Genomic DNA, 115,343 nt, shown 5'->3' with positions numbered 1-115,343 from the left:
TGCTTTTAAGCATAGTGCTTTAAATAGTAACATCATTATAGATATTTTAGTTGAAGAAGGGAATTTAAATTTCAATTGCCAAAATGATTTTAGCTTAGAAAAAGTAAGTTCCAATGATTTTAAAATTGGGCTTCAAAACTTAGAAAAAAGATTGAAACTTATTTATAAAGATACCTACACTTTTTCTATTGAAAAAGATGCAAGATTTAAAGTGACATTAAAATTAGATTTGAGATGAATTGTGTTATTGTAGAAGATGAAATTCCAGCTCAAAAAATTTTAAAGAATTTTATTGAGAAACTACCGAATTTGAAATTACTGGGTACTTTTAAATCTGCTATTGAGGCTAATTCATTTTTAATTACCAGAAAAGTTGATGTTATTTTTTTAGATATAAATTTGCCTGATATGTCTGGGTTAGATTTTATAAAAACCATTAATAACCCACCAGCAATTATTATGACAACAGCTTACCCTCAATACGCTGTAAATTGTTTTGAGCTGGACACTATTGTTGATTTTTTAGTAAAACCTTTCTCGTTTGATAGATTTTTAAAAGCGATAAATAAAGCTAAAGATCGATTAGAATTGCAAAAAAAACACATAGAAGAAAACGGAAAAACTATTTTTTTAAACGTAGATAAAACGCTTCATAAAATAATTTTAAATACTATTTTATTTATTGAATCGGATAGAAATTACATCACCGTAGTTACAAAAACACAAAAGTTTTCTTATATTGATTCGTTGAAAAACTGGACTGTAAAACTACCCCAAAATGAATTTATCCAAGTCCATAAATCCTTCATAATTAATAGTAAATTTGTAGAAAAGATTTCTGGAAATATCATTTATATAAGAGATTATAAAATCCCTATTGGACGATTTTATAAACAGGAATTATTAAAACAGTTACAAATAGTTTAACCTCATTATATGCAGTATATTTCTAAACTCCCAAATGTAGAAACCACTATTTTTTCTATTATGAGTGGGTTGGCTAAAAAACACGATGCTATTAATTTGTCTCAAGGATTTCCAGATTTTGAAAGCAATCAAAAGCTAGTAGATTTAGTTTCAAAAGCTATGAATTCGGGCTATAATCAATATGCGCCCATGGCAGGGAATTTAGAATTGAGAGTAGCCATTGCAAAAAAAATTCACCTGCTTTATAACTCAAGTTATCATCCCGAAAATGAAATTACAGTAACTGCGGGTGCTACGCAAGCTATTTTTACAATCATCAATGCATTTATTAAACCCAATGATGAGATCATTATTTTTAAACCTGCATATGATAGCTATGAACCTTCAATTATTTTAAACGGAGGTACTGTAATTCCAATACAATTAAAAGCACCTATTTTTTCGGTAGATTGGAATACTGTGAGGGAATGTATAAATAATCGAACCAAGATGATTATCATTAATACACCTCACAATCCATCGGGAACTATTTTTTTAAAAGAAGACATGTTGAAGTTGCAAGAAATAACAAAAGACACTAACATTATTGTTTTGAGTGATGAGGTTTATGAGCACATGATTTTTGATGGTGAAAAACATCAAAGTGCGTGTATGTTCTCAGATTTAAAATCTAGAAGTTTTATAACGGGTTCTTTTGGTAAAACGTTTCATAATACTGGCTGGCGTGTTGGATATTGTTGTGCGCCAAAAGAATTAATGGAAGAGTTTATGAAAATACACCAGTTTAATGTGTTTTGCATCCATCATCCAACTCAAAAAGGTATCGCAGATTATATGCAAGAGCCAAAACATTATCTGGATTTACCAGATTTCTTTCAAAGAAAAAGAGACTTATTTTTAAATTTAATTAAGGATTCTAGATTTAAATTCACTCCTTCAAAAGGCACTTATTTTCAAGTGTTAGATTATTCAGATATCACAGAAGAATATGATGTAGATTTCGCAAAACGATTAACAATAGAGTTTGGTATAGCCTCAATACCTTTATCTGTTTTTAACACAAATAATCTTGATAACAAAGTATTGCGTTTTTGTTTCGCAAAAACAGATAACACTTTAAAAAAAGCTGCTGATATTTTAAATAAAATTTAGTCTAAAGCTTTTGTAAGTTTTTGCATAAATTCGCCTATTTTAGAGGGTTCTAACCATCTTATTACAGCTACAACATGATGTTTTTTATCAATTAAAATAAAGTTACCTCCAAATCCTGCAGCATAATAAATATCTTCAGATACGTTTTCCCAATGGCGTGGTCCTTTTTTGTTTAACCACCACATATAGCCATAATTTACATTAGGGATTGATGGGTTTGTTGCATGATTAATCCAATTTTCACTTATAATTTGTTCATTTTTCCATTTGCCATCATTCAAAAATAACAAGCCAAAACGAGCCATATCTTCAGTTGAAATAAATAGACCACCACCAGAATGCCCTCCTCCAGTTACAGATTTCATTTGTATACCATCTATGGTTGTCCATGCGTTTTCGTAACCAAACCATCTCCAAGTTGTTGAGGCTCCTATTTTATCCATAACTTCATCTTTAAGAACTTGCGGTAGCGGTTTTCTCCATATTTGAAGTAATGAATATGCAAGTACATTTACACGAACATCATTATATTCCATAAAAGTACCTGGCTCTTTAAGTTCTCTGTATTTCCAAATATCTAAATTGCCTTCACTTGGTGGGCGATCTGCCCAATCTTTTCCTCCCCAAATTTCACCAGACCAATCGGAATTTTGTTGCAGTAAATGTTGAAATGTAATTTTAGAATTATGAGAACCATCAAAAGTACCATCCCAAATATAATCTTTGGCTTTATCTGTTTCATTTTTAATCAATCCTTTATCTACAGCTAAACCAGCCATGGTAGATAAGAAGCTTTTAGTAACACTAAAGGTCATGTCGACACGTTTTGTATCACCCCATTGGGCAACTATGTATCCTTCTTTTATAATAAGTCCTGACGGGCCTCCTCGTTTTTTTGTAGGACCCAGGATTTGATGAAAAGGTTCTCTTGCAAAACCTTCTAAAATAGCAATACGTAAATCTCTCGAACCTGAATACTCATTAATAATTGCAAAATCAATAGCCTCTTTTAAGGTGTTTTCTGTAATACTAAAACTTGATGCAGATTTGACTTCCCAATTTGCATTTCGGTCTGGGAAATATTTTATCTGAGCTTCTATTAAATTGACATAGAGTAAAACAGTTATTATAAGTAAAAGGAATTTGTTTTTTTGCATATTAAGTTTATGATATTTTTAACGGTTCAAATTACTCAATTAATTTTAAATCTTATTTAAAATGTGTAATTTTAAGACATGCAAGACGAATTAAAAATAGCGCTAATTCAATCTGATTTAGTTTGGGAAAATCCCGAACAAAACATACAGAATTTTACTAAAAAAATAGAAAGTATTTCAAATAAAGTTGATGTTATTGTACTGCCAGAAATGTTTACATCGGGTTTTACAATGAATGCATCTGTGGTAGCTGAGACTCTATATGGCGATTCTGTAAATTGGATGAAAGCAATTGCTAAAAAAACGAATTCAGCTATTGTTGGAAGTTTGGTTATAAGAGAGGGCGAACATTATTTTAACAGGCTATTATTTGTCGAAGCGTCAGGATATATTTCAAATTACGATAAACGACATACTTTTACATTAGCAGGAGAAGATAAAATTTATAAAGCTGGTACTGAAAAAGTGATTATAAACTATAAAGGTTGGAAAATATGTCCACTTATTTGTTACGATTTACGTTTTCCTGTTTGGGCCAGAAATGTAGCTGATTATGATGTTTTATTATATGTTGCTAACTGGCCAAAAACTAGGATTTCTGCTTGGGATACTTTATTAAAAGCACGCGCTATTGAAAACATGTGTTATTGTATTGGTGTAAACAGGGTAGGAAAGGATGGTGTTAATTACGAGTATTCTGGTAACTCTGCAGCGATTGATGTTTTAGGTAATGAAATAACTTCTATAAAACCAAATAAGGAACAAATTGAAATAGTTACTCTAGAAAAACGCCATGTTGATGTGTATAGAAATAAACTTAAGTTTTTAGACGACAGGGACAACTTTACTATTATTTAAATTGAAGTGTTTCTTGATATCCCCAATCTGCTCTAACTTCAATTTCTTGAAAATGACTAACACGCTCTGGTTGTATTTTTTTCAAATAATTACCTGTATCAAATTTCCCATTCCCATTAGTGTCATGAATAACTCTAATAAAATATTTTCCAGGTAATAAGTTTAAAAAATCAACAGGATCTGAGTTTGTAACTGCCTGTTCCATTTTCACTTTTCCTTCACTATCAGTTAATTGAATAATAAGAGGGTATTTAGCATTTACTAAAGTGAATCTAGCATATCCAAAATCTGAACTCTTTTTTGTGCTTACAGTAAAGTTTAAAGAATCGTTCTTATAATCAAAAAAATCAATAAATGCTTCTGGTAGGATTTGCATTTTATACCCATTATTTTCAGTTTTATTAAATCTTAAAGCGAATGTATTAGTGATAGTATCAAACTCAGAAGTAAAATCAATATTTATGGAATCTTTATCAATTAAAATAATTTTTGAAGCATCAAAATTAGTAAATGGTGTATTGCCTATAATTTTAAAATCTTCATCTAAATTAATGGTTCCTGATGGTGTTCTACTAATAGTTAAAGAGTCTCTTTTTTGTTCACTAATTTTTACTGTAAATTCTTTATCAAAATTTAAATTAGATACTTTAAAAACAAGAGAATCAACTTTCATTCTTGGTTTAAACCAATAATAAAGAGTATCAGCTTTCTCATCTTTTGTAATACGATATTCAAAATCTTCGGGAGTTTCCGAAAGGATTCTTATATCCATATTCTTATAGTCTCCTTCATAACCAAAGGCAATTTTTTCGCCAGAAAGCAATTTAGGTCTACTGGCACTAAAATCAATCTCTTCTGAGAATAATCTGAGTGTATATACTGAATCATTTGGAACTTCTATAAAACTTTTATAAAATCCTATTTGGTCTGTTTTTTGTTGAAATTTGTTATCGCTATTTTTATCTTTTAATGCAATCAACATGTATTTCCCAGCTTTAATATTTTCAATAGAAAAAGTAGTTAAACTATCTAAAGTATTGCTAACATATTTAGGGGTTTCTTTATAAATAATAGAATCTGTAAAGGTTGAGTCTACCTCATAAAGGACAACATTAACAAAGGTTTCTGGTTGTTTTTTTAGAGCATCAACAATATTGCCTTTTACAGTTAGTGAATCTATATAGTTACCAGTTGAAAATACATAACGGTAAAATGGATATGGGTTTCCTTCGTTATTATCGGTAATGCTATTTCCAAAGTTGAAAGCGTATGTGGTGTTTGGCTGTAGGGTATCAAAAATTTTTATAGAAATATATTTACTTGCACCACTAAGTGGCTTGACCACTGGTTGGGTTTTCATGGGTGGCGAAATAATTAGCTGCTTTTTTAAATCTTTGATCGTTATATATTCATCAAAATAAATTATGATTTCATTGCCAGCAAAATTTGTATTAAAATTTTCGGGTTGAGACTTGATAATACTTGGAGGTATGTCGTCCTTAGGGCCTCCATCTGGTGATCCTGTGTTTGCGCAGTTTATAAAAAAAGAGCCAATAATAAAGGCTAAAATAAAATTTGAAAGGGTCTTGTTCATTAACAATTTTAAATTTCTACAAACCTACATAATTTTAGAGATATAACGGCTAATACCTTATGCTATTGCCATAGTAGCTATACTTATTTTTACATTTTTAACTTGTTGTAAAATATTAACACAAGCCTCTAAAGTAGCACCTGTAGTTATGATGTCGTCGACCAATAAAACATGCTTATTGTCAATTGCATCCATATTTTGAAGTGCGAATAATTCATCATTATTATTCCAACGAGTTAATCTTTGTTTAGTAGTTTGAGATTTGGTATTAGTAATCTTAATTAAAATATCCTCGTTATAATTTGCGTTTATTGCTTTTGATATTTGTTGTCCAAATTTCGTAACTTGGTTATAGCCTCTTTTTTTTAGTTTATTTTTATGGAGCGGTACAGGTATTACTAAATCTATATCTTGGTATTTTTTTAATGTTTTTAACTCATTTCCAAGCCAATCTCCAAGAATATAACTAATTTTTTCATTGTTTTTGTATTTAAGTGAGTGCATTAGTTGTTGTACTAATCCTTTTTTTTCAAACCTAAAAAGTGCCGTTCCATTTTCTATTTTAGCTCGTCCATAAAGTACTTTTATTACATCATCCTTATCTTCAAAATGGAAATTTGTTACCGGTAGATCGTGTCTACAATTTAAGCAAATAGTATCTTCATTATCAGTTAGTAAGTTATGGCAAGCATAACAAACTTCCGGAAAAAATAAGTTTATTAGCGGTTTAAGCATTGTGTAATAAATGTTGTATTGTAAACTTAAATAAAAATTAATGAATCAACTGGTTATTTTTTTAACAAACCAGCTATTAGTTTGAAGTGGTTTTATATTTTTGCAGCATGATAAATCAAGAAGATCAATTTAAGAAGGTAATTTCGCATGCTAAGGAATACGGATACGTATTTCAGAGTAGTGAAATTTATGACGGTTTAAGCGCTGTTTATGACTATGCGCAGAACGGAGCAGAATTAAAGAAGAATATACGTGACTATTGGTGGAAAGCCATGGTACAGATGAATGAAAATATAGTTGGTATTGATGCTGCCATATTTATGCATCCTACTACTTGGAAAGCTTCTGGACATGTTGATGCCTTCAATGACCCATTAATTGATAATAAAGATTCTAAAAAGCGATATAGAGCCGATGTTTTAATTGAAGATTATTGTGCCAAAATCGAAGCCAAAATTGATAAAGAAGTCGCTAAAGTGGCAAAACGTTTTGGTGATACTTTTGATAAACAACACTTTTTGGCAACAAATCAGCGTGTTGTTGAGTATCAAGAAAAAATGAACGCTACACTTTCCAGAATGGCAAAATCTTTAGAAAATGAAGATTTAGCTGATGTTAAGGCACTAATTGAAGAATTAGAAATAGCAGACCCCTTAACAGGGAGTAGAAACTGGACAGATGTTAAACAGTTTAACTTAATGTTTGGAACCAAGCTTGGTGCATCCGCAGAAAATGCTATGGATTTATACTTGCGACCTGAAACAGCTCAGGGTATTTTCGTAAATTTTTTAAATGTTCAAAAAACAAGTCGTTTAAAAATTCCTTTTGGGATTGCTCAAACAGGTAAAGCCTTTAGAAATGAAATTGTTGCAAGACAATTTATTTTTAGAATGCGAGAGTTTGAACAAATGGAAATGCAGTTTTTTATTAAACCAGGTACACAAGTTGAATGGTATAACCATTGGAAGGAAACTCGAATGAAATGGCATTTAAGTTTAGGAATGGGTGCTGAGAATTATCGTTTTCACGATCACGAAAAATTGGCTCATTATGCAGATGCAGCTGCTGATATTGAGTTTAAATTTCCCTTTGGTTTTAAAGAATTGGAAGGGATTCATTCTAGAACCGATTTTGATTTAAGTCAGCACGAAAAATTCTCAGGTAAAAAATTACAATATTTTGATCCTGAAGAAAATAAAAGTTACGTGCCATATGTGTTAGAAACATCTATTGGTTTAGATCGCATGTTTTTAGCGGTTTTTTCAAATGCTTTAGTTGAAGAGGAATTAGAGAATGGTACAACAAGAACGGTTTTAAAATTACCAAGTGTTTTGGCGCCTGTAAAAGCAGCAGTATTGCCATTGGTGAAAAAGGATGGCTTACCAGAAATTTCTAAACAAATTGTTGATGATTTAAAATGGGATTTTAATGTAGATTATGATGAGAAAGATGCTGTTGGAAGACGTTATAGACGCCAAGATGCCAACGGTACGCCGTTTTGTATTACTGTAGATCATGATACTTTAGAAGATAACACCGTTACTATTCGCCATAGAGATTCTATGGCGCAAGAACGCGTAAAAATTGAAGATTTAAGACAAATTATTAAACAAGAAGTTGATGTGCGTACTTGGTTGATGAAAATGTAAAATTCCTGTAAAATTAGGAATCTCATAAAACAAAAACCCAAGCATTCGCTTGGGTTTTTGTTTATAAATTTTGATTTTCTAGAATCTATAACCAAGGGCAATACCACCTCTACCAACAACTTCAATATCACTTTGTTCTAACATGTCTCTACCAATACCTAAGTATATTTCTGCTATAAAACCTCTTTTTGTAACAAATTTTGCTCCAGCGGAAACACCAATGGCTAAATCTGTATATTTTTCACCTCTAAAACTTTCGGTTTGAGTTATTGGGTCATAACTATAAAATTCATCTTCGCCAGAATGTATCATAGCAAATCCTTCAACAAAAAAGCCTTGAGCATATTTGTTGGAGAAAAAATGTCGATAATAAGGTGTTATAGAAAACGTTCTGTACTCATCTAAACCATCACTATCATCTCTATCAGAACCAATTCGTGTAAGTAAGCCAACACCAAATGAAGACTCTTCATTTATGGTACGCTCATAGCCTACATCAAACCATTTAAATCCAATTAGGTTAGTCATATTTAGTTTTAATTCGTTAAAGTTTTGATTTGTTGTGTTGTCTTGTTCTGTTTCCTGAGAAAAAGATGTATAAGATAGTAACAAAGAAATGAGTGATAACAGTAGCGTTTTTTTCATAAATAATTATTAAATTAGTTTACAGCATAGTAACAACTACTATACCAATTAAAGATGCAATAATATTAAAAGGTTGCGTAAGAAACCACTTTGACTTTGTTAATTATATATGTATCTGTCTGTCAATTTGTTGATTTAGTGATATGATAGATTCGGTTCTTAAAACACCTGTAATGGTTTGAATTTCTCTGTTTAAAATATGCATTAAATGGGTGTTATCTAAACTGTACAGTTTTATAAAAAGGCTATAATTACCAGTAGTGTAATGGCATTCAATAACCTCTGGTATGCGTTTAAGAGCTCTTATTACATCATCTGTATTGGCAGCTTTATCCAGATAAATACCAACAAATGCCAAAGTTAAATAGCCCAGTATTTTAGGATCAATAATAAATTTTGAACCAGAGATTAGTTTTGATTTTTCTAGTTTTCGTATGCGTTGATGAATCGCTGCTCCTGAAATACCAACATTACGCGCAATTTCTAAAATTGGTATTCGAGCATCTTGCATTAAGTCTCGAAGTATCTTTTTGTCAATCCCATCTATAGTGATAGTTTTTGTTTTTTTGTCCATATTATGATTTCATTTAAAAACATAAAAATAACCATTTACTTTTAAATTGAAACAACGAGTTACGATAGCGATTTAAGTGAAAATCCTTTTTATTTTTTTAAATAAAAAGATTGAAACGAAAAGTGTACCCAAAGGGTAAGTCACTAAAATTAATTATTTAAGGGGGTTGTATCCCAAATATGGTACTTGTTTTTCGTTAAACGAGATGCCAAAAGATTCTAATTCTTTTAAAATAGGGTGATATACTTCTTTACTTATTGGAAGTTGAACACCAGGCGTTTTAATTTTACCATTTAAAATAGCGAGTGTAGCAATTGCGACTGGTAAGCCTACTGTTTTTGACATGGCAGTATAAGTTTGGTCATCACCCAAAACTACCATACTTGCATCTATTTGGTATTTTTTTCCGTCTTTTTCATAACCAAATTTATGGTACATAACAATCATGTCTTTGTCATTTTCTTCAAGTGTCCAACTATCTGTTAATATTTTTTGAAGTATTTGTGCCGGTGTAGCTTTTTTGAGTTCAACGCGTTTTTTTGCGTTAAAAATATCAAGTTCGATAAGTTTGTCCCAAACAATATCATCTTGATCTATTTTAAGTTGATGGCGTAACTTTAATTCTACAGAATCTGAAGGGCTATAGGGTAAGAATGCATTTATAAAATCTCTATAACTCATATTTTCACTATCATCAATTGTATAGCTGTCGTCTGTCATACCTAAGCTAACAAAAATATTCCAAGCTCTACTAAAACCAACGCGTCTTATGGTGCCACGATACAACGTTCTAACAGTATCTAATCCGTAAACGGATTGATATTTAAGCGAATCCCGGTTTGCGTAAACTTCAAATCGGCCATATTTGTCAATGTCTAAAAATTCAGTTCGTCTAAACAAACGATTATAAGGAATGTATTTATAAGTGCCTTCCTGTAAAAATTTTGCGGCACCACCTTGTCCTGCAGTCACTACATTTCTGGGGTTCCATGTAAATTTATAATTCCATAAATTGGTATCGTTTTCTTGAGTTACTAAGCCACCAGTAAACGATTCAAATAAAATAATATGACCGCCGTTATCTCGAATTTTATCTAAAATTTGCATAGCACTCATATGGTCGATCCCTGGGTCTAAACCAATTTCATTCATAAATATCAGTCCGTTAGCTTTAGCGTCTTTATCTAAAGCTTGCATCTCATCACTAATATATGAAGCTGTTATCAGATGTTTTTTAAGTAAAATGCAATCTTTTGCAACTTGAATATGAAAGCGTGCAGGAAGCATAGAGATTACGATATCTGATTTTTCAATGGCTTTTGAGCGAGCTTCATCGTTAAAGACATCCAAAATTAGAGCTTCAGCATTTTTATTACCATTTATTATTTTCTTAGTTTTTTCAATATGGATATCGCCAATAGTGATAAATAGATTTTCTGAAATAGATTTATCTAGTAAATATTTTAAAAGAAAAGAAGTAGATTTCCCTAAACCTATGATTAAAATCTTTCTCATTTTGGATTTTGTTGACTAGTTTTGTTTTAATTATTGAAATGCTTGAAACGTATTCAATTTTACGAAATTAATAAATATTAAAACTATTTATTACGAATAATTTATTATATGAACAAAAAAATTTTAATTACAGCGTCTTTATTAGGCCTGATAAGTATTGTTTTAGGAGCTTTTGGATCTCATGCGTTAAAACAACTCATTACAGTAGAAGCTCAAAATACTTTTGAAACTGGAGTTCGTTATCAAATGTATCATGCTTTATTATTACTTTTTATTGGAAGTACCTCATTTATAAAAGATAAAGTTAAAACAATCCTATTTTATTTAGTGTTGTTTGGTGTAATTTTATTTTCAGGCTCAATTTATTTATTGGCAACAAATACCTTAACAAGTTTTGATTTTAAAACTATCGGTTTTATTACACCAATAGGCGGACTATTATTAATCATGTCTTGGGGAATAGTTTTTATTAATTCCATAAAAATTATAACTAAAAACAACTAATAATTATTAGATGCTTTAAAAAATTGTCTTAATTTTGCCTAATATTTAATTTTAATGTTATTTATGAAAAGCATTAGTCAATCTACTACAACGATTTCGTTAGAACAATATGGTATAAAAAAAGCCAAAGTATGTTATCAATTGTCGCCTGTAGAGTTACATCATATGGCTATTGAAAAAGGGCAAGGCATAGAAGCCTCGTCTGGTGCTTTAGCTGTTAATACAGGGGAGTTTACAGGACGTTCTCCTCAAGATCGTTTTATTGTTAAGGACGACATTACAAAAGATAAAGTTTGGTGGGGACATATCAATATTCCTTTTGATCCTTTAAAGTTTGATAAGCTTTACAATAAGGTGGTAAATTATTTGTCTGAAAAAGAGATTTTTGTCCGAGATAGTTATGCGTGCGCTGATGAAAATTATAAGTTAAACATTCGTGTTATAAATGAGTATCCTTGGAGTAATCAGTTTGCCTATAATATGTTTTTACGGCCAACGGAATTAAAAAACTTTTATCCAGAATGGATCGTTGTTAATGCCCCAGGTTTTATGGCTAATCCAGGTGAAGATGGAACTAGACAGCATAATTTTGCAATTTTAAATTTCACTAAAAAAATTGCTTTAATTGGAGGTACTGGATATACAGGAGAAATTAAGAAAGGAATTTTTTCAGCGTTAAATTTTATACTTCCAGTGTTTAAAAATACACTTCCTATGCATTGTAGTGCTAATGTGGGTAAAGATGGAGATACCGCTATATTTTTTGGATTATCGGGCACAGGAAAAACCACATTATCTACTGATCCGAATAGAAGTTTAATTGGTGATGATGAGCATGGTTGGACAAACGAAAATTCAGTATTTAATTTTGAAGGTGGGTGCTATGCAAAAGTGATAAATCTTTCAAGAGATAACGAACCAGAAATTTATGATGCTATTAAAAGAGGAGCGATTCTAGAAAATGTTATTCTTGATAAAAAAGGTAATGTTAATTTTGAGAACACATCTATAACTCAAAATACAAGAGTTAGTTACCCAATTGAACATATCGAAAACATCCAAGTGCCCTCTATTGGTAGAAACCCTAGAAATATTTTCTTTTTAACTGCTGATGCTTTTGGAGTATTACCTCCAATTTCTAAATTAACTCCTAGTCAGGCTGCTTATCATTTTATATCAGGTTATACAGCAAAAGTTGCAGGTACAGAGGCAGGAGTTGTTGAGCCTGTGCCATCTTTTTCAGCTTGTTTTGGTGCGCCTTTTATGCCTTTACATCCCTCTAAATATGCTGAAATGTTGAGTAAAAAAATGATTCATGCTGGTGTAAACGTTTGGCTGGTAAATACAGGTTGGACAGGTGGGCCTTATGGCATTGGAACGCGAATGAAGTTAAAATATACAAGAGCTATGATTAATGCTGTTTTAAATGGCGATTTGGGATTATATAATTACGATAATTATCATATCCATTCTGTTTTTGGTGTGGCTCAACCAAGAGAATGTCCTGGTGTACCAACAAGTGTTTTAAGCCCAAGAGCAACTTGGAATAATGATCAGGCTTATTATACAACAGCTTTTAAATTATCAAATGCTTTTAGAGAAAACTTTAAAAAGTTTGAGCAACATTGTAGTGAGGAAATTAGACGTGGCGGACCTCAACGTTATGCGTTTTAAATAAAAAAGGGATGATTTTTGATTGAATCATCCCTTTTTATTTTATTAGAAGTAAACTTATTATTTCCCTTTATTTACTTTTTCAATATATTTTTCTAAAGCCATCGTCATAGATGGAGTTTCAGGTGTTGGTGCAGCAATATCAACACGTAGGCCTTTTTCTTCAACAGCTTTTATTGTAGTGTTTCCAAAAACAGCTATACGAGTTTCATTTTGTTTAAAGTCTGGAAAATTTTGAAATAAAGATTCAATTCCTGATGGACTAAAAAACACTAAAACATCGTAATAAACATCAGCTAAATCAGATAAATCACTTACTACAGTTTTGTAAAAAGTAGCTTGTTTCCAGTTTACCCCTAGAGCATCTAAGGTTTCTGGCACTTCATCTTTAACTTTATCTGTGTTTGGTAACAAGAATTTTTCGTCTTTATATTTTTTAATTAATGGTGAAAGCTCAGAAAATGAACGTTTACCAACGTAAATTTTACGTTTTCTATACACCACATATTTTTGCAAATAAAAAGCCACTGCTTCAGACTGACAAAAATATTTCATACTATCAGGAACTTTAAAACGCATTTCTTCAGCTACCCTAAAAAAGTGATCTACTGCATTTCTACTTGTTAAAATAATTGCGGTGTAATTATTTAAATCAACCTTTTGTTGTCTAACATCTTTAGCAGAAACACCTTCAACATGAATAAATGGTCTAAAATCAATTTTTACGCGTTGTTTTTCTTGAAGATCAAAGTACGGAGAGTTCTCAATTTTAGGTTCTGGTTGAGATACTAAAATAGTTTTTACTTTCATAATAAGAGTAAGTAATTGGGTTATTTACTAAAAAACACCTTGTAAATTAAGACATAGGGTGCGATTTCAAGTGCGCAAAGATATAAAATAAAATAGAATAAGTTGTTTTTTATTAAACTTTGATAGGTTTTAAATAAACTAATTAATCCTAGAATATTAACTATCAATAATAAGCTGATTATTATATAAAACAATATTAAATTTGGTTTAAAAGTAAATAACAATAAAGCATTTAAAGGAAGGAGTAAAAGGCCTAAAAAATTCTTGTAACTAATTTTTTGAAATAGATAAGTGTCAATTATTTTATCAATTTCAAAAAGGCTAGCAATTAACCGCTCAACAAGCACTTTTATCAATATAAAAGTAGCAATACCAAGGCATATTTTAAACATAAGGTTTATTGAAACAATGTTAGTTTCTGAAATACTTTGGTAAATTATGATAGAAAAAACAGAAAGTGAAAGAATTAAATTACTGAATAATAAGCCATCAAAAGTGTCAAAGAATTTTTGATCTCTTGCGTAAATTTTAAGGTATTTATTATTTCCTAAAACAATTAAAAAATCTTCAAAACGTTTGGGAGCAATCAATTTAGCAATAGCTACTATTACTAAACCAACAACCAATAATATGGTAAATAATTCGTTTGAAACAATGTTACGTAACATACCATAAAATTATTATAATTTTTTAAAACGAGGCTTATTATTGAAGAATATTTAAAAAAAATAAAAGGTTATTAATGTACATTTGCAAAACTAATTTTGGTTTCAAAATAAAGTATAATGATAGGGACTGTTGTAATTATTCCAACATACAATGAAATAGATAATATAGAGGCTATTATTATGGCTGTATTTTCTCAATCAGATGATATTCACATACTCATTGTTGATGATAATTCGCCAGATTTAACAGCATTAAAGGTTAAAGAGCTTCAAAAGAAATTCACAAAAAGGTTATTTTTAGAAATTAGGAAAGAAAAATCTGGTTTAGGAACTGCTTACATTCATGGATTTAAGTGGTGTTTGGAAAGGCCATATAAATATCTCTTTGAAATGGATGCTGATTTTTCTCATAATCCAACAGACATTATAAAACTTTATAATGCTTGTCATACAGATGGTGCTGATTTAGCTATAGGTTCAAGATATATAACAGGTGTAAACGTAGTTAATTGGCCAATGAGCAGAGTACTTATGTCTTATCTAGCTTCAAAATATGTTCGTTTAATCACTGGCATGAAAGTTCATGATACTACAGCAGGTTTTGTGTGTTACAAAAGAGTAGTGTTGGAGACTATAGATTTAAATAAGATTAAATTTATTGGTTATGCTTTCCAAATAGAAATGAAATTTAAAACCTATTTAAAGAAATTTAATATAGTTGAAGTGCCAGTTATTTTTACTGACAGAATATTTGGTGAATCTAAATTAAGCTCAGGTATAATATCCGAGGCTATTTTTGGAGTTATTTCAATGAAATTAAAAAGTCTATTAAAAAAATAGAAAAAATGAAATTAAAAACAATACTTATAAAGAATGCTAAAATAGTAAACGAGGGGGCTATTTTTAGTGGTGATATTTTAATTGAAGGAGAATTTATAAGGCAGATTAGTGATTCTATCAGCGCAAAATCATCAGATGTAATAGTTGTTGATGCTGAAGGAAAATATATCATACCAGGAGTTATTGATGATCAAGTGCATTTTAGAGAGCCAGGATTAACTCATAAAGCAAATATTGAAACCGAAAGTAAAGCAGCTATAGCGGGAGGTATTACTAGTTTTATCGAAATGCCAAATACCAATCCTCAAACCACAACAGTTAAGAAGTTAGAAGAAAAATTTGAAATTGCTGCAAAATCATCTTATGCTAACTACTCATTTATGTTTGGTGGAACTAACGATAATTTGGATGAAATTTTAAAAGTTGATACTAAAACTGTTGCAGGGTTAAAAATATTTTTAGGCTCATCTACTGGAGATATGTTGGTTGATAATCCAAAAATATTAGAAAAAATATTTGCAAGTACCAATATGGTTATTTCTGTGCATTGTGAAGATGAAACTACCATAAAAAGTAATTTAAAAGAATATATAGATAAGTTTGGAGATGATATTCCAATGAAATATCATCCAATCATAAGAAGTGAGGAGGCTTGTTATTTATCGTCATCAAAAGCTATTGAATTGGCTAAAAAAACAGGCGCACGTTTACACGTATTTCATCTATCAACAGGTAAAGAAACAGATTTATTTACTAACAAAATTCCTTTAAAGGATAAGAAAATCACATCAGAAGTTTGTATTCATCATTTGTGGTTTAATGATAAAGATTATGATAAAAAGGGATCGCTCATTAAATGGAATCCTGCTGTAAAAACAGAAAGCGATAGGCTTCAATTATGGGAAGCTTTATTGGATGATAGAATTGATGTTATAGCTACAGACCATGCACCACATACTATTGACGAAAAGAATAACGTTTATACTAGTGCACCATCAGGTGGACCATTGGTTCAACACGCTTTACCAGCAATGTTAGAAATGTATCATAAAGGTATAATATCTATAGAGAAGATTGTTGAAAAAATGTGTCACAATCCTGCGATTTTATTTCAAATAGAAAAAAGAGGCTACATTAAAGAAGGATATTTCGCCGATTTAGTTTTAGTGGATTTAAATAACCCATGGACGGTTAATAAAGATAATATTTTATACAAATGCGGATGGTCGCCATTTGAAGGAACAACTTTTAAATCTAGAATTACGCATACATTTTTAAATGGTAATTTAGTGTATCAAAATGCCAAGTTTAATAATGTAAAATCAGCTAAACGATTAACTTTTAATAGATGATTTTTAAAAGATTTATAACATATTTAATACCTCTATTAGCTTTCATAGCTTGTAATAAATTTAATGGACCAAAAAAACCAAAGAATTTAATTTCTAAGGAACAAATGGTTAATATTATAATTGATGCAAAACTTATTTCTTCAGCAAGTTCTATAAATAAAAAGTTGATGGTAGATAGTGGTGTAGATATTGAAAATTACGTTTACAATAAACATCAAATTGATAGTTTACAATTTGCTTTAAGTAATGAATATTATGCATATTATGTAAAAGATTATGAAGAGATTTATAATCAAGTAACGGATAGTTTAGAACTTCTTCAAACTAAATACAAAGAATTAGAAGCTGAAGAGTGGAAAGAAAAAACTAAAAGAGAAGAAGATTCACTTAAAGCTGTATTCGCTAATAATGATTCTACTTTATTAAAAAATAAAATAAATATAAGGGCCGTTTTTAATAAGGATTCTTTGTTAAAAAACTCAGAAAAAAGTAAACTACAAAAAGGGTTTTTAGTGGAACCTATTTCTGATAATGAATCCCAATAGAAGTAATGCTTTCTTGTACAGATTTGAAATTGTAGTTTAAAGTTTGTTTGATTTTTTCACTACTATAAAAAGTTTCAGATGAAAGCGAGTGAACAATCTGTTTAGTTAATTGCCTTCTTTTACCAGTTAATTTATGGATTAGCCAATCAAGTTTCCAGCCTAAATTTAATATAAAACTACTAGCCATTTTTTGAGGAGGTTTAGAATTCACAGCTTTAGATAACGCTTTCAAAAATTTTTTATAACTCCAGTTTTCAGAAACAATAATAAAACGCTCATTAATAACATTACTTTCCATAAGTTTTATCATTAAATTGGTAACATCTTCAACAGCAACCAAACCTACTGTTCCAGAGGTAAAATATTTAAAACCTTTATGAGCTTTTTTAAATAAAACACCTGTTCCGTAACGCCAAATACCTGCTCCTAAAATAACTCCAGGATTAACAATTACAGCATTTAAGCCTTCTTGAGAACCTCGCCAAACTTCCATTTCTGCACCATATTTAGTAATAGCATAAACACTGTTATCTGCTTCAGGGTTCCAATTGGTATCTTCAGTAATAATTTTATTGTCATGTCCCAACGTTGCAATTGAACTAACATAACAAAGCTTTTCAATATGATTCGAAATAGAAATATTTACAATATTGGAAGTGCCTTCAATATTTGTTTTTCTCAAAAGTTGATACTTATCTGGCTCAAAAGAAACAAAAGCAGCACAATGATAAACATGTGTAACGCCTTTAAAGGCTTCTAATAAAGAAGGAATATCTGTAATATCAGCTTCAAACCAGTCAATTAAGTTATAAATGTCATCATAATTTTCAGTATAATAAGAAAATACAATTTTTACATTCTTAAGTTTTTGCTCATTTCTAAAAATAGCTCTTACTTTTTTTCCGCTACTACTAGCTAGCGCATAAAGTAAATGAGCGCCAACTAAACCGGTTCCTCCTGTAACTAAAATCATGCAACTAATGTAAAGAATTATTCAGAATACATGAGTAATTATAAGTGTATTTTTATATTTGCCATAGTTTTTAAAAATGAAGAAAATGATAAAGAATTTTGTTGAAGAATTAACTTGGAGAGGTATGATACATACCGTTATGCCAGGAGCAGAAGAACACCTAATGAAAAGCATGCGCAGTGCTTATGTAGGTTTTGATCCAACGGCAGATTCTTTGCACATTGGAAACTTGGTACCTATTATGTTACTAGCTCATTACCAACGTTGTGGGCACAGACCAGTTGCGTTAATTGGTGGAGCTACTGGAATGATAGGCGATCCATCTGGAAAATCGAGTGAGCGTAACTTATTAGACGAAAAAACGCTTCGTCACAATCAAGATGCTATAAAAAATCAATTAGAACATTTTTTGGATTTTGAAAGTGATGCAAAAAATGCAGCTATTTTAGTTAATAATTACGATTGGATGAAAGATTTTTCATTCCTTGAATTTATACGCGATGTTGGTAAACACATCACTGTAAATTATATGATGGCTAAAGATTCTGTTAAAAATAGAATTTCTTCTGATTCGTCCGAAGGAATGAGCTTTACAGAATTTACCTATCAATTAGTTCAAGGGTATGATTTTCTTCATTTATACAAAGAAAAAAATTGTAGTATCCAAATGGGAGGAAGTGACCAATGGGGAAATATCACTACAGGAACTGAATTAATTAGAAGAATAGATAGTGGAAAAGGGTTTGCAATTACGTGTCCATTAATTACAAAATCTGATGGTTCTAAATTTGGAAAATCTGAAGGCGGAAATGTTTGGTTAGATGCTAACAGAACCTCTCCTTATAAATTTTATCAATATTGGTTAAATTCAAGTGATGAAGATGCAGAGAAATATATTAAAATCTTTACCTTTTTGAGTGAAGAAGATATAAATGCATTAATTAAAGAACATAACGAAGCGCCACATTTTAGAGTTTTACAAAAACGTTTAGCAGAAGAAATTACAACTATGGTTCATTCTAAAGAAGATTTAGATAATGCCATAAAAGCAAGTGAAATTCTTTTTGGTAATTCTACAAGTGAAGACTTAAGAAAACTAAATGAACAAACTTTTTTAGATGTTTTTGATGGTGTGCCACAAACCCAATTATCGCAATCTGAAATTAATAATGGAATAGATATTATTGCTGCTTTGGCAGAAAAAGGTGGATTTTTAAAATCCAACGGAGAAGCACGTAGGGCACTAAAAGAAAATTCAATTTCTGTAAATAAAGAAAAAGTAAACGAGGATTATAAAATTACTTCAAAAGATTTAATAAACAATAAGTTTGTTTTACTTCAAAGAGGTAAAAAGAATTATTTCGTTTTGCAAATTGTATAAAAAATAAAGCCTGAGTGAGAGTTCAGGCTTTATAAAATAACTAACTAACCTACTAAAATTAACCTTTCTATTTCTTAGTTTTGGTTTAAGTCGATAAGACTTTCAAAGTCTTACAAAAAATTCATTTTTTTTATAGTACCATCAAATTACATCCACGGATATCCGAATTATCAAAACGCCCAATTATTTCAAAAGAGGCGTTTTTATATACTCTGCCTAAATCTTGTGTCGCAATAAAAGAGCAGGAATTAATGTTTGCTAAATCTATAATATTAATACCTCCAGCTTTCTCAGGGGAGTTTAAAGTTAAAGCATCCTCAGTATCACGAGTTAAAGCACGCATCCAGTTGGGCGTTTTATAAATGCCATTTCCTTTAGAATATGCCTGACTTAAAAGTTCGGTCATACCATATTCGCTGTGTATAGTGTCAATTCCAAAGCCGCTTTTTAGTTTTTCATGCAATTCTTTTCTAATCAATTCTTTTCTTCTTCCTTTCATACCACCAGTTTCCATAACGATTGTATTTTTTAAGTTGAATTGATGAGTTTCAATTAAATCTAACAGCGCAAATGAAACCCCAATTAGTAATATTTTTTTACCTTCAGAATCTAGTTTAATTAATGTGTTTTTTAATTCTAGAATGTTATCCAAATAAAAACCGCTCTCAGAGTGTTTTGTAGTTTTAATCATTGAATTTACCATATAAATTAGAGAAGAACCTTCTCGTTCTAAATAAGATGGCAGTAGACCTAAAATTACATAATCTTCAATATTACCATAAAATTGTTGAAACCCTTTTGTAAAACTTTTTATATAAATATTTAAATCTACAATATGATGCTTACTGGTTAACATACCTGAAGTTCCTGAACTTGTAAAAGTGGTTATAATTGGTTTTTTTGAACTTAAAACTTCGTGAGTTTTAAAAAATTGTATAGGTAAAAAAGGAATGTTTTCAATGCATTTTACATCACTTGGATGCCTGTTTAATAAATCACAAAAAGATCTGTAAATAGGATTGTTTTCAAACTGAAAATTAAAAATTTTTAATGCTAAATTTTCAAATTCAGTTTGGTTTTTAATATTAAAAATGGAAGTAATATCTATCATTAAATGATTTGTCAGTCCGAAGTTAAAATTGTTTTACAATTTATGAATCAAGAACAAAAGACAAAAGTAGATAAAATAAAAAAGCGTTACCAAAATGTAACGCTTTAAATTTATGATTTGTAATTTAAATTATTTAATTACTAATTTTCTAGTTTCGGTTATATTATTTTCAGTAATTTTTAAAATATACACTCCTTTACTCAAATTTGAAATATTAAGTTCTTTGTCTGATAAGTTTATCGAAAAGATGAGTTTTCCTAAAACATTATAAAATTCAACTTTCTTATTTAAATTAAATCTAGAGCTAATATTTATGAATGTTTTACCACTACTAACTGGATTGGGATAAATAGATAAGCCTTCAATATTTTTATTGATTAAATTAGCATCTGCATTATTTTGAGCAACACCATTTTGGGTTGTAAAAAATGCGATTATTATAAAAAAGAATAAAAAGTAATATTTTTTCATAAACTTTGATTTGGTGTTATAAATTTAACTATTTATCGCAAAAGTGGTGCCAAAAAATTGTTAAAGATTTAAGTGATACATCGAAACGTTAAATTCTTGTGTACTGTTTGTTACCTTAATGTTATTAATTTTATAACTTTAACATAATTATGTTATTAGTTTTATCTTTACTAAAACAAACTAGGTAATCGAAATAATGAAAAAAAAGGATATTAAAATATTATTAGTTGATGATGAGCCAGATATTCTAGAGATAGTTGGTTATAATTTATCAAGTGAAGGTTATCAGGTTATAACTGCTGAAAACGGAATTGAAGGTGTTAAAAAAGCAAAAAATGAACTTCCGCACCTCATCATTTTAGATGTTATGATGCCAGAAATGGATGGTATTGAAGCTTGTGAATTAATTAGAAAAAATCCAGATTTAAAAAACACTATTGTCACTTTTTTAACAGCAAGAGGTGAAGATTATTCTCAAGTTGCAGGGTTTGATGCAGGTGCAGATGATTACATTACAAAGCCAATAAAACCTAAGGTTTTAGTAAGTAAAGTAAAGGCCTTACTTAGGCGATTTAAGGAAGAAGAGGTTTCAGATACTTTAAAAATTGGCACTCTAGTTATCAATAGAGATGAATATAAAATTACTTCAAAAGGGAAAGAAATTATTTTACCTAGAAAAGAATTTGAATTATTATCTTTACTAGCCTCAAAACCAGGTAAAGTTTTCAAAAGAGACGAAATTTTGGATACAGTTTGGGGTAATGAAGTTGTTGTAGGGGGTAGAACTATAGACGTTCATATTCGAAAACTGCGTGAAAAATTGGGTGATAAAAGTTTTAAAACTATTAAAGGAGTTGGTTATAAGTTTGTTGATTAATGCAAGCAAAATTTAAAAAATCATATCGTTTTGCAATAAAAACTTCACTTTATATAACAATGTATATAACACTCTTAATGAGTGTTTTTTTATACTTTTTATATGAACTTAAGTTTTGGCATATAATAGCATTATTTGTTAGTGTATATGTGTTTTCCTTTTTTATTATTCAGTACAGGGTTGAGCGTTTTATATATAAACGTGTTAAAAAGATTTATGATGATCTAACACTTTTAGAATCAGTAAGCTTAACAAAAGGTCCTATTACTACAGATATGCAAACTCTTACCCAAGAGATAGATAAATTTGCAAGAGATAAAAAAATAGAAATAGAAACTCTTAAGGTTAGAGAAGAATACCGAAAAGAATTTTTAGGTAATGTATCTCATGAACTTAAAACGCCATTATTTACAATACAAGGATATATTTTAACTTTGTTAGACGGAGCAATGGAAGATAAAGTTTTAAGAAAAAAATATTTAGAAAGAGCTAATAAAGGTGTAGAAAGGTTGGGTTACATTATAATGGATTTAGATATGATAACCAAATTAGAAGTTGGAGATTTAAGTCTCAATTTGGAAGAATTTAATATTGTTGAATTAGTCGAGAATGTTTTTGAAATGTTTGAAATGAAAGCTTCCAAAAAGAATATTACTTTAACATTTGATATGAATTACGAAAAACCAGTAATGGTAAAGGCAGATAAAGAGCGTATTCAGCAAGTTTTATCAAATTTGGTTGTTAATTCTGTTAAATACGGAAGAGAGAAAGGGACCACAGAAGTTAGTATAGAAAACCTTATCAAAAATAAAGTAATAGTTCGAGTAACTGATAATGGTGAAGGTATTGAAAAAATGCACTTGCCAAGGTTATTTGAGCGTTTTTATAGAGTAGATAAAAGTGGGTCTAGAAAAGAAGGAGGCTCTGGATTAGGCTTATCAATAGTGAAACATATAATAGAGGCACATAACGAAAAAATATATGTAGAAAGTGAATTTAATGTTGGTAGTGAATTTTCATTTACGTTGGAAAAGGCTAAATAAATTTTTATAATTTACTTCAAAATTAATCGTATTTAATCCAGAATAAACAGCTACTTTATTCAATTCATTCAAATTAAAATCATTTTGTTTACAACTAGCTACAAGTCCTATTTCTGTTAATCGTTTTGCTAAATATTCTTGCTCAAATTGTCCGGGAGTAGGTATAAAAAAAGCCTTTTTGTTAAGTTTAGCCAAATCCATAACTGTAGTATAACCAGATCTGGAAATTACTAAAGCACTTTCATTAATAGTTCTTTCAAGTAAATCAGAAGTCATAAAATTGTAAATAACCATATTTCCAACTATTTTCATGGTTTGTTGTTGTTCCATAATACCTTTTACAAAAACAATGTTTCCTTTGTACCGCTTAAATTCAAATAATAGTTTTTCTTCTAAAAGTGTTCTTTGTGGCTCAGGTCCAGAAATTAATATTAAAATATCATTTTTAATCTCACAATGATGTTTTGTTAATCTACTCAAGGGACCTATATATATGGTAGGGATATCAAAAGATTTTACATGTCCAAGTTTTCCACTTAAGTTAATTGCGCTATCAGTATCTGGTACCCAACAAACATCAAATTTTTTAATAATTTTCTGATGTATTTTTGTACTTAACCAAGTCGTATTTCCACTCAAAACATTCAACTGATGAGTTATAAAAACAGAAGGCACTTTTTTACTCCTTACACCCAATCTATTGTCCGAAATAATTCCACAAACATCATTTTTTTCTAAAAAATTATCAATCGCTTTTTTCTCAGCTTTTATAGCTTTTAATAGTTTAGGGGAATCTTTTAGCATTTTTAATTTAAAGAACCTACCTTTTTTAGCGTATGTAACATTGTATGAAGGCAACTCAAAATAGGCTAAGTGAGGAAATTCTTTTCTTAACAACGTTAAAGCAACACCATCACTAGCTATAATGGGTTCAAAATCATTGTAAATTAAAGCGTTTATAATAGGTATGCTCCTTGTAGCATGTCCCAAACCCCAATTTAAAGGCGCTACTAAAATTCGTTTTTTCATGTTAATTATGACGTTACCCCAAAATTCATTTTGTAGTCTGGCTTTCGCAAGTGGCTCTCTTTGAGGCGCTCCAACAATTGCTCAATCCTTAACGCGGATTTTATGTAATTTCAAAGATAAGCATAACTAAGCTCTCGTATATTTCCTTAATTTTACCAAATATTAAAATTTTTATTAGCAAATAATCTGTGGGAAGTAAAAATAAACTTAGACGATTTAGAGAAAACGAAACTTTTTCAAATGTATTTCAACCAACTCGAGACGAACTAGTAAACTCAAATTTCAATTTAAAAGGGCATTGGCGAACGGAGGTTTTTAAAAATAACAGTCCTTTAGTTTTAGAGTTAGGTTGCGGAAAAGGTGAATATTCAGTGGCATTAGCTCAAAAATATCCAAATAAAAATTTTATTGGTATAGATATAAAAGGAGCTCGTTTTTGGAGAGGAGCAAAAACAGCTGTAGAAGAAAATATTTCAAATGTAGCATTTTTACGAACTCAGATAGAACTAATTGATCATGCATTTGAAGCATGTGAAGTTGATGAAATTTGGATAACATTCCCAGATCCACAGATAAAATATAAGCGAACAAAGCATCGCATGACAAATGCCTCTTTTCTTGAAAGGTATAAACAAATTTTAAAGCCAGAGGGTGTTGTTAATTTAAAAACTGATAGTGAGTTTATGCACGGTTATACATTAGGCTTGTTACATGGCGCTGGGCATGAAGTACTTTATGCTAATCATAATGTATATAAACAAGAAGGAAGTCCAGAGGAAGTAACAAGCATTCAGACCTTTTACGAATCGCAATATTTAGAAAAAAATAAACCAATTACGTATATTAGGTTCAAAATAAAATAATTAGTGGATATAACTTTTATCTTTTTTTTAGGCTTAGTAATAGCTCTCATTGGTGTTATTCCACCAGGGTTATTAAACATGACAGCTGCAAAAATAAGCTTAAAAGAAGGTCATGTAAGAGGTGTTATGTTTTCTATAGGCGTTTGTGTTATTGTAATTGCACAAACGTATTTAGCAGCAATTTTTGCTAGATATTTAAGCATGCATCCAGAAGTTGTAGATATTCTTCAAAGGGTTGCCTTTATCATTTTTATTTTAATAACTATTTACTTTTTATTCATATCAAAGTCTAAGCCTCAACAACAATTACAGCCTAAAATGAAAAGTAAACATAGTCGTTTTTTTCAAGGGATGTTTTTGTCTGCAATAAATGTATTTCCTATTCCTTATCAAGCATATATGACAATTACATTAGCTTCTTTTGGTTGGTTAGATTTTAATCAAATAAGCATTATATCTTATGTTTCTGGAGCTGCTATGGGTACCTTTGTAACGTTATACACATATATATTCTTTTTTGAAAAAATAAAAGGAAAATCATTTACTTCTCAAAAAAATATGAATTATGTGATAGGCTCTATCACTGGGATTATAGCTATTATTACCCTGATAAATATTATTAAAGAGCTTTAAATTGGAAAAAGAATCAAACAGTTTTTTTGATAAAGTTTATGAAGTAGCAAATCAAATTCCTTATGGAAAAGTTACCAGTTATGGTGCTATTGCAAAATACTTAGGAGCAGTCCGTAGTGCTAGAATAGTAGGTTACGCCATGAATTGTTCTCACAACAAACATATACCAGCGCACAGAGTTGTAAATCGAAAAGGCCTTCTTACTGGTAAACATCATTTTGCGGGTACAAATCTTATGCAACAACTTTTAGAAAATGAAGGTATAGAAATTGTAGACAATCAAATTCAAAACTTTGAAACTGTATTTTGGGATCCTTCTAATGAGTTATAATAGTTACAGCTTTAATACACAAATCATTTTTAAAAAAAGGACTTTAGTTTCTAGACAATTCACTGTATATTTGCATTTTAGAATGATTCTTAATAGAAGAAATGAAATTAAACAAACAAGAGATATTTAAAGCGTTAGAAAACATCACAGTTCCTGGTGAAGGTCAAAATATGGTTGAAAGTGGCGCTGTTAAAAATGTAGTAACTTTTGGTGATGAAGTAATTGTAGATATTACTATTAAAAACCCGAGTTTACAAGCTAAAAAACGCACAGAGGTCGATATTTTAAAAACCATACACGAGCATGTTTACGAAAAGGCTAAAATTACAGTTAATGTTAAAGTTGATGCACCTTTAAAACCTAAAGTAAACGTTATAAAAGGAAATTCTATTCCGGGAATTCAAAATATTGTAGCAGTTGCTTCTGGTAAAGGTGGTGTAGGTAAATCTACTGTTACTGCAAATTTAGCAGTAACATTAGCCAAAATGGGCTTTAAAGTAGGTGTTTTAGATGCTGATATTTATGGCCCTTCTATTCCAATCATGTTTGATGTTGAAGCTGAAAAGCCTTTAGCTGTAAACGTTGCCGGAAAATCTAAAATGAAACCTGTTGAAAATTACGGTGTAAAAATATTATCAATAGGTTTTTTTACTCAACCTAATCAAGCAGTTGTTTGGCGTGGTCCTATGGCAGCTAAAGCTCTAAATCAAATGATTTTTGATGCAAATTGGGGCGAACTCGATTTTATGTTAATTGATTTACCACCGGGTACTGGAGATATACATTTAAGTATCATGCAGTCGCTTCCTATTACAGGTGCTGTTGTAGTTAGCACACCACAAAATGTGGCTTTAGCTGATGCTAAAAAGGGTGTAGCCATGTTTCAACAAGAAAGTATTAATGTTCCTGTTTTAGGAATTATAGAAAATATGGCTTATTTTACACCTGCGGAATTACCGGAAAATAAATATTACATATTTGGTAAAGAAGGCGCTAAAAATTTAGCTGAAGATTTGCAAGTACCATTTTTAGGTGAGATACCTTTAGTGCAAAGTATCAGAGAAGCAGGAGATATTGGTCGTCCAGCAGCTTTACAAACGGCAACCCAGTTAGAGAAGGCCTTTGAAAAACTAACTCAAAATGTTGTTCAAGAAGTTGTATTAAGAAATGATAATTTACCACCAACTGAAGCTATTAAAATAACTACCATGGCAGGTTGTTCAGCCGTTAAAAAATAAGTTATGACAACAGAAGAGTTAAGAATTAATATTGAAAAAGCTTTAGACGAAATTCGTCCTTTTTTACAAAGTGATGGTGGTGATATTTCATTATTATCTATTGAAGATGATAAATTAGTAAAAGTTCAACTTCAAGGTGCATGTGTGGGTTGTAGTGTAAATCAAATGACTCTAAAATCTGGTGTTGAAATGACCATAAAAAAATATGCTCCTCAAATAGAGCAAGTGTTAAATGTGGAATTATAAAATACAATCAAAACACTGATAAAGTATTAAATAATATATCTTTCTAATAAATTAAGTAATCTCATAGTTAAATAATTTTAATGATTCCTTATTTTTTTTGTTTCCTATCGAATTCTCACAAAAATTAGCTTAAAAATAGTTGCACAACCATTAAATTTGTAGTGTAAATAATGTGTGATTTTATTTATTAACAAAACTTATGCAATGACGGATATTAATATTAAAATAACAGATAGAGAAGGTATAATACATGAAGTTATAGCTCCTACAGATATGGCTATGAATCTTATGGAAGTAGTGCGTTCTTACGAATTAGCTCCAGAAGGCACCATTGGTGTTTGTGGCGGGATGGCTATGTGTGCCTCTTGTCAATGTTATGTATTGAGTGATACGGAGTTGCCAGAAATGAGCGATGATGAAGAGGCGATGTTATCTGAAGCTTTTGATGTTAAATATAATAGTCGTTTAGGATGTCAAATCCAAATGACTCCAGAAATGGAAGGTCTTGAGGTAGAATTGGCTCCAGAAAGTTAATATATTGGGTTTATTTAATTTGGTTAGTTTTATAATAAATTATTTTTTCAGGACCCTCTAAAGGTATTCTAACTATTTGTAAAAAACCGTCTTCATTTGTTTCAATTTGCCATTTTATTAATGATATTTCTCCTTTTTCAATCTCAATTCCTGTTATACTTCTTGGATGTACGCAGCTTCCATCATTAAAAAAAGGTATGTCACCAGGTTCGGGAAAGCGTGGTCTGTGGGTATGGCCAACAATAGTTACTAAATTATTATTTTCAGAAATCCATTTTTTGGTTCTGCGTTCTACTTTTATTAATTCTTTATAGTTTTTTGCAGGACTCGTTGGGTCTGCAATTCCCATAACATTTAGAGGTTTCCAGAGTATTCTAACCAAAAATCTGCTCCATTTCCAAAACAAAAAATTCCACCAATCTGCTTGGTGACCGTGTGTTAAAAAAACTTCTTGATTTGTAACTGAATGTTTTAAAATAATACCCTCATGATACTTGATGTCTTTAAACAATTCTTTATCCTCTCCTGTTTTTGGGTCGAAATAGGTAGATAAATGTTTCTTAACATATTCAGAGTTTCTATAAACCATATCGTGGTTTCCCCAAATCATATGCAAGCGTTTTTCATCATGAAATTGTTTCATAAGAGAATAAACATTCTTATGAGCAAAAAAGATAGATTCGAATGATAGATTTTCCCAAAGTTCATCACCATCACCAATTTCACAATATTGAAAACCTTCGTTATAATAATGTTTTAAAGCATGAAAATATATATTTCGGTTGTTAGCAAAGTCATCAGCAAAACTGTTATCACCTCTATGACAATCACTAAAAAGTATAAACTTGCTAGCATCATCAAAAGCAATGATTTTAGCAGTTTTATAAGCGTTATCTAATCTTTTTTTTGATGATAGCATAAGGTAAATGTAAGCAAAAAAGAATTTTTAAAAAACGAAAAAATAAGGTCAGAGTAAGATTTAATTTTTTAGCTTTTCAACAGCAAAAGGAAGTATCCGCTCAACAAATTTATTGTAAGCTAGTTTTGATGGATGTAATCCGTCCGAAGCAACTAAATCAGTATTATTGAGTCCCATTCTGGTAATATCTGTAATATTGATGTAAGTAATATTATTCATCAAGCAATAGTTTTCAGCAAATGCATTATAAAGGTCTATTTCTTTAGATATATTTTCATTTTCCTGTCCAAATGGTGTAAACGCATAATCAGGAATAGATATCACTATAAGATTATTTTTATTTCCTTTTAATTTACTTATCGCAATATTTACTAGTCTAGGAAATTCAGTTTCATAAATTGAAAAAGGTTTTTTTTGATATTGATTATTTACCCCAATAAGAAGCGTAGCCAAATCGTAGTTGATTTCTAGGTTTTCAGATGCTATGGTATTGATTAAATTAGTGGTTGTCCATCCGGTTTTAGCAATCACTTTCAACACAAAACTTTTTTCAGTTTGAAAATTTTTAATCAAGCTGTCTTTTAACTGTTCTGGAAATCTACAGGTTTCACAAACACTTTCTCCAATAGTGTAACTATCACCTAATGATAATATATTTAGAGTAGTACTAACTTCAAGATTCAGATCTAGATTTTCTTCATTTGATTCTTTTTGTAGAGTCGCTTGTTGGTCACTACTACAATTAAAACTCATAACAATCAAACCTATAAATAAATAAAAAATCTTTTTCATTAGGAGTGTTAATATATTATTTAAAAGCATTTAATCCAGTAATGTCTAGACCAGTTATTAGTAAGTGAATGTCATGGGTTCCTTCATAAGTAATGACACTTTCTAAATTCATTGAGTGTCGCATGATACTATATTCTCCTGTGATGCCCATACCTCCTAAAATTTGTCTAGCGTCACGTGCTATATTTATAGCCATATCAACATTATTTCGTTTTGCCATTGATATTTGTGCTGATGTTGCAGTTCCGTTTTCACGCATAACACCCAATCTCCAAGCTAAAAGTTGTGCTTTTGTGATTTCGGTAATCATTTCAGCAAGTTTTTTTTGCTGAAGCTGAAATTGTCCGATAGGTTTACCAAATTGCATACGTTCTTTACTATAACGAAGTGCCGTATCGTAACAATCCATAGCAGCACCTATTGCTCCCCATGCAATGCCGAAACGCGCAGAATCTAAACAACCAAGAGGTGCGCCCAAACCAGATTTATTAGGCAGTAAATTTTCTTTAGGTACTTTTACGTTGTCAAAAATAAGTTCTCCCGTAGAGCTAGCACGAAGAGACCATTTATTATGAGTTTCTGGAGTTGAAAATCCTTCCAAACCACGTTCAACAATTAAACCATGAATACGTCCACTTTCATCTTTTGCCCAAACCACAGCCACTTGTGCAAATGGTGCATTGCTTATCCACATTTTAGCACCATTTAATAAGTAGTGGTCGCCTTTATCTTTAAAGTTTGTTACCATATCACCTGGGTTGCTACCATGGTCGGGTTCTGTTAAACCAAAACATCCCATCCATTCTCCACTTGCCAATTTTGGTAAAAATTTTTGACGTTGTGCTTCATTGCCATATTTCCAAATAGGGTACATAACTAAACTTGATTGCACAGATGCAGTACTTCGAACTCCGCTGTCTCCACGCTCAATTTCTTGCATAATCAAGCCATAAGAAATCTGATCTAAACCAGCACCACCGTATTCCATGGGAATGTATGGACCAAAAGCACCAATTTCTGCTAAGCCATTTATAATTTGGCTAGGGAATTCAGCTTTTTGAGCGTATGCTTCAATAATTGGTGATACTTCACGTTTTACCCAATCTCGAGATGCGTTTCTGACTAATTTATGCTCTTCGGTTAAAAGCTCATCTAAATTGTAATAATCTGGAGCTTCAAATAAATCTGGCTTCATAAAATTTAATTTTATTCAGTGTTGTTGCAAATTTATTGAAAATAATAGATAAAATAGATGTTTTTTTAAGAATTAAGTAATTTTCTTGTTTTAGAATTTATTACATTTTTATGTAGAATTTTTTTGTCAATTCTCTGTAATCATCGGTATACTTATGTCGAGAATTTTCAATAACTAATTCATTGATATCTAATTTCTTTTCTTCAAAAGAAAACATAATCAAACATCTTTTTATTTCTGATAATGGAGTTCCTCTTACATGTAATAATTTATTGGGAAACAAATTATTAGTTTTAGCCAATTCAAAGAATTTATCTTTTTCTTTGAAAGGAATAACTACTGAAAAATTCCCATTGGATGAAAGTAACTTTGAAACACTTTCCAAAAGTTGGTTGAAAGGCATAGCGTCTTGGAATCGTGCTAGATCTCTTTGTGGATTTTCAGTTTTATAATTTTCTGAATAAAAAGGCGGATTACAAATTATTAAATCATATTTATCTTCTATTTCTTCTGCAAATTCTTCAAGCGAAGCATGATAACAAAATAATCTATCCGCCCAAGGCGATTGTTCAAAATTTTCTACACATTGTTCATATGCGTTGTCATCTATCTCAATAGCATCTATAATTTCGGCATAGCTTCTCTGTGCTATCATAAGAGATAAAACACCAGTACCAGCCCCTATATCTAAAATTGAAAAAGGGTTTTTATCTAATGATGCCCATGCGCCTAATAAAACGCCATCTGTACCAATTTTCATGGCACACTTGTCTTGGTTTACTTGAAATTTTTTAAAATTAAATCGATGAATGGTCATTTTGTTTCGAAAACTAGATTGTTAATATCACTCTTTTTTTGTTAATAACATTTTTTTTGTTAAATTAGCTGAAGAATTTGTAATAAAATTTTGATACAACATAATCAATATTGTTTTTTATCGTTATTTTTAGCTTTTAATCAGTTTTCTTGAATCCCCAAATTTTAACCAAAAAAAACATGAAAAAACCAAAAAAAACTGTTGCCTACTTAAACGAATTACTTACTCTAAATTTCGAATCTGAGAAAATATTTTTACAAGCGCTTGAGCGTGTTAATAATTCAGTTTTAAAAAATTTTTTTCGAGTATCTGGTCATGAAAGAAATCAAATTATCCGGTTGTTAGATTCTGCTATAAGACAAAAAGGAGGTGTACCTTCCTATCCTGAAGATTCTTTTGTGGCTAATCATAAGTTAAGTTCTAATATTAAAAAGATTATAGCTTCCAAGAACGAACAATTATTGTTAACAGAAATAGGGAGACTAAAATTAGCTGATATTGAAAAGTATCAAAAGATTCTTAATAACTATGAATTTTCTGAAGAAATAGAGTCTTCAATAAAAAGCCAAAAAGACATGCTTGTAAAATCGTTGTACTCTATAGAAGTTCATAAAGATTTATTTGCTAAAAATATTGTTTCTTTCTAGAGGTATAAATCAATTAATCCTTCAGGTGTTTCAACTAAAATAGTCTTAGATTTTCTATCTAATTTTACTATAAATTCATCATTCATAGGTATTAATATTTGTTTTTCATCTTTTTCAACTTCAAATAGTGCTTGGGCTGTTGAGTCATTTATACTAACAATTTTACCAACTTCACCATAATTTTTATCAAACATGGTAAAACCAATTACCTCATGAAAATAGAATTTGTTACCTTCTAATTTAGGTAAGAATTCTAAAGGTAAATAAACGGCGGTTTTTAATAAAGCATTGGCATCGGCTTCTTCATAAACATCTTCAAATTGTACCCTTAACAAATCAGATTTATGTAGTTGAGAACTTTCAACAAAGAAAGGGATGAGTGTGCCTCGAACTTCAACAAACATAGCATCTAAATTTTCATAAATTTCTGGTTCGTCTGTATCTAGTTTTATTAGTAATTCTCCTTTAAAACTATATTTTTTAACAATTTTACCTAAGTAAAAGCAATCTTCTTTTTTCATTTTTCTAAATAAAAAACTCCGATATATTTTATCGGAGTTTAAAAGTATAAAAAATTATTGTTTTTTATTCTTCTTCGTTAGAAGCTTCAACTTCAGCAGTTGGAGTTTCTTCTTCAGCTATTTCTTCAACAACAGGAACTGCGGCAGCTATACGTGCTTCATTAGCAGCTTTTTCAGCTTCTAATGCTTTAGCTTTAGCTTCCGCTTCTGCTTTAGACAATCCTTCTGTTTTAGATTGAACTTTTGCTGCTTTACTTTCTATCCAAGCTGTGAATTTAGCTTCCGCTTGTTCTTCTGTTAAAGCACCTTTTCTTACACCACCAGCAAGATGGTTTTTAAGTAATGCACCTTTATAAGATAATATAGCTTTCGCCGTATCTGTTGGTTGTGCACCATTTTGTAACCATTTTACAGCGCTATCAACATTTAAATCAACAGTAGCTGGGTTAGTGTTTGGGTTGTAAGCACCTAGTTTTTCTAGGTATTTACCATCTCTTTTTGATCGTGCATCAGCTGCTACAATCCAGTAGTAAGGTTTCCCTTTTTTACCGTGTCTTTGTAATCTAATTTTTACTGGCATAATAATTAATTATTTGAGGTTCTCGACCTCTGTTATTAATAAGGGCGCAAATATACCATATTTTTTTAATTATCAACACTTTATTTAAAACGAAATACTACGATTTTAATTAGAAAATTAAACAAGCAGGGTTAGGTATTTTAACTTCGTGTAAAAATGATAATTTCCCAGATACTGCATCAATTTTAAAAACAGTGATATTACTACTGTTTTTGTTAGCAACTAAAAGAAATTTACCAGTAGGGTCTAGTGTGAAATTACGTGGCCAATCTCCATTAACAGCAATGTTCTCAATTTTTTCTAAAGTGCCTGTTTCTGTATTTCTTTTAAAAACAGCTATGGTGTTTTCTCCTCTATTTGAGCCATATAAAAAACGTTCGTCTGTACTTAAATGAATGTCAGCACATTTATTAATGCCTTCAAAACCTTCTGAAAGTGTAGAGTAATGATTTATAAGTTTAAAACTATCACCATTTCTTTTGGCAGCTGTAATACTTCCTGCGTATTCATTAATTATGTAAATAAACTCCCCGTTTTTGGTTAGTTTAAAATGTCTTGGTCCAGCATTTTCAATAAATTCAACTAAAGAGGAGTCTTTTAATGTGTAATTATTATCATTTTCTTTTTTGTATAAATACATGGAGTTTCTCCCTAGATCTGCTACAAAAAGTTCATTTTTTACAAATATTGCTGAGTGAGCATGAGATGTTTGTGTACTAGTATTATGATTAAAAACTTGTGAAGCTTCTTCAAGGCTACCATCTTCATTTATGTTATAAAGTGCAATATTGCCTCCAACATAGTTTGAAGCTACTGCTTTAATACCTTGCTCGTTTATTGAAATATGACAAGGTGCACCACCAAAACTTTTTACTTTATTAATAAATTCTAAGGTTCCATTTTTTTTAACTTTAAATGATGAAACCGTTTCATCACCTTCTCCAACAGCATACATAAATTTCTTATTTGGAGAGTGTGCTATAAATGATGGATTTTTAATATTAGCTGCTAGACTTAAGTTTGATAGCTCTCCCGTTTTTGTGTTAAATTGCATGTGATAAATGCCTTTACTGTCTTCAGAAGTATAGGTGCCAACATGAAGAGATATTATTTGTTGTTGGCAGTTAAGTGAAATAAATGCAATCAATAATGATAAAAATTTTAGTTTCATTGGAATGTCTTAGATTATCAAATGTAAAGTAATTTCTATTAGCAAAAAACATAGAAATTATAAATTAAGGCATTTTATAAGCTTATTTTTTGCTATTTATAATTCTGTATTCAACAGAATAAAACAATTTTTTTGTTCAAAACTCTTAATAACTTGGTTTAAAAAAAGTGATATTTCTACGTATTTTTATACTCTTCGTTTTTGCTCAAAACGGAAAATAGAACTCAACAATAAACCTAAGAAATGTATTTAATTTTTGATACTGAAACTACCGGATTACCAAAACGTTGGGATGCTCCGATTACCGATACTGATAATTGGCCAAGGTGTATTCAAATTGCATGGCAATTGCATGATGCTATGGGTAATTGCATCGAACATCAAGATTATTTAGTTAAGCCTGATGGATTTAATATACCATATGATGCTGAAAAAATTCATGGTATTTCTACTGAGTTAGCAGAAGAGCAAGGAGTTTCTTTAAATGAGGTTTTAGAAAAATTTAATGAAGTTTTAGGTAAAACTAAGTTTGTAGTAGGGCAAAATGTAAAGTTCGATTTAAATATCATGGGTGCAGAATTTGTGAGGGCAGGTATTGCTAATCCATTGCAAGAACTCCCGGTTTTAGATACTTGTACAGAGCACACAGCTGAATTGTGTCAGATACCTGGTGGGCGTTATGGTAAGTTTAAACTACCCACTTTAACCGAGTTGCACGAATATCTATTTAATAAACCATTTGCAGAAGCTCATAACGCAACGGCGGACGTTGAGGCAACATCCCGTTGTTTTTTGGAGCTTGTTAGATTAGGCGAGTACACTAAAGAGCAATTGGATGTTCAATCAGATTATTTTGTAAATTTTAATGAAGCAAACCCTGTCAAAATTCAGTTAATAGGTCTAAAACATATTAACTTAAAACAGGAAAGTGCTAAAATTAAAGAGCGCCTTAAAAAGGCGGATACAAACCAAATTTCTTCAGAAGAAATAAAACAAAACATATCGGATCTTGAAAATGTTGATTTTGTGCATTTGCATAATCACTCTCAATTTTCAGTGTTGCAATCTACAATTAGCGTTACTGATTTGGTTGCTGCTGCAGCAGAGCATCATATGCCAGCTGTAGCATTAACAGATCATGCGAATATGATGGGCGCTTTTCACTTTGTGAAAGCTGTAAGCAATCATAATAGAAGTGTTACAGCAAAAAATGAAGCGGCTATCGAGAAAGAGGAAATCCCAACTGCTGTTAAGATAAAACCAATAATTGGGTGTGAATTTTTTGTTTGTGATGACCATACCGATAAAACAAGAAAAGATAATGGTTATCAAGTAGTATTTCTGGCAAAAAACAAAAATGGGTATCATAATTTAGCAAAATTATCGTCTCATGCCTTTGTGGATGGGTTTTATTATTTACCAAGAATTGATAAAAAACTCATTCAAAAATATAAAGAAGATTTAATTGTTTTAACTGGAAACTTATATGGCGAAGTGCCAAGTAAGATACTAAATATAGGGGAGAATCAAGCTGAAGAAGCGTTAATTTGGTGGAAAGAACAGTTTGGAGAAGATCTGTATATTGAGTTGATGCGCCATAAACAAGAGGATGAAAATCGTGTAAACCAAGTATTAATTGATTTTTCTAAAAAGTATAATATCAAATTAGTAGCTACCAACAATACTTATTATTGTAAAAAAGAAGATGCCAATGCACACGATATTTTATTATGTGTAAAAGATGGCGAAAAGCAAGCTACACCAATAGGCAGAGGGAGAGGGTATCGTTATGGGTTGCCAAATCAAGATTATTATTTCAAGTCTTCGGATGAGATGAAACTTTTGTTCAAAGATTTACCAGATGCTATAACTAATATAAAAGAAATTGTTGATAAAGTTGAATCATACGAGTTAGCAAGAGAGGTGTTATTACCAGCTTTTGATATCCCTGATGAATTTAAAAATGAAGAAGATTTAGTTGATGGTGGCAAACGTGGTGAAAATGCTTATTTAAAACACATTACTTATGAGGGTGCTAAAAAAAGATATCCTGATTTAACCGATGATATTAAGGAACGTATTGATTTTGAGCTAAGTGTTATCCAAAACACAGGGTATCCAGGTTACTTTTTAATTGTTGAAGATTTTATTAGAGAAGCCCGAAAAATGGATGTATCTGTTGGTCCAGGTCGTGGGTCTGCAGCAGGTTCAGTAGTAGCTTATTGTTTGTGGATTACTAACATAGATCCGCTTAAATACGATTTACTTTTTGAGCGTTTCTTAAATCCAGATCGTATTAGTATGCCCGATATTGATATCGATTTTGATGATGAAGGTAGAAGCCGTGTTATGGATTACGTAATTAATAAATACGGAAGCAATCAAGTAGCGCAAATTATTACTTACGGCACAATGGCTGCAAAATCATCTATTCGAGATACTGCTCGTGTTTTAGATTTGCCTTTATTTGATGCTGATAGAATTGCGAAATTAATTCCAACCATGTCTAAGCTAAATAAAATTTTTGGTTTAAGTGAAAAGGAATTGAGCAGTAAATTTAGAGCTGAAGATTTAGAAAAGGTGAATCAGCTATTAAATATTTCTGAAGGAGACGATTTAGAAGCTGAAACCGTAAATTTAGCAAGAATCCTAGAAGGATCTGTAAGAAATACAGGGATTCATGCCTGTGGTGTAATTATAACACCAGATGATATTACCAAGTTTGTACCAGTAGCTACAGCAAAAGATTCGGATTTGTATGTAACTCAGTTTGACAACTCGGTTGTTGAAGAAGCAGGGTTGCTTAAAATGGATTTCTTGGGTTTAAAAACCTTAACACTTATTAAAGATACGGTTAAAATTGTAAAGGCTAAACACGATATTTTATTAGATCCTGATACGTTTCCACTTGATGATGAAAAAACCTATGAGTTATTTCAAAAAGGAGAAACTGTTGGAGTTTTTCAATACGAATCTCCCGGAATGCAAAAACATCTTAAAGATTTAAAACCTACAGTTTTTGAAGATTTAATTGCGATGAATGCTTTGTATCGACCGGGTCCGATGGAATATATACCAAGTTTTGTTAGAAGAAAACACGGTAATGAAGCTATAGATTATGACCTTCCAGCTATGGAAGAATACCTAAAGGAAACTTATGGTATCACTGTTTATCAAGAGCAGGTGATGTTACTATCGCAAAAATTAGCAGGTTTTACAAAAGGTGAAGCCGACGTTTTAAGAAAAGCGATGGGGAAAAAGCAAATTGCTGTACTAGATAAAATGAAACCTAAATTTATCGAGCAAGCAAGTGCGAATGGGCATGATGCTAAGGTTTTAGAAAAAGTATGGAAAGATTGGGAAGCATTTGCAAGTTATGCCTTTAATAAGTCGCACTCTACGTGTTATGCTTGGATAGCTTACCAAACAGCTTATTTAAAAGCCCATTATCCTGCGGAATATATGGCTGCTGTACTCTCTAATAATATGAATGATATTAAGCAGGTCACCTTTTTTATGGAAGAATGTAAGCGTATGAAATTACCTGTGCTTGGTCCTGATGTTAACGAATCGTTCTATAAATTTTCAGTAAATAAAGATAACGCAGTACGTTTTGGTATGGGTGCTATTAAAGGTGTGGGTCAAGGAGCTGTAATAACTATTGTTGAAAACAGAAAAAAGGACGGACATTATAAATCTATTTTTGATTTTTCCAAACGTATCGATTTAAGAGCAGCCAATAAAAAAGCTTTTGAAAATTTGGCTTTAGCTGGTGGATTTGATGGTTTAGGAAATACTCATCGGGCTCAGTATTTTCATGACGAAGGTGATGGTATTACATTTTTAGAGAAAGCCATCAAATACGGGGCTAAGCATCAAGAAAATGAAAATTCTTCACAAGTAAGTTTGTTTGGAGATGCTAGTGATGTACAAATAGCAGAACCCCAAGTGCCACCTTGTGAAGAATGGGGTACTATGGAAAAACTGGCTCGTGAGAAAGAAGTAGTAGGTATATATATATCTGGGCATCCGCTTGATGATTTTAAAACAGAAATGAATACGTTTTGTAATGCGAGTTTAGCCCTTTTTAGAGATTTAGAATCTTTTGTGAATAGGGAAATGGTTTTTGGAGGCGTTGTAACAGATGTTCAGCATCGCGTAAGCAAACAAGGTAAAGGTTGGGCTTTGTTTACTATTGAAGATTATACCGATACTTTTGAGTTTAGAATTTTTGGTGAAGAATATTTAAAATTCAGGCATTTTTTAATGAAAAACAACTTTGTTTTTGTTAAAACTTTTGTTCGTGAAGGATGGGTAAATAAAGATACAGGAAACAAAAGCGATCCTAGGCTGCAGTTTAATAGTTTCCAATTGTTGCATGATGTGATGGAAAATTATGCTAAAAAATTATCCATACAAGTTAATATAGATGATTTAGAACCTCAAAAAATCAATGTTTTAAAAGAACTTTTGCATATGCATCCTGGAAACCAAATGCTTAATTTTGTGGTTTACGATAATAAAGATCAAATAAAACTTAACATGCCTAGTAGAAAACAAAAAGTGAAAGTATCACAAGAATTGCTTAATGAATTGGAAAACAATAATGTTTTTTATAAGCTGAATTGATTTGTGCAAAGGATAGAAGCGGCATCCTTTTTTGTGACATTAATAAACTTGATTTGATAGCTAAAAAGTTTAACACAAAAAAGATATAGCGGATAGCCTGTTTTATGCGCTCAAATATTTAAAATAACCTTAAACAATGTAGGTATAAGGAAAACAAATTGTTAGGTTGTAAGCTTTCGCGTTTTTTTTGACTAATTTTGTGTTATTAAAATTAATTAAGAACATATAAAAATATAAATATTATGGCATTAGAAATTACAGATGCAATGTTTGAAGAAACCGTTTTAAAAAGTGATAAACCGGTTCTTGTAGATTTTTGGGCTGCTTGGTGTGGACCATGTAGAATGGTAGGACCAATTATTGAAGAAATAAGTGGTGAGTATGAAGGAAAGGCTGTTGTAGGTAAGGTAGATGTTGATGCCAACCAAGAATTTGCTGCTAAATATGGTGTAAGAAACATACCTACTGTTTTAGTTTTTCAAAACGGAGAAGTTGTTGGTAGACAAGTAGGTGTAGCACCAAAAAAAGCTTATACAGATGCTATAGATTCGCTTTTGTAAATAAATATGATAAAGAAACTTAAAAAGGTTTTCCATTATGGAAAACCTTTTTTTATTTTAGAGGAAAATTAAAAACAAATTATGAGTAAAACAATAAAAGTACAAGATGCAATTGATAGCAAATTAATAGAAGAGCGTAAAGTGTTTTTGTGGGGACAGGTAGATGATAAATCTGCAAAACACGTAATTGATAGGTTGTTGTATTTAGATGCCCTAGAAACAAAAGATATTCATTTATACATCAACAGTCCAGGAGGTTATGTAACTTCTGGATTTGCAATGTACGATTGTATTAAATCTTTAAAAAGTGATGTTTCTACTATTTGCTCGGGTTTGGCAGCAAGTATGGGTTCAATTTTATTATCTGCTGGAACTAAAGGAAAAAGATTTATTCAGCCTCACGCGCGAGTAATGATTCATCAACCAAGTGGAGGTGCTAGAGGTCAAGCGAGTGATATTGAAATTACTGCGCAAGAAATTATTAAAACAAAAGAATTGAGTGCTAAAATTTTAGCTAATAATTGCGGACAATCCTATGAAAAAGTAATCAAAGATTTTAATCGTGACCATTGGATGGGAGCAGAGGAGTCAGTTGCTTATGGCATTGTTGATGGTATTTTAAAATAGACCTAGATTATGTTAAACCTACAAAACGAACTTAATAAAGCGGAAGGCTTTAAAAACTTAGAACTACTTGCAAAACAAGTGGTTGAAGGTTTTATTGCTGGGATGCATAAAAGTCCGTTTCATGGGTTTTCGGCAGAATTTGCTGAACACAAAATTTATAATCAAGGAGAGAGTACACGCCACATAGATTGGAAATTATTTGCAAAAACTGATAAGTTGTATACAAAACGATATGATGATGAAACCAACTTAAGGTGTCATATCATTTTGGATAATAGTAGCTCTATGCATTTCCCGAAAATGAATTCATTCTCAATGTATAGTTTGAATAAAATAGGGTTTTCAGTATTGGCAGCTGCTTCATTAATGCAAATTTTAAAAAGGCAACGTGATGCTGTAGGATTAAGTATTTATAGTGATAATTATGACTACTATGCACCCGAAAAAGGGAGTGAACGCCATCATCAAATGTTGCTTAATCATTTAAGTGAGGCAGTTATATCTAATTCTAAAAATAGGCAAACTGAAACTTATAAATACCTTCACGAAATTGCTGAAAAAATTCATAGAAGGTCATTGATTTTTTTATTTACTGATATGTTTCAAACCTCTGAGGATGAAGCGAAGCTTTTTGAAGCCTTACGTCATTTAAAATATAATAAACATGAAGTTGTATTATTTCATGTGTTTGATAAAGCAAAAGAATTAAATTTTGAATTTGATAATAAGCCCAAACGGTTTGTGGATGTTGAAAATGGAGCTTATATAAATTTATATGCAGATTCTGTAAAGGAAAATTATATTAAGGCTATTGATGATTATTTTAAAGCATTGCGTTTAAAATGTGCGCAATACAAAATCAAATATGTTGAAGCAGATGTAAATAAAGACTTCAATCATATACTTACAACATACATGTTAGAGCGTCAAAAGTTTGTTTAGTTAAAAATTTATTTAAAAAAAATATAAAAACATTTGAGATATAAAAAAAGGCGTGTATATTTGCAACCGCAATAAAGCAACGGTCTGGTAGTTCAGTTGGTTAGAATGTCGCCCTGTCACGGCGAAGGTCGCGGGTTCGAGTCCCGTCCAGACCGCAAAATTGCTAAAAAGCTCTAAAGTATTAGAGCTTTTTTTAGTTATTTAAAGATGTTGTGTTGTTCCCGAAGTAAATTCGGGGAAGTAGTTTGCCAAAGCAATTTGGTATTCCAATGGAAAGCTTTCCTTTTTTCTGAATAGAAGATTGGGATGCTTTTTTGCTTTTATAAAGGTTTACTTAAGAAACCATACCATAGTTAATTCTGCTTGATATTAAAGCTACTTTTTTTAATTAGAAAAAACTCAAGATTCCATATATTACTATAACTAGCTTCAACTAATTTTGTAAATTGCATTTAATTAAATAATTATTTTTTTGTTTGTATGGTTACTTTAAAACAACTTGCCAAAGAGTTAAATGTTTCAATTTCAACAGTTTCTAAAGCTTTAAATAATAGTGAAGAAATTGGAGAAGAAACCGTAAAACGGGTTAAAGAGTTAGCTGAATTATACAATTATAAGCCAAATAAAGTAGCCTTAAGTTTAAAAAACAACAAAACAAAAACTATTGGGGTTATTATCCCTAACATTCTTAATAGGTTTTTAGCCAAAGTCCTTTTTGGAATTGAAAGAGAAGCTAATAAACATGGGTATAATATTATTACTTGTATTTCAAACGAATCTTTAGTTAAAGAAAAAGAAAGTTTACAATTATTAGCTAATGGGAGTGTTGATGGTTTTATTCTATCAGTAGCTGAGGAAACACAAATTAAAAATGAAATTGAACATTTTAAAAAAACAATAAATGGTGGATTACCTATTGTAATGTTTGATAGAGTAGCGCATGATGTTATGTGTGATAAGGTTATTGTTGATGATTTTGATGCCACTTATAACGCTACCAAAAACCTTGTAAAAGAGAAACGAAAACATGTAGCTTTTATTAGTAATATAAATGATTTGAGTGTTGGTAAATTAAGAGAAAGAGGTTACAATAAGGCAATTTTGGAATGCGGAACCATTTCTCCATTAGTCCTTAAAATTAAAAAGAAAGATGACCACCAAAAGAAAATAAAAGCTTTTTTTAAAAAGAATTCTGGAATTGATGGTGTGATTGCAGCCGATAGCTCTTCGGGAATTATCGCCTTAAATACAGCAATTAATTTTGGGCTTAAAGTTCCAAAAGACATATCTGTAATTGGTTTTGCTAGTAAATCAGATTCTTTTCATTCACTACCTAAGTTAACAACTATTAGACAACATGCCAAAGAAATCGGCGAAAATGCGGCACAACTTTTGATTTTAAGAATGCAAAATACAGGTAAACCTGATGATGTTAAAACCAAAATAGTGAAGACAAGTTTGGTGAAAAACGGATCGACACTAAAATAATACTATAAAAAACTAGCCTTTTGTCGTTTTATCGATTTTATTATACATTTTATCTATAAAAAGTTGCAAATGAATTCTGTTTAACCTAATTTAGCATCATCTTATCGAGCGCCCATTATTTCCCTAAGTTCGAAAAAGATAAAATTAATCCATTTTGACTTTATAAGTCATATTCCCTCAAAGTAACATATTAAAGAATCGTTATGCATTTTGTGCTTTCGATTTTGAGTTAATTATCCATTTTTTCCCTCAACCAAGAACTTGTTTTTCAAGGTCTTAGTTAACTATTTAATTTAAAAAAATAAAGAAAAACTGTTTAACCTTAAAATCGATTTAATATGAAAACCTTAAAAATTACTTTAATCTTAGCCTTACTTTTTGCATCTTTTACTTCTTGTACAAAACAAGATTTAAATGAAGATGATTTATTAGAATCACCTGAAACACAAGAAATTCAATTTACTGGTGGTACGGTTAAAGAATAATAAAAAATAAATTTTTAGTTGAAAGCCTCTTTACAAATCATCTTTTGTAAAGAGGCTTTTTAATTTACATAAATGAAAAATTATAAATACATTTGAAAAATGAGCTAACTAATTTATCAAATTGAGGAATACTTTAATTTACATTCTTGTACAATGTTGTTTTTTTAATTTTGGACACTCTCAGATAGATGTATCAAAAGTAGATTCTATTCATAAAAATATTTATAATTTTAAAATTACTGACTCAACTAATTTAGCTTTTTCCTACTATAGTTTAGGTGAGGAATACAGGCATAATTTTTTGACGGATAGCGCTTATTATTACTATAATAGAGCCGAAAAAATCTCTAGAAAATTAAATAGTAAGCTCCTTTTGGCTAAAACACTTTACGGTATTAGCGTTATTCAATCTGAGGAAAAAGATTATACAGGAGCAGAGGTTACTTCTTTTGAGGCTATTTCACTCCTTGAAAAAATTGAGAATGAAGATGAGGTGGATAGATATAAGTCTTATGTTTATAATAATTTAGCAATTAGTTTTGGCGAGTTACAAAGATTTGAAGAATCTATTAAATATCATGAAAAGTCATTAGAATTAAGAAAGAAATTAAAAAATCAAAACATTATTGATAATTCCTTGAACAATATAGGTTTCCTATATAAAAATTTTAAAAAATATGATCTAGCTTTGACTTATTTTAATCAGATTTTAGAAAATAAAAATTTGATTAATGAGCGCCCCAGTTTATATGCATTGGTATTAGACAATTATGCTCACACATTATTTCAATTAGATAATTATAAAGAACTCCCACAATTATATTTACGAGCATTAAAGGTTAGTGATAGTATTGGTTTAAATGGTTATACTTCAATAATTATTAATCAACATTTAGCAGAATATTACGATGTTAAAAATCAAAAAGATTCTGCACTATACTTCGCATATAAGGCTAAAAATATTTCAGAACAATTTTATAATGATGATTTATTAAAATCGCTTAAACTCCTTTCTGAAATAGAAGAAGGAGAAAAGTCTGTTAAATATTTGAACGATTATATAAAATTAAGCGATAGTTTAATAAAAGTTGAAAGAGCCACACGTGATAAGTATGCTAGAATACGTTTTGAAACAGATCAAATAGAAGAGGAAAATATCCAAATTGCTAAAGAAAGGATGTGGTTATTAATTATTTCTGTTGTTGTAATAATTACCTCTTTTTTATTATACGTTGTATTTTACCAAAGAAACAAAAATAAGGAGTTACAATTTATTCAAAAACAACAAGAAACTAACGAAGAAATTTATAACCTCATGTTATCTCAAAATGAAAGTATTGAAGAGGCTAGATCAGCAGAGAAGAAAAGAATTTCAGAAGAGTTACACGATGGAGTTTTAGGAAGATTATTTGGTACACGCCTAAGTTTAGATAGTTTAAATATGAATAATAGCAATGATGCTATTAAAAATAGGAGCCAATATATAGACGAGCTAAAATCTATTGAGGACGATATTAGGAAAGTTTCCCATGATTTAAATACTGATTTCGTTTCAGGTTCGGGTTTTATAGATATTATAAAGACTTTAGTAGAAACCCAATCAATGGCTTATAAATTAACGTATAATTTCCAACACGATGATGGAATAAGTTGGGACGAAGTATCTAATAAAAATAAAATTCATATTTATAGAATAATCCAAGAATCACTTCATAATATATATAAACACGCCAACGCAACTGATGTAAAAATTAGTTTTAAACTAAAAAATAATGTAATTTGCTTAAACATGCTCGATAATGGTGCAGGATTCGATGTAAATAAAGTTAAAACCGGAATAGGACTTAAAAATATGAATTCTAGAATTAAAGAAATTAATGGAGTTTTAAAAATTACATCCCAAAAAAATATTGGGACAACAGTAAATATTGAAATGCCTATTTCCTAAAATAAATTATGATTGAGAAATTAAAAATATTAATGATAGACGATCATCCCATGATTATTGAAGGGTATCAAAATACATTGCTTTTTAGTAAAAAGGATAATCAAGAATTAAAAATTGATATAGCAAATAATTGCGATGAAGCTATAAAGTATATAGATAAAGCTGTACAAGAATTGCCTTATGATGTGTTATTTGTAGATATTAGCTTACCGCCATCCACTGATGGCTCTATTAATTCAGGAGAAGACTTGGCTGAATATGCACGTAAAGTTTTACCCAAGTCTAAAATTATAATTTTGACTATGTTTAATGAATCATTTAGGATTCATAATATTATAAAAACCATTGATCCAGAGGGGTTTTTAATTAAAAGTGATTTAACATCTAAAGAGTTAGCTAGTGCATTTCAAGCGGTATTAAAAAATCCGCCTTTTTATAGCGGTACGGTTAACAGTCACATCAGAAAAACAATTACAACTGATATTATAATTGATGATAAAAACAGAAAAATTCTTCATCTTTTATCTCAAGGTATAAAAACTAAAAACCTTGCAGCGCATTTAGATATTTCACTAAGCGCTGTTGAAAAAAGGAAAAAGCAACTTAGAGATATATTTGATGTTAATGATGGGCAGGATGAAACTTTATTGAATAATGCCAAAGACAAAGGGTTTTTATAAGTAAAGTTTTACAAAATAAAACTGATTCTAAATTAATTAGAAAAATAATAATTTTTTTACCGCTTGTAATCCCTTGATATACTTATAAACTACTTTTTACCCGTAAATGTCTTGTGGGTTTCCCACAGTTTAAAATGAAATCCTATAACTATATTTGATTGATCAACGTGTCAAAATTAATTAATCCCTCAATTATTTTTGTTGATAATAGCAATTTACAAAAGCCCTGTGGCGGTGAGAGACCCACAGGGCTTAACTTTTATTTAAAATTGGAATATTGTGTTTTTGTAATTCCAAATGATACTAATAAAAAGTCCTAAATAAATAATAGCCGCTACAAATTTTATAAAGGTTGAAGTTAAAAAACCAATAAAAGAACCAAATGCAGCTTTAGTAGCTGTTTTAGAATCACTTTTATTAATTAATTCGCCAATTAAAGCTCCAGCAAAGGGGCCCAGTATAATGCCTCCTGGAATTGGTGCTATTAATCCAATAATTAAACCAATAGATGTTCCTATCAGACCATACCTACTACCTCCAAATCTCTTTGTACCCATTGCAGGAATTATATAATCTAAAAACCAAAAAAAAACTGCCATAACTAGAGTGATTGTTAAAAAGGATTTATTCATTGGGACTGCTTTAGTAAAATGAATAATTAATAGGCCAACCCAACTAGTAAGTGGTCCAGGTAAAATAGGTAAAAAGCTACCTATGATGCCTAAAAGCATTAAAAAAGTAGCGATGATAAACAAAATAATATCCATAATATATTTAAGATTTACCCTTCTTAGACGCTAAATAAAGTTAAAAGTTACAGTTTAAACTAAATAATTAGTTAAAACTAATTATTTAGTTATATTTGTTTAACTAAAAGTTTAGTTGAAATTAAATAAATAAATGGATAAGATTATGAAACAACTTACAAAAGCTGAAGAGGATATCATGCAAATACTATGGCTATTAAAAAAAGCTAATGTAAAAACCATTATTGAAGAATTTCCAGAGCCTAAACCTGCATATAATACCGTTTCAACCATTGTTAGGATTTTAGAGAGCAAAGGTTTTGTTGATTATGAAAAAGAAGGTAAAGGTCATGTGTATTTCCCAATCTTAGAAAAGCAAGACTATAGTAATCAATCTTTAAATAAATTAGTTGATAATTATTTTCAAGGGTCGTTTAAAAGTATGGTTTCATTTTTCGTAAAAAAAAACGATATGAGTGTTACTGAGTTAGAATCAGTTTTGAAAGAAATTAATAATAAAAACATTTAGTATGTTAAAGTTTATCATTCTAACCATAGCCTTTCAAACATTTTTCTTGTTAGTGTTTGATGTGTTTTTAAAAAAAGAAACCTTTTTTAATTGGAATCGTTTATATCTTATTTCTACAGCTATCCTGTCTGTTATTTTACCATTTGTTAAAGTTGAAAGCTTTAAAAATGTGTTGCCAAAACAATACATTATTAAGTTGCCAGAAGTTTTTATAGGAGAAGAGGTTAAAGAAACTACAACAAAAGTAGTAACAGAAACTATAGCGCCAAATGTTCAATATGTTTTTAATTGGGAAGTTTTTTTGTATGTTGGTATGTTTCTAGCAGCCATCTTATACTTTTTTAAAATTATTAAAATATGCTGGCTATTATACAAAAACCCAAAGAGTAAAATAGACCGTTTTAATATTATTAAACTATTAAACTGTACAGCAGCTTTTTCATTTTTTAATTATATTTTTTTAGGAGAATGTTTAACTGAGGAAGAAAAGGCATCTATTTTGAAACATGAAATTGTACATGTAAAGCAAAAGCATACATTAGATTTATTATTTTTTGAAGTGTTACGTATTATTTTCTGGTACAACCCTTTGGTGTATATGTATCAAAACAGAATCATGGTGATTCATGAGTTTATTGCCGATGCCGAAGCCATTAAACACGAAAATAAATCAAGTTACTATCAAAACTTATTATCACAAGTTTTTCAAATCAAAAATATATCATTCATTAATCCATTTTTCAAACAATCATTAATCAAAAAACGAATCGTTATGTTACAAAAATCAAAATCAAAACAAATTAACCTTTTTAAGTATGCTCTTATAATTCCTTTGGTTTTAGGGATGTTAATATATAACTCTTCTTATGCTCAAGAAAAGAATTTAGAAGTTATAGAAGAAGTTGTAGAAATTGTAAAACTAGAAGATACTCCTTTAGTCAATAAATTAAGCCGTCTTACAAGACAAATCCAAGTACAAGGAAATATCAGTGAGGAAGAAAATAACGGTTTGGAATTATTACTGAAAATAGCAAAACAAGATGTTTTAGATTCAAACTTAATAGGGCAGGTACAAACCTTTATGAATAGAGACCCAAAAACGACTTTAATATCAAAAATATCGGATGTTTTTCAGCAAATCCAAATTCAGGGAAACATCTCTAACGAAGAAGAAAAAGCCTTAAAAAAACTATTAGTTTTAACAAGTAACAATGGATTAAACGACCCTTTTTTTGCTGATATAATAGATGAGGTTGAAATACCTTACGGTGTTATAGACCAACCACCAGTATTTCCTGGTTGTGAAGATTTGAAGGATGAAGCACAAAAAAAGTGTACCTCAAATAATATAGCTAACCATGTAAATAAAAATTTCAATACAAAATTGGCAAACGATTTGAAATTAACAGGTAAACAACGTATTAATGTTATTTTTAAAATTAATATAGATGGTAATATTATAGGAGTTCGCTCAAGAGCGCCTCATCCAGAATTGGAGAAAGAAGCCATTAGAGTTGTTAACTTACTGCCTAAAATGATACCAGGCGAGCAAAGAGGAAAAAAAGTGAATGTACCTTATTCCTTACCAATAATTTTTCAAGTAGCAGATAATAAAAAGAATGATTAGATTAATGTTATTGTGTTTTTTAATAGTATTAAAAACCGAAGCTCAAAATTCGGTTTTAAAACTTGCAGACAGTTTGTATTTAAATGGTAATTATTCTAAGGCTATTGAGCATTACAAATTACACGAAAGCCAACCAGATGTTTTTGATAAAATAGCAAAAGCATACATGGCCATTGGTAATTATGAGGAAGCATTAAAAAATTACGAATTCAGTATAACATCAAATCCAAAAGATGCTTTATCAAAATACGAATATGCTAAATTACTATCAAGAACAAAAAATTATTATGAGGCTTCCAAGGTTTTTAATGAGTTGGTTTATTTAGATTACAAAAATCCAAATTATCATTATGAATTGGGTTTGGTTTTAGAACAGTTAAAAGATTCAACAGCTATGAATAGGTTTCGTTCAGCTTTCGATTTAGATAAAACTCATCAAAAAGCTATTTATAAAATTGCTAAATATTTTTTACAGAAACGCAAACATGAAGCTGTTGATTCTTATACCGATAAAGGGTTAGAGTCTTATCCAAACAATTTAGAATTAATAAGCTTAAAAGCTCAAAATTATTATTGGAAACAAGATTATAAAGAGGCTGTAAATTGGTTTGAGAGGCTATTAGAATTAGGAGAAACATCTGAATTCATCTATGAAAAATTGAGTCTGTGTTATTATCAATTAAACAATGTGGAAAAAGCTTTAGAAAACAGGTTGTTTGCTTTAAAATATAATCCTAATGATGCTTCTATGAGATATGTTATTGGTACTTATTATCTTGATTTAAATGATTTTAAGAATGCTGAAAAGTATATAAATCAAGCATTATTGCTTTTAGATCAGCCATTGGATGCAGAATATATGAAATTAGCAACTGTTTTAAACAGGCAAGAAAAGTATAAAGAATCTATTTCGGCATTAAATAAAGCTATAAATGAAAATCCATCAAATGAGTTAGCTTATTTACATTTGGCAATAACAAAGGAAAGTTACTACGCTGATTATGATGCTAAAATAAAAGCTTATGAAGATATTAAAAATAAATTCCCAAAAAGTATGATTTTAAAGTTTGTAGATGCTCAAATTTCAAAATTAAAAGAGGAAAAATTTATTAAAGAAGGTGAAAAGAAAGATTGAAAACAGAAAAAATTGTACTTTTCGGTTTCAGTTTTAAATTATGAAGCTATTTAGTGTTTTTATATTAGTAATTATGCTTACTTCTTGTGAGTATTTTAATGTAAAAAAAACATCTTCTCAAGCCATTTTAAAAGAAGAATTACAAACTTTTAATTGGAATGATGTTGATGAATATCCTAGTTTTTCAGTTTGTGATTCAATTTCTTTAAAAGAGGATAGAAAAGGTTGTTTTCAAAGCGTATTAACCTTACACATTTGGGAGTTTTTAAAGCAAAAAGAACTTGTGGTTTCAAAAGATATTAGAGATACCATATTGTTGCAATTTCAAGTTTCAAAAGAAGGTAATTTGTTTTTAATGGATACTAAAATAGACTCCTTAACAACTCAAGAAATACCTAACATTAAATCGTTACTTAATGAAAGTTTAGATTCTTTACCTAAACTATTTCCTGCTATAAAACGAGGTCAGCAGGTAACAACCGAGTTTAATTTGCCAATTATTATTAATGTGAATTAATTGGAGTTAAAATTTAATTGCAAATTTCCGCATAAGTCTCAAAATTTCGGCATAGAGCCAAACCAAAGTAATTAAAAGTCCCCAAGTAGCAAGCCACTCTTTGCGTTTTGGAGATTTATTTTTATGGTGTTCTATGTAATCAAAATCTAACAATAACGATAATGCAGCAAAAATTGCCGCTACAATATTAAAAATAATAGCCGGCCAGGATATACCCCATATAAAAACTGAAATGTCAAAAAAGCTCAACATCCAAGAAATAATATAAATCACAAAAATACTTGTTGCTACGGTAATAATAACACTTCGTAATTTTTTTGTAACAACTATAATTCGAGTTTGATAAAGTAATAATATTACCAAAAATGTTACTATGGTTATTCCAATGGCTTGATAAGGTAAATTAGGAAAATGTGCATGGGCATATACACTCATACTGCCAAGAAAAAAGCCTTTAGTAACAGCGTATAATGGCACTAAAATATGTGCCCAATGCTGGCGAACCGATATAACAATACTTATAATTATAGCTCCTAACATGCCACCTATGCCATACCATTTAATGTTTATACCGTCGCTATAAAGTTTCCAAACACCAATTGAAATACTAATAATAATTGCGATGGAAAACATTGATTTAATAAGTACTCCAGTAACCGACATAGTTTTTTCATGGGTGTTTTTACTTTCAAAAAAGTAATTTGTGAAAGCCGGATTGGATGTTTTATTAAAAAAAGTCATTGCTATAAAACTAATTAATTTATTTTTTAAAAATTCTGTCTTTCCATTTATAACTTGAAAAAACAGATAGAAACGCTACGTAAACACAAAAAAAGGGATAGAAAAAAAAAGAGGGGATAAAACTTCGTAACACATCTTTTTGATTAAAAAATGTAGCCGATTTATAAATTAAATAAAAATCAATATTAAACTTAATAACAACTACATAAAACCAACTTTTAAAGTTAAATATCTGGAGTAACGAAAGTAATAATCCAATAATTATTAAGGCGTTTATGAGTAGAACAATAAGTCCGGTTAATTTTCCAAACCAATTATTGTAAGAGCTCGTTTTTGCAGCCCAACGAACTCTTTGTGAAATTAAACTACTCCAAGTTGTTTGCGATTTTGAAGAAACAACAGCTTGTTTGCTTTTTAAATAATGCAGCTGTTTAGTGTCTTTTTTTAATAGTTTTTCTAGAAAAAAAATATCATCGCCACTTGCAATATTGGTATTGCCCTCAAAACCATTTAATGCTTTAAATACATCTTTTGTGTAAGCAAAATTAGCACCGTTACATAAAAATGGTTTCTTTATTCCAAAACCACCTATGGTAGCGCCTTGTAAACTTAAAATATCGAGTGTTTGAAATCTATTTAAAAAATTGTTTTCATCTATGTAAGAAATAGGTGCAACAATACATTTAGTTTCTGTTTTTTGGATAAATGCATCAAAACTATCAAGCCAATATTTTGGTAATACACAATCAGCGTCTGTTGTTATAATCCAATCATTTTTAGCTTGATTTATGGCTGTTGAGATAGCATCTTTTTTTGGTGAATTTGTTTGCCTGTTGTTAGAAAGAATATGGAGTTGGATTTGATATTGTTGTTTAAATTTATTTATAATTTCAACTGAATAATCGTTAGAATCATCATCAACAAAGATTATTTCAAATAGTTGAATAGGATAGTCTAAGTTTTTAATTGATTTTAATAAGTCTGGTAAATTTTCTGATTCATTTCTAAAAGGTATAACAATTGAAAATTTAGTTTTTGGAAGTGCTTCTTTCAATTGAAAATAAGGTACTCTGTCAAAGCCAAAAATAAAACTTCCAATTAAAAGTAAATATAAAACAGTAACTATTAAGCTAATTAAAATCATAATAACACTTCTTGTTTTGGGAGTTTAAAGTTAAGTACAAAATAACTTCCAAAGATACTTGGTATTACAAAATTAAGCAACCACATAATGGTAATGATACTTAAAATAACAAGTTCATTTATGTTTAAAAAAGCAAATAAATATACGGCAATACTACCTTTAATAACTACATCAAAAATAAAAATAGAAGGAATTATTGATGCTAATATATACATGGAAGTTATGGCTTTCATGGCATTCAAATAATTGATATTAGCACCAAAAACCTGAAGTAAATAATAAAACTGAAATGAGAAAATAAGATAACGAATAGCCGAAAATATAAAACCTAAAAGAATTTTTTTTCTAGGATATGCTTTAACATAAAGTTTTATCTTGTTTAATGAAAAACCTTTGATTTTAAAGTTACTTTTAGTTACTCCAAAAACTATTAAGATTGTTATTGTAATTAATGTTATTGTTAATAAGGATAGTTTTGAATAATTAATATCTATATTATTTTCAAGCACAAAAAAAGTAATTCCTACAATGCCTAAAATAACAGTTACTGTCATTTGTAAAATATTACTCAATAGATTTATCAGGACAATTTGTTTTTGGTAATTTGAAGTGTAATAAATAGCCTTAGCGCCATATTCCCCAATTCTATTTGGAGTAAATAAAGAAGCAGTTAGTGAGCCTAAACTTTGTTCTAGTGCATTTTTAAAACTTATTTTTCTTATAAAATCCACAAGGGTTTTCCATTTTAAAACTTCAAAAAACCAATTAAAAATGCTTAAAAAAACTAAAAAAACAACAGTTTTTGATAAAAAAACACCTTTTTTCATCAAAAACCCAATAAAAATAGAAAATTCTAAATCATTGTTATTTACTAATTTTTGATAAATAAAATAAAATGCACTAACAACAATGCTGAATTTAATGAGCACTAAAAAGAATTGTTTAGTTTTGTGAATAAGCATACATCATAAATATAAATGCAAAATAAATCATTAATACATTATATCGTCATGATAGTATCGTTTTTAATAATTAATGACTAAAGAAAGAATTATATTAGGAATAGATCCAGGAACAACTATTATGGGTTTCGGACTCATAAAAGTAGTTGGTAAAACCATGACTTTTCTTCAACTTAATGAGTTGGATTTAAAGAAATACGACGATCATTATTTAAAGTTGAAACTTATTTTTGAACGCACTATAGAACTTATTGATACGCACAACCCAGATGAAATTGCTATCGAGGCACCTTTTTATGGGAAAAACGTACAAAGTATGCTTAAATTAGGTAGAGCTCAAGGGGTTGCGATGGCAGCAGGCTTGAGTAGAGAAATACCAATTACAGAATATCTGCCTAAGAAAATTAAAATGGCGATTACTGGTAATGGAAATGCAAGTAAAGAGCAAGTAGCAAAAATGCTTCAAAGTTTATTGGGACTTAAAACCTTACCAAAAAACTTAGATGCCACCGATGGTTTAGCTGCTGCCGTTTGCCATTTTTATAATTCTGGAAAAATTGAAATTGGTAAAAGTTACTCTGGTTGGGATGCTTTTGTTAAGCAGAATGAAAGTAGAGTTAAGAAATAATGGCAGGTATTTATATTCATATTCCTTTTTGCAAACAAGCTTGTTTTTATTGCGATTTTCATTTTTCAACATCTTTTAAAAAGAAGGATGAATTGATTGAAGCTTTATTAAAAGAAATTGAACTTCGTAAAGATGAATTTAAAAATCAAACGGTTGAAACTATTTACTTTGGAGGAGGAACCCCTTCGCTACTGACGATTGATGAATTACGATTGTTGATTGATACAGTTTATAAAAACTATAGAGTAATAGAATACCCAGAAATAACTTTAGAAGCTAATCCAGATGATTTATCAAATAATCGAATAATAGAGCTCTCTAAAAGTCCTATAAATAGATTAAGTATTGGAATTCAATCATTTTTTGGGCGTGATTTAAAACTCATGAATCGTGCTCACAATGCCAACGAAGCTAAACAATGTTTGGAGTTCGCAACTAAGTATTTTGATAATATTTCTATCGATTTAATTTACGGGATTCCACATTTATCAAATGATGATTGGGTTAAAAACATCGAAATAGCTTTAGCTTATAATATTCCACATATTTCTAGTTATGCCTTAACAGTCGAGCCCAAAACGGCCCTGGATTCTTTTATAAAAAATGGGATTATTAAAAATGTGGATGATGATTTGGCTCAAGAGCAATTTCATATTATAATGGATAAATTAGATGCTGCCGGTTTTGTGCATTACGAATTATCTAACTTTGGTAAGCCCAATTATTTTAGCAAAAACAATTCGGCTTATTGGCAAGGTAAATCGTATTTGGGTATTGGTCCTTCCGCACATTCATTTAATGGAGAAGCGCGTGGATGGAATGTTAGAAACAATTCAAAATACATAAAAGCGCTAGAAAAAAACATATTACCTATTGAAATAGAAACGTTATCAGTAACCGATAAATACAACGAATATATCATGACAGGTTTACGAACCGTTTGGGGAGTTTCTTTAGAAAAGATTGAAAATGATTTTGGAAAAAACTATAAAAAATATATTTTAAATCAATCAGAAAAATACATTAATGAACATTTGTTGTATATTGATGATGACAAATTACTTACTACAAAAAAAGGAAAATTTTTAAGTGATGGTATCGCTTCAGATTTATTTAAAATTAATATAGCTTGATTGCAACAATTCAATACAACTCAAAAAAACTCAAAATTGATTTATCAAATCCTTTAGATATTTCAATACCTTTAAGAGCCTCAAAAAGCAATGTAAATGCTTGGTATGTAAACGAACCTAAAATTGAACCAGAAACAGATGGTGATTGGATTGCGAGTGTTAAAGAAGGTGCTAGCATTAATTTTAATAACATATATTTTAATCCGCATGCACATGGAACGCATACAGAATGTGTTGGACATTTAACCGAAAAAGTACATTCTATAAACGAGAATTTAAAACAGTTTTTCTTTTTAGCTGAGGTTATTACTGTAGCGCCAGAAAGATTTAATGGCGATTATGTGATTTCTGAAAAACAAATAAAATTTGCTTTGGGGAATAAAAAAAGAGACGCGTTGATTTTAAGAACTATTCCCAATACTCAAGAAAAACTTTCATATCAATACTCAAATACAAATTGGTCGTATTTAGAAGAAGATGCTGTAAAATACATAGTTAGTAAAGGCATTAAACACTTGCTTATAGACTTACCAAGTATTGATAAAGAAAAGGATGATGGCGAATTATTAGGGCATAATGCTTTTTGGAATACAAAAGGCAAATTACGATTGGATGCTACAATCACAGAGCTCATTTATGTAGCAAATTCGATAAAAGATGGTGCTTATTTTTTAAATCTTCAAATTGCACCTTTTGAAAATGATGCCACACCAAGTAAGCCTATTTTGTATAAAATTATTAAATAATGGAAGCTTTTTTAGGAATTATCATCGGCGTTTTAACTACTCTAGGTTTTGTTACTTATTTTAAAACTTTAAAGAAAAAAAGTTTAGTAAATGCCCAATCGGTATTGCTTTTAGACAAGATAAAAAGAGTTTGTAAATTTATTACTGTTGAAGGAGATTTTGCAGAAATATATCATTATGAAGATGTGAAAGAACGTTTTTTGAAACTTATTTCGAGTAAAAAGAAGGCACTCATTGTTATTAATGCAAAAGCCCATGTTGGTTATGATTTATCTAAAATTATTTTGAGATCTGAAAATGATAATAAGAAAATTATATTAGAACATTTTCCGCAACCAGAAGTGTTATCCATAGAAACAAATTTAAATTATTACGATAAAAAAGATGGCTATTTTAATAAGTTTGAAGCCGCAGATTTAACAGATTTAAACAACGAAGCGAAGCTTCATATTAAGGATAAAATTCCTGAAAGTGGTCTAATTCAAGTAGCACAACAAGAAGCGTTAGAAACCATTCATTTAATTGAAACTATTGTCGAAACTATTGGTTGGAAGTTGGATTATTCAGCTTTAGTTATTGGTAATTCAGAAACCAAGAAAATTCAATAATGAATATAGAACAACTTCGAGACTACTGTTTAGAGAAGAAAGCAACTTCAGATAGTTTTCCATTTGATGAAAACACCCTTGTTTTTAAAGTTCTTAATAAAATGTTTTTAATGGCACCTTTGGATAAATGGGAAAAAGGTGAGGCAACAATCACTATAAAATGTGATCCGGATTATACTATTGAATTGAGAGGTACTTACGAAAGTATTTATGCAGGACCATATGTTAGCAACAAGCACTGGAATACTATAGCTATCTATAAGGGTGAGCTAGAACCAAAATTCATTTTTGAGTTGATAGATCATTCTTACGATATGGTAGTTAAAGTAATGACGAAAAAAATGCGGGACACTCTAAATTAACTTAGAAATTCATAAAAACAGCTTTATAAGATTAAATCTTAAAGGCTGGTTTTTAAGGTTTTTAAAATAACTTTTAAACTATATTAAAATGTTATTCGTCTATATGAAATAACCAATTATCTAAATTCAACCCCTGCGTATTGTTATTATTTTAAATTTTATTAAACTTTTTAAGTTTAAAATTCCAATATATGCTTCAATTTTACTCATCATCAGCTAGAATTATTAACACCAAAAGGAGTGTTGAAGAATGTTTAGAAAGCGCTTTGGGGGATGATAATAAAAGTATTGATTTAATTATATATCACGCCACTCTTGGGCATGATTTTAATGATATTTTAGAAAAATCAAAAGAATTGTATCCTAATGCTGATGTTGTTGCTGCCTCATGTTGCGGTATAGTTGGTAAAGAAGGCGTAAGTGAGTCTATGAAAGACATGGCGCTTATGGCCATAAAGGGAAAAGAATACGCCTTAGCTCATGTTGATGGTATATTTGGTCACAACTCTTACCAAAAAGCTTTAGAAATTGCAAATTCTCTAAAAAGTAAAAAAAGTGGCATAAACATGATTTACTTTTTAGCATCAGGCATAGACATTAATAACACAGAATGTATAGCTGCTTTTGAAAGTGTTTTTGGTGAAAATGTAACAATATTTGGAGCCACATCTTCTGATAATATGAAAGGCGTTGTAAGTTATCAAGCAGTTAATGATACTATTTATGAAAATGGCGCATATGCTATAGGTTTTTGCGATCCAACATTAAAAGTTTATACACAAGCCACTCATGGTTTTTTAGCTGAAGGAAAACCACTTGTTGTTACTAAATCTTCAGGGCATATAATTAAAGAATTAAATGGTAAACCAGCATGGAGTGAATATACCAATCAATTAGATGTGTCTGAAAATGCAACATGTGGAGACACCATTCCTATAGGTGCTTTAGCAGAAGAATTAAGTGACGATTTAATGTTAGAATATGGTAACAGTCATATCTTAAGGGTAGTTACTAAGCATGAAGGTGATGATATGTATTATGCAACTACTTGTGAAGAAAATACAAAATTATGGCTTACTGTAAGAGATGAAGATTTAATATTTGATGAAATGACTAATATGACAAATTCATTACGTAGTAAAATACAAAACGAAGAAGTTGTTGCCGTTTTTCATGCAGATTGTTTAGCTAGAGGGCGCTTTTTATTTAATAGAATTTTCAAAGAAGAGTTAGTGGCTAAAATGCAAAATCCTTTTTACAAAAATAATGAGTGTCCACCCTGGTTAGGCATGTATGGTTTTGGTGAATTTGCTCGTTTAGGAGGAAAAAACACATACCATAATTATACAACGGCGTTATATGTTATTACCAGATCTTAATTAAGAAGTTATGATAATTAGTAGAAAGCTAGTTGATGAAGAGGATTTTGATGATAAATATAGTTTATTGCAAAATGAGAATTTAAAGCTTCAAGAAAGACTAAAAAGCTATAACAATCTACAACAACAGCTTATTGCTGCCAATCATCTAAGAGATAAACAACTTGAATCTTACAAGAAATTAAATTACTACATAAAAGGTCTTATTGAATCAAAATCCATTCAAAATTTTAAAATTCATGTTACAGAAGCGGTTGTTGATATTTTTTCGGCTGAATCCTCTATGGTGGTATTTTCTAATGAACGTGAGGTGTCAATTTATACTGAAGGACTAGAAAAAAAAGAACACAATTCAGATAATATTTTTAGAGCCATTGAAAATATAACTCTAAATGTCTCAGAAAAAAAACCATTTTACTTATTAGAAAAACATATAGAGAATCATCCTGCGCTTGAAAAATTTGAAAGGATACTGGTAAGAAAATTTGAATCTAAAGAAGAAAATTTTCAGTTTTTCATTATAGGAATGGTCTCAAAAAAACATGCATTTGGTTATGAAAAAATAAGTTTTGAAGGACTATTAATGTTTGATAATTTTTCAGAGCAATTATATTCCATATTAAAGCATAGAATTTATAAAGAAAATTTAATTCACGAAAAAGAAAAGTATAAAAATATTATTGCCAATATGAATCTAGGTTTGCTAGAAGTGGATAATGATGAAAATATATTAATGGTTAATAATAGTTTTTGTAAAATTTCTGGTTACACAGAAAATGAATTGATAGGGAAAAGTGCCTTTAATTTATTGTTAGATGAAGAAGGTAAGTTAGCCATGAAAAATCATATTGAAACACGTCATAATAAGAACTCTTCGCTTTATGAAACAAAGATTATTACCAAACAAGGAGAAAAACGCACGTGGTTAATAAGTGGTGCACCAAATTATGATGTTAAAGGTGAGGCTATAGGTTCAATAGGCATTCATTTAGATATTACTAACCAAAAGAATTTAGAAATTAATCTATTAAAATCCAATACTGAGTTAAAAAAAATAAATACTGAGTTAGATACCTTTGTTTATAGAGTTTCTCATGATTTAAGAACACCAGTGCTTTCAATGATGGGGCTTATTGATTTAATACAACACGAAGATGATGTTGCTATGTCTGATGTGCATAAGGGTTATTGTAATTTAATGTCAGATAGTGCAAACAGATTAGACAAAACAATTCAAGAAATTTTATATTATTCTAGAAACTCAAAACTAAAACTTCAAATTCAATCCATAGATATTCAAAAATTAATCAATGATTTGTTTCAAGACATGAAATATGTCAATAAAGGTGAGATAAAATTTGAAACTAATTTTAACAACATCTATTTCATTGATTCAGATAGAGTTAGATTGGAAACTGTACTCAAAAACATTTTAAGTAATGCAGTAAAATATTTTAGCCCAAATAAAGATATGTGTTGTATCAGGGTTGATATAAGTCAAGAAAAAACTAAATACATTATTACTATAACCGATAACGGTATAGGTATAGAAAAAGACCAAATTGATAAAATTTTTGATATGTTTTTTAGAGCAACATCAAATGCTTATGGCACAGGCCTTGGTTTGTTTATAGTAAAAGAAACTCTTGGAAAATTAAAAGGTAAAATTTCAGTTAACTCTGAAATAAATGTTGGCACAAAATTTATAATAACACTCCCCATAAAACAAACAATAACTCCCTTAAAAAATAATGAAAACAAAATTAAAATTTCTGTTGATTGATGACGATCATGTTTTTAATTTTTTACACTCAAAGTATATCGAGAAATTAGAAATTGAACACGATGTAACTTGTTTTGAATCTCCATTAGAAGCATTTTGTTATTTTAGTAATTTAAGTATTGATAGCCTTCCAGATATTATATTTTTAGACATTAATATGCCAGAATTAAATGGATTTGAATTTTTAGATAAAATAATTGAAGAAAGTAATGAAATAATTGCAAAACTTAATATTTTCATAATAACGTCTTCTTTAAATATTTCTGATTTTGAAAAATCTAGAAAATACCCTTTCGTAAAAGGATATTATAATAAACCATTAGATTCTCAAAAATTAATTGACATAGTAAATTGGCTTTTTAGTAAAGATTTTAAAAAGTTTAATTAATTTAAAATCTAAAGTAACATTAAATTAAAGCTATTAATTATTAACTTAAGTAAGTTTTAAACTTTTAGATACTGTTGTTTATGTGTATTATTGCAAAATTTAAATGTAACTTATGAGTGTATTACAAACATTACAAGAACGAAGCAATCATACCTGTGAATTATGTACTTCAACTGAAGGATTATCTCAATATACCATTCCACCATCCTTAAATGAAAATGTTGCAAATGATGTTTTAGTTTGCAAAACTTGTTTAAATCAAATTGAAGGCAATGAACCCATGGATTCCAATCACTGGCGTTGTTTAAATGATAGTATGTGGAACGAGCATGTGGCAGTGCAAATTATGGCTTGGAGAATGCTACAAAGACTTCGAAATGATGGTTGGCCAAAAGATTTACTTGATATGATGTATTTAGATGATGAAGCTATAGTGCTTGCAAGAGCAACTGGAGAACACGAAGATGCGGCTAATAAAATTGTTCATCGTGATGTAAATGGTGTTATTTTAGAAGCTGGAGATTCGGTAGTTTTAATTAAAGATTTAAAAGTGAAAGGCTCTAGTATGGTAGCCAAACAAGGTACTGCTGTTAGAAATATTCGATTAGACCATCAAAACGATAAGTATATTGAAGGTAAAGTGGGGTCGCAACTTATTGTTATAATTACAGACTATGTAAAGAAAATCTAACTAATCTAAATTAAGATTTTCAATATCTAAGCTCATATTTATCAAATTTTTTTTAAATCCAACTTTTTCATAGGCTTTTATTGCGGCTAGGTTTTCATGATAAACATCAAGTCTTATTTTAAGAATATTTTTTTATTTACACCATTTAAGTAATTCTTTAATAATCAATTGATTTAATTGTTTTCCTCGATGAAGTTCGGACACATACATAAACCCAAGATAGCCTTGAAATTTATGTTTTAAATAATGCCTATCGGTTTTAATTTTCGCATACCCAGAAGCGATTATTTTATTATTTATTTCTGCTACAACAACTTCAGATTCGTTGTTAGTATATCATAATAATTAATATTACCTGCCTTTATAGTGGGATCAAAAGGGCGTTCTGCTTCAATAACACCTTGCTCAAAAGCTAATAAGGTTGGTAAATCCTTTAGGGTGGCTATTCTAACTCTAGAAAGCATTCTTAACTAGATGTGTCTGCTATTATTTTCCATTCGCCATCAATTTTTTTGAAAATAAGCATAAAAATCCCATCAGCATTTCCCACTTCACGCTTTATGTGATATTCTCCTAAAACATAATAGGCACCATCATTAATTTTAGAAATAGCATTTATTTTAAAGTTTAATTTGCCTGTGTGGTCTTTTGTTGGATAGGCTTTTTGATAGCGTTCCAAGGTGTTTTCCCAACCTTTAACAATACCATTTAAGCCATAAAATTTCAACGAATCACTCTTCCAATATCCTTCCATATATCCTTCCAAATCATCATCAGACCAAGCTAAACGTTGTTTTTTTAAAACTTTCTCAATAGCTTTTTTATCAGCTTCTTCATCAGTTTGTGAGTAGCTATTAAAAAGGGATAATATACAAAGTGCTAGAATTATTTTTTTCATTTTCACTCAATTATAATTATTTTAATATGGGTAAAAATAATTAAATCTGTTATTTATTTGGTTAATCATCGTTAAAATTGACATCAATTATTTTTTTGTCCTAGGTAAAAATCTTTTAATCGAAAAAATAGTGGGATTACTTTTTTGGTTATATATATTTACTTAGTAATCAATTGATTGCTTTCCCTCAGATTTATTGTTTAATTATTTAAAATCACTCTTATTATGGATTTACAAATTACTAGTTGTAATAACTTTTTTAATGTAAAAGGCATTCTTAACAGAAACAATGTTCATGTGTTTCAAAATGAATTTAAAAATATTTTTAATCAGTTAAATGAGGTTACTATAAGTATTCAAGAGATTGAAAGCATGGATAAGTATGGCGTTGCAGTGATTGCAAAACTGCACGAAGATGCACTTATTAAAAATAAAAAGTTATCGATAATAGGTTTTGGTTGTAAAGATTTATACGATCATTTTAAAACACAAGTTCCTGCTGCATAATTTATAATATATTTTTCTGGTGTTTGTAAAAAGCATCAGCCTGAAGCTGCATAAGTTCCCTCGCTTTTGTGCGCTTATAGGTATATAATTCGTCTTCTTTTTCAATGTCTTTATAAATTCGATCATTTAAAGCGTAATCTGTTTTTATCATTGCTTCTCTTTGATTTTTATTTTGAAGCACATTCGTTTTTATAGCCATTTCTTGGTCTTCAAGTTTATAATCGTAAGCACCTTTTGGTGAAAGTAATTTTGCGAAAATTGGAGATGTTTCTATGGCTAAAAATAATAGAAATATAAAAAATGATGGTAACCAAGGTAGTTTTTCTAAGGCATTTACTCGCGCCATTAAACCATCAAAATTGTTTATAATAGGTTGTGACGATATTATTTGATTTTCATAATCATCTTTTAAATTTGCAATATTAGTTTCAATACCTCTAATTTTAGTTTTATTATCTAGTTTTAGTTGTTGTAATTCAGCTAATGCAGCATCATGTTTTTCACGTTTTTCTGAGTAAACAGGTCCTTTTCCTAAAAGTTTTGTGCCAGCAGTTCCTTCTGCTTCAGATATGTAGGTGTCATAAAGTGAATTTACTTCTACTTCCTTTAAATTAACTTGATTTTCTAAATCCTTTATATCATTTTCTAGTGCTTTGATATTCGGATTATACTGTTCGGCTATTTGCATTTTATTAGCTAAAGTCATGCTGTTTTTTTGTTCTAATAAAACCTGATTAATTTCTTTTTCAAATATTTTAAGCTCTAAAGGTTTTGAAATAACTACGGCAATAATTATAGCTAAAACTATTCGAGGTAAAGCATGAATAATCTCATCAACTATATTTCCCGTTTTTTTTATGGTAGATACTATGTAGCGGTCTAGATTAAAAATGAGTAAACCCCAAATAAAGCCAAAGAATATTGCACTATATAGATTATCGAAAACTGTGTAAAGTGCGTAACTAGCAGCTATAAAAGCCATAACTGCTGTAAAAAAAACAGTGGCGCCAATACCTGCATATTTGTTTTGCTCACCTTTGGAGCAGTTGTTTAAAATATAGGTATCTGCACCAGAACAGATAATAAAAAAACGATTTAACATGATACGATTGATTTTGATTGATGTCTATAAGAACGTAAAACGTAGTAATTTGTTACACAATCAAATAAAAAACACTTATAGGATTTTATAATTCCTCATTGTTTTTTTCCTTTTTAGATAAAAAACTTTCAATAATAACTGTTGCAAGAATTAAAGAACCACCAATAAAAGTATTGATTGTTGGTATTTCGTTAAGAAAAAAGTAAGCCATTACAATACCAAAAATCGGTTGAGAACTACCAATAATACTTGCTGTACTAACTGAAAAATATTTTAAAGAGCGGATAAAAAGCGAATGCCCAATGGCAGTTGTAAATAACGCGAGTATAATAACAAATGGATATTGTGTTTCAATATTGTCTGTTCCCATTATGAACAAAAAAGGAATTAAAACAACACTTAAAATAATGATTTGGTATAACATAAGTACAGAGCCATTATAGTGTACAACATGCTTTTTTATAATAAGATTTCTAAGAGCATAGCATACTGCTGAAAATAAACCGAGCAAAACACCTTTAACATGTGAGTTTTCAAAGTTAAAATCTGGTGCAAGTATGTAAATTCCAATTAAAACGATGGTTCCTAAAATTATATGAGTAAAGTTGAATTTTGATTTTATAAAAAATGGTTCTAATAGGGCAGTGATTACTGGAAACGTAAAAAGAGATAACATGCCTAGTGCTACATTTGAAAGTTTTAAAGCATAAAAATAAGTGATCCAATGGGTGCCTAAAAAAAGAGCGCTTGTTACAACTGTTGGAATATCTTTTTTGGAGTTTATTTTTATGTTGAGTTTTTTATACTTACAAAATGCAAATAAAAATACAGCACCTAATACACAACGCCACCAAATTATTACTGGTGTTGGTAAATTTATAAACTTACCTAAAACTCCCGAGGTACTAATTAACAGAGTTGCTAAGGTAAGTAACAGGAGTTGGTTGGAGTGCTGGTTTTTCATAAAATGTTCCTAAACTTGTGTTAGCGATTGCAGTGGAAATCCTTTTGCTTTTGTAAAAGATTGAAATGTAAAGCGCGACCCTGTTTTTCAAAGGATAACACCCTATTTATTTTTTGAGAGCTCAGTAAAATATTTGTAAAATAATGGAATGGTTTCAATCCCTTTTAGGTAATTCCAAACCCCAAAATGCTCGTTTGGTGAGTGAATGGCATCGCTATCTAGACCAAAGCCCATTAAAATGGTTTTGCTTTTTAATTCTTGCTCGAATAAAGCTACAATAGGAATGCTACCACCACTTCGCTGTGGAATAGGGATTTTTCCGAAGGTGTCCTGATAGGCTTTACTTGCTGCTTTATAGCCAATATTATTTATTGGCGTTACGTAGCCTTGGCCACCATGATGTGGTTTTACTTTAATGGTAACACCTTTTGGAGCAATGCTTTCAAAGTGTGTTTTGAATAACTCAGTAATTTCAATCCAATCTTGATGCGGTACTAAGCGCATGGATATTTTGGCGTAAACTTTACTTGCGATAACGGTTTTTGCGCCTTCGCCAGTGTAGCCTCCCCAAATACCATTAACATCTAAAGTTGGGCGTATGGAGTTTCTTTCGTTTGTGGTGTAACCCGCCTCCCCATAAACAGCATCAATATCTAAGGCTTTTTTATAGTTTTCTAAGCTAAAGGCGGCTTTTGCCATTTCAGCACGTTCTTCTTCAGATAGTTCTTCAACCTTATCATAAAAACCAGGAATGGTGATGTGGTTATTTTCATCGTGAAGCGAAGCAATCATTTTTGTTAACACATTAATTGGGTTAGCAACTGCGCCACCGTATAAGCCAGAGTGTAAATCACGGTTTGGACCTGTTACTTCAACTTCAACATAACTTAGTCCTCGCAAGCCTGTTGTTATAGAGGGTACATCGTTAGCAATCATACCAGTATCCGAAATAAGAATCACATCATTTGCTAACTTTTCTTGATTATTTTTTACAAATGTGGCAAGATTAGAACTCCCAACTTCTTCTTCGCCTTCAATCATAAATTTCACATTACAAGGTAGCTGATTAGTGGTTGTCATATACTCTAAAGCTTTAACATGCATATACATTTGCCCTTTATCATCACAAGCACCACGAGCATAAATAGCACCTTCTGGGTGTAAATCTGTCTTTTTTATAACGGGCTCAAAAGGAGGAGACGTCCAAAGATGTAATGGGTCTGGTGGTTGAACATCATAATGTCCATATACCAGTATTGTAGGTAAGTTTTTGTCTATAATTTTTTCTCCGTAAACTATCGGGTAACCTTCGGTTTTACAAATTTCAACTGCATCACATCCGGCTTTTTCTAGGCTAATTTTAATGGCATCAGCTGTTTTTAAAACATCATTTTTATAGGCTGAATCTGCGCTTATTGATGGAATTTTTAAAAGTTGGATGAGTTCATTTAAAAATCGATCTTTATGTTCTTTTATGTAAGTTTGAATAGTATTCATGAAGTGTTTTTGTAAATCTTTTTCAAAAGTATAAAAAAAGAATGTTTTTAGGGGTTTGAAGTTTGCAATTTAAAAATCTTGTTTATATTTGCAAACCTTTAGCGGGCGTAGTGGAATTGGTAGACACTCTAGACTTAGGATTTAACCTAATTATTAGTGTTAAAATATTTAAAATGCAGGCGTGGTGGAATTGGTAGACACGTTAGACTTAGGATTTAACCTAATTATTAGTGTTAAAAATATTGAAATGCAGGTGTGGTGGAATTGGTAGACACGTTAGACTTAGGATCTAATGCCGCGAGGTGTGGGAGTTCGAGTCTCCCCACCTGTACAAAAAGTCGAAGAGAAATCTTCGGCTTTTTTAGTTTAAAATTGTGTCCATTTTTTATTCAGGTACAACATAGGTACAACATTTTGTTGTTTTTGATGAATTAATTTAAAATGATGAGTTTTAAATTAATTTATAGAGGTCAGTAGATAATTTTATATCTTGTAAGTCAATAAAAAAAGGGATTTTATGGAAATTTTCAAGGGTCAAAACCTTCTAGAGTTTCCTGAACGATTTAAAACGGACTTGGATTGCAAGGAATATCTAGGTCAAATCAAATGGAAAGAGGGCTATGTTTGCCGTAAATGTGGCAATGACAGTTATCAAGTACGCAAGAATTTTTCAAGGACATGTAATAAATGTGCAGATACAGAAAGCCCAACGGCCACTACCATATTCCATCGTGTTAGGTTTGGTGTTCGTAAAGCTTTTTTTATATGTTTTGAAATGGCAACTACAACCAAGAGCCTATCTGCCACCCAAATGGGTGTACGCTATGGTATTACAGAGAAGACCGCTCGTTTATTTATGCTTAAAGTAAGGGAAGCTATGGCTTCTAGTGAAAATCATCCCATGGATGGTCATGTACAGGTTGATGAATTTGTATTGGGCGGTTACGAGCAAAACAAAATAGGACGCAGTTATGATGCCAAGAAAAAGAAGGCTATTACCGCTGTTGAGTTTACTGATGATGGTAAAGTGAAGCGTATGTATGCTTTGAATATCAAAGACTTTTCCGCTCAATCACTTCAATATATGTTCATTAAACATATTGATAGGAAAGCTCAAGTAACCACAGACAAATGGAAAGGCTACCGGCCTATTGCAAAAGCCTATAACATTACCCAAATTGACAGTGACAAAGGAATGAACTTTAAGGCTTTACATACAATGATTCATCAAATAAAATCGTGGATTAGGACAACCTATTCTTGGGTAAGTGAGTTTAACCTAAATCGGTACTTTAATGAGTTTTGTTTTAGAATAAATCGTTCTCAAAGTAAAAACACAATATTCAACAACTTAATAACCAAAATGGTCAATAGTGATAAAATTTATCAAAGTGAAATTATATGTAACTAACTACTGACCTCTATTAATTTAATATCAAATACTATTATTGTTTTTTTTATTCCGAGCTTTCCGATTGCTAGATTTAAGAATTTAGCTGCCTGATTATTTTATAGTCTATAGTTATTAAAAGCTTTAAACCATAGCATAAATGTCACTGGTTTGAGTCATGTTTGCACTATTAAGTACGTCTGTAACTTATATGATTGATATTTTAAATATTTCTACTAAACCCCAATATTAGAATTCTTAATTTTATTAATTCAGCTTTTTATTAACTATATAAACTTGAATTATAAATAATTCTAGAAACTTACCGTTATCCAAGGTTAATGATTGTCCTTTTTTAGACTTTAAGTTTTTCGTTAAAGTACAAAATATTTAAAATAAATTGGTTTTACATAAATTTATTATATATTTGTGTAATCGATTACATAAATAATTTTAAACATGAATAACTATAGTGCCAGATACGCTTCAGGCCCAGAATCAGTTAAAGAATATCAGACGCAGGAATTGCGTGACGAGTTTTTAATTCAAAACGTAATGAAAAAGGATAAGCTATCATGGGTGTATTCTCATTATGATAGATTTATGGTTGCAGGTTTAGTTCCTGTTGCAAAAACAGTTAAACTTGAAACCATTGATCCTTTAAAGGCAAATTTTTTTCTAGAAAGGAGGGAGTTGGGAATTATAAATATAGGTGGATTAGGAAGTGTAGAAGTTGATGGAGAAATTTTTAATTTAGATAATAAGGAAGCACTTTACTTAGGACAAGGCAATAAAAATGTACTTTTTTCAAGTAAATTTTCTAAAAACCCTGCGCAATTCTATTTAAATTCAACACCAGCACACAAGGTATTTCCGAATAAGAAAATAGGTATTAATGATGTTGAGGTTATTGAATTAGGCTCGTTTGAAACTGCTAATGCAAGAACTTTAAGGAAATATATAGTTAATAGTGTTGTAGATGTTTGTCAGTTACAAATGGGAATGACTACTATCAAAGTTGGTAGCAGCTGGAATACTATGCCAGCTCATATACATGATAGAAGAATGGAGGTCTATTTTTATTTTGAAGTGCCAGAAAATCAAGCTGTTTGTCATTTTATGGGACAGCCAACTGAAACACGTCATATATGGATTGGCAATCAGGAAGCAGTAATTTCTCCGCCATGGTCTATTCATTCAGGCTCTGGAACTTCAAACTATTCATTTATTTGGGGTATGGCTGGTGAAAATTTAGATTATGGAGATATGGATGTTTGCAACATAAATGAATTAAGGTAAGTTTAATGGAATTATTTAGTTTAAAAAATAAAAGAGCATTAATTACTGGAGGCACTCATGGTCTTGGAATGGCTATGGCTGATGGTTTGGCCAGTGCTGGTGCGGAACTTATAATTACTGGGACAACTCAATCCAAAATGGATGATGCTTTAAGATATTACAAGAATAAAGGTTTTAAAGTTTCTGGATATTTGTTTGATGTTACTGATGAAGAAAATGCTAAAAAACATATCAAGATTATTAAAAAGGAAATTGGAGAAATTCATATTCTAATAAATAATGCGGGAATCATTAAAAGAGAATTAGCTATTACAATGCCTGTTAGTGATTTTAGAAAAGTAATTGATGTTGATTTGGTTGGTCCTTTTATTATGTCTCAACTTATTGCAAAAGAGATGATAGAAAGAAGAGAAGGTAAAATAATAAACATTTGTTCAATGATGAGCGAACTGGGACGAAACAGTGTTAGTGCATATGCTGCTGCAAAAGGCGGACTAAAAATGCTAACACAAAACTTAGCAACAGAATGGGCAAAATATAACATTCAAGTTAATGGAATTGGACCTGGTTATTTTGCAACCAGTCAAACAGAACCTATACGTGTAGATGGACATCCATTTAACGATTTTATAATTAACCGAACACCAGCTGCAAGATGGGGGAATCCTGAAGATTTAGCAGGAACTGCAGTGTTTTTAGCCTCAAAAGCTAGCGATTTTATTAACGGTCAAGTTATTTATGTTGATGGAGGTATACTTGCAACCATAGGAAAACCATCTAATGAGAACTAGCTCAATAGACAAACAAAACTAACCAATGAGTACAAAGTTTATACACGATAATTTTTTGCTTGAAAATGCTTATTCTGAAGAGCTATATCATAATTACGCAAAACATCTTCCTATAATTGATTATCATAATCACTTACCACCAGCAGCGATTGCTGAGGATAAGGTTTTTAATAATTTAACTAATGTTTGCATTAATGGCGACCATTATAAATGGCGAGCCATGAGAACTTTAGGTATAAATGAGAAATTCATTACCGGAAATGCTTCTGATAAGGAGAAATTTATGCAATGGGCAAAAACAGTGCCTTACACCATGCGTAATCCACTATATCATTGGACACATTTAGAGTTAGCGCGATATTTCGATGTCTATGAGTTGCTAAATGAAAACTCTGCAGATAAGATCTATAACGAAACATCTGAAAAGCTAAGTAGTAAAGATTATAGTTGTAGAAATTTATTGCGTAAAGTAAATGCCGAAGTGATTTGTACTACCGAAGATCCAACCGATGATTTGCAATATCACAAACAATTAGCAAATAGCAATTTTGAAATTAAAATGAGTACAGCTTTTAGACCTGATAAAGCTATATTAATTGGTAGCGAAGGGTATAATAATTATATAAATGCTCTTGGAGAATCTGCCGATTTGGAAATCAATTCTTATCAAAATCTTAAAGATGCCCTTAGAAATAGAATAGTCTATTTCAATGAAAATGGTTGTAAGCTGTGTGATCATGGTTTGAATCAAATTTCTTTTGAAAGTTTTACTGATAATGAGATAGCCGAGATTTTTAGTAAAAAAAGAAAAGGCAAAGTTTTATCGGCTAAAGATATTTTGAAATTTGAGACGGCTATTTTATTATTTCTATCTGAAGCCTATCATGAGTTTGGGTGGGTACAACAATTTCATTTGGGAGCACTTAGAAATAATAATGTACGAATGCACAATATTTTAGGTCCAGATACTGGATGGGATTCTGTAGGTGATTTTTCACAAGCTGAAAAATTATCAGCTTTTTTAAATGAATTGGATAGCAAGGATAAATTAACAAAAACTATTCTATATAATTTAAACCCTGCTGACAATGAGGTGATTGCTACCATGATAGGTAATTTTAATGATGGAAGTATAAGAGGTAAAGTTCAGTTTGGTTCTGGTTGGTGGTTTTTAGATCAAAAAGATGGCATGACCAAACAATTAAACGCGCTTTCTAACATGGGGTTGGTTAGTTGTTTTGTTGGTATGCTAACAGATTCTCGCAGTTTTTTATCATTTCCAAGACATGAATATTTCAGACGTGTTTTATGCAACCTTTTTGGTGATGAGATAAAGCGTGGTGAGTTACCAAATGATATGGAATGGATTGGAAAAATGATTTCTGATATCAGTTACAATAACGCAAAAGAATATTTTAATTTTTAAAATAAACAATTATAGATATAATGAAGTGTAATCTCATTTTAGCTCTGTCCTTATTAGGCTTTTTGTTGCTCAGTAGCTGTGGAAATATTAGTGATACTCGAACTATTAAGCTAGCACATGGTTTAGATGTAAATCATTCAGTTCATAAGGCTATGGTTAAAATGGGAGAAGACCTATTACAAATATCAGGAGGTAAAATGCAATTGGAAATTTATCCAAGTCAGCAATTAGGAACCGAGCGTGAGTGCATAGAATTGTTGCAAATTGGCAGTTTGGATATGACCAAAGTATCTGTAGGTGTTATGGAAAATTTTGCTCCTAAGATGAAAATTTTCGGATTGCCTTTTTTATTCAGAGACAGAAAACATTCATTTCAAGTTTTAGATGGTTCAATAGGGCAGGGGCTGTTAGACGAAGGCACTAGATATTGGATTAAAGGTTTAGGGTATTACGATGCAGGAAGTAGAAGTTTTTATACAAAAGATAAGCCTATTAATTCACCAGCCGATTTAAAAGGATTAAAGATTAGAGTTATGGAAAGTGTTACTGCTATGAATATGATAAATAGCTTAGGTGGTTCTGCAACACCCATTTCGTGGGGCGAATTGTATACGTCTCTGCAGCAAGGTGTTGTTGATGGTGCCGAAAATAACCCACCTAGTTTTTACCTATCAAGGCATTATGAAGTTTGTAAATATTATACACTAGATGAGCATACGGTATTACCAGATGTTTTAATTATTGGAACGCATCTTTGGGAAAAATTATCTGATCAAGAAAAAAAATGGATGCAACAAGCAGTTGATAATTCTGTAATATATCAACGTCAATTATGGGCTGAAGCCGAAAAAGAGGCTCTAGAAGCCGTTCAAAAAGCTGGTGTAACTATTGTTTATCCTGATAAAACATTGTTTTTTAAGAAAGTTAAAGACGTTTATTCTGAACTTGAAAATAATCAAGAGATGGCTCAACTCATAAAACAAATTCAAAACACTAATTAATATGGCAATCAGAAAAAAAATTGATAAAATATTAAGTAATGCATTAGTAATTATTATGAGCGTAATGGTTGTTAATGTATTATGGCAGGTGTTTACGAGATTTATAGTTGGCACACCAAGTTCCTTTACTGATGAATTGGCTAGATATTTAATGATATGGTTAGGGATTCTGGGAGCAGCTTACGTTTCAGGGCGGAATATGCATGTTGCCATTGATGTATTGCCATTACGCTCAAGTAGTAAAACTCAAAGGAAATTAAAGCTAATTGTTTATACATTAATAATTGTATTTGCATTTTTTGCTATGGTAATTGGGGGTTTAAGATTAGTTTTTATAACGTATACTCTGGATCAGTTTTCACCTGCATTGCAACTTCCTTTAGCGGTTGTTTATTTTGCAATTCCATTAAGTGGAGCATTGATTATTTATTATAAAATTTCTGATATTTTAAACATCAAGTAACCATGGAATATATACCAGTAATAGTATTAGTTCTTAGTTTTATAGGATTATTATCAATAGGAATGCCCGTAGCTTGGAGTATTGCCATATCATCAGTTTTAACCATGATGGTTAGTATCCCTGCACTACCAGCTTTTACTACGGTTTCTCAACGTATGGGTACAGGTTTAGATAGTTTTGCTTTATTGGCAATCCCTTTTTTTATACTCTCAGGTCAATTAATGAATAAAGGTGGTATAGCACATCGATTAATAGCTTTTGCAAAAACTTTAGTAGGATCGCTACCAGGTGGTTTAGCTTTAATAAATGTAATTGGAGCGATGTTAATGGGCGCTATTGCCGGTTCTGCTATGGCATCTGCTTCGGCAATGGGTAGTATTTTGGGGCCAGAAATGGAAAAAGAAGGTTACTCCAGAGAGTTTGGAGCAGCGGTTAATATTACCTCGGCAACCACAGGATTAATTATTCCACCTAGCAATATTTTAATTGTTTATTCTTTAGCTAGTGGTGGAGTTTCGATTGCAGCTTTATTTTTAGCAGGTTATATTCCCGGAATTTTAACAGGATTATTTTTAATGATTGTTGCTTCATTTTGGGCAAAAAAGAAAAAATATAAATTAGGAAAACGAAGCTCTTTAAAAGAAGTCTTTAAAACGTTTATTGACGCTGTACCTAGTTTATTTTTATTGGTTGTTGTTATTGGCGGCATTATAACCGGAATTTTTACTGCTACTGAAGCCTCAGCAATAGCGGTTTTATACACTTTGGTATTAGGCTTTCTTTATAAAGAAATTTCAGTAAAATCTTTACCAGAAATTCTTTTAGATTCTTCGGCTACTACAGCAGTAGTTATGCTTTTAATTGGGGCCTCTATGAGTATGTCTTGGGTAATGTCATACGAAAATATTCCACAAAATATAAGTTCGGTATTATTAGGTATAAGTGAGAATAAAATCATCATATTACTTATTATTAATTTGCTATTGTTGTTTGTTGGAATATTTATGGATATGACACCAGCAGTACTTATTTTCACGCCTATATTTTTACCTGTAGTTACTGCATTAGGAATGGATCCTATTCACTTTGGGATTATCATGGTACTAAATCTCTGTATAGGCTTATGCACACCTCCCGTTGGTTCAGTGCTTTTTGTGGGTGTTGGTGTAGCACAAACTACAATTCAAAAAGTTGTAAAACCTTTGTTGCCATTATTTTTAGCTATGGTAATTGCCTTGTTTTTAGTAACCTATATTCCTGAATTAACCTTATGGTTACCTCGATTATTTGATTTATAAATATGATTAATATGACAGATTTAAAAGAGAAAATAACCACTCTAAATAGAAAAAATTTACAATTAGAAAGTAAGCCACCAATTAAGATTGTTCAATTTGGTGAGGGCAACTTTTTAAGAGCTTTCATTGGGTATGCGTTTCAAGAATTAAATAAAGAAGCAAATTTTAATGGAGGAATTGCAGTGGTGCAACCTATAGATAAAGGTTTGGTAAAAATGCTGAATGAGCAAGATGGGTTATACACTTTATTTATGAAAGGTGTTAAAAGAGGAGAGGAGATTCAAGACATAGAATTAATATCGAACATTGTAAAAACCATTAATCCTTATTCTGATTTTAAAGATTATTTAAATTTAGCAAAAGTGGAATCGTTAGAATTTGTAATTTCTAATACCACTGAAGCAGGAATAGCTTATGTAGATACCGATACATCAGCAATGCAACCTCCAAGTTCGTTTCCAGCCAAATTAACCGTTCTTTTATATGAACGTTTTAAGTATTTTAATGGCGATGTAAACAAAGGACTTACCATGATTCCTTGTGAGCTTATTAATTATAATTCCGATACATTAAAGGAGATTATTTTAAAATATATTTCATTATGGGATTTAGGTGAAAGTTTTAAAAACTGGCTATTGCATAGCTGTACATTTCACAATACATTAGTAGATAGAATTGTACCAGGATATCCAAAAGATGAAATTGAAGCTTATAACGCGCAGTTACCTTATGAAGATAACCTTATTGTATCAGCTGAAGTATTTTTGTTATGGGTTATTGAAGGAGGAAAAGATTTAAAAGTCAAATTACCTTTTGAGAAAACAAATTTAGATGTTAAGATAGTAGATGACATGCAACCTTATCGTACAAGAAAAGTACGCATATTAAATGGTGCGCATACAGCTTTGGTGCCTTTTTCAATATTATACGGAAACAAAACCGTAAAGGAATCTGTTGATAATCCATTCACTAGTAATTTTATTAATAAAGTGGTTTTTGATGAAATTATTGATACATTAGAAATGGATAGAGAAGAACTAAACACCTTCGCTGATGAAATCTTCGATCGATTTAGAAATCCATTTATCGTACATAATTTGTCAAGTATTGCGTTAAATTCAATTTCTAAATTTACAGTTAGAGTATTACCGAGTTTATTGGGTTATATAAATATTCATAAAAAGCTTCCAATAAATTTAACTTTTGCTTTCGCCTGTTTAATTCGTTTTTATAAAGGTTCTTGGAATGATATGCATTTACCAGTTCAAGATAGCGATGAAATTTTGGCTAAGTTTTCCGAAATATGGAAGTCTAATGACAGCTTAAGCGTTGCTAAAGCAGTGCTAGCCATAAAAGAATATTGGGGAGAAGATTTAACAAAAGTTGAAAATTTAACTCAGGCCATTGCTTTAGCTTTAAATGAAATAGAACTTAATGGTATTGAAGAAGGATATACAAATTATTGTAAACAGTTTTAATTTAAAAAATAACCGATTTAAAAATGCAAAAAAAGCTTATAAAAGTTAATCAATCAGACAATGTGGCTGTAGCTTTAGTTAACCTTAAGGCAGGAGATGTAGTGTCTTTTGAAGGACAAAAAATAAGCATTCTTTCCGATACAAAGGCGAAACATAAAATAGCATTACAGAAGTTTGAATCTGGAGATCGAATTATTATGTACGGTGTACTAGTTGGAACTGCAAATGGAACCATAGAAAAAGGCGATGTTTTAACCACAGAAAATGTAAAACACCAAAGCGAGAAAGTATGGGGTAGAACTGAAACGTTTTCTTGGACACCACCTAATGTTGATAAATGGAAAAACAGGACTTTTTTAGGCTATCATAGAGAAGATGGACAAGTAGGTACAGAAAATGTTTGGTTGTTTTTCCCGTTGGTATTTTGTGAAAATAGAAATATCGAAACTTTAAAAGAGGTATTTGAAAAGGAGCTTTTAAAGAAAAAAGTGAATCCTCATCAAATGTTACTCCGTTCATTAGTTAGTGGAGAAGAAGAAACACAAGTAGCTGAAAAATCTGCCGATGTGTTTGAAAATATTGATGTTAAATTTATAACGCACCCTGGAGGATGTGGTGGGATTAGACAAGACTCTGAAAGCTTAGCAAGATTACTAGCAGGTTATGTAAATAATCCAAATGTAGCAGGCGCAACCGTATTGAGTCTAGGATGTCAAAATCTGCAAATAAGCATATTAAAAGATGCCTTAAATGCCATTAACCCCAATTTAAAAAAGCCGGTTTTAATTTATGAACAGCAAAAGATGGGAACTATTGATGATATGTTATCTACCATCATTAAAGAATCTTTTGAAGCCATTAAAAAGGCTAACAATTTAGAACGTAAACCAGCACCTTTATCTAAATTAAGAGTAGGTTTAGAATGTGGTGGTTCAGATGGTTTTTCAGGCATTTCCGCTAACCCTACTTTAGGTGCAGTTTCAGATATTCTAGCAGCCTTAAATGGTACTGCTATTTTAGCTGAATTTCCAGAATTATGTGGCGTGGAACAAGAATTGGTTAACAGGTGTGTTGATGATGAAAAAGGAGAAAAGTTTTTGGAGTTGATGAAAGCTTATGAGAAATCCGTTGTTGATGCAGGTTCTGGTTTTGACATGAATCCATCACCTGGTAATATAAAAGATGGACTTATTACTGATGCCATGAAATCAGCCGGAGCAGCAAAAAAAGGAGGGACTTCCCCAGTACAGGATGTTTTAGACTACGGAGAGTATATCACTAAACCGGGGCTAAATTTATTATGCACACCAGGTAATGATGTAGAGAGTACTACAGCTATGGTAGGATCAGGTGCTAATGTGGTTTTGTTTACCACTGGTTTAGGTACACCTACAGGAAACCCTATAGCACCAATTATCAAAGTGTCTTCAAATACAGAACTTGCTGAAAGAATGCCAGATATTATTGATATTGAAACAGGCGCTGTAATTAGAGGAGAAAAAACTATTGAAGAAATGGCTGATGAAATGCTTGAGTTTATAATTAATGTATCAAGTGGTAAAATTAAAACCAAAGCCAGATTACTTAATCAAAATGATTTTATTCCTTGGCGAAGAGGTGTCTCTCTTTAATTTTTTAAGAACTTCAACTAGTTTTTTATAAAGCTGATTTTAAAGAAGATTTTCTAACGATTAATTCAGGCGTTAACACGACTTGTTTTTCTGTTTTTATTTTTTTTCCGTTATTCACTTCTTCAAGAAAAACTTGAGCAGCAATTTTACCCATTTCAATTGGAGACTGATCAACAGATGAAATTGAAAGTTCCATAAAACGAGTAAAAGGTTCATTTGCAAAGCCTACAACACATATATCTTCAGGAATTCGAAGTCCATATTCCTTAATTTCTTGAATGGCTCCAAGGGCTGTAAAATCACTAGAAGAAAATACGGCATCTGGTCGTATTTCCATATCCAGTAAAATTTTCATGGTTTTTCTCCCTTCTTCTACTTTACTTCTAGTTTCGATAACTAAACTTTCATCAAAATCTAAACGGTGGTCAATTATTGCTTGCTTATAACCCAAATAACGATTCTTAAAAATTTCTAAAGACCTGTCATTTGATAAATGCGCAATACGTTTACAACCTTGATTAATTAAATGTTTTGTGGCTTCGTAGGCACCATTATAATCATCGATAGTTACAGAACTGACACCATCAATCTCTTTCTTTCTATCAAAAAAGATTAAAGGAATATGTTTTTGAGACAAATTATTAAATACCTTGTTTTTGGTTTTTGCATTAGAAATAGACATTAAAATACCATCTACTTGTGCATTTATTAGTGAGCTAATATTTTCATTTTCCAATTTTTCTTGATCATGTGTTTGACAAACTATCACATGATATCCTTTTGTATATAGCTCTTCTTCAATACCTCTAATAACAGAAGCAAAAAAATTACTATCCATACGTGGTACAATAACACCAACATTAAAACTTTTACCGCTCTTAAGAGCTCGAGCAAGTGTATTTTGCTCATAATTCATTTCAGCTGCAGTTTCTTGAACTAATTTTCGAGTGTTTTCACTTATTTTTAAATTATTATTTAATGCTCTTGAAACTGTTGCAGCTGTTAAATTAAGCTTCTCTGCAATATCGTAGATAGTTGTTTTTTTCACTATTAAATTCTATTTAAATTGAATCCCTGTAAAAATACATTTTTTAGTAGGATTAATAATTGTTTAGTAAATATAATTATTTACATTTGTGTAATCGATTACAATTTAAATAAAAATGAAAAAATTAAAAAATATAATCAAAGTTTTTATTGCCACTACTTTTCTTTTTTCGCTTGGGTGTAGTAGTGATGGTGTTGAAGAAACTAATAACGTATTAGTAAAATCAATAGTTATATATGGAGAGAATATCACCGATGGTACTTCAAGCCAATTATCTGCTGGTATTATACCGAACAATGCTACAAATAAAGACGTTGTTTGGAGCGTTCAAGATAATTCTGTTGCTATTATTTCAGAATCTGGATTATTAACCGCCGTGTCTAATGGAACTGTTTCTGTTAAGGCAACCGCAAATGATGGTTCTGGAGTATTCTCAACAAGAGACATATCGGTCTCTGGTTATGAAGGGCCTTCAGTTTTAGTTCAAGCTATAAATGTTACAGGTAGTGATATAACTGATGGAACTCCTAGACAATTCATAGCTGAAGTATTACCAGCTAATGCTTCTAATAAAGTTATCACATGGTCTGTTTCCGACAGTAATTTAGCAGATATAAATCAAAATGGTTTGTTGATTCCTAAAAAAGATGGCATTATTGACGTCAAAGCAACCGCTACAGATGGGAGTGGTGTAGTAGGTCAGCTTCAAATTAATATAGCTGGTGTTTCATCCATAGCTGGTGTTAGTACTTCACAAGAAATATTAACGGCTATTGCTAATACAAACCCTGGCGAAATAATTTATATAATAGAAGGTAATTATGTTTTTAATTCCACCATTAATATCTCTAGAGATGGCAGCTCAGGAAACGTTATTTCAATTTTACCACATCCCAACAATACAACAAGACCCAAATTTGATTTTTCCTCTATGTCCGAAAGCTCCTCTAATAGAGGTATTCAACTTTCAGCTGATTTTTGGCATATAAAGGGTATCGATGTTTTCGGAGCTGGAGATAATGGCATGTTTATTAGTGGAAGCAATAATTTAATAGAATTTTGCACCTTCAGTGAATGTAAAGACTCGGGGCTACAAATAGGAAATGGTGGAGGAAATAATATTATTTTAAACTGTGATTCTTTTTTCAATGCTGATTCAACATTAGAAAATGCAGACGGTTTTGCTAGTAAACTTGATGCTGGAACGGGGAACAAATTTATAGGCTGTCGTGCATGGCAAAATCTTGATGATGGTTGGGACGGTTATTTACGAGGAACAGATAATATTACTACTACCTACGAAAATTGTTGGGCTTTTAAAAACGGATTTTTAAAAGATGGTACTGCAGGTGCTGGAGACGGTAATGGATTTAAAACAGGTGGTAGCGATGATAAATTGTTAAAACATAATGCCATTTTTAAAAACTGTATAGCAGTTGGGAATATTTTTGATGGGTTTGATCACAATAGTAACAGAGGAGATATAGAGCTTTATAACTGTGGTTCTTACAGTAATGGTAGAAATATAAGTTTTAGTAGTACAAACATCGCAAATTCTCTTTTAATTAAAAATACGGTTTCTGTTTCTAGTGGAAGTAATGATAGCTTTAATGCAACTACAACAGATATAACAAATAATAGCTGGCAGAATGGTATAGTAGCTAATGCAAGCGATTTTGTAAGTTTAAATACAGACGTATTATCTAGTTCTAGAAATGAAGATGGTAGCTTACCAAATATAGATTTTATGAAACTTGTTTCTGGAAGTGATTTGATTGATGCTGGAATAGATGTTGGATTGGGTTTTAGTGGGTCAGCACCAGATATAGGCCCATTTGAGGCTCAATAGTCAATATTTAGTTTTATTCTATCAAAATTTTATTTAAGAATTTAACGGTAAAATTTAAAGTGGGTTCAAACCAAGGATTTACCAACCAAAAAGAGTGAGGACTGTTCTCAATGGTTTGAACTTCGTTATAAATTTGGTGTTGGTTTAAAATAGAAATCATATCGTCTCTACCAGCATGGAAACGAGCTTGGGAGCTATTAATAAAAAGAATAGGAGGAGTACTACCATTCACATATTCTAATGGGGATGCTTCTTTCCAGTTTTTCCAATTGGTTTGCCTTGAACCATTCAACCAAATACTAGCCATTTTACCTTCTGCTGATGCTTCAGGATGAATAAAAGAGACTATACCATCAATGTTTATAATAGCTTGAACATGGTCTGATACAGCTTGGTCAAATCCATAAATTGATGAATTTGGAGTTACACCGATTAGGGTTGCTAATTGGCCTCCAGCTGAAGCTCCTAAAACCGCTATTTTATCTGGATTTATTTGATACTTTTTGGCTTTTTTTCGCAGGCACCTAATAGCATTTTTTAAATCAATTACACCAGCTGGATACGGTGCTTCTAATCCTAATCTATATTCTACAGAAACAGCTACAAAACCATTGAGTGCTAAATGTTGAGCCATAACACGTTGATTCTCTTTACTGCCTGTAAGCCATCCACCACCATGAATTAATAAAACAGCAGGATAGTTGTTATGAGACTTGTCTTTTGGAGAATAAATGTCAACTTTTAATTTGGTTCCAGTTAAGCTTTTATAAACAATATTTTCTTTTGCCTTAATTTTATCAGAAATTAAAGGTTGAATAGAAACGATATTTGGATATTTCTTTTTTAATTTCTGGTAGGTTGTTTCAATATTGTAAGGTTTAAATTCTGAATGTTTCTCTTGTGAAGAAGCAATCAGGATAAAGAAAAGTAAAATGGTTAAACAGAAGATTTTCCGAAATCGCTTCATCTTTCTTTATTTGGTATTTAAACTTAACTCTTGTAAACCCTCAAACACCAACCTAGCAACTTCGGTAGCTCCTTTTGGTTTAAAGTGTGTGTTGTCTTTTAATCCGTCGGGATAAGCTTCATAAATTCCTGATGGGATATTCATAAAATAATTTTCTGTTACAAATGGCTCACCTTTTTTACTAAAAAAGTCCATTGATTTTTGATTTAAATCAATTAGCAAAACCTCCAATTCACTAGCTACTTCTAAAACTGATTTATAATAATCGCCATGCACATTTTCTAGTTTACCATCATTCCAGGGATAATTTCTAGCAACTGGAGTTAGAATTATTGGAATTGCTCCTTTATCTCTTGATTGATTAACAAATAATCGTAAAAATTCTTTGTAACCTTCAATATTAACATAGCGTTCTGTTTTATGTTCAGCTGCATCATTATGCCCAAACTGCATGATAACAATATCATTTTTTTGAAGATTTTCATAAATACCTCGCCATCGTCCTTCTTGAAAAAAAGTTCTGGTGCTGCGTCCACCTCTAGCACGATTATCAACAAAAGCACTATCGCCTTTTACCAAATTTGCGATTTTGTTTAGGCTGTCATTATGCATAAAAGATTGAAAAACTTGCCCCCAACCTGTCATTGGATATCTTGTTTTCATATAATCTTTTCCAGGATCATAATCACCTGAATAATCTGCCATAGTAGAATCTCCAATTAAATAAATTTTAGTGATTAATGGTTCTTCAGTATTATTATAGCCAAAGACTAATAAACAACAAATTAATAAATAAACATATGTTAGATTTTTCAAGTTTAACTATCTGGAAATTTTAAAATAATCTATATCGGCATAGCCACCACGTTTTGCTTCTTGTGTACTTGTACAAAATAGTCCAACTTTAGCTCCAATCCATTTTCCTTCTTTACCATTAAATGGTTTTCCTATTTTTTCCCATGTTTTACCATCTTCAGAAAAACTGAATTGGCATATAGCATCAGGTGCAGATATTTCCACTTTAAAATATGCAGAATTATTTTTTAAAACTTCTTTTGCAATAACTTTTTCTTCTTTACCATCAATTGCATTAATTGTTTCAGTTTGTTGAATGAAGAAGCCGTTTTCATCATGGGAAATACTTAAAGTTGCATAATCCATTCCCATAACTATAAGTCCTGCCGTTTTTCCACTTTTAGCTTCCTCAGGATGTAATGTTATTTTAGTTGAAGCTGAAAAATTTGGAGCAGGAAATTTTTGAAGCAATAAATTGGGTACCATCCAAAGGTTTGCAACATCTTCAGGTTTTTTTATAGCAAATAATCTTAAAAAGTTTTTCGCTGCTAATTTTGCATGCCAAACAACATCGTTATTCGCATGCCATTGCCATTGTAGTCCAATATTGAAACCTTCAAAATTATCTGTTTCAGTTGGTGTTTCAATTGGATAAATGTTTCCAACATCCGGTTTTTTATAAGATATTACAGGTTCACCAATACCGTTACCATCTATATCTTTCCCAATTAATGGCCAATCGTTTTTCCAACTCATAGGTTGTAAGTGAACGATTCTTCCGTAGGCTTTAACATCTTGGAAATGATAAAACCAAGATTCTCCATTTGGAGTATCTACCCAAGCACCTTGATGTGGGCCATTAATAATAGTACTTCCTTGTTCTAAGACAACTTTTTCTTCATACGGACCATAAATATTTTTGGATCGTAAAATAAGTTGCCAACCCATGGCGACACCACCTGCAGGAGCAAAAATATAATAATAGCCATTACGTTTGTAAAACTTAGAGCCTTCAACAGTATCATGGTTATCATGACCATCAAAAACATGGATGCCTTTATCAATAACTTCGGTGCCTTCAGAGTTCATTTTGTTAACACTTAATAAACTCTTTACACCTCTTCGGCTACCTGCAAAAGCATGAACAAGATACACATCACCATTGTCATCCCAAAGCGGACAAGGATCAATAAGCCCTTTTCCTTCCATAACTAAAATAGGTTCATCCCATTCTTGAAATGGATCTTTGGTTTTTACCATGTAAATTCCAAAATCTGGATCGCCCCAGTAAATATAAAATTCGTTATTATGGTATCTTATGCTTGGTGCCCAAACACCATTGCCATGTTGAGGTACGTTAAATGTTTCTATAGGAATTAATTCCTTCAATGCATGATTAATTAATGTCCAATTTACCATGTCTTTAGAATGAAGAATGGGCAAACCTGGAACAACATTAAAACTAGATGCCGTCATGTAATAGTCACCATCAACCCTAACTACATCAGGATCTGAATAATCAGCATATATGATAGGGTTTTTATAAGTGCCATCGCCATTATCAGCGACCCAAACCTCAGAGACATAAAGTTTATTGGATTGCGCAAATAAAAGTAAATTATTACAAAGTACAAATAGGATTAGGATGCGATACATTGATGATTTATTTGTCTAATTCAAGGCTTGCCATAATAAAAGGACCTGTTCCTTTTGGGTCGTTAGAACGTATTGTTTCGTTTATATAATATTCATAGGAACCATCTCTATATGGATTTCCGCCTAAACCAGCAACTGCGCAACATTTATTTAGATTAACAATACCATTTTCTTCGACAGATACAAGATTTTTGATAATACCAGCATATGCTTTTTTGGCAATATCTAAATATTTGTTAGGTAAATAGCCTTTGCGAACGCCTTTTGTAAGAGTATAAGTTAACATGGATGTACCAGTAGCTTCCAAATAATTTCCTTCTCTACTGCCTTGGTCTATAACTTGCCACCATAAACCTGATTCATCTTGAACGTTTGCTACGGCTTCTGCAAATTGGTTTAAATAGGTTATAATACGCTCTCTACCTTGATGGTTTTCTGGTAAAAAATCCAAAACATCTACCATTGCCATTCCGTACCATCCCATTCCTCTAGACCAGAAATGTTGTGAATTTCCGGTTTCTTTATCAGCCCATTTCTGTTCTTTACTTTCATCCCAACCATGATATAGTAATCCCGTTTCCTCATCGCGACTGTGTTTTTGTATTAAATCAAATTGATGAATCACATCGTCATATATTTTTTGTCTCTCAGTCTCATCTCCTATGTACTCTTTTGCATAGCGTGTATGGAAAGGTTCAGCCATATATAAGCCATCTAACCACATTTGGTATGGATAGATTTTTTTATGCCAATAGCCCCCTTCGGACGTTTTTGGTTGTGATTCCATCTGACTGTTTAGAGTTTCCATTGCATTTAAAAAACGCTCTTCTTTGGTTTTAGGATATAGGTATAACAAAACATCTCCCGACTTAATCATATCTAAATTTTGATTTGATAATTTATAAGTTTTAATATTACCCATACTATCAATCATTTCATCTGCGTACGCATAGATGTAGTCAAAGTATTTTTGATTTCCGGTATTTTCATACACTCTTGAACATGCCTGTAAAACTAATCCAGGTGTATAAGACCATTTAGGGTCTTTTCTAAAATCCAATAAAGAAGGCTTGGGAAATCGCTCTATTTCTGAAAGCATCATGCGCTCAGACCATTTTAAGTTTTCAGGAATAATTTTCTCTATAGTTTCACTATCATTTTTTGCATTTTCATTCGAATTTTTGCATCCTGAAACCGATAGAACAATAATTGAAATTAGTAAAATGTATATTTTGAAATTTTTCATCTTGATGATTTTAAAGACCGTTTGTACTATCTAGTAATTCTAGCTTTTTATTTAAATCTGCCAGAAATTCAGATTCGTTTTTTAAACCATTTTTTTCTTGTTCCCAAGCTCCTAAAAAGTAGTAGGTTATCGTTTGGGTTGTTGGTTTAAAAATTACGAGGTGATCGTACTGTCCTGTTTTCTGTTCAGTAACTTCCTCTAGTTTATAAAAAAGAGCCATTCCTAAATTGTCTGGAGGAGTAGCAAGGGTTTGAACTCCATAGGTAGCAATATATGCCCAATTTTCGCCTTCTTTTTTATGAAAATTCACACCATGATTTACAATGCCAGTACAAATACTTGAAACTTCTTTAGAAGATGTAAGTTCTGCTTTAGTATATCGGTCTTCTGGATAGATAGTTAGTTTAGATTTTAAATCGATAATCTCGTTTCCGGATTCCCAAGCTTCATAAAATATGTTTACTGAGGAACTACTTTCAGTATTTTCCATTTTAGTAAACGTATTTTTTACCTTTTGAAAATGTACAATTGTATCGGCAACGATACGTCCGTAGCCACCAATTCCCATTGATTTTCCAGCTTTAAGAATATCTTGTCCCCAATCTGAAGTTTCATGGTAAGAATCAAATCCATCCTGACCAGCATAAGGCAGGACAATAGAATCCACTTTTTTACCAAAAATGTCAATGGCATTTCTCCAATCTAGATATATGCGATACCCAATTTGACCGTTTTCCCAACCAGGACCTTCATAACGAATAAACCAAGTATGATCGGTATGTTCTTTAGGAACATGTAGCGAGTCTATGTTTTTAAATGAAGTCCCTCCGCTATATTCCTTATGGCCTCTTGGTCCATCAATCCATTCTCCACCTTGAGCAATAGAGATTTCAGCATAAGTTTTGGAAGTTGGTTGAACTTCAGTCACATCATTTGATGTGTCAGTAGCATCTTGAGATTTTTTTTCCTTACAAGAAAAGACACTCAAAAAGGCAATTGCTAAAATGATTAGTTTTTTCATGTTATTAAAATTAATATTGTTTTCCGTTAATGGTAGTATTCTTAAAAATTATAGGCTCTGAATTTTCAACCGATAAATCTGTTTTGGCTTTTTTAATATTAACATTCGTAAGTGTAACATTTTTTATAAAACTTTCTGGTCTGCCTTTTATCAAAACGCCATATTTACCTCCGTTTTCTACTGTAATATTTTCTAAATGAATATTTTTTATAGTTGGCATAAAATCGCCTTCTTGTGTGCCATAGATTCCGTAATAGGTGTTTATTCTAAGAACCGATTCTTTTACTTGGCCTACTTGGATATCTTTAACGAATACATTTTCCACAAAACCACCTCTTAGTGTGTTGGTTTTAATTCGAATCGCCCTATCTAGTTCTGGGCTATCCATTTTACAATTTCTAACAAATACATTTCTTACACCTGCGGAAATTTCGCTCCCCATTACAACACCGCCATGACCATTTTTCATATAACAGTTTTCAACAACGATATTTTCACTAGGAATGTTAACACGTCTTCCATCATTGTTTCTTCCAGATTTTATGGCTATACAATCATCACCAGTATTAAAAACGCAATTGGTGATGTGAACGTTTTTTGAATATTCTGGGTCACAGCCATCGTTGTTTGGTCCATGACTGTTAACCGTTACGCCATCTACACGAACATAATTACATTTTATTGGGTGAATAACCCAAAAAGGAGCATTAGTGAACGTTACACCTTGAATTAATACATTTTCACATTCAAAAGGCTGAATAAATAAAGGTCTAAGTTGGTAGCCTTCTCCAAAAATGCGTTCAGAAACAGGTGTGTTGCTTTCAGCCATCTCCCATAATCTAGTAAGGTTGTGTTCATCTTTTTGTTGAGGTGTTCCTTCAATATATCCATAGATTTCTTTACTACACCAAGGCCACCAATTGGTATTGTTTGCTTGACCATTAAAGGTTCCTTTACCAGTTACAGCAATATTTTTTTGTTTGAAAGCATAGATTAAAGGCGAGTAATTCATGAGTTCTTGACCTTCATAGGAAGTATGAACCACTGGCAAATAATCCTTGTGGTTTTTAGAAAATAAAACTTCAGAGCCTTCTTCTAAATGGAGGTTGATGTTGCTTTTTAAATGAATAGGACCTGTTAAAAAACGACCTGCTGGAATTACTACTTTTCCGCCTCCAACTTTAAAGCAACTATCAATGGCTTTTTTAATTACTTCACTGTTATTGGTTTCGCCATCTGAAACCGCTCCAAAATCTATAATATTAAAAGTGTTATCAGGAAATTTGGGGTTCTTTATGTCACTAATAATTTTGTCCGCAATATCAAAAGGTGATTGCTCTGTTATGGCCTTTTTGTTTTCTTTACATGCACCAAATAGTATAACAAATACTAAAAATCTGAATAGATAATTAATTACATTTTTAATTTTCATGCTTACTTTTTTATTAAAGAGTTACTATATACCTCTATGTTTGTATAACTAGAGTTTAAAGAATATAAGTTAGAATCTTTTTTGTTAATATCTAATTTGTTTTTTATTTCCCAACTGTCAGGAATACCATCTTCATCTGAGTCTATAGCTGCTTTATTACTTGTTAAACTTGGCCAACCTCCAACATCCTCTTGAGAATCTATAATTCCATTTTTAAAGCTTGATTGTCCTTCTTTTACGTTTGCTATAATCCTATCATCTACATTATCTCTAAAAATATTTGCTCCAGCGTATTTCAGTACTTTGTTGAATGCTTTTTTTGCACGAGAAGTATTAACATTTCTTGAAATATCAACTACGTTATTCAATTTAATAGCCTCAAGGTTTTTGCATTGCACACCACCATTCCAATTGTTTTTGGATACGATTTTGTAATTAAACATGAAGTTTCCATGAACATAAAATTTCCCGTAAGGCTCTGAAGGGCTCACTATTCTGTTTTGTTTGGATGATGTAGTTGCAGGACCAGGTTTAAAATAGTTATTGACGATATTATACTTGCCATTTTCGCCACCGTAAATGCTATTTGTTCCCCAATTATAGATAACATTGTTTCTAAAATCTACAAATTCATTTTCATTGTTTGCAGTAGTTTTTGAACCGCTAAACCTAGGGTTTCTACTATTATTACTAGCAATTAAGTTATGATGAAACGTGGCTTTTATGCCGCCCCAAATGCCACCATATCCGTGAGCACCCTTTTCGTGTACGGACTTATTTAAAGCTTCTGAAATAATACACCATTGTAATGTGAAATTTTCATTGTTGTAAAAAGATGCGTTTTCATCTGTAGCCCAACTGATAGAGCAGTGGTCAATAATCACATTTTTTGTATCTCTGCAACCCAAAGCGTCACCTTGTACTTCATTTTTATCACCCATTCTAAATCTTAAATAACGTATGATTACATTATCCGATTTTATTGTTACTGGAAAACCTTTTAATGTAATACCATCACCTGGCGCGGTTTGCCCCAAAATACTTAAATCGCCTTTATTGATGTCTAAATTTCTTTTAAGCTCAATGGTTCCTGAAACATCAAAAACAATTATTCTGGGACCGCTTTTTAAAATACCTTTTCTTAGGCTTCCTTCTCCATCATCATTTAAGTTTGTTACAATATAAACTAATCCATCTCGTCCTCCTGTAGCATATTGGCCAAATCCTTCTGCTGTTGGGAATGCCATTTTTTGGGCATAATTAAAATGGTTTCCAAATAAAAGTATAATCAGAAAAAAAATAGACTTTTTAATCATTTTAATTTTGATATTTTAATAGAATTTATATTGAAAAGAGGTATACAAAATTGATGCACACCTCTTTTATAATTAACTAAATAAATAAATTCAATTTATTAAGGTCTCCAACGCGGATCGCCAACAGCATTATCTATTAAAGTTTGATTGGTAACCGTAAAATTACCAGCGGCTGCATTTACAAAACCTGGATCTAATTCAGTATAATTTCCAGTATCAAATATATACTGAGAGGTATTAAAAAATCCTGGTGCATTAAAGTAATTATTATTACTGAATGTTGGATTTTCATCAATTCCCGCTCTATCGGCATAACCTTCAGAATCCGTATCCGTAATTAACATGTTTCTAACTGTAACAATATTTGTAACAAATCTTACGTATAAAATTCTTCTACTCGAATTATCAGAACAAGCATATAAAGTACAGCTGTCTAATAATATGTTACTAACAGCATTACCATTTGAGGTACCAGCATTATCCATTCTTATAAAATCACGACCCGGAGCACAATTGTTAAATGTACTGGCAGTTACATTAAGATTTAATACATCTGAAGTTCTAAAATCTATGAAATCACCACCACTGGTAAGTATGTTTGTTACAATACAATTTTCAACCGTTAAATTTTGAAGGATAGCATCCGTTACACTACCTGCAATAAACGAACGTGCAAAATCATGAATATTACAGCCTCTAATTAATAGCGAATTATAATTACCAGCCCCCGTGTATCTTACAACATCATTTACCGAAAGCCCTCCATCTAAATCTAGATTAATCAGATTTACATCGGTAGCGCCATCAATGATTTCAAAATTAATTCCCACAAGTGGTTTATCATAACTTAATAAACCTCTTATAGTTATTGATTTATCTAAAGATGCTGTTCCTACTTGAGATGTGTAATCTCCAGGCTCTAAAATCAAAACATCACCTGATGCAGCATTAGCAATCGCTTGTAATAAATCGGCGGTTGAATTTACTACCGTACCTGTAGATGGATCTACTTCTGTAGTAAAATCTAATGAACCTCTAGGTTTGGCATTATTTAGTAAAATAGCTGCATATTCAGTTTCACCAATTAATCCAGAAACGGTTGCTACGCCAGCTGTTTTTTCTTGAGCGGTTATATTATACGTTATATCACCTGGTTGAATAACTAATTGAGTAACATTTACACCTGCTTGCCATCTAAAGGTAACTTGATCATATCCTATATCACCAGGTTGGGAAGGTAGCATAAGTTGCTCACTTAAAGTTGTTGCGGTAGTAACAGCCCAAGATGAATCATTCAAACCATTTGAACTCACAGCTTTAACTCTAATAGAATATTCTGTTAGCCCTTCCAACTGAACTTGAACGGGTAATTCTTCAGGTGTTACTTCAACAGTTTGAAAAATAGTTGTAAAATTAGGATCATCTGCGCTAAACTCAACAATATATAGATTAATATCATTATTTATGGTCCAATTTAATTCTACAACAGTTTGATTTCTGACTCTAGCAGTTAAGGAAACTGGAGCAAATTCTCTGCTAATAGAGAGTTCTTCAATCACATCTTCATTATAACCACAATTCGTCACCAAAAATGTTATCAGTAGTGTGAATAATACTTTTATTATATTTTTTGTTTTCATAATTATCATAACTTAATTATTAATGTGGCTACTTTTAGTAGTTGTAGTCGTTTACTAGTTTGCCATTACTACCATCCAGAAACACTTGCCATATAGGCCAAAATTGTCTTGTATCAGGATCAACACCTTCTTTGAAAAGGGAGTTTATTGTTACTTCAGGTAAGTTGGTCCAATCTTTTGCAGAATATTCTACTCCAGGATTTGTAGTTTCACCTCTATTTAATCCATAAATGTCTAGGGTTTCATTGTCTACTTGATATTTGTAGTAAAGTGTTGTAGGAACATCAGCATAATCACCAGTTCGGTTCAATAGATCAGTCATTTTTTGTTTTGCTAATCTTAAATTTGTACCAAGTAAATTCCATCTAATAAGTGAATGTTTTCGTTCCATTTCACCTGTAAATTCATATTTATGTTCATCTACAATAGCATCAAACATATCTTGTTTACTAGTTAAAGCATCAACGTATGCATCAACTTTTGCGGAATGGTCAGCAGCATCAAAAGCTCTTCTACGAATCTCTTTTAAATAGGGTGCAGCTGCAGCTGGTCCTTCTAATTCATTAGCAGCTTCAGCAGCTATTAATAGTACTTCAGCATATCTCATAACCAATTTGTTAATACCATCATCATTAGACGAGGTCACATAGCGATTCATCCACTCATAGCGATACTTTCCAAAATACCAGGTATTCAATCCGACTAGATTTTGTTGGGAAAATCCTGAAACATCAGCCGTCCCCCATTCATAAGGAACACAAGTAATATCTCTTCGACTGTCTGATTCATCAAAATCATAAAATACAGTTGGTAAAGGTCCAGCAATGCCTCCTCTGGGTTGTCCAGTGTGCTGATCTACACTTCTATGACGCACTGCAAAAGAGAAATTTACCCGACCACGACCATCTGCAAATGGCATTTCCCATAAAGATTCGCCTCCTGCACTTATGTTTTCTTCATTCAATTTTCTCCATACGGTTTCAAAAGTAGGTTCTAATTGTGTTGTACCGCTATTAATGATTGAACGGCATTCATCTAATGCAATTTTATACATGTTAGCAACCGAAAGGTCTGGATCGGTACTTCTTCTAACACCATCAGGATACTGTTGGAACCCGCTTGCAGCCATAGCCAAACGCGCTCTTAGGCCTTTTACAAATGCTTTGTTTATACGTTCTACAGAAGTGGTTTTAGGACTTTCGTTGGGCCATGGTACCAATGCTGAAGCTTCTTCTAAGTCATTTATAATTTGTTTATAAATGATATCACGACTACTTTTTTCTAGGTATATAGTTTCAGAATTTATGGGTTCAAAACGGGCTGGTACATCTCCCCAAGCTTTAATTAAGTCGCCGTAAAAAACAGCTCTGTAAGTTAGGGCGACACCTAGTAAACGACTAAGTTCATTTCCAGGTTCTGTATTACCGTAAGTACGAATCCCTTCAATAGCTTTATTAGCACGTTCAATGCCTATGTAGATTTCGTTCCAAGAACTATTATCTCTATTCATTTGGTCATTGTTTGGTTTTGTGTCATAAATCATGAGTTCTCCTTGAGAACTCCCTACTTGGTCGGAACTATAATTCCACTCAGTATCGGTGTTAAACCCATAGAATGGTATATGACGCCCTCTGTAAGAGTTTGTATGCGCAATGATTTCTATGATTCCGTCAACAGCTCCTTGCGCTAAATCAGGGTTTGAAAAAATCACATTATCAGCAATAGATGATTTTGCTGGTGCTTCTAAAAAGTCTTTTTCCATCTCTTGGCAAGAATTAAATAGACTGACTAACATAATGCCTGAAATTATTTTTATTATATTTTTCATTTTCTAAAGAATATTTTATTAAAAATTAAGATTTAAACCGAAAACAATTTGTCTACTTCTTGGGTAAGGAGAGTAGTCTACACCTGGTGTCAAAGGTGTTCTTCTTCTGGTTGAAACTTCAGGATCAAGCCCCGAGTAATTGGTAATAATGAAAACATTATTGGCAGTTGCATAAAATCTTAAGTTGGAAAGGCCTAATTGAGAAATAATATTATCTGGAACTGTATAACCCAATGTAAGGGTATTTAACCTTAAAAAAGATCCATCTTCCACAGCCCAATCACTGAATACAAAACGGGACATGTAAGGGGACCACATTGAAGTATTTGTATTTAGGGCGTCTAATTGTACAGGATCTGTTACTAATTGACCTGATATGGGGTCTAAATTTGTCCATCTGTTACCGTCAGCCATTATTGAACTTAAATTTCTGTACTGTGCATTGAGATTAGAGGTTGTGAACTCTATTTTATTGGCATTATATATATCATTTCCTATGCTGTAGCTAAAAGCAGCTAAAAAATCAAAACCGTAAGCCCTTGCATTAAATACAATTCCACCAGTAACATCTGGGTTTGAATCCCCAATAACGGTTTGATCGTTTATATCCACAATACCATCAGGTACACCGTCTGGACCGCTAATATCTTTTAATTTCATGGTTCCCGGACCAACACCGTTTAACCATTGATTATCAACTACACCATCTTTAAGTGTATAAGTTTCTGTCGTCGGGTTATAATCAAAATCTGATACTTCATAACGACCATCATTTTGGAAACCATACATTATGCCCAGTGGTTGTCCGACGGATACTAAATAGTCTACCCCAATTTGTGAGGAAGCCCAATTGGTGTTTTGACCAAAATCATCTAAACCACCAAGTGAGTTTATGCGATTTTTATTAAATCCAGCATTGAGTGAAATATCGAAACCAAAATCTTTATTATCAATGGCGGCAATATTTAACGAAGCTTCAAAACCCTTGTTTTGAACCTCACCAAGATTTCTAAATTGATCATCATAACCTGATCCAGGAATTGGAAACCTAATTAATAGGTCTCTAGTAACATTTTTGTAAGCTTCAAATGAACCAACTACCCTTCCCTTGAATAGCTCAAAATCTAGACCAATATTTTGTGTTACTGTGGTTTCCCATTTCAAGTCAGGATTTGCCAATGTACTAGATGGGCGCCAATAATTTTCAAAAGTATTTATTTGAGAGGTTACGGTAGATAGGTAATTTTGTATGGTTTGTCCGGCGGGTATATTGTTGTTACCAGCTTCACCATAACTTAGTCTAACTTTTAAAGTATTTATCCAATCTGTATTTTCCAAAAATTTCTCTTCAGAAATTTTCCATGCAAAAGCTGCAGATGGAAAATACCCCCATTGATTATTTCCTAGGAACTTGCTGGATCCATCAGCTCGATATGTTGCCGTTAAAAGATAACGATTTTTAAAATCATAGTTTAAACGACCAAAAAACGATAGTAGTTTATCATCAGGACTAAAAAAATCATCTATAGCTTGTGGAGTGCCTTGACTAGTTAGATTTCTAGTGGTTTGGAAATCAAAAAGTTTTGGATAACCGTGTACAACAGTGGTGAGCTCATTTCTTTTTGTTAAAATCATTTCTTCACCAACTAGAAGTTTTATATTGTGATCTTCATTTTTTAGCAGTTTTTTAAAATCATAATTTAGGGTGTTAGCATTTCTAAATGATACTCGTTTTTCATCACCTGACACTAAAGATGGCAACCCCTGATTTTCTGCTACTGGAATGTTATTTGAGTAATAGGTAGTACGCCCATAAAAACGATAATCTAAATCATTACGATTATCAAGTCCTAAATCCATTTGATATTTAAGGTCTTCAGTGATTTTCCAAGAAAAGCTCCCTACCATGTTAAAGTTTTTTCTCAGTTGTAAACGTTGATTGTCATCTACTGAAACAAACGGGTTTACTAAATAACCAGAAATATCTACATCATCAGCATCGTCTGCTGTTATGCCAGCTATAGGAATGGGTGCATAACCTACGCTATGCCTCAACCTTGCATCTGCTGAAGAAACTTCGTTTTGTTCATTGGCTCCACCTCCATTAATTTCAGTATCAGAGTAACGCAGAGTAAATGATAAATCTATTTTATCATTAGCTTTGCTTTTTAAAGATAATGATAAGTTATTTCTTTTAAAATTGGATCCAATCTGAATGGCTTTTTCATCGTAAACTGCATAGTTAAAGTTAAAATTAAATTTCTCAGACCCACCTCTTATGGCTAAATCACGACTTTCAACTTCCCCCATTTGGCCATAAATTTGTTTTTGCCAGTTATTTCCCTTTTGCCCTAAATATTGGTCATAATCTTGCCATAAACCGAAGAACCTTTCATAGGAATCTAGATTTTCAGGTCCATTACGCAGTAAGGCATACTCATATTGCCATTTAACAAAATCTTCAGGACTTTGCACATCGATAGTATTAGCAATTTTCTTTACTCCATAAAACATGTTAAAATTAGCTGTAACCTTACCTTCCTTGCCACTTTTGGTAGTTATTATAACTACACCGTTGGCTCCTCTGGAACCATAGATAGCAGTTGATGAGGCATCTTTTAAAACAGAAATATTTGCAATATCGGAAGACGAGACATCGTTGATGCTATTTACTGGAAACCCATCAACAATTATTAATGGAGAACTGTCCTGAGTAATTGACCCTCCACCTCTTACTCTAATATTAATATTAGCATCTGGAGACCCTTCAGAAGAAGTTATTTGAACCCCTGCTAAACGACCCGTTAAGGCTTCAGCAACATTGGCAATGGGTTGTTCTTTTAAATCATCACCTGAAATTGAAACAACTGAACCAGTTAAATCAGATTTTCGGGCTGTACCGTAACCAATTACCACAACTTCATCAAGTCCAGCTGTATCTGTTTGAAGTACCAAATTTACCGTTGTTTTTCCTGCAATACTGATTTCTTGAGTCACATAACCTATAAATGAAAATACTAAAGTAGCATTAGCATTCTCCACATTTAAAGAGAAGTTTCCATCAAAATCTGTAGCTGTTCCTTTAGACGTGCCTTTGACTAAAACAGTTACTCCAGGTAATGGGCCACCTAAATCACCATCGGTTACTGTTCCACTTATAGTTTTACTTTGAGCGTTTAGAATGTTTGTATTCACTAATAGCAAACCAATAAACAAAAAGTAATAGACACCTTTTAAATAGGATTTGGTTATTTTACTTTCTTTTGTTTTGAAAAGCAAATAATCTAAAAGATTGTTAGTCATAAATAGTTTAGTTTAGTTATTAATATAAAATTATGTTAACTACAAATAAATGTAATCGATTGCACAAATATATTGTTTTTTTTTTTATTACCAAAGATTTTTTAGGGAAGTACTTATATATAAAATGTAATAGTTTACAATTTTATATTTTTTATTTTAATAATTTAATTTTTATCTTAATTATAATTTTATATTTGTAATCGATTGCATACTTATTCTTTACTTTAATTTTATTACCAATAAAGACTTAAATCCAAACTTAACATAAAATAATGAAAAAGATATTAATTTTATATATATACTTATTTTACACAACATTTTTTTGCCAAAATTTTTATACATCTTCTCCAGAGGGATTTGGGGAGCTAGCTACTGGAGGAGGAAGTGTCTTACCTATAACGGTATCAACTTATAATGAACTAAAAAATAGTCTCAAATTACCAACTCCACAAGTAATTTTGGTTTCTGGTACAATTAATTTCTCAACTGCTGAACTTCAAATTAGCGAAGTAGTAACTAATAAAACAATACTAGGTTTACCAGGTGCAAGACTCATTAATAATAATCAAACACAATCGGGTTCTGGAATACTAAACCTGAAAGCAGGTTCATCAAATGTTATTATTAGAAATTTAATATTTGAAGGACCAGGGGCTTATGATGTGGATGGAAGAGATAATCTTTCCTCTGAAGGTTGTGTAAACCTTTGGGTAGACCACTGCGAATTTCAAGATGGAACCGATGGTAACTTTGATATAAAGAACACTACAGATAATGTGACCGTATCATGGTGCAAATTTACTTACCTAAAGCCAGCAGTTCCTGGTGGACCTGGAGGGTCTAACGATCATCGTTTTTCCAATTTAATTGGTTCTAGTAGTAGTAATGCTCCTGCCGATGGACATTTTAGTGTGACATTTCAAAATTGTTATTGGGCTGAAGGATGCAAAAGTAGAATGCCAAGAGCAAGAAACGCAGAGCTTCATATTTTGAATTGCTATTATAGTACAAGTGTTTCAGGTTCAACTGCATTAGGTTTAGGTGGTGGAACAAATAACTTAACATGTTATGTTGAAAATAGTAATTTTGCTAACGTTAGTTCAGTATATGGTAATGCCAGTGGTGATGGAGGAACGGTTGCACTTAATTTTGACAATTGTATTAATGGAAGAACAAATATAGGTTCAGTAACCAAACCATCATATAATTATACGGTAGTACCTGTTAATGATGTTGAGGCGCTCTTGACTGATTCGTCTTGTGGTGCGGGTGCAACACTACAAGTAGATGGAAATGGAGTAATATCATCAAGTTGTGGTACGTTGAGCACTGAAGATAACATTTTGGAAACTGGATTAAAATTATACCCTACACTAGTTAATGATGTTTTAAATATTGAATTTAAAAACCAATTATTTGGAAATGCAACTATAGAAGTATATTCCATTATGGGTAAAAAAGCACTTTCTTTTTCACATAATATTGTTTCAGATGAAAAATTAGAACTTAATTTAAATCGTCTGTCTAACGGATTTTATTTAGTCAATATTAAAATAAATAATGCTTCAGTAACGAAAAAACTAATTAAAAGGTAATTACCCAAATAATAGTCTTTTAAGCAATAGTTGTGATATAATTTAAATCATCATAATCTTAAGAAAGGAATAATTTTTTGTTTTTTTTGGACAATAAATATTTTCTTCTATATTTGTGCAATCGATTACATTAATTTATTCTTTTAAAGAAATCGATATTCCCAAATCTTAGTTAGCCTGATAGTTATGATTTAAATTATTTTTTGACTTTATTATCAATAACATATTTAACCAAAATATTTTAAAAATAAAAGAGAGTATTTTTTAAAACACTAAACTTTAACTAAACTATTTAATGATGAAAACAAATTACTTTTTTGTAATGATTTTTTTGTTTCTGGCGGTTTTTACAGCTCATGGACAATTAACTACAACTACCAGTTATGATTTTACGGACGGATCTATTATTACAGCTGGACAGAGCACCGATGGGTTGTTAACATTATCAGGAAATTATTCATATCATAGTTCTAACTATGGACTTAACATGAAAGTTGATGGTGAGATTAATATTACGGTAAATGGAAGTTGTACTGTAAGATTTTTGGGATCACAATACTCGTCTTTAAGTATGGAGGGTTCAGGTTTATCAGCGGGAGATTTAGGTACTCAATCTACAACAGTTACTAACGACCTTTCAGATACTTTCGAGTTTGTTTATACAGGACCTGCCACAACGCTTAACTTTAAATTGGTAGCTCCAGGTAGTGATTTATACTTGCCTTTAGTTGATGTAATTCCTACAACAACACAGTATGATTTTAGAGATGGAACTATAATTTCCGCTGGCCAAAGTGCCGATGGTTTGCTTACGTTAAGCGGAAACCATTCCTATCATAGTACTAATTATGGCCTTAATATGAAATTAGACGCTGAAGTAAATATTTCAGTTAGTGGAAGCTGTACGGTTCGTTTTGTAGGATCTCAATATTCATCTTTATACATGCAGGGCTCCGGGTCCTCAATAGGTGATTTAGGCACTATACCTACTCAAGTTGTGAATGATAGAGTTGACACCTATGAATTTACTTATTCAGGAGGTCCAATTACATTAAATTTTAAAGCTGTACAAAATCTTGGTGCAGGTTCTGATGTGTATTTGCCTATTCTTGAAGTAATTCCAGACGATTCAGTTATTGCAAAAACGGATGTTTGGGATTTTGGAGCAGAAGAATTAGACCCAGTACTTTATAACAATATGTTATCAGAATCAATAATCAATTCATGGTACGATGGTTCAATTACACCTGGTACATCGGGCAACGTATTCCCTTCTGCCTTTGCTGAAGGTGATCTAGCTTGGGTTGGAGGTACTAATGATCGTTTAAGAACTACAAATATAAACCTCACACGCTATGATGAGAATGTTAGTGGTGTTTCTGGTTATACAGGTAGAGTTTATGTGAATGCTGGCGGTGCAACAGGAAGATACATGAGTTTGACATTGAATGGAGATGACGAAGTAACAGTTATGATGTTAACACAATCTGGAACTGGAAATATTCACTTTGAATATGCTGCCAATCCTAATGCTCAAGATGATGTTGTTGCAGTTGGTGGCACACTTCAGGAAGTTAATTTTGTTGCAAAAACGGCTGGTGAATACCATATTTATGATGAAGTAGATAAACCTAGTTATTATAGAATATATAGAAAAGCAGCAACGTATCAAACAATAACGGGTATTGTTGACGAGACTAATGCTTCTGGGATACCTGGGGGATATACAATTGATTTTACAAATGAGGCCGGAAAAACTTTTTCCACTGTAGTTTCAGCAGGTTCTTATAGTATAGATTTACCAATTGAATATACATACGCACTTAGCTTAGGTGGTGCTAATGGATACATTATTACAAACGGTCTCAGTTTTGATGCTACAGAAAGCACTTCGACTTATGATATTGTTGTAGCACAAGTTGATATAAATAATGTAAGTGGTAATATAGTAGGGCTTACAGATTTATCAAATCTTAATTTAGTTTATACTCCAGATCCATCAGCAAGTACTGTTTACAATCCTATAGTAACAATTGATCAAGTTGCTTCAACTTACAGTGTTGATCTTGAAGTTGGAATTGAGTACACAATATCTGCTGAAGGGGTAAATGATTACGAAATTTTAGCAAATACAATCACAACAGGTACTACACCTGAAATAGCTGATGTTATGTTCTCTTTAAAACCAGTTTATAGTGTAGCTATAAATGCGATAGGTTTAAATTCCACACAACAAAACGAATTAAGCTTAACGTTTACAAACTTGAATGAAGCTGGTTACGAATACACTTTTACAGATATAACTAATGTAGCTTTAAGAGATGGTGTTTATTCAGTTTCAGCTGCTGGCTTAGATTTGTACCCAGTGAGATTAGCATTAACTTCAAATTTAACGGTTTCTGGCTCTAGTATTTCAAAGGACTTAACATTCAATTCAATTACAGAATGGACTTTTAACGATAGAGTAATAAATTCAGCGACCGCTTATGAAGGACTTATTTTTACAGGTAATGTAAATGTGAGGGGCTCAAGTGGAGATTTAAATGCAGGTTCAGGTGCAACTATAGCTATTCCAGTTTCAGTAGGAGACAAAGTAATTATTACAGATTATTATGCTTCAAACTACTCCGTTGAAGGTGGCACTACTATTACTAACACTTCAAATAGTACAAGTACCAATGTAGTCTCAGAATATGTTTATCCTGGTGCTGCAGATGGTATGGTAACAATAACTGTAGGGGCAACGTCATACTTTGTTTCTTTTAAAGTTGTATCAGTTGAAGCTTACAGTGCTACAATTACGGTTGGTTCTGGAAAAGATTTTCAAACAATTAATGAAGCTTTAGATGCTATTTCTAGAATGGATAGACCAAATGACGAACCTGTTACTGTATTAATTGATCCAGGGAATTATGAGGAAATGTTAGTTATTGAAAGTAATAATATCACCTTAAAAAATGCCGCAACGACTCCAAGTATTGCATTGGCAAATGCAGGTGTAGATATAGATGCTAATGCAGTAAGAATAACATCCTATTATGGACAGAAGTATAACTTCTTTAGTCAAGGCACTAACAATAAATGGAGTGCTGAAGCATTAACAGTTAATACGGAGAATGGCTACACCAATTATGTTAATCAAGAGGGTACCGGAGGAGGCTCTTCTTATTGGAATGCAACTATTGTTGTAACAGCTGATGATTTTACTGCAGAAGATATTATTATTGAAAATTCATTCAATCAGTATATTTCATTAAAGGAATCTCAAGATGTAGTGCAAGCAAAAAATAATTTAAGTGAGCCAACAAGACCAACTGATTATGGTAATACTGCTGTACAAAATAGAGGAGCAGGTTATGTTACCCAAGCTGCAGCAATTGGTATCGCATCAAGTGCAGATAGAGTGATATTAAATCAATGTAGAGTTATAGGGAGACAAGACTCTTTCTATGGTGCACAAGGTGCTAGAGTAGTTGTTTATAAAGGGGCTATGATGGGTGCTGTAGATTATTTATTTGGAGGAATGAATGCAGTGTTCTATCAAACAGATTTAGTTTTAAACACTAGTGACACAAGCAGTGATGCTGCATATATTACAGCGGCTCAACAAACTAGTGGTCGTGGGTTTTTAATGTATGAATGTCATGTTAAATCACCTATTCCAGGAGTTGAAACAGCTTCTTTAAACGGATCTAAACCAGGGTATTATGGACGTCCCTGGGCTCCAACTACTAGTGAGGTGGTTTTTTATAATACAACTATCGATGAATCTACCTACCCAGGGTCAGAAGGGTTATCGTTAATATCGCCCGTGGGATGGACAAGTTCATTAGGAGGCGAGTCGCCTAAAATGTATGAGTTTGGAACTATCGAAAATGCTTCAGGTGTTGATAATTCGGGGAACCGTGCTTCATGGTCAACAGTTTTAAGTTCACCAAGTTTAACTCACGATGGAACTGCAATTACAACCTTTAATTTTACAAAAGGAAACGATGATTGGGATCCAATAGCTGCACTAAATAGTTTGAGTGTAGATAATTTCAATACCTCGTTATCTTCTGTTCAGGTTAGAGCGTTTAATAATAAAATTCACATAACTAACATTAAATCCAAAACAAAAGTTGAAGTTTATAATATTACTGGCGCTTTAGTAAGGTCTTTAGAAATAAATACTGATACTGATTTTGATTTTAAAAATGGTTTATGGGTAGTAAAAGTTAAAGATAGTGATGGACAGAAAATAGTAAAATTAATTTGTCATTAATTTCGGTTTTATTAGTTACAAAAAAGAGGTTGCTTTTTGCAACCTCTTTTTTGTTTTCGGTAAAATACTATTGGTAAGGTATATAATTTAGATAGTTTAAGATAATATAAATATTAGCAAACAAAATTTTAAGTAATATATCTGAAGAATTAAAAATAAATTTTTATATTTGGTAATCGATTGCATAAAATAAGTATAATCATTTATGTAATCGATTACATATTAATCATAACTTTTTAAAAAATTTTTAACATGAAACAAAAATTACTTTTATTTATTTTGCCAATCTTAATTTTTGCGGCTACTATGCAGGCGCAAGACAAGGTTTGGGATTTTGGCAATGACACTGTAAATTTTCCTGTTGCACCAGCTTTTACAGATACTCAAGTTAGAGATGGGTTAACACTTGTAGGTGGTGGTTCAAATTTTGCAACAGTTGAAGCTAATAGTTCAAGTTGGCCTGATTCTTATACTTCAACAAACCGTTTAAAATCTGAAGGAAACAGTTCAGTATCTTCTGGGTTGCCGACTAGAAGATATATGGAGTTTCCAGTATCTGGGCCGGTATCAGTTAAACTTTGGTTTAGATTTAGTGGTACAAGTTTACCTCGTTCAGTTGAAGTTACAGATGCAACTGGCGCTGTAGTTATGCGTTTAGACTCTTCAGGAGACACTGATCCACGGTATATTGAAGCTAATTACACAGGAGGAGCAGGTTCAATATTAGTATTCCAAGATGGTAATGCAGTTAATTATTACAAGTTAGAAGTTAGCAGTACTTTACTTAGTACAGAAGACAATATCTCACCTGTTTCAACAAACATTAGAGCTATTGGAGACAGAATTTATGTATCTAATGTAAAAATGAATACAGAAGTTAATATTTACAATATTACTGGCGCTCTTATAAAATCGTTTAAGACAAATATAGACACTGATTTTGAGTTCAGAACGGGACTTTACATCGCTACTGTAAAAACTATTGAAGGTAAAAAAGCTGTAAAGCTTTTAACTAACTAATTGATCAATAATGAAGTTCAATAATCAAGGATATCTGTTGCGGATATCCTTTTTTATTCAAAAAAAATAAACATGGAGAAAGTAAAATGGATTTTAGGTATATTTTTTCTATTTGTAAGGTTAGGTTACTCACAAGAAACTAAAGAATTTGTAACCGATTCTATTAGTAAATTCTCTATAGAAAACTGTGTAAATGAGTTTGATTTAGAAAACGCAATACCAACAAAGGTTGGATATCAATATTGGTTTGCTGATAAAGATTTTTTAGATGGAAGAACCTTAAAAATGAGTGTTGTAGCTCCGCACGAATCCACACATGCGCCACACAAGCATATCGAAGATGAATTCTTTTTTGTTTTAGAAGGAACAGCTGAATTTTATTTAGACGGTAAAACTAAAACTGCAGGACCATATACCAGTTTTTATTGTCCGTCAAATTCCATGCATGGTATTAGTAATGTAGGCGATACCGAATTAAAGTATTTAGTAATAAAAAAGTATCAAAAATGATTAAAAAATATATGTATCTTTTAATCTAAAAAATGTAAAATGAAGTTTCCGAAGTATTTTGTATATGTTGTATTTATTGCTTGTGTCAATCTTTATGCACAAGTACATAACCGTTCTTGGCAACGCATAATAAGTCAAGATGAAGGTTCGTGGTTTGCTACGCAGGAAGCAAAAGATATTGCAGAAAATGTATTGCTTTATCAACGAAATATTGGTGGTTGGCCTAAAAATATTCAGATGCAGCTACCTCTTACCAATAAGCAAAAGGAGAGTTTAATAAGTTTGAAAGGGAGTACCAAAGATGTTACAACAGATAACGGAGCTACAACTCAAGAAATGGTTTTTCTATCTAAAATATATAGACAAACTCAGGATGAACGCTTTAAAAATGCTTTTTTAGCGGGCTTGAATTATCTATTGGAGGCACAATATGAAAACGGTGGCTGGCCTCAATTTTATCCTTTGCGAAAAGGGTATTATTCACATATTACATACAATGACGATTCTATGGTGAATATTTTAAAACTTTTAAAGCATTTAAAAGATGGCACCAATAAATACTCAATTAAACCAGATAATGAAACGATAATAAAAATTGAAACAGCTTTTAACAAAGGGATAGACTGTATTTTAAAAACCCAATATAAGCAAAATGGTGTTTTAACAGCTTGGTGTGCACAACATGATGAAATAACTTTTGAGCCTGCAAAAGCACGGGCATATGAATTGCCTTCATTAAGCGGCAAGGAATCAGCACAGTTAGTGTTGCTGTTAATGACTATCGAAAACCCATCAGAAGAAATCATAACATCTGTAAAGAGTGCAGTTGCTTGGTTTGAAAAAGTAAAAATAAAAGGATTAAGAAAAGAACGAATTTATAATGATGTTGGAAAAATTATTGACAAACGAATGATTCCAGATGAAAGCGCGCCTGCTATTTGGGCACGTTTTATGGAATTAGAAAATAACACGCCGTTTTTTTGCGACAGAGATGGAGTTAAAAAAGCCTCCTTATTAGAAATTGGAGAAGAGCGGAGAAATGGATATGCTTGGTATACAAGTGAACCGCAAAAGCTTTTAGATAAGTATACAGAATGGGAAGGAAAACATCTTAAATTAATTAAAAAAAAACCTGAAGACAAGTATAATGTCGTAGTCGCAAAAGATGGAAGTGGGGATTTTACAAGTATTCAAGAAGCCATTAATGCATCAAAAGCCTTTCCTTATCAACGTGTTATAATCAATATTAAAGATGGAACATACAACGAAAAGGTTCACATTTATTCATGGAATACACATGTTTCATTAATTGGCGAGAGTAAGGAAAACACTATAATAACATTTAATGACTATTTTGATAAAATTAATTTAGGGCGAAACAGCACCTTTCACACATCTACATTTTTAGTAGAAGGAAACGATTTTATAGCTAAAAATTTAACGATTCAAAATGCTTCTGGTGAAGTCGGGCAAGCCATTGCGGTTTCTGTAAATGCAAATAGAGTGTTTTTTGAAAATTGTTCTATTTTGGGTTTTCAAGATACTTTATACACCGCAGGTGAAGGGTTTAAGCAATATTTTAAAAATTGCTATATGGAAGGCAGTACCGATTTTATTTTTGGTGAAGCCACCGTATTGTTTGAAAACTGTATAATTCATAGTAAAACCAATTCCTATATTACTGCGGCATCAACACCAAAAAATCAAAAATTTGGATTTGTATTTAAAAACTGTAAACTAACTGCTAATGAAAATGTTAATGAAGTATATCTAGGCAGACCTTGGCGTAATTTTGCAAAAACTGTTTTTATAAATTGTGAAATGGGGGCTCATATTATGCCTGAAGGATGGCATAATTGGAATAGAAAAGAAGCTGAATCTACTAGTTTTTATGCTGAATATAATTGCAAAGGCAATGGTTATAAACCCAAAAGTAGAGTAGGTTGGTCACATCAATTAAAAAAATCTGAAGCCATAGAATATACTCATGAAAACATTTTAAGTGTTAAGATATCAGATTCAAAAATCCACTGGGTTTCTAATTAAGAAACACTTCAAACTGAAGAATTATGAATTCAACAAGTAAAAATAAAATCACGAGGAGAAAATTTGTTAAAACCACAGGGGTTGCGCTCGCAAGCTCAATGATTGTGTCTCCTGCATTTAGCAGTGTTGTGAATACTGTATCAAAAAAGTTAAAAGTTGCATTGGTTGGCACTGGGAGCAGGGGGAATTCTTTTTATGGTAAATTTTTAAAAGAGCAATATAACGACGTTGTTGAGTTTGTTGGTTTATCGGACATCAATAAAGGAAGACTAGAGTTTTCAAAAAAGCATATAGGAGTTGATTGTCCAACATTTATAGATTTTGATGAGATGTTGGATAAAGTTGAAATAGATTTGCTCATGGTAACAACTGTTGATTCAACTCACGATGAATTTATAATCAAAGGATTAAATAAAAACATTAACGTCCTTACAGAAAAACCAATGACTACTGATGAGCAAAAATGTCAAATGATTATAGATGCTCAACGAAAATCAAAAGGTAAATTAATAATGGCATTTAATTATCGTTATGGAAAGGTTTTTACTAAGCTAAAGGAAATTATAGAATCAAAGGAAATAGGAGATTTAATTTCGGTTGATTTAAACTGGTATTTAAACACGTTTCATGGAGCCGATTATTTTCGACGTTGGCATGGTTTAAGAGATAAATCAGGAACACTATTATTACACAAATCTGCGCATCATTTTGATTTGTTAAATTGGATAATTGGTTCAGATCCTGTAGAAGTTTATGCTAATGGAGCACTCGAAAAGTACGGAAAAAACAATCCCTTCAGAGGTGAGAATTGTAGATCGTGCAAGCATACCAAAGAATGTGCATTTTATTATGATATTACTAAAAATGAGCATTACATGAATTTATATGTTGAAAATGAAAAGCACGATGGCTACATAAGAGATAACTGCCTGTGGAGAGAGGAGATTGATATTTATGATAAAATGTCCGTTTTAATTAAATATGCCAATAATGTAGAAGTTACTTATTCTTTAACTACATATTCACCGTTTGAAGGATTTCGATTTGCTTTTAATGGAAAAGATGGTCGATTAGAAACTCATGAAGGCATACCTTGGAGAGAGCAAAATCCTGAAGATCAAGCAAAGCTTCATGAAAAAGAAATGGACCATACGTCGCATACAAAAAAGGAGGTTAGATTTCATGAAATTGTATCTCAACGAAATTTTGAAGATTTTAAAAGAATCGAGTTCCCTTATGTAAGATCTGGTCATTGGGGTGGAGATAAATTAATGTTTGATGAAATTTTTAGAGGAGAAAATGATAAGTTTTCATTAAACCATACGGCCAATGTAAGAGATGGTTCTATGGCGGTTTTAATTGGAATTGCAGCGCGAAAAAGTATAGAAGAAAGAAAGCCAATTAAAATTTCAGAGCTTACAGATTTAGTTCCTCAAAAAAATAAATGGGTAAATTAATTTGATGAAAAATTACAACATAATGAATATACGATTGATTTTACTGCCAGTACTTTTTTTATGTTTTAGTTGTATGGCACAAAACACAACCATTTATGCCATTGGGGATTCTACCATGGCTAATAAAAAAAATCCTGAAATAAATCCTGAACATGGTTGGGTACAAGTGCTTCCTCAATTTTTTAATGATAATGTTAAAATAGACAACAGAGCTGTTAATGGTAGAAGTACCAGAAGCTTTATTAACGAAAAACGTTGGGACTCAATTTATAAATACTTAAAAAAAGACGATTATGTATTTATACAATTTGGACACAATGATCAGAAAATAAATGATCCTAAACGTTACACAAATCCGCATACAGCTTATCGAAATAATTTAATTCGTTTTGTAACTGAAACAAAAGAAAAAGGGGCAATTCCTGTTTTGTTTACTTCAATTGTACGAAGAAATTTTAATGAAGAAGGTACTCTAGTTGATACGCATGGATTGTATCCGCAAGAGACTCGATTGGTTGCGGCGGAGTACAATGTAGTTTTAATAGATCTTCAATATTTAACTGAAAAACTCGAAGAATCTTATGGTGTTGAAGGTTCTAAAAAGTTACATTTACATTATAAACCTAATGAAATAGCTTATTATCCGGATGGAAAAGAAGATAATACACATCTTTCTGAATTAGGTGCAAATGAAATTTCTAAGTTAGCTCTAGATGCTTTAAAAGAAAAAATAAAGGAGTTTAATAGTTTTATTAAATAAAGCTAAGGTTCTATACTATATTACTTTTGGTAATTCCCATGCTTAAACCTCTAAGTTCGGCTAAACCTTTTAAACGCCCAATAGCTGAGTATCCAGCATAATTATCGTTAGTTTTTAAATCACTTAACATTTGATGACCATGATCTGGTCGCATTGGTAAGATAGTGTTGCGTTCTTTTTCAATTTTTAAAACAGCTTTTACAATTTCATACATATCAGAAGAACCTTCTAAATGATGGTCTTCATAAAAACTACCATTTTCTTCACGTTTAACATTTCTTAAGTGAAGAAAATGAATTCGTTCTTTAAATTTTTCAATCATTTTTGGCAGATCATTTTTCGAATTCGCACCTAAAGAACCTGTGCAGAATGTAATACCATTTGAAGGACTATCAATAAAATTGACTAAGTCATCTAAATCATCCTCAGATTTTATAATTCTTGGTAAACCCATAATATCAAAAGGTGGGTCGTCTGGATGAATAGCCATTTTAATGCCTAGTTCTTCAGCAATTGGAATAATTTCATTCAGAAAATAGGATAAATTAGATTTTAAATCGGTATGCGTTATTTCTTTATACTGTGCAATCATCTCTTTAAACTTAGGAATAGTAAGATCATCAACTGTACCCGGTAATCCTTTTAAAATACTGTATTCTAAGCGTTGCTTTTCATAAGATGTCATATTACTGAAACACTTTTCAGCTTCTTGTAGAATAGAATTACTATATGTTTTATCTAATACATTACTTTGCATTATAAAGGCTTCAAAAACAGCCATTTCTATTTTGTCAAAGCGTAATGCTGTACTCCCATCTTCCAATTCCCAAAATAAATGAGTACGGGTCCAATCTAAAACAGGCATAAAATTATAACAAACATTTTTTATACCGCAAAGGGCAACGTTTTGCAAACTTTGTTTATAATTTTTTATTCGTTTAGTATAATCACCTTGCCTAAGTTTAATATTTTCATGTACAGGAATACTTTCTATAAATGACCACTCTAAACCAGATTTTTCAATCTCATTTTTAACTTTTTGAATCTCACTGATTGGCCAGATTTCTCCATTTGGAATCTGGTGAAGTGCTGTAACTACTCCAGCGGCTCCAGTTTGTCTGATATCTGATAAAGTTACTGAATCAGGTGTGCCAAACCATCTAAACGTTTCTTTCATTAATTTACCTATTTATACACCACTAAAAACGCTAAAACCACCATCTACAGTAATTAAAGAACCTGTCATGAACTTAGACCCATTACTAGCTAATAAATGTACAGCTCCGTTTAATTCATCAGAATTTCCAAAACGCTTCATAGGGGTGTTTTTTATAATAGTTTCACCTCGTTTTGTTAACGATCCATCTTCATTAGTTAGTAATTTCCTGTTTTGTTCCGCTAGAAAAAAACCTGGTATAATGGCATTTACTCTAATTTTATCACCAAATTTTTGAGCCAAATCTACGGCCATCCATCTAGTGAAATTTTCCATTGCAGCTTTTGAAGCTGAGTAACCAACCACTCTTGTTAAGGCTTGAGCCACAGCAACTGAAGATATATTTATGATAGAGCCATTTTCTTGTTTAGACATGTGTTCGCCAAATACTATGGATGGGATTACAGTTCCCATTAAATTTAAATCAGTTACTTTATTAAAATCTTCTAATGAAATGTCAAATAATGTTTGATTTGGAGCTAAAGTGGCACCTGGCATGTTTCCGCCGGCAGCATTTATAAGCACATCAATTTTCTTCCATTTTTCAAGAATTTTAGATTTTACTGAAATCAAATTTTCTTTATCAAGTACATCTGCTTTTAAACCCATTGCATTGGTGTGAGAGAGTTTTTCAGCAAAAGCTTGAGCTTTTTCTTCGTCTCTACCCAAAATAACAATTTTAGCATCACAATCAATAAAATATTGCGCGATGCTTGATCCTAAAACGCCGTAGCCACCAGTTATAATAATAACTTTATCTCTAACATCAAAAATATTCATATTCTAAAAAATGAGGTAATAAAACATCTAAAAATACAAGAACTTTTATAAAAGCAATGTGTATAAAGTGAAATTAAATTGTGTTTTAAACTGCAATTACTTTTTGTTCTTTATTACTTTTTAGAGTCGCTTCAATGACTTTGATTACATTCGCCCCTTCAGTTGCAGTAACAGGTAATGGTTTACTGTGTCTAATAGCTTGGTAAATACCATTATAGTACTCCATATAATTACCTTGTAAAGTTGGAATCCGATTTTTGATAATTTTTCCGTTTTTCTCAGTATGGAGTAAGCCCATTTCTTCATCAGGTTCTTTTCCCCAATTTTTTGAATCCGGCATTTTTCCTGCTTGAAGATCTTTTTCCTGCACGTCAGCTTTAGATTTTATAAATGACCCATTCATACCATGTAAAATATTTCCTGGTAAAGCTTCACGAACAAAATAACTCGATTTAAGAATAACACGATGCGACGAATAATACAATTTTACATCAAAATAATCACCTACTTGAGAATTAGGTCGATAAGAATTTAAATCAGCAAATACAGCTGTTGGCATCCCAAAAAGGACTAATACTTGGTCTATTAAATGGGAACCTAAATCATAGATACTTCCTACCCCTGCAGTTGGAGTTTCTTTATGTGTTTTATAGCTCAGATTTGTATCAAAACGGTCATAATGAAATTCGGCCTCCACCATGTTTCCGAGCCAACCTTCATTTAGTATTTTTTGGACTGTTTTAAAGTCACTGTCATAACGACGATTATGATAAACCGATATTATCACATTATTTTCTTTTGCTAATGCTATTAATTCTTGGGCTTCGTCAAAAGTAGCCGTAAATGGTTTTTCTATGATGACATGTTTCTTAGCAACTATTGCTTTTTTTGCGAAATCATAATGGGTAATGTTTGGTGTATTTACAATAACCAACTCAATGTTTTCGTCATCGAGCAAATCATCTAAAGTTCTAAATGTTTTTACGTTTGGATATTTTTCTTGTGCTAAATTTTTAGTTCTTTCTAAAACACCATAAAAATTGAATTCAGGACTTATAGAAATAAATGGCGCATGAAAAACTAAACCACTCATTCCATATGAGCATAAAGCGGTATTGATTGGTTTCATGTATTTATTTACTTTTTTGAAGTTAAGATACTTCTAATTTTTAATGATTATTTTATCTATAACATTTTCTTCTGTGAAAATTTTCACTAAATAAGTTCCCTGCTTAACACCAGCCATATCTATTGTATCCAGATTGTTATCAATAGTTTTAACCAAACTGCCCAACAAATTATAAATTTTTATCTTTTCAATCTTAGATTTTGATGATATATTCATATAATCTTTAACAGGGTTTGGGTATAGCCTTATATTTTTTTGATTGAAATCGTTCAAACTTAAAGCACTTGATTGAAAACTCATATAATATAAATTTGCTACATCAGCTTTTAATATTGTATGAGATCCTGCGGGAATAGACATTGTAAGTACACCCGAATTTGCATTTTGGTTTAAGCCATCTATTTTGATGGCGCCAGTAAATCCGTCATTAAATACAAGAGTTAAATCACCCTCAACTGTATTTGTAAAAGAAATTGAAGTAACTGATTCAATTTTCAAACATTGTGTTAATGTTAAACCGTTATAGATTACCGTTCCTTTTGATGTTGAAAGATTACCTGAAATAGTATAAAAAGTACTGGTAGTTCCAGATTCGGTAAAATTATGAATTTCTTCGCCAGAACTAACAGCGCCCTCTGTTGGAGTAGCAGAATCTACATTTGATTCAACTGAGCCATCAGCTACAACCCAATAATAATAGGTTGTATCATTAGTAACTGTATTGTCATCATAGCTTACAATGCTTGAGTTTGAGATTGTTGAAATACTAACTCGACCCGAAGGATCCGAATCTGTATCTCTAAAAATCTCATAGGATGTAGGTGAAAAATTATTAGTACTCCAACTTAAGTTTACCAGAGCATCCCCAGCACTTGCAGTTAGGACAACTTCAGGGTCTGGACCACTATCACCTTGAACAGAAACTAAAGTAGTTGTATAATTTATCAGAGCATTTTTAAGTGGAACATTAACATCTGAAGAAGTGTCATCAACAGCATTATTAAAAATCCAATTAAAATCACCACCATTCATACGTCCAGCATATTGTATTACGTTATCTTTCGCGATTTCAGGAGACTCAACAACTAAATTTTTTATATATAGTGCGGCATCAGTATCAAAGTTATTATATGGGTTGCCTCCTTGCTTTGATGTGATACTACTGCTCATAGTCTCACCTCTTGTGGTTGCTACATAAGCATCAAATTCAACAGGGTAATTTATAGCATCATAAGGAACAAATCTTGTTTCTCCTGTTATGGAGTTGTTAAAAGCTTTTATAGAACCTCCATCTTCACTTGAAAAAGTACCTCCGCCACCATAAAAAATATCGGTTCCCTGCATGGATGTGAGCATTGGGTACCTACAATTTCTAAAATAATTACTCTCAGCAAATACGGATGATCCTTCAGTAGAGCCTATGCCATACTTAGAGTTGCCATCATAATAATTGTTGTAAACATGAGCTGAATAATAACGAACACGAGGATGACGAGAATCGGAGTGATCATACCAGTTGTGGTGGTAGGTAATATATAAACCAGAGGTTGAGTCTTCACTTAACCCTAAAAGATTACTTTTTCCTGAATCCCAAAAGTGATTATAGGAAAACGTTACATAGGTAGATCTTTTACAATCCAAAGCACCATCGCCTTTAGCTTGGTCTGATGCTCCACCCGGATACCCATAGAAAAAATCTACATTATGTACCCAGATATAATCGTTTTCTTGCTGTAAACCTATATTGTCGCCTTCATTACTATCAGTAAGCATGGTACCAATATTTCTAATTTCAATATTTGAAGCGTTTTTAACGCGAACGCCCCATCCATAGGCTACAGCATCGTCACCTACACCTTCTAAAGTTATGTGACTAGAGGCATTGTTTTTGTTTTCTATAACAAGGTCGCCATTAAGCATATAATCCAAATCAGTAATTTGGCCAATAAGCCTAATTATAAGTGGTCTGGTATCATTTCCTTTTTTGTAACCATCTAAAATAGTTTGCAAACCAATACAAGGATTCGCATTTGCACCAGTAACATTGAGAGAGATTGTATTTTTAGTATTTTCAGTAATATAAAGAATTACAGCACCAGATTTAGGTGTCCCATCTAATTGATAAGCTCCAGGAACTCGACTATTTGAAAAAGCAAACCCGGTTCGGTCATATGCCATAACTGTAATAGAACCAGAAGTAGTTACAGAGCCTTCAACGCCCGAAATAACAGGAGCAATAGAAACAGTATAATTGCCAGCCTTCAATCCTAATACATCTGCTCTAAAATAAGAGCCGTAATTGCGAATAAGTTGATCATTTATTTTCTGGTTTGTTATACCTTCACCAGTAAAGTAAACATTGTAGCTTTCAGCATTAGAAATAGGATTCCATTTTGCATAAGCTGATTCAAACCAACCACCAAATTCTGATATGGTTACTGATTGCGAATAAATTTTTAATGATGTAAAAATTATGGCAAAGTAAATGAGGGTTTTTCTAGTCATTTTTCATATTAATTGGTTTGACAATCAGAATATTAAGTTGTATAAGACTGATTTTTATAAATACTAATGCAATCGATTACACAAATATAAATAAAATTTCTAGTTTTATACATATAGGGAAAGGAAAACGATGAATTAACTAAATAAAACGTTGTAATTAGTTAATGAAGTCTTGAAAAGACAATAAAGGTGTTCACTTTGAGTTTAGCTAAACATTTTTTCATCCTAATATTATCATTTATTCAGAAAATAATTAGTGTAAAATTCTTCAAAGAAATCTTATAAATTTTGGGCTACTAAACACTAATGACAAATGAAGAAACTAAACTGGTTTGTGCTTTAATGGTTTTTAATATAACATACTTTAAAACTAGAGTTTTTAGATTCATACCTTATTTCTGCTAAAAAAGGGGAGAGATATCTATATCAATATTGGTACAAATATAAACTCGCAAAATATTATCATCAAAAGACTACGGCATAAAGCCAAAGCTTTGCCCACAACTCATTTATTCCGTTTCCTTTTGAGCAGAAATTTTGTCTTCCGTTTGGATTCTGCAAAAATATTGTTTAATCTAAAATTTAAGTATTATGACGATACAGCTTTTGAAGCATCAATGGGTGGATGGTGTCTCTAGCAATATTTCCGAATGAGTGGCGAGCAATGTGCATTGTTACTTTCTTATTTATTCCAGCTTTCAGAGCAATAGACTTTAAGTTCTTGTTGAATTTTTTATTAGCAGTTTTAATTTTATTGTATAAGTCTTTAGCATCGTCAAGATTAGCTTTTTTTAATTCTGGAAATATAAAGTCATCATCATAATTCTTATTGCAAACATATTCCTCTAAAATTATATCGATTTTTAATGGTATTTTGAGAGAAAGCAATTTGGAATTTTTACCCATTCTGTAATGTAATCTACCATCATAAATTTGAGACCATCTTGTTTTTAGAACATCTGAAAACCTCATTCCAGCAAAGTAAAAACTAAAAAGCCATACATTCAATGAATGACGTTCTACATCAGATAGGTTATCTAAGCTCTCGATGACTTTTAACTCTTTCTCTGAGAGTCCAACTTTGACAGTTTCTGGAAATTTTATTTTGAATTTTCCTGGCCCAAAACAATAAAGCTCTTTACTTACAACCTTATCCTTAATCGCTCTATTGAATAACAGACGAATAAAAACCATGACATTCATTGCGGTAGTTTCGGTAAGAGAACAGTTGCCTTTTAAATATATTTTAAATTTTTTGAGAAACCGTTCATCGATTTCTTGAAAAGTTAGATGTCTTACTTTACAATATTTTTCTATATAACTAACCCAAGCTGAGTCAGTAGAAAGACGATTCATTTTCCCCTCAACTTCTAGAGCTTCAGGGTGTTCATCAACAAAATCAAAAAATGTTAGGTTTGATGTGGGTTTGTAAATCTCTTTTTTAATTTGATTTGCAGAAGCATCTTTATTGTTGGTTTGTAGAGCAATAAGACCTTTCCGAGCTTCAGATAATTTTAACGTTATGAGGTTATTTAAACTTTCAGAATTTGGGTGGGATTTTTTGATTTCATTATTTTTTAATCCCAATCCTCTAAATCTATATAATGACCAATAAGTTTATAAGTAGAGCGTCGATTTTTAGTTATTCGAATTGCAAGTGGATAAAGCCCTTTGGTGTTGGGCTTTTTACGTAGAACTATTTTTGCACTTGCTGACATCGTTGACCTGTTTTGCGAAAGTCAAATCAGGATATCATTTGATTAAGTACTTATGTAAAGATACAAATTATTATCTGCGTTTGGGTACAACATAGGTACAACAAATATTGATATCATATGATATTATATGACTTTAAAGAAAATTGACAAACACTTAAATCATTAAAAATGAGAGTATTTGTGTTTCTTTGGTGCAATATACGCTAGACTTAGGATCTAGTGCCGCGAGGTGTGGGAGTTCGAGTCTCCCCGCCCGCACTGTAAAGGAAAAAGCTTCTCAATTTTTTGAGGAGCTTTTTTTATATCATAATTGTTAACAGTTGTTATTAAATTAATTTGAGTTTTAGTCAGCCTCAACAATTTAAACATTATATATTTGCAAAAAATGTTTTTTGAGGACTTTAATGTCATGACTTACGTAGTTTAATAAGCCTTATAATCCTAAAAAAAACGTTGGTATAACACAGCATTTTAATACAATTAAACAAAACCAACAAAAAGAATGAACAAAAAAGTAGATCAGCAATCGGCAGATAATATAAGAGCATTAGCTGTGGCGATGGTAGAGAGGGCAAATTCTGGACACCCAGGTGGACCCATGGGAGGTGCAGATTTTATGCACATTTTATATTCTGAGTTTTTTAATTTCGATCCATCAGATATGGAATGGCCTTTCAGAGATCGTTTTTTTATGGATGCGGGTCACTTATCTACTTTAATGTATGCTCAATATTATCTTTTAGGTAATTACAAAAAAGATGATATTTCAAACTTTAGACAATGGGGTTCTATAACACCAGGGCACCCAGAAGTAGATGTTAAAAGAGGGATAGAAAACACCTCTGGACCATTAGGCCAAGGGCACACTATGGGAGTTGGTGCAGCTATCGCAGCTAAGTTTTTACAAGCTCGTTTTGGAGATTGGATGAACCATAAAATTTATGGATTTATTTCTGATGGAGGTGTTCAAGAAGAAATATCTCAAGGAGCTGGAAGAATTGCAGGACATTTAGGATTGAATAATTTTATTATGTTTTTTGATTCAAATGATATCCAGTTATCTACATCAACAGATGAGGTGACCACTGAAGATACTGCGATGAAGTATGAAGCTTGGGGATGGAAAGTAGTAACTATAGATGGACACAACCACGAGGAAATAAGACAAGCTTTAAAAGACGCAAATAGCGAAACACAAAAACCTACCCTAATAATTGGTAAAACTATTATGGGTAAAGGTTGTGTTACAGCAGATGGTAGCATGTTTGAAGGTTACTGCGAATTACACGGACAACCTATAAGCCACACTGGAGCAGATTACGCGAAAACTTTATTAAATTTAGGAGCAAATCCACAAGCACCATTTGATATTTTTGATGATGTAAAAGATTTCTACGTAAATTTAATAAAAGAAAAAACAGCTAAAGCAGCAGAAAAGAAAGCTGTTA

106 protein-coding genes and 2 tRNA genes (2 of these 108 cut by a window edge) are annotated in these 115,343 nt (G+C 31.4%); 62 read left to right on the top strand and 46 right to left on the bottom strand.

The window, feature by feature from the left end:
- The 3 genes in view from AC1XJX_RS00825 to AC1XJX_RS00815 are tightly spaced (at most 9 nt apart) and all read left to right on the top strand, a layout consistent with a single transcriptional unit that may run on beyond the window.
- On the top strand, positions 1–238 hold the end of the coding sequence (locus tag AC1XJX_RS00825) for a sensor histidine kinase (RefSeq protein ID WP_482002057.1). 734 nt of this gene lie to the left of the window's left edge; the window shows 238 of its 972 coding nt (coding positions 735–972); its start codon lies beyond the left edge, outside the window; it ends in the stop codon at positions 236–238.
- Positions 235–927, top strand: a complete 693-nt coding sequence (locus tag AC1XJX_RS00820; RefSeq protein WP_482002056.1) for a LytR/AlgR family response regulator transcription factor — start codon at positions 235–237, stop codon at positions 925–927. Before AC1XJX_RS00825 ends, AC1XJX_RS00820 begins: the two co-directional genes overlap by 4 nt.
- A 9-nt stretch (positions 928–936) precedes the next feature.
- A complete protein-coding gene (locus tag AC1XJX_RS00815) occupies positions 937–2,079 on the top strand; it encodes a methionine aminotransferase (protein ID WP_482002055.1) in 1,143 nt (380 codons plus the stop codon).
- On the opposite strand, the gene AC1XJX_RS00810 is transcribed toward AC1XJX_RS00815, so the two are convergent.
- Positions 2,076–3,236, bottom strand: a complete 1,161-nt coding sequence (locus tag AC1XJX_RS00810) for a serine hydrolase domain-containing protein (RefSeq protein WP_482002054.1) — start codon at positions 3,234–3,236, stop codon at positions 2,076–2,078. The genes AC1XJX_RS00815 and AC1XJX_RS00810 overlap by 4 nt on opposite strands.
- A gap of 78 nt (positions 3,237–3,314) precedes the next feature.
- On the opposite strand from AC1XJX_RS00810, the gene AC1XJX_RS00805 reads away from it, so the two are divergent.
- Positions 3,315–4,094, top strand: a complete 780-nt coding sequence (locus AC1XJX_RS00805) for an amidohydrolase (protein ID WP_482002053.1) — start codon at positions 3,315–3,317, stop codon at positions 4,092–4,094.
- Here the strand turns inward: AC1XJX_RS00805 and AC1XJX_RS00800 are convergent.
- Positions 4,087–5,688 carry an Ig-like domain-containing domain gene (locus AC1XJX_RS00800; RefSeq protein ID WP_482002052.1) on the bottom strand — a complete coding sequence of 534 codons (1,602 nt, stop codon included), beginning with the start codon at positions 5,686–5,688 and terminating at the stop codon, positions 4,087–4,089. The two genes, AC1XJX_RS00805 and AC1XJX_RS00800, sit on opposite strands and share 8 nt — an antisense overlap.
- A 57-nt stretch (positions 5,689–5,745) precedes the next feature.
- The gene (locus tag AC1XJX_RS00795) at positions 5,746–6,423 is read right to left on the bottom strand and encodes a ComF family protein (protein WP_482002051.1); all 678 of its coding nucleotides are present in this window, start codon (positions 6,421–6,423) and stop codon (positions 5,746–5,748) included.
- Positions 6,424–6,530: 107 nt separating this feature from the next.
- Here AC1XJX_RS00795 and AC1XJX_RS00790 point away from each other — a divergent pair, with 107 nt between their 5' ends.
- On the top strand, positions 6,531–8,072 hold the full coding sequence (locus AC1XJX_RS00790) for a glycine--tRNA ligase (RefSeq protein ID WP_482002050.1): 1,542 nt from the start codon (positions 6,531–6,533) through the stop codon (positions 8,070–8,072).
- Between the two features lie 78 nt (positions 8,073–8,150).
- Here the strand turns inward: AC1XJX_RS00790 and AC1XJX_RS00785 are convergent, their stop codons facing one another.
- From AC1XJX_RS00785 to AC1XJX_RS00775, 3 genes are all read right to left on the bottom strand, one after another.
- Positions 8,151–8,717, bottom strand: a complete 567-nt coding sequence (locus AC1XJX_RS00785; RefSeq protein WP_482002049.1) for a DUF3575 domain-containing protein — start codon at positions 8,715–8,717, stop codon at positions 8,151–8,153.
- 103 nt (positions 8,718–8,820) lie between these two features.
- A complete protein-coding gene (locus AC1XJX_RS00780) occupies positions 8,821–9,291 on the bottom strand; it encodes an Lrp/AsnC family transcriptional regulator (protein ID WP_482002048.1) in 471 nt (156 codons plus the stop codon).
- Between the two features lie 153 nt (positions 9,292–9,444).
- Complete coding sequence (locus tag AC1XJX_RS00775; protein WP_482002047.1) at positions 9,445–10,806, bottom strand: saccharopine dehydrogenase family protein; 1,362 nt, start codon at positions 10,804–10,806, stop codon at positions 9,445–9,447.
- Positions 10,807–10,914: 108 nt separating this feature from the next.
- On the opposite strand from AC1XJX_RS00775, the gene AC1XJX_RS00770 reads away from it, so the two are divergent.
- Together AC1XJX_RS00770 and pckA are read left to right on the top strand one after the other, a co-directional pair.
- Entirely contained in the window at positions 10,915–11,310 is a 396-nt protein-coding gene (locus AC1XJX_RS00770; RefSeq protein WP_482002046.1) for a DUF423 domain-containing protein, read from the top strand.
- Positions 11,311–11,373: 63 nt separating this feature from the next.
- Positions 11,374–12,984 (top strand): phosphoenolpyruvate carboxykinase (ATP), encoded by a 1,611-nt coding sequence (pckA, locus tag AC1XJX_RS00765; protein ID WP_482002045.1) that lies wholly within the window; start codon positions 11,374–11,376, stop codon positions 12,982–12,984.
- A 60-nt stretch (positions 12,985–13,044) separates the two neighbouring features.
- Here pckA and AC1XJX_RS00760 read toward each other — a convergent pair whose 3' ends face one another.
- The gene (locus AC1XJX_RS00760; protein WP_482002044.1) at positions 13,045–13,794 is read right to left on the bottom strand and encodes a uroporphyrinogen-III synthase; all 750 of its coding nucleotides are present in this window, start codon (positions 13,792–13,794) and stop codon (positions 13,045–13,047) included.
- 20 nt (positions 13,795–13,814) lie between these two features.
- Positions 13,815–14,462, bottom strand: coding sequence for a DUF4271 domain-containing protein (locus tag AC1XJX_RS00755; protein ID WP_482002043.1), 648 nt, complete (start codon positions 14,460–14,462; stop codon positions 13,815–13,817).
- 117 nt (positions 14,463–14,579) lie between these two features.
- Between AC1XJX_RS00755 and AC1XJX_RS00750 the strand changes: the two genes are divergently transcribed.
- Genes AC1XJX_RS00750 through AC1XJX_RS00740 form a run of 3 tightly spaced genes read left to right on the top strand, consistent with a single transcriptional unit; the run spans position 14,580 to position 17,199 of the window.
- The gene (locus AC1XJX_RS00750; RefSeq protein WP_482002042.1) at positions 14,580–15,302 is read left to right on the top strand and encodes a polyprenol monophosphomannose synthase; all 723 of its coding nucleotides are present in this window, start codon (positions 14,580–14,582) and stop codon (positions 15,300–15,302) included.
- A gap of 5 nt (positions 15,303–15,307) precedes the next feature.
- Positions 15,308–16,654 carry a dihydroorotase gene (locus tag AC1XJX_RS00745; RefSeq protein WP_482002041.1) on the top strand — a complete coding sequence of 449 codons (1,347 nt, stop codon included), beginning with the start codon at positions 15,308–15,310 and terminating at the stop codon, positions 16,652–16,654.
- Entirely contained in the window at positions 16,651–17,199 is a 549-nt protein-coding gene (locus AC1XJX_RS00740) for a DUF4296 domain-containing protein (RefSeq protein ID WP_482002040.1), read from the top strand. The genes AC1XJX_RS00745 and AC1XJX_RS00740 overlap by 4 nt, the downstream gene beginning before the upstream one ends.
- Here AC1XJX_RS00740 and AC1XJX_RS00735 read toward each other — a convergent pair.
- Positions 17,174–18,172, bottom strand: coding sequence for an NAD-dependent epimerase/dehydratase family protein (locus AC1XJX_RS00735; protein WP_482002039.1), 999 nt, complete (start codon positions 18,170–18,172; stop codon positions 17,174–17,176). The genes AC1XJX_RS00740 and AC1XJX_RS00735 overlap by 26 nt on opposite strands.
- A gap of 85 nt (positions 18,173–18,257) precedes the next feature.
- Here AC1XJX_RS00735 and tyrS point away from each other — a divergent pair, with 85 nt between their 5' ends.
- Positions 18,258–19,553 (top strand): tyrosine--tRNA ligase, encoded by a 1,296-nt coding sequence (gene tyrS, locus AC1XJX_RS00730; RefSeq protein WP_482002038.1) that lies wholly within the window; start codon positions 18,258–18,260, stop codon positions 19,551–19,553.
- Positions 19,554–19,683: 130 nt separating this feature from the next.
- On the opposite strand, the gene AC1XJX_RS00725 is transcribed toward tyrS, so the two are convergent.
- Together AC1XJX_RS00725 and AC1XJX_RS00720 are read right to left on the bottom strand one after the other, a co-directional pair.
- The gene (locus AC1XJX_RS00725; RefSeq protein ID WP_482002037.1) at positions 19,684–20,664 is read right to left on the bottom strand and encodes a LuxE/PaaK family acyltransferase; all 981 of its coding nucleotides are present in this window, start codon (positions 20,662–20,664) and stop codon (positions 19,684–19,686) included.
- A 129-nt stretch (positions 20,665–20,793) separates the two neighbouring features.
- The gene (locus AC1XJX_RS00720) at positions 20,794–21,135 is read right to left on the bottom strand and encodes a T9SS type A sorting domain-containing protein (protein WP_482002036.1); all 342 of its coding nucleotides are present in this window, start codon (positions 21,133–21,135) and stop codon (positions 20,794–20,796) included.
- A gap of 196 nt (positions 21,136–21,331) precedes the next feature.
- Between AC1XJX_RS00720 and AC1XJX_RS00715 the strand changes: the two genes are divergently transcribed.
- Both AC1XJX_RS00715 and AC1XJX_RS00710 read left to right on the top strand, forming a co-directional pair.
- Complete coding sequence (locus tag AC1XJX_RS00715; protein WP_482002035.1) at positions 21,332–22,012, top strand: response regulator transcription factor; 681 nt, start codon at positions 21,332–21,334, stop codon at positions 22,010–22,012.
- A complete protein-coding gene (locus AC1XJX_RS00710; RefSeq protein WP_482002034.1) occupies positions 22,012–23,055 on the top strand; it encodes a sensor histidine kinase in 1,044 nt (347 codons plus the stop codon). The genes AC1XJX_RS00715 and AC1XJX_RS00710 overlap by 1 nt, the downstream gene beginning before the upstream one ends.
- Here AC1XJX_RS00710 and AC1XJX_RS00705 read toward each other — a convergent pair.
- Positions 23,029–24,084 carry a glycosyltransferase gene (locus tag AC1XJX_RS00705; RefSeq protein WP_482002033.1) on the bottom strand — a complete coding sequence of 352 codons (1,056 nt, stop codon included), beginning with the start codon at positions 24,082–24,084 and terminating at the stop codon, positions 23,029–23,031. The two genes, AC1XJX_RS00710 and AC1XJX_RS00705, sit on opposite strands and share 27 nt — an antisense overlap.
- A 188-nt stretch (positions 24,085–24,272) precedes the next feature.
- Between AC1XJX_RS00705 and trmB the strand changes: the two genes are divergently transcribed.
- The 6 genes from trmB to AC1XJX_RS00675 all read left to right on the top strand — a co-directional run bounded on the left by trmB (position 24,273) and on the right by AC1XJX_RS00675 (position 27,929).
- Complete coding sequence (trmB, locus tag AC1XJX_RS00700) at positions 24,273–24,947, top strand: tRNA (guanosine(46)-N7)-methyltransferase TrmB (protein WP_482002032.1); 675 nt, start codon at positions 24,273–24,275, stop codon at positions 24,945–24,947.
- Between the two features lie 3 nt (positions 24,948–24,950).
- Positions 24,951–25,580 carry a LysE family transporter gene (locus tag AC1XJX_RS00695; protein WP_482002031.1) on the top strand — a complete coding sequence of 210 codons (630 nt, stop codon included), beginning with the start codon at positions 24,951–24,953 and terminating at the stop codon, positions 25,578–25,580.
- Between the two features lies 1 nt (position 25,581).
- On the top strand, positions 25,582–25,911 hold the full coding sequence (locus AC1XJX_RS00690; protein WP_482002030.1) for an MGMT family protein: 330 nt from the start codon (positions 25,582–25,584) through the stop codon (positions 25,909–25,911).
- 101 nt (positions 25,912–26,012) lie between these two features.
- On the top strand, positions 26,013–27,149 hold the full coding sequence (locus AC1XJX_RS00685) for an Mrp/NBP35 family ATP-binding protein (RefSeq protein WP_482002029.1): 1,137 nt from the start codon (positions 26,013–26,015) through the stop codon (positions 27,147–27,149).
- Between the two features lie 3 nt (positions 27,150–27,152).
- A complete protein-coding gene (locus tag AC1XJX_RS00680) occupies positions 27,153–27,395 on the top strand; it encodes a NifU family protein (RefSeq protein WP_482002028.1) in 243 nt (80 codons plus the stop codon).
- A gap of 204 nt (positions 27,396–27,599) precedes the next feature.
- Positions 27,600–27,929: a 2Fe-2S iron-sulfur cluster-binding family protein gene (locus AC1XJX_RS00675; protein WP_482002027.1), complete on the top strand. Its 330-nt coding sequence runs from the start codon at positions 27,600–27,602 to the stop codon at positions 27,927–27,929.
- A gap of 10 nt (positions 27,930–27,939) precedes the next feature.
- Here the strand turns inward: AC1XJX_RS00675 and AC1XJX_RS00670 are convergent, their stop codons facing one another.
- The 4 genes from AC1XJX_RS00670 to AC1XJX_RS00655 all read right to left on the bottom strand — a co-directional run bounded on the left by AC1XJX_RS00670 (position 27,940) and on the right by AC1XJX_RS00655 (position 31,595).
- Entirely contained in the window at positions 27,940–28,848 is a 909-nt protein-coding gene (locus tag AC1XJX_RS00670; protein WP_482002026.1) for a metallophosphoesterase family protein, read from the bottom strand.
- Positions 28,849–28,908: 60 nt separating this feature from the next.
- Positions 28,909–29,640: an SGNH/GDSL hydrolase family protein gene (locus AC1XJX_RS00665; protein WP_482002025.1), complete on the bottom strand. Its 732-nt coding sequence runs from the start codon at positions 29,638–29,640 to the stop codon at positions 28,909–28,911.
- A 16-nt stretch (positions 29,641–29,656) separates the two neighbouring features.
- Positions 29,657–30,835, bottom strand: a complete 1,179-nt coding sequence (locus tag AC1XJX_RS00660) for an acyl-CoA dehydrogenase family protein (RefSeq protein ID WP_482002024.1) — start codon at positions 30,833–30,835, stop codon at positions 29,657–29,659.
- A gap of 100 nt (positions 30,836–30,935) precedes the next feature.
- Complete coding sequence (locus AC1XJX_RS00655) at positions 30,936–31,595, bottom strand: tRNA1(Val) (adenine(37)-N6)-methyltransferase (protein WP_482002023.1); 660 nt, start codon at positions 31,593–31,595, stop codon at positions 30,936–30,938.
- 236 nt (positions 31,596–31,831) lie between these two features.
- Here AC1XJX_RS00655 and AC1XJX_RS00650 point away from each other — a divergent pair, with 236 nt between their 5' ends.
- Complete coding sequence (locus tag AC1XJX_RS00650; RefSeq protein ID WP_482002022.1) at positions 31,832–32,299, top strand: DUF2383 domain-containing protein; 468 nt, start codon at positions 31,832–31,834, stop codon at positions 32,297–32,299.
- Here the strand turns inward: AC1XJX_RS00650 and rimM are convergent.
- The 3 genes from rimM to AC1XJX_RS00635 all read right to left on the bottom strand — a co-directional run bounded on the left by rimM (position 32,296) and on the right by AC1XJX_RS00635 (position 34,571).
- The gene (gene rimM, locus AC1XJX_RS00645) at positions 32,296–32,820 is read right to left on the bottom strand and encodes a ribosome maturation factor RimM (protein ID WP_482002021.1); all 525 of its coding nucleotides are present in this window, start codon (positions 32,818–32,820) and stop codon (positions 32,296–32,298) included. The genes AC1XJX_RS00650 and rimM overlap by 4 nt on opposite strands.
- A 64-nt stretch (positions 32,821–32,884) precedes the next feature.
- Positions 32,885–33,400 carry a 30S ribosomal protein S16 gene (locus AC1XJX_RS00640; RefSeq protein ID WP_482002020.1) on the bottom strand — a complete coding sequence of 172 codons (516 nt, stop codon included), beginning with the start codon at positions 33,398–33,400 and terminating at the stop codon, positions 32,885–32,887.
- A gap of 109 nt (positions 33,401–33,509) precedes the next feature.
- A complete protein-coding gene (locus tag AC1XJX_RS00635) occupies positions 33,510–34,571 on the bottom strand; it encodes a lactonase family protein (RefSeq protein WP_482002019.1) in 1,062 nt (353 codons plus the stop codon).
- 243 nt (positions 34,572–34,814) lie between these two features.
- Here AC1XJX_RS00635 and dnaE point away from each other — a divergent pair, with 243 nt between their 5' ends.
- The 9 genes from dnaE (at position 34,815) to AC1XJX_RS00590 (ending at position 45,930) form a co-directional block, all read left to right on the top strand.
- A complete protein-coding gene (gene dnaE / locus AC1XJX_RS00630) occupies positions 34,815–39,200 on the top strand; it encodes a DNA polymerase III subunit alpha (protein WP_482002018.1) in 4,386 nt (1,461 codons plus the stop codon).
- Between the two features lie 242 nt (positions 39,201–39,442).
- Positions 39,443–39,760: a thioredoxin gene (gene trxA, locus AC1XJX_RS00625; RefSeq protein ID WP_482002017.1), complete on the top strand. Its 318-nt coding sequence runs from the start codon at positions 39,443–39,445 to the stop codon at positions 39,758–39,760.
- Between the two features lie 81 nt (positions 39,761–39,841).
- Positions 39,842–40,387 (top strand): ClpP family protease, encoded by a 546-nt coding sequence (locus AC1XJX_RS00620; protein ID WP_482002016.1) that lies wholly within the window; start codon positions 39,842–39,844, stop codon positions 40,385–40,387.
- Between the two features lie 9 nt (positions 40,388–40,396).
- A complete protein-coding gene (locus AC1XJX_RS00615; protein ID WP_482002015.1) occupies positions 40,397–41,329 on the top strand; it encodes a DUF58 domain-containing protein in 933 nt (310 codons plus the stop codon).
- Between the two features lie 81 nt (positions 41,330–41,410).
- Positions 41,411–41,484 (top strand) — tRNA-Asp (locus AC1XJX_RS00610).
- A 325-nt stretch (positions 41,485–41,809) separates the two neighbouring features.
- Positions 41,810–42,817 carry a LacI family DNA-binding transcriptional regulator gene (locus AC1XJX_RS00605; RefSeq protein WP_482002014.1) on the top strand — a complete coding sequence of 336 codons (1,008 nt, stop codon included), beginning with the start codon at positions 41,810–41,812 and terminating at the stop codon, positions 42,815–42,817.
- A 338-nt stretch (positions 42,818–43,155) separates the two neighbouring features.
- Complete coding sequence (locus tag AC1XJX_RS00600; RefSeq protein ID WP_482002013.1) at positions 43,156–43,302, top strand: hypothetical protein; 147 nt, start codon at positions 43,156–43,158, stop codon at positions 43,300–43,302.
- A 121-nt stretch (positions 43,303–43,423) separates the two neighbouring features.
- Positions 43,424–45,250, top strand: a complete 1,827-nt coding sequence (locus AC1XJX_RS00595) for a tetratricopeptide repeat-containing sensor histidine kinase (RefSeq protein WP_482002012.1) — start codon at positions 43,424–43,426, stop codon at positions 45,248–45,250.
- Positions 45,251–45,258: 8 nt separating this feature from the next.
- The gene (locus tag AC1XJX_RS00590) at positions 45,259–45,930 is read left to right on the top strand and encodes a response regulator (RefSeq protein WP_482002011.1); all 672 of its coding nucleotides are present in this window, start codon (positions 45,259–45,261) and stop codon (positions 45,928–45,930) included.
- A 263-nt stretch (positions 45,931–46,193) separates the two neighbouring features.
- On the opposite strand, the gene AC1XJX_RS00585 is transcribed toward AC1XJX_RS00590, so the two are convergent.
- On the bottom strand, positions 46,194–46,697 hold the full coding sequence (locus tag AC1XJX_RS00585) for a DUF456 domain-containing protein (RefSeq protein WP_482002010.1): 504 nt from the start codon (positions 46,695–46,697) through the stop codon (positions 46,194–46,196).
- 145 nt (positions 46,698–46,842) lie between these two features.
- Between AC1XJX_RS00585 and AC1XJX_RS00580 the strand changes: the two genes are divergently transcribed.
- The 4 genes from AC1XJX_RS00580 to AC1XJX_RS00565 are packed head-to-tail and all read left to right on the top strand — an operon-like array spanning position 46,843 to position 50,484.
- Entirely contained in the window at positions 46,843–47,205 is a 363-nt protein-coding gene (locus AC1XJX_RS00580; protein ID WP_482002009.1) for a BlaI/MecI/CopY family transcriptional regulator, read from the top strand.
- Position 47,206: 1 nt separating this feature from the next.
- Complete coding sequence (locus AC1XJX_RS00575; RefSeq protein ID WP_482002008.1) at positions 47,207–48,832, top strand: M56 family metallopeptidase; 1,626 nt, start codon at positions 47,207–47,209, stop codon at positions 48,830–48,832.
- The gene (locus AC1XJX_RS00570; protein WP_482002007.1) at positions 48,825–49,967 is read left to right on the top strand and encodes a tetratricopeptide repeat protein; all 1,143 of its coding nucleotides are present in this window, start codon (positions 48,825–48,827) and stop codon (positions 49,965–49,967) included. Before AC1XJX_RS00575 ends, AC1XJX_RS00570 begins: the two co-directional genes overlap by 8 nt.
- Before the next feature lie 40 nt (positions 49,968–50,007).
- Positions 50,008–50,484 (top strand): hypothetical protein, encoded by a 477-nt coding sequence (locus tag AC1XJX_RS00565; RefSeq protein ID WP_482002006.1) that lies wholly within the window; start codon positions 50,008–50,010, stop codon positions 50,482–50,484.
- A 6-nt stretch (positions 50,485–50,490) separates the two neighbouring features.
- Here AC1XJX_RS00565 and AC1XJX_RS00560 read toward each other — a convergent pair whose 3' ends face one another.
- From AC1XJX_RS00560 to AC1XJX_RS00550, 3 genes are read right to left on the bottom strand one after another with little or no spacing between them, the layout of a single operon-like run.
- Positions 50,491–51,225 (bottom strand): Bax inhibitor-1/YccA family protein, encoded by a 735-nt coding sequence (locus AC1XJX_RS00560; protein WP_482002005.1) that lies wholly within the window; start codon positions 51,223–51,225, stop codon positions 50,491–50,493.
- 19 nt (positions 51,226–51,244) lie between these two features.
- Positions 51,245–52,369, bottom strand: a complete 1,125-nt coding sequence (locus AC1XJX_RS00555) for a glycosyltransferase family 2 protein (protein ID WP_482002004.1) — start codon at positions 52,367–52,369, stop codon at positions 51,245–51,247.
- A complete protein-coding gene (locus AC1XJX_RS00550; protein ID WP_482002003.1) occupies positions 52,366–53,331 on the bottom strand; it encodes a hypothetical protein in 966 nt (321 codons plus the stop codon). The genes AC1XJX_RS00555 and AC1XJX_RS00550 overlap by 4 nt, the downstream gene beginning before the upstream one ends.
- Positions 53,332–53,404: 73 nt before the next feature.
- Here AC1XJX_RS00550 and ruvC point away from each other — a divergent pair, with 73 nt between their 5' ends.
- The 9 genes from ruvC to AC1XJX_RS00505 all read left to right on the top strand — a co-directional run bounded on the left by ruvC (position 53,405) and on the right by AC1XJX_RS00505 (position 61,049).
- Positions 53,405–53,959: a crossover junction endodeoxyribonuclease RuvC gene (ruvC, locus tag AC1XJX_RS00545; protein WP_482002002.1), complete on the top strand. Its 555-nt coding sequence runs from the start codon at positions 53,405–53,407 to the stop codon at positions 53,957–53,959.
- Entirely contained in the window at positions 53,959–55,092 is a 1,134-nt protein-coding gene (hemW, locus tag AC1XJX_RS00540) for a radical SAM family heme chaperone HemW (RefSeq protein ID WP_482002001.1), read from the top strand. The genes ruvC and hemW overlap by 1 nt, the downstream gene beginning before the upstream one ends.
- Positions 55,089–55,838 (top strand): cyclase family protein, encoded by a 750-nt coding sequence (locus AC1XJX_RS00535; RefSeq protein WP_482002000.1) that lies wholly within the window; start codon positions 55,089–55,091, stop codon positions 55,836–55,838. Before hemW ends, AC1XJX_RS00535 begins: the two co-directional genes overlap by 4 nt.
- Complete coding sequence (locus AC1XJX_RS00530; RefSeq protein WP_482001999.1) at positions 55,838–56,446, top strand: DUF4230 domain-containing protein; 609 nt, start codon at positions 55,838–55,840, stop codon at positions 56,444–56,446. Before AC1XJX_RS00535 ends, AC1XJX_RS00530 begins: the two co-directional genes overlap by 1 nt.
- Positions 56,446–56,808, top strand: a complete 363-nt coding sequence (locus AC1XJX_RS00525) for an MmcQ/YjbR family DNA-binding protein (protein ID WP_482001998.1) — start codon at positions 56,446–56,448, stop codon at positions 56,806–56,808. Before AC1XJX_RS00530 ends, AC1XJX_RS00525 begins: the two co-directional genes overlap by 1 nt.
- A 191-nt stretch (positions 56,809–56,999) precedes the next feature.
- The gene (locus AC1XJX_RS00520; protein ID WP_482001997.1) at positions 57,000–58,187 is read left to right on the top strand and encodes an FIST signal transduction protein; all 1,188 of its coding nucleotides are present in this window, start codon (positions 57,000–57,002) and stop codon (positions 58,185–58,187) included.
- Positions 58,188–58,197: 10 nt separating this feature from the next.
- On the top strand, positions 58,198–59,970 hold the full coding sequence (locus AC1XJX_RS00515; protein ID WP_482001996.1) for a PAS domain-containing sensor histidine kinase: 1,773 nt from the start codon (positions 58,198–58,200) through the stop codon (positions 59,968–59,970).
- Entirely contained in the window at positions 59,939–60,358 is a 420-nt protein-coding gene (locus AC1XJX_RS00510) for a response regulator (RefSeq protein ID WP_482001995.1), read from the top strand. The genes AC1XJX_RS00515 and AC1XJX_RS00510 overlap by 32 nt, the downstream gene beginning before the upstream one ends.
- Positions 60,359–60,470: 112 nt before the next feature.
- The gene (locus AC1XJX_RS00505; protein WP_482001994.1) at positions 60,471–61,049 is read left to right on the top strand and encodes a PhnA domain-containing protein; all 579 of its coding nucleotides are present in this window, start codon (positions 60,471–60,473) and stop codon (positions 61,047–61,049) included.
- A 132-nt stretch (positions 61,050–61,181) separates the two neighbouring features.
- Here AC1XJX_RS00505 and AC1XJX_RS00500 read toward each other — a convergent pair whose 3' ends face one another.
- From AC1XJX_RS00500 to AC1XJX_RS00490, 3 genes are read right to left on the bottom strand one after another with little or no spacing between them, the layout of a single operon-like run.
- Entirely contained in the window at positions 61,182–61,334 is a 153-nt protein-coding gene (locus AC1XJX_RS00500; protein WP_482002208.1) for a GNAT family N-acetyltransferase, read from the bottom strand.
- A 20-nt stretch (positions 61,335–61,354) separates the two neighbouring features.
- Complete coding sequence (locus tag AC1XJX_RS00495) at positions 61,355–61,513, bottom strand: hypothetical protein (RefSeq protein ID WP_482001993.1); 159 nt, start codon at positions 61,511–61,513, stop codon at positions 61,355–61,357.
- A gap of 2 nt (positions 61,514–61,515) precedes the next feature.
- Positions 61,516–61,947, bottom strand: a complete 432-nt coding sequence (locus AC1XJX_RS00490; protein WP_482001992.1) for a YybH family protein — start codon at positions 61,945–61,947, stop codon at positions 61,516–61,518.
- Between the two features lie 225 nt (positions 61,948–62,172).
- On the opposite strand from AC1XJX_RS00490, the gene AC1XJX_RS00485 reads away from it, so the two are divergent.
- Positions 62,173–62,454: a hypothetical protein gene (locus AC1XJX_RS00485; protein WP_482001991.1), complete on the top strand. Its 282-nt coding sequence runs from the start codon at positions 62,173–62,175 to the stop codon at positions 62,452–62,454.
- A gap of 1 nt (position 62,455) precedes the next feature.
- On the opposite strand, the gene AC1XJX_RS00480 is transcribed toward AC1XJX_RS00485, so the two are convergent.
- The 3 genes from AC1XJX_RS00480 to AC1XJX_RS00470 form a co-directional block, all read right to left on the bottom strand.
- Complete coding sequence (locus AC1XJX_RS00480) at positions 62,456–63,556, bottom strand: DUF4407 domain-containing protein (protein ID WP_482001990.1); 1,101 nt, start codon at positions 63,554–63,556, stop codon at positions 62,456–62,458.
- Positions 63,557–63,641: 85 nt separating this feature from the next.
- Positions 63,642–64,520, bottom strand: a complete 879-nt coding sequence (locus AC1XJX_RS00475) for a DMT family transporter (protein WP_482001989.1) — start codon at positions 64,518–64,520, stop codon at positions 63,642–63,644.
- Positions 64,521–64,622: 102 nt separating this feature from the next.
- Positions 64,623–66,017 carry a dipeptidase gene (locus AC1XJX_RS00470; protein WP_482001988.1) on the bottom strand — a complete coding sequence of 465 codons (1,395 nt, stop codon included), beginning with the start codon at positions 66,015–66,017 and terminating at the stop codon, positions 64,623–64,625.
- Between the two features lie 249 nt (positions 66,018–66,266).
- On the opposite strand from AC1XJX_RS00470, the gene AC1XJX_RS00465 reads away from it, so the two are divergent.
- From AC1XJX_RS00465 to AC1XJX_RS00420, 10 genes are all read left to right on the top strand, one after another.
- Positions 66,267–66,348: transfer RNA gene (locus AC1XJX_RS00465), tRNA-Leu, on the top strand.
- 186 nt (positions 66,349–66,534) lie between these two features.
- On the top strand, positions 66,535–67,428 hold the full coding sequence (locus tag AC1XJX_RS00460) for an IS1595 family transposase (RefSeq protein WP_482001987.1): 894 nt from the start codon (positions 66,535–66,537) through the stop codon (positions 67,426–67,428).
- A gap of 438 nt (positions 67,429–67,866) precedes the next feature.
- Positions 67,867–68,706: a 5-dehydro-4-deoxy-D-glucuronate isomerase gene (kduI, locus tag AC1XJX_RS00455; protein WP_482001986.1), complete on the top strand. Its 840-nt coding sequence runs from the start codon at positions 67,867–67,869 to the stop codon at positions 68,704–68,706.
- A 5-nt stretch (positions 68,707–68,711) separates the two neighbouring features.
- Complete coding sequence (locus tag AC1XJX_RS00450; protein WP_482001985.1) at positions 68,712–69,497, top strand: gluconate 5-dehydrogenase; 786 nt, start codon at positions 68,712–68,714, stop codon at positions 69,495–69,497.
- A gap of 25 nt (positions 69,498–69,522) precedes the next feature.
- On the top strand, positions 69,523–70,923 hold the full coding sequence (uxaC, locus tag AC1XJX_RS00445) for a glucuronate isomerase (protein ID WP_482001984.1): 1,401 nt from the start codon (positions 69,523–69,525) through the stop codon (positions 70,921–70,923).
- 20 nt (positions 70,924–70,943) lie between these two features.
- Positions 70,944–71,924 (top strand): TRAP transporter substrate-binding protein, encoded by a 981-nt coding sequence (locus AC1XJX_RS00440; protein ID WP_482001983.1) that lies wholly within the window; start codon positions 70,944–70,946, stop codon positions 71,922–71,924.
- Position 71,925: 1 nt separating this feature from the next.
- Positions 71,926–72,387, top strand: a complete 462-nt coding sequence (locus AC1XJX_RS00435; protein ID WP_482001982.1) for a TRAP transporter small permease — start codon at positions 71,926–71,928, stop codon at positions 72,385–72,387.
- Positions 72,388–72,389: 2 nt separating this feature from the next.
- Positions 72,390–73,685: a TRAP transporter large permease gene (locus AC1XJX_RS00430; protein WP_482001981.1), complete on the top strand. Its 1,296-nt coding sequence runs from the start codon at positions 72,390–72,392 to the stop codon at positions 73,683–73,685.
- A gap of 32 nt (positions 73,686–73,717) precedes the next feature.
- Positions 73,718–75,163, top strand: coding sequence for a tagaturonate reductase (locus AC1XJX_RS00425; protein WP_482002207.1), 1,446 nt, complete (start codon positions 73,718–73,720; stop codon positions 75,161–75,163).
- Positions 75,164–75,186: 23 nt separating this feature from the next.
- Positions 75,187–76,794 (top strand): UxaA family hydrolase, encoded by a 1,608-nt coding sequence (locus tag AC1XJX_RS00420; RefSeq protein ID WP_482001980.1) that lies wholly within the window; start codon positions 75,187–75,189, stop codon positions 76,792–76,794.
- Positions 76,795–76,819: 25 nt separating this feature from the next.
- Here AC1XJX_RS00420 and AC1XJX_RS00415 read toward each other — a convergent pair whose 3' ends face one another.
- Positions 76,820–77,845 (bottom strand): LacI family DNA-binding transcriptional regulator, encoded by a 1,026-nt coding sequence (locus tag AC1XJX_RS00415; protein WP_482002206.1) that lies wholly within the window; start codon positions 77,843–77,845, stop codon positions 76,820–76,822.
- 112 nt (positions 77,846–77,957) lie between these two features.
- Between AC1XJX_RS00415 and AC1XJX_RS00410 the strand changes: the two genes are divergently transcribed.
- Positions 77,958–79,691: an Ig-like domain-containing protein gene (locus AC1XJX_RS00410; protein ID WP_482001979.1), complete on the top strand. Its 1,734-nt coding sequence runs from the start codon at positions 77,958–77,960 to the stop codon at positions 79,689–79,691.
- A 13-nt stretch (positions 79,692–79,704) separates the two neighbouring features.
- Here AC1XJX_RS00410 and AC1XJX_RS00405 read toward each other — a convergent pair whose 3' ends face one another.
- From AC1XJX_RS00405 to AC1XJX_RS00360, 10 genes are all read right to left on the bottom strand, one after another.
- Positions 79,705–80,658 carry an alpha/beta hydrolase fold domain-containing protein gene (locus AC1XJX_RS00405; RefSeq protein ID WP_482001978.1) on the bottom strand — a complete coding sequence of 318 codons (954 nt, stop codon included), beginning with the start codon at positions 80,656–80,658 and terminating at the stop codon, positions 79,705–79,707.
- A 6-nt stretch (positions 80,659–80,664) separates the two neighbouring features.
- Positions 80,665–81,474, bottom strand: a complete 810-nt coding sequence (locus AC1XJX_RS00400; protein WP_482001977.1) for a rhamnogalacturonan acetylesterase — start codon at positions 81,472–81,474, stop codon at positions 80,665–80,667.
- A 6-nt stretch (positions 81,475–81,480) separates the two neighbouring features.
- Positions 81,481–83,109 (bottom strand): glycoside hydrolase family 43 protein, encoded by a 1,629-nt coding sequence (locus AC1XJX_RS00395; protein ID WP_482001976.1) that lies wholly within the window; start codon positions 83,107–83,109, stop codon positions 81,481–81,483.
- A 7-nt stretch (positions 83,110–83,116) separates the two neighbouring features.
- Complete coding sequence (locus AC1XJX_RS00390; RefSeq protein WP_482001975.1) at positions 83,117–84,355, bottom strand: glycoside hydrolase family 88/105 protein; 1,239 nt, start codon at positions 84,353–84,355, stop codon at positions 83,117–83,119.
- Between the two features lie 10 nt (positions 84,356–84,365).
- Positions 84,366–85,376, bottom strand: a complete 1,011-nt coding sequence (locus AC1XJX_RS00385; protein WP_482001974.1) for a DUF4861 family protein — start codon at positions 85,374–85,376, stop codon at positions 84,366–84,368.
- A 10-nt stretch (positions 85,377–85,386) separates the two neighbouring features.
- Positions 85,387–86,808: a glycoside hydrolase family 28 protein gene (locus AC1XJX_RS00380; RefSeq protein WP_482001973.1), complete on the bottom strand. Its 1,422-nt coding sequence runs from the start codon at positions 86,806–86,808 to the stop codon at positions 85,387–85,389.
- A 2-nt stretch (positions 86,809–86,810) separates the two neighbouring features.
- Positions 86,811–88,055 (bottom strand): pectate lyase family protein, encoded by a 1,245-nt coding sequence (locus AC1XJX_RS00375; RefSeq protein ID WP_482001972.1) that lies wholly within the window; start codon positions 88,053–88,055, stop codon positions 86,811–86,813.
- 167 nt (positions 88,056–88,222) lie between these two features.
- A complete protein-coding gene (locus tag AC1XJX_RS00370) occupies positions 88,223–89,764 on the bottom strand; it encodes a DUF5123 domain-containing protein (protein WP_482001971.1) in 1,542 nt (513 codons plus the stop codon).
- A gap of 34 nt (positions 89,765–89,798) precedes the next feature.
- Positions 89,799–91,592, bottom strand: coding sequence for a RagB/SusD family nutrient uptake outer membrane protein (locus tag AC1XJX_RS00365; RefSeq protein ID WP_482001970.1), 1,794 nt, complete (start codon positions 91,590–91,592; stop codon positions 89,799–89,801).
- A gap of 18 nt (positions 91,593–91,610) precedes the next feature.
- The gene (locus AC1XJX_RS00360) at positions 91,611–94,895 is read right to left on the bottom strand and encodes a SusC/RagA family TonB-linked outer membrane protein (protein ID WP_482001969.1); all 3,285 of its coding nucleotides are present in this window, start codon (positions 94,893–94,895) and stop codon (positions 91,611–91,613) included.
- Positions 94,896–95,167: 272 nt separating this feature from the next.
- On the opposite strand from AC1XJX_RS00360, the gene AC1XJX_RS00355 reads away from it, so the two are divergent.
- From AC1XJX_RS00355 to AC1XJX_RS00325, 7 genes are all read left to right on the top strand, one after another.
- Positions 95,168–96,490 (top strand): T9SS type A sorting domain-containing protein, encoded by a 1,323-nt coding sequence (locus AC1XJX_RS00355; protein ID WP_482001968.1) that lies wholly within the window; start codon positions 95,168–95,170, stop codon positions 96,488–96,490.
- A gap of 298 nt (positions 96,491–96,788) precedes the next feature.
- On the top strand, positions 96,789–100,754 hold the full coding sequence (locus AC1XJX_RS00350; RefSeq protein ID WP_482001967.1) for a pectinesterase family protein: 3,966 nt from the start codon (positions 96,789–96,791) through the stop codon (positions 100,752–100,754).
- Positions 100,755–101,006: 252 nt separating this feature from the next.
- Positions 101,007–101,774, top strand: a complete 768-nt coding sequence (locus AC1XJX_RS00345; RefSeq protein ID WP_482001966.1) for a T9SS type A sorting domain-containing protein — start codon at positions 101,007–101,009, stop codon at positions 101,772–101,774.
- A 72-nt stretch (positions 101,775–101,846) separates the two neighbouring features.
- The gene (locus AC1XJX_RS00340; RefSeq protein WP_482001965.1) at positions 101,847–102,284 is read left to right on the top strand and encodes a cupin domain-containing protein; all 438 of its coding nucleotides are present in this window, start codon (positions 101,847–101,849) and stop codon (positions 102,282–102,284) included.
- 39 nt (positions 102,285–102,323) lie between these two features.
- The gene (pelA, locus tag AC1XJX_RS00335; protein WP_482001964.1) at positions 102,324–104,330 is read left to right on the top strand and encodes a pectate lyase; all 2,007 of its coding nucleotides are present in this window, start codon (positions 102,324–102,326) and stop codon (positions 104,328–104,330) included.
- A gap of 23 nt (positions 104,331–104,353) precedes the next feature.
- Positions 104,354–105,787, top strand: a complete 1,434-nt coding sequence (locus AC1XJX_RS00330; RefSeq protein ID WP_482001963.1) for a Gfo/Idh/MocA family protein — start codon at positions 104,354–104,356, stop codon at positions 105,785–105,787.
- 22 nt (positions 105,788–105,809) lie between these two features.
- A complete protein-coding gene (locus AC1XJX_RS00325; RefSeq protein ID WP_482001962.1) occupies positions 105,810–106,547 on the top strand; it encodes a rhamnogalacturonan acetylesterase in 738 nt (245 codons plus the stop codon).
- A 10-nt stretch (positions 106,548–106,557) separates the two neighbouring features.
- Here the strand turns inward: AC1XJX_RS00325 and uxuA are convergent, their stop codons facing one another.
- The 6 genes from uxuA to AC1XJX_RS00295 all read right to left on the bottom strand — a co-directional run bounded on the left by uxuA (position 106,558) and on the right by AC1XJX_RS00295 (position 113,895).
- Complete coding sequence (gene uxuA / locus AC1XJX_RS00320; RefSeq protein WP_482001961.1) at positions 106,558–107,724, bottom strand: mannonate dehydratase; 1,167 nt, start codon at positions 107,722–107,724, stop codon at positions 106,558–106,560.
- A gap of 12 nt (positions 107,725–107,736) precedes the next feature.
- Entirely contained in the window at positions 107,737–108,543 is an 807-nt protein-coding gene (locus AC1XJX_RS00315) for an SDR family oxidoreductase (RefSeq protein WP_482001960.1), read from the bottom strand.
- Positions 108,544–108,628: 85 nt separating this feature from the next.
- Positions 108,629–109,672, bottom strand: a complete 1,044-nt coding sequence (locus tag AC1XJX_RS00310; RefSeq protein WP_482001959.1) for a Gfo/Idh/MocA family oxidoreductase — start codon at positions 109,670–109,672, stop codon at positions 108,629–108,631.
- A 33-nt stretch (positions 109,673–109,705) separates the two neighbouring features.
- The gene (locus tag AC1XJX_RS00305) at positions 109,706–112,177 is read right to left on the bottom strand and encodes a pectate lyase family protein (RefSeq protein ID WP_482001958.1); all 2,472 of its coding nucleotides are present in this window, start codon (positions 112,175–112,177) and stop codon (positions 109,706–109,708) included.
- Between the two features lie 582 nt (positions 112,178–112,759).
- Positions 112,760–113,764, bottom strand: coding sequence for a tyrosine-type recombinase/integrase (locus AC1XJX_RS00300; RefSeq protein ID WP_482001957.1), 1,005 nt, complete (start codon positions 113,762–113,764; stop codon positions 112,760–112,762).
- Positions 113,755–113,895, bottom strand: a complete 141-nt coding sequence (locus AC1XJX_RS00295) for an Arm DNA-binding domain-containing protein (RefSeq protein ID WP_482001956.1) — start codon at positions 113,893–113,895, stop codon at positions 113,755–113,757. The genes AC1XJX_RS00300 and AC1XJX_RS00295 overlap by 10 nt, the downstream gene beginning before the upstream one ends.
- 502 nt (positions 113,896–114,397) lie before the next feature.
- Between AC1XJX_RS00295 and AC1XJX_RS00290 the strand changes: the two genes are divergently transcribed.
- On the top strand, positions 114,398–115,343 hold the beginning of the coding sequence (locus AC1XJX_RS00290; RefSeq protein ID WP_482001955.1) for a transketolase family protein. It continues 1,094 nt past the right edge of the window; only the first 946 of its 2,040 coding nucleotides appear in the window; its start codon is at positions 114,398–114,400; its stop codon lies off the right edge, out of view.

This window comes from Flaviramulus sp. (genome assembly GCF_982512915.1).
Note: the sequence above shows the minus strand (reverse complement) of the source record. Positions and strands in the feature narration are given on the sequence as shown.

Coding starts and splice junctions, on each gene's coding strand:
- AC1XJX_RS00820 (WP_482002056.1), top strand. CDS start 235: ATGAATTGTGTTATTGTAGAAGATGAAATTCCAGCTCAAAAAATTTTA.
- AC1XJX_RS00815 (WP_482002055.1), top strand. CDS start 937: ATGCAGTATATTTCTAAACTCCCAAATGTAGAAACCACTATTTTTTCT.
- AC1XJX_RS00810 (WP_482002054.1), bottom strand. CDS start 3,236: ATGCAAAAAAACAAATTCCTTTTACTTATAATAACTGTTTTACTCTAT.
- AC1XJX_RS00805 (WP_482002053.1), top strand. CDS start 3,315: ATGCAAGACGAATTAAAAATAGCGCTAATTCAATCTGATTTAGTTTGG.
- AC1XJX_RS00800 (WP_482002052.1), bottom strand. CDS start 5,688: ATGAACAAGACCCTTTCAAATTTTATTTTAGCCTTTATTATTGGCTCT.
- AC1XJX_RS00795 (WP_482002051.1), bottom strand. CDS start 6,423: ATGCTTAAACCGCTAATAAACTTATTTTTTCCGGAAGTTTGTTATGCT.
- AC1XJX_RS00790 (WP_482002050.1), top strand. CDS start 6,531: ATGATAAATCAAGAAGATCAATTTAAGAAGGTAATTTCGCATGCTAAG.
- AC1XJX_RS00785 (WP_482002049.1), bottom strand. CDS start 8,717: ATGAAAAAAACGCTACTGTTATCACTCATTTCTTTGTTACTATCTTAT.
- AC1XJX_RS00780 (WP_482002048.1), bottom strand. CDS start 9,291: ATGGACAAAAAAACAAAAACTATCACTATAGATGGGATTGACAAAAAG.
- AC1XJX_RS00775 (WP_482002047.1), bottom strand. CDS start 10,806: ATGAGAAAGATTTTAATCATAGGTTTAGGGAAATCTACTTCTTTTCTT.
- AC1XJX_RS00770 (WP_482002046.1), top strand. CDS start 10,915: ATGAACAAAAAAATTTTAATTACAGCGTCTTTATTAGGCCTGATAAGT.
- pckA (WP_482002045.1), top strand. CDS start 11,374: ATGAAAAGCATTAGTCAATCTACTACAACGATTTCGTTAGAACAATAT.
- AC1XJX_RS00760 (WP_482002044.1), bottom strand. CDS start 13,794: ATGAAAGTAAAAACTATTTTAGTATCTCAACCAGAACCTAAAATTGAG.
- AC1XJX_RS00755 (WP_482002043.1), bottom strand. CDS start 14,462: ATGTTACGTAACATTGTTTCAAACGAATTATTTACCATATTATTGGTT.
- AC1XJX_RS00750 (WP_482002042.1), top strand. CDS start 14,580: ATGATAGGGACTGTTGTAATTATTCCAACATACAATGAAATAGATAAT.
- AC1XJX_RS00745 (WP_482002041.1), top strand. CDS start 15,308: ATGAAATTAAAAACAATACTTATAAAGAATGCTAAAATAGTAAACGAG.
- AC1XJX_RS00740 (WP_482002040.1), top strand. CDS start 16,651: ATGATTTTTAAAAGATTTATAACATATTTAATACCTCTATTAGCTTTC.
- AC1XJX_RS00735 (WP_482002039.1), bottom strand. CDS start 18,172: ATGATTTTAGTTACAGGAGGAACCGGTTTAGTTGGCGCTCATTTACTT.
- tyrS (WP_482002038.1), top strand. CDS start 18,258: ATGATAAAGAATTTTGTTGAAGAATTAACTTGGAGAGGTATGATACAT.
- AC1XJX_RS00725 (WP_482002037.1), bottom strand. CDS start 20,664: ATGATAGATATTACTTCCATTTTTAATATTAAAAACCAAACTGAATTT.
- AC1XJX_RS00720 (WP_482002036.1), bottom strand. CDS start 21,135: ATGAAAAAATATTACTTTTTATTCTTTTTTATAATAATCGCATTTTTT.
- AC1XJX_RS00715 (WP_482002035.1), top strand. CDS start 21,332: ATGAAAAAAAAGGATATTAAAATATTATTAGTTGATGATGAGCCAGAT.
- AC1XJX_RS00710 (WP_482002034.1), top strand. CDS start 22,012: ATGCAAGCAAAATTTAAAAAATCATATCGTTTTGCAATAAAAACTTCA.
- AC1XJX_RS00705 (WP_482002033.1), bottom strand. CDS start 24,084: ATGAAAAAACGAATTTTAGTAGCGCCTTTAAATTGGGGTTTGGGACAT.
- AC1XJX_RS00685 (WP_482002029.1), top strand. CDS start 26,013: ATGAAATTAAACAAACAAGAGATATTTAAAGCGTTAGAAAACATCACA.
- AC1XJX_RS00680 (WP_482002028.1), top strand. CDS start 27,153: ATGACAACAGAAGAGTTAAGAATTAATATTGAAAAAGCTTTAGACGAA.
- AC1XJX_RS00675 (WP_482002027.1), top strand. CDS start 27,600: ATGACGGATATTAATATTAAAATAACAGATAGAGAAGGTATAATACAT.
- AC1XJX_RS00670 (WP_482002026.1), bottom strand. CDS start 28,848: ATGCTATCATCAAAAAAAAGATTAGATAACGCTTATAAAACTGCTAAA.
- AC1XJX_RS00665 (WP_482002025.1), bottom strand. CDS start 29,640: ATGAAAAAGATTTTTTATTTATTTATAGGTTTGATTGTTATGAGTTTT.
- AC1XJX_RS00660 (WP_482002024.1), bottom strand. CDS start 30,835: ATGAAGCCAGATTTATTTGAAGCTCCAGATTATTACAATTTAGATGAG.
- AC1XJX_RS00655 (WP_482002023.1), bottom strand. CDS start 31,595: ATGAAAATTGGTACAGATGGCGTTTTATTAGGCGCATGGGCATCATTA.
- AC1XJX_RS00650 (WP_482002022.1), top strand. CDS start 31,832: ATGAAAAAACCAAAAAAAACTGTTGCCTACTTAAACGAATTACTTACT.
- rimM (WP_482002021.1), bottom strand. CDS start 32,820: ATGAAAAAAGAAGATTGCTTTTACTTAGGTAAAATTGTTAAAAAATAT.
- AC1XJX_RS00640 (WP_482002020.1), bottom strand. CDS start 33,400: ATGCCAGTAAAAATTAGATTACAAAGACACGGTAAAAAAGGGAAACCT.
- AC1XJX_RS00635 (WP_482002019.1), bottom strand. CDS start 34,571: ATGAAACTAAAATTTTTATCATTATTGATTGCATTTATTTCACTTAAC.
- dnaE (WP_482002018.1), top strand. CDS start 34,815: ATGTATTTAATTTTTGATACTGAAACTACCGGATTACCAAAACGTTGG.
- trxA (WP_482002017.1), top strand. CDS start 39,443: ATGGCATTAGAAATTACAGATGCAATGTTTGAAGAAACCGTTTTAAAA.
- AC1XJX_RS00620 (WP_482002016.1), top strand. CDS start 39,842: ATGAGTAAAACAATAAAAGTACAAGATGCAATTGATAGCAAATTAATA.
- AC1XJX_RS00615 (WP_482002015.1), top strand. CDS start 40,397: ATGTTAAACCTACAAAACGAACTTAATAAAGCGGAAGGCTTTAAAAAC.
- AC1XJX_RS00605 (WP_482002014.1), top strand. CDS start 41,810: ATGGTTACTTTAAAACAACTTGCCAAAGAGTTAAATGTTTCAATTTCA.
- AC1XJX_RS00600 (WP_482002013.1), top strand. CDS start 43,156: ATGAAAACCTTAAAAATTACTTTAATCTTAGCCTTACTTTTTGCATCT.
- AC1XJX_RS00590 (WP_482002011.1), top strand. CDS start 45,259: ATGATTGAGAAATTAAAAATATTAATGATAGACGATCATCCCATGATT.
- AC1XJX_RS00585 (WP_482002010.1), bottom strand. CDS start 46,697: ATGGATATTATTTTGTTTATCATCGCTACTTTTTTAATGCTTTTAGGC.
- AC1XJX_RS00580 (WP_482002009.1), top strand. CDS start 46,843: ATGAAACAACTTACAAAAGCTGAAGAGGATATCATGCAAATACTATGG.
- AC1XJX_RS00575 (WP_482002008.1), top strand. CDS start 47,207: ATGTTAAAGTTTATCATTCTAACCATAGCCTTTCAAACATTTTTCTTG.
- AC1XJX_RS00570 (WP_482002007.1), top strand. CDS start 48,825: ATGATTAGATTAATGTTATTGTGTTTTTTAATAGTATTAAAAACCGAA.
- AC1XJX_RS00565 (WP_482002006.1), top strand. CDS start 50,008: ATGAAGCTATTTAGTGTTTTTATATTAGTAATTATGCTTACTTCTTGT.
- AC1XJX_RS00560 (WP_482002005.1), bottom strand. CDS start 51,225: ATGACTTTTTTTAATAAAACATCCAATCCGGCTTTCACAAATTACTTT.
- AC1XJX_RS00555 (WP_482002004.1), bottom strand. CDS start 52,369: ATGATTTTAATTAGCTTAATAGTTACTGTTTTATATTTACTTTTAATT.
- AC1XJX_RS00550 (WP_482002003.1), bottom strand. CDS start 53,331: ATGCTTATTCACAAAACTAAACAATTCTTTTTAGTGCTCATTAAATTC.
- ruvC (WP_482002002.1), top strand. CDS start 53,405: ATGACTAAAGAAAGAATTATATTAGGAATAGATCCAGGAACAACTATT.
- hemW (WP_482002001.1), top strand. CDS start 53,959: ATGGCAGGTATTTATATTCATATTCCTTTTTGCAAACAAGCTTGTTTT.
- AC1XJX_RS00530 (WP_482001999.1), top strand. CDS start 55,838: ATGGAAGCTTTTTTAGGAATTATCATCGGCGTTTTAACTACTCTAGGT.
- AC1XJX_RS00525 (WP_482001998.1), top strand. CDS start 56,446: ATGAATATAGAACAACTTCGAGACTACTGTTTAGAGAAGAAAGCAACT.
- AC1XJX_RS00520 (WP_482001997.1), top strand. CDS start 57,000: ATGCTTCAATTTTACTCATCATCAGCTAGAATTATTAACACCAAAAGG.
- AC1XJX_RS00515 (WP_482001996.1), top strand. CDS start 58,198: ATGATAATTAGTAGAAAGCTAGTTGATGAAGAGGATTTTGATGATAAA.
- AC1XJX_RS00510 (WP_482001995.1), top strand. CDS start 59,939: ATGAAAACAAAATTAAAATTTCTGTTGATTGATGACGATCATGTTTTT.
- AC1XJX_RS00505 (WP_482001994.1), top strand. CDS start 60,471: ATGAGTGTATTACAAACATTACAAGAACGAAGCAATCATACCTGTGAA.
- AC1XJX_RS00495 (WP_482001993.1), bottom strand. CDS start 61,513: ATGCTTTCTAGAGTTAGAATAGCCACCCTAAAGGATTTACCAACCTTA.
- AC1XJX_RS00490 (WP_482001992.1), bottom strand. CDS start 61,947: ATGAAAAAAATAATTCTAGCACTTTGTATATTATCCCTTTTTAATAGC.
- AC1XJX_RS00485 (WP_482001991.1), top strand. CDS start 62,173: ATGGATTTACAAATTACTAGTTGTAATAACTTTTTTAATGTAAAAGGC.
- AC1XJX_RS00480 (WP_482001990.1), bottom strand. CDS start 63,556: ATGTTAAATCGTTTTTTTATTATCTGTTCTGGTGCAGATACCTATATT.
- AC1XJX_RS00475 (WP_482001989.1), bottom strand. CDS start 64,520: ATGAAAAACCAGCACTCCAACCAACTCCTGTTACTTACCTTAGCAACT.
- AC1XJX_RS00470 (WP_482001988.1), bottom strand. CDS start 66,017: ATGAATACTATTCAAACTTACATAAAAGAACATAAAGATCGATTTTTA.
- AC1XJX_RS00460 (WP_482001987.1), top strand. CDS start 66,535: ATGGAAATTTTCAAGGGTCAAAACCTTCTAGAGTTTCCTGAACGATTT.
- kduI (WP_482001986.1), top strand. CDS start 67,867: ATGAATAACTATAGTGCCAGATACGCTTCAGGCCCAGAATCAGTTAAA.
- AC1XJX_RS00450 (WP_482001985.1), top strand. CDS start 68,712: ATGGAATTATTTAGTTTAAAAAATAAAAGAGCATTAATTACTGGAGGC.
- uxaC (WP_482001984.1), top strand. CDS start 69,523: ATGAGTACAAAGTTTATACACGATAATTTTTTGCTTGAAAATGCTTAT.
- AC1XJX_RS00440 (WP_482001983.1), top strand. CDS start 70,944: ATGAAGTGTAATCTCATTTTAGCTCTGTCCTTATTAGGCTTTTTGTTG.
- AC1XJX_RS00435 (WP_482001982.1), top strand. CDS start 71,926: ATGGCAATCAGAAAAAAAATTGATAAAATATTAAGTAATGCATTAGTA.
- AC1XJX_RS00430 (WP_482001981.1), top strand. CDS start 72,390: ATGGAATATATACCAGTAATAGTATTAGTTCTTAGTTTTATAGGATTA.
- AC1XJX_RS00420 (WP_482001980.1), top strand. CDS start 75,187: ATGCAAAAAAAGCTTATAAAAGTTAATCAATCAGACAATGTGGCTGTA.
- AC1XJX_RS00410 (WP_482001979.1), top strand. CDS start 77,958: ATGAAAAAATTAAAAAATATAATCAAAGTTTTTATTGCCACTACTTTT.
- AC1XJX_RS00405 (WP_482001978.1), bottom strand. CDS start 80,658: ATGAAGCGATTTCGGAAAATCTTCTGTTTAACCATTTTACTTTTCTTT.
- AC1XJX_RS00395 (WP_482001976.1), bottom strand. CDS start 83,109: ATGTATCGCATCCTAATCCTATTTGTACTTTGTAATAATTTACTTTTA.
- AC1XJX_RS00390 (WP_482001975.1), bottom strand. CDS start 84,355: ATGAAAAATTTCAAAATATACATTTTACTAATTTCAATTATTGTTCTA.
- AC1XJX_RS00385 (WP_482001974.1), bottom strand. CDS start 85,376: ATGAAAAAACTAATCATTTTAGCAATTGCCTTTTTGAGTGTCTTTTCT.
- AC1XJX_RS00380 (WP_482001973.1), bottom strand. CDS start 86,808: ATGAAAATTAAAAATGTAATTAATTATCTATTCAGATTTTTAGTATTT.
- AC1XJX_RS00375 (WP_482001972.1), bottom strand. CDS start 88,055: ATGGCATTCCCAACAGCAGAAGGATTTGGCCAATATGCTACAGGAGGA.
- AC1XJX_RS00370 (WP_482001971.1), bottom strand. CDS start 89,764: ATGAAAACAAAAAATATAATAAAAGTATTATTCACACTACTGATAACA.
- AC1XJX_RS00365 (WP_482001970.1), bottom strand. CDS start 91,592: ATGAAAAATATAATAAAAATAATTTCAGGCATTATGTTAGTCAGTCTA.
- AC1XJX_RS00360 (WP_482001969.1), bottom strand. CDS start 94,895: ATGACTAACAATCTTTTAGATTATTTGCTTTTCAAAACAAAAGAAAGT.
- AC1XJX_RS00355 (WP_482001968.1), top strand. CDS start 95,168: ATGAAAAAGATATTAATTTTATATATATACTTATTTTACACAACATTT.
- AC1XJX_RS00350 (WP_482001967.1), top strand. CDS start 96,789: ATGAAAACAAATTACTTTTTTGTAATGATTTTTTTGTTTCTGGCGGTT.
- AC1XJX_RS00345 (WP_482001966.1), top strand. CDS start 101,007: ATGAAACAAAAATTACTTTTATTTATTTTGCCAATCTTAATTTTTGCG.
- AC1XJX_RS00340 (WP_482001965.1), top strand. CDS start 101,847: ATGGAGAAAGTAAAATGGATTTTAGGTATATTTTTTCTATTTGTAAGG.
- pelA (WP_482001964.1), top strand. CDS start 102,324: ATGAAGTTTCCGAAGTATTTTGTATATGTTGTATTTATTGCTTGTGTC.
- AC1XJX_RS00330 (WP_482001963.1), top strand. CDS start 104,354: ATGAATTCAACAAGTAAAAATAAAATCACGAGGAGAAAATTTGTTAAA.
- AC1XJX_RS00325 (WP_482001962.1), top strand. CDS start 105,810: ATGAATATACGATTGATTTTACTGCCAGTACTTTTTTTATGTTTTAGT.
- uxuA (WP_482001961.1), bottom strand. CDS start 107,724: ATGAAAGAAACGTTTAGATGGTTTGGCACACCTGATTCAGTAACTTTA.
- AC1XJX_RS00315 (WP_482001960.1), bottom strand. CDS start 108,543: ATGAATATTTTTGATGTTAGAGATAAAGTTATTATTATAACTGGTGGC.
- AC1XJX_RS00310 (WP_482001959.1), bottom strand. CDS start 109,672: ATGAAACCAATCAATACCGCTTTATGCTCATATGGAATGAGTGGTTTA.
- AC1XJX_RS00305 (WP_482001958.1), bottom strand. CDS start 112,177: ATGACTAGAAAAACCCTCATTTACTTTGCCATAATTTTTACATCATTA.
- AC1XJX_RS00295 (WP_482001956.1), bottom strand. CDS start 113,895: ATGTCAGCAAGTGCAAAAATAGTTCTACGTAAAAAGCCCAACACCAAA.